General features: G+C 53.8%; 104 protein-coding genes and 1 riboswitch (1 of these 105 cut by a window edge). Of the genes, 57 read left to right on the forward strand and 47 right to left on the reverse strand.

Annotation, left to right across the window (positions count from 1 at the left end; all coding sequences use genetic code 11):
* The 3 genes in view from recC to recD are tightly spaced (each overlapping or abutting the next) and all read left to right on the forward strand, a layout consistent with a single transcriptional unit that may run on beyond the window.
* Positions 1-2,845, forward strand: the 3' portion of a protein-coding gene (gene recC, locus M2403_RS08880) for an exodeoxyribonuclease V subunit gamma (RefSeq protein ID WP_259229177.1). The gene continues 602 nt to the left of window position 1, outside the view; only the last 2,845 of its 3,447 coding nucleotides appear in the window; the start codon falls outside the window, past its left edge; its stop codon occupies positions 2,843-2,845.
* Positions 2,842-6,519 (forward strand): exodeoxyribonuclease V subunit beta, encoded by a 3,678-nt coding sequence (gene recB / locus M2403_RS08885; RefSeq protein WP_259228957.1) that lies wholly within the window; start codon positions 2,842-2,844, stop codon positions 6,517-6,519. Before recC ends, recB begins: the two co-directional genes overlap by 4 nt.
* Positions 6,516-8,564, forward strand: coding sequence for an exodeoxyribonuclease V subunit alpha (gene recD, locus M2403_RS08890; protein ID WP_259228958.1), 2,049 nt, complete (start codon positions 6,516-6,518; stop codon positions 8,562-8,564). The genes recB and recD overlap by 4 nt, the downstream gene beginning before the upstream one ends.
* On the opposite strand, the gene M2403_RS08895 is transcribed toward recD, so the two are convergent.
* The 6 genes from M2403_RS08895 to M2403_RS08920 form a co-directional block, all read right to left on the reverse strand.
* Positions 8,561-8,803 carry a hypothetical protein gene (locus tag M2403_RS08895; protein WP_259228959.1) on the reverse strand — a complete coding sequence of 81 codons (243 nt, stop codon included), beginning with the start codon at positions 8,801-8,803 and terminating at the stop codon, positions 8,561-8,563. The two genes, recD and M2403_RS08895, sit on opposite strands and share 4 nt — an antisense overlap.
* A gap of 201 nt (positions 8,804-9,004) precedes the next feature.
* On the reverse strand, positions 9,005-9,136 hold the full coding sequence (locus M2403_RS08900) for a hypothetical protein (protein WP_259228960.1): 132 nt from the start codon (positions 9,134-9,136) through the stop codon (positions 9,005-9,007).
* A 76-nt stretch (positions 9,137-9,212) separates the two neighbouring features.
* Positions 9,213-9,320, reverse strand: a complete 108-nt coding sequence (gene yniD / locus M2403_RS08905) for a small membrane protein YniD (RefSeq protein WP_095923072.1) — start codon at positions 9,318-9,320, stop codon at positions 9,213-9,215.
* Between the two features lie 25 nt (positions 9,321-9,345).
* Entirely contained in the window at positions 9,346-9,495 is a 150-nt protein-coding gene (locus tag M2403_RS08910; protein ID WP_165056865.1) for a hypothetical protein, read from the reverse strand.
* A 98-nt stretch (positions 9,496-9,593) separates the two neighbouring features.
* Positions 9,594-10,823: an MFS transporter gene (locus M2403_RS08915; RefSeq protein WP_259228961.1), complete on the reverse strand. Its 1,230-nt coding sequence runs from the start codon at positions 10,821-10,823 to the stop codon at positions 9,594-9,596.
* Positions 10,820-11,971 (reverse strand): serine hydrolase, encoded by a 1,152-nt coding sequence (locus M2403_RS08920; protein ID WP_152324602.1) that lies wholly within the window; start codon positions 11,969-11,971, stop codon positions 10,820-10,822. Before M2403_RS08920 ends, M2403_RS08915 begins: the two co-directional genes overlap by 4 nt.
* Positions 11,972-12,086: 115 nt before the next feature.
* On the opposite strand from M2403_RS08920, the gene M2403_RS08925 reads away from it, so the two are divergent.
* The 4 genes from M2403_RS08925 to M2403_RS08940 all read left to right on the forward strand — a co-directional run bounded on the left by M2403_RS08925 (position 12,087) and on the right by M2403_RS08940 (position 15,808).
* Entirely contained in the window at positions 12,087-12,995 is a 909-nt protein-coding gene (locus M2403_RS08925; protein ID WP_152324733.1) for a LysR family transcriptional regulator, read from the forward strand.
* Positions 12,996-13,023: 28 nt separating this feature from the next.
* Positions 13,024-13,515, forward strand: a complete 492-nt coding sequence (locus M2403_RS08930; protein ID WP_152324601.1) for a GNAT family N-acetyltransferase — start codon at positions 13,024-13,026, stop codon at positions 13,513-13,515.
* A gap of 112 nt (positions 13,516-13,627) precedes the next feature.
* A complete protein-coding gene (locus tag M2403_RS08935) occupies positions 13,628-14,107 on the forward strand; it encodes a 2TM domain-containing protein (RefSeq protein ID WP_152324600.1) in 480 nt (159 codons plus the stop codon).
* Positions 14,108-14,245: 138 nt separating this feature from the next.
* Positions 14,246-15,808, forward strand: coding sequence for a diguanylate cyclase (locus M2403_RS08940; RefSeq protein WP_259228962.1), 1,563 nt, complete (start codon positions 14,246-14,248; stop codon positions 15,806-15,808).
* Between the two features lie 76 nt (positions 15,809-15,884).
* Here M2403_RS08940 and M2403_RS08945 read toward each other — a convergent pair whose 3' ends face one another.
* Positions 15,885-16,157 (reverse strand): hypothetical protein, encoded by a 273-nt coding sequence (locus tag M2403_RS08945; RefSeq protein ID WP_259228963.1) that lies wholly within the window; start codon positions 16,155-16,157, stop codon positions 15,885-15,887.
* 90 nt (positions 16,158-16,247) lie between these two features.
* A complete protein-coding gene (locus tag M2403_RS08950) occupies positions 16,248-16,961 on the reverse strand; it encodes a DUF3053 domain-containing protein (protein ID WP_259228964.1) in 714 nt (237 codons plus the stop codon).
* 169 nt (positions 16,962-17,130) lie between these two features.
* Between M2403_RS08950 and M2403_RS08955 the strand changes: the two genes are divergently transcribed.
* Both M2403_RS08955 and cspA read left to right on the forward strand, forming a co-directional pair.
* The gene (locus M2403_RS08955) at positions 17,131-18,201 is read left to right on the forward strand and encodes a DUF1615 domain-containing protein (RefSeq protein WP_217153553.1); all 1,071 of its coding nucleotides are present in this window, start codon (positions 17,131-17,133) and stop codon (positions 18,199-18,201) included.
* Between the two features lie 366 nt (positions 18,202-18,567).
* Positions 18,568-18,780, forward strand: a complete 213-nt coding sequence (cspA, locus tag M2403_RS08960; RefSeq protein ID WP_101076387.1) for an RNA chaperone/antiterminator CspA — start codon at positions 18,568-18,570, stop codon at positions 18,778-18,780.
* 641 nt (positions 18,781-19,421) lie between these two features.
* Here the strand turns inward: cspA and M2403_RS08965 are convergent.
* The 3 genes from M2403_RS08965 to M2403_RS08975 form a co-directional block, all read right to left on the reverse strand.
* Positions 19,422-19,559 carry a hypothetical protein gene (locus M2403_RS08965; protein ID WP_165058520.1) on the reverse strand — a complete coding sequence of 46 codons (138 nt, stop codon included), beginning with the start codon at positions 19,557-19,559 and terminating at the stop codon, positions 19,422-19,424.
* A 474-nt stretch (positions 19,560-20,033) separates the two neighbouring features.
* Entirely contained in the window at positions 20,034-20,237 is a 204-nt protein-coding gene (locus M2403_RS08970) for a hypothetical protein (protein ID WP_217153528.1), read from the reverse strand.
* Between the two features lie 135 nt (positions 20,238-20,372).
* Positions 20,373-21,623 (reverse strand): OFA family MFS transporter, encoded by a 1,251-nt coding sequence (locus M2403_RS08975; RefSeq protein WP_217153529.1) that lies wholly within the window; start codon positions 21,621-21,623, stop codon positions 20,373-20,375.
* 362 nt (positions 21,624-21,985) lie between these two features.
* Here M2403_RS08975 and M2403_RS08980 point away from each other — a divergent pair, with 362 nt between their 5' ends.
* The 6 genes from M2403_RS08980 to M2403_RS09005 all read left to right on the forward strand — a co-directional run bounded on the left by M2403_RS08980 (position 21,986) and on the right by M2403_RS09005 (position 27,957).
* A complete protein-coding gene (locus M2403_RS08980) occupies positions 21,986-23,035 on the forward strand; it encodes an iron ABC transporter permease (protein ID WP_152324594.1) in 1,050 nt (349 codons plus the stop codon).
* Positions 23,032-23,793: an ABC transporter ATP-binding protein gene (locus tag M2403_RS08985; RefSeq protein WP_165058516.1), complete on the forward strand. Its 762-nt coding sequence runs from the start codon at positions 23,032-23,034 to the stop codon at positions 23,791-23,793. Before M2403_RS08980 ends, M2403_RS08985 begins: the two co-directional genes overlap by 4 nt.
* 14 nt (positions 23,794-23,807) lie before the next feature.
* On the forward strand, positions 23,808-25,940 hold the full coding sequence (locus M2403_RS08990) for a TonB-dependent receptor (protein ID WP_371819791.1): 2,133 nt from the start codon (positions 23,808-23,810) through the stop codon (positions 25,938-25,940).
* A 7-nt stretch (positions 25,941-25,947) separates the two neighbouring features.
* On the forward strand, positions 25,948-26,961 hold the full coding sequence (locus M2403_RS08995) for an ABC transporter substrate-binding protein (protein WP_208950486.1): 1,014 nt from the start codon (positions 25,948-25,950) through the stop codon (positions 26,959-26,961).
* A gap of 156 nt (positions 26,962-27,117) precedes the next feature.
* Positions 27,118-27,348: a hypothetical protein gene (locus M2403_RS09000; protein WP_152324591.1), complete on the forward strand. Its 231-nt coding sequence runs from the start codon at positions 27,118-27,120 to the stop codon at positions 27,346-27,348.
* Positions 27,349-27,399: 51 nt separating this feature from the next.
* A complete protein-coding gene (locus M2403_RS09005; RefSeq protein WP_152324590.1) occupies positions 27,400-27,957 on the forward strand; it encodes a DNA-binding protein in 558 nt (185 codons plus the stop codon).
* A 7-nt stretch (positions 27,958-27,964) separates the two neighbouring features.
* Here the strand turns inward: M2403_RS09005 and M2403_RS09010 are convergent, their stop codons facing one another.
* Entirely contained in the window at positions 27,965-28,741 is a 777-nt protein-coding gene (locus M2403_RS09010) for an alpha/beta fold hydrolase (RefSeq protein WP_152324589.1), read from the reverse strand.
* Between the two features lie 345 nt (positions 28,742-29,086).
* Here M2403_RS09010 and M2403_RS09015 point away from each other — a divergent pair, with 345 nt between their 5' ends.
* The 6 genes from M2403_RS09015 (at position 29,087) to glnB (ending at position 36,274) form a co-directional block, all read left to right on the forward strand.
* Positions 29,087-29,485, forward strand: a complete 399-nt coding sequence (locus M2403_RS09015; RefSeq protein WP_229893528.1) for a hypothetical protein — start codon at positions 29,087-29,089, stop codon at positions 29,483-29,485.
* A gap of 183 nt (positions 29,486-29,668) precedes the next feature.
* Complete coding sequence (mrdA, locus tag M2403_RS09020; RefSeq protein WP_152324588.1) at positions 29,669-31,615, forward strand: penicillin-binding protein 2; 1,947 nt, start codon at positions 29,669-29,671, stop codon at positions 31,613-31,615.
* Positions 31,616-32,203: 588 nt separating this feature from the next.
* The gene (locus tag M2403_RS09025; protein WP_152324587.1) at positions 32,204-33,640 is read left to right on the forward strand and encodes a HAMP domain-containing sensor histidine kinase; all 1,437 of its coding nucleotides are present in this window, start codon (positions 32,204-32,206) and stop codon (positions 33,638-33,640) included.
* Between the two features lie 31 nt (positions 33,641-33,671).
* The gene (qseG, locus tag M2403_RS09030; protein ID WP_235937325.1) at positions 33,672-34,448 is read left to right on the forward strand and encodes a two-component system QseEF-associated lipoprotein QseG; all 777 of its coding nucleotides are present in this window, start codon (positions 33,672-33,674) and stop codon (positions 34,446-34,448) included.
* Entirely contained in the window at positions 34,445-35,782 is a 1,338-nt protein-coding gene (glrR, locus tag M2403_RS09035; RefSeq protein WP_152324586.1) for a two-component system response regulator GlrR, read from the forward strand. The genes qseG and glrR overlap by 4 nt, the downstream gene beginning before the upstream one ends.
* 153 nt (positions 35,783-35,935) lie before the next feature.
* Positions 35,936-36,274 (forward strand): nitrogen regulatory protein P-II, encoded by a 339-nt coding sequence (gene glnB / locus M2403_RS09040; protein ID WP_013574351.1) that lies wholly within the window; start codon positions 35,936-35,938, stop codon positions 36,272-36,274.
* A 76-nt stretch (positions 36,275-36,350) separates the two neighbouring features.
* Here glnB and hmpA read toward each other — a convergent pair whose 3' ends face one another.
* Positions 36,351-37,541 carry an NO-inducible flavohemoprotein gene (gene hmpA / locus M2403_RS09045; protein ID WP_259228968.1) on the reverse strand — a complete coding sequence of 397 codons (1,191 nt, stop codon included), beginning with the start codon at positions 37,539-37,541 and terminating at the stop codon, positions 36,351-36,353.
* A gap of 343 nt (positions 37,542-37,884) precedes the next feature.
* Between hmpA and glyA the strand changes: the two genes are divergently transcribed.
* Both glyA and M2403_RS09055 read left to right on the forward strand, forming a co-directional pair.
* Positions 37,885-39,138 carry a serine hydroxymethyltransferase gene (gene glyA / locus M2403_RS09050; protein ID WP_152324584.1) on the forward strand — a complete coding sequence of 418 codons (1,254 nt, stop codon included), beginning with the start codon at positions 37,885-37,887 and terminating at the stop codon, positions 39,136-39,138.
* Positions 39,139-39,301: 163 nt separating this feature from the next.
* Positions 39,302-40,462, forward strand: a complete 1,161-nt coding sequence (locus tag M2403_RS09055) for a 3-phenylpropionate MFS transporter (protein ID WP_152324583.1) — start codon at positions 39,302-39,304, stop codon at positions 40,460-40,462.
* Here the strand turns inward: M2403_RS09055 and csiE are convergent.
* Entirely contained in the window at positions 40,459-41,739 is a 1,281-nt protein-coding gene (gene csiE, locus M2403_RS09060) for a stationary phase inducible protein CsiE (RefSeq protein ID WP_152324582.1), read from the reverse strand. The two genes, M2403_RS09055 and csiE, sit on opposite strands and share 4 nt — an antisense overlap.
* A gap of 286 nt (positions 41,740-42,025) precedes the next feature.
* On the opposite strand from csiE, the gene M2403_RS09065 reads away from it, so the two are divergent.
* Both M2403_RS09065 and M2403_RS09070 read left to right on the forward strand, forming a co-directional pair.
* Positions 42,026-42,604: a DUF1007 family protein gene (locus tag M2403_RS09065; RefSeq protein WP_235937357.1), complete on the forward strand. Its 579-nt coding sequence runs from the start codon at positions 42,026-42,028 to the stop codon at positions 42,602-42,604.
* Positions 42,595-43,614, forward strand: a complete 1,020-nt coding sequence (locus M2403_RS09070; protein ID WP_217153533.1) for a nickel/cobalt transporter — start codon at positions 42,595-42,597, stop codon at positions 43,612-43,614. The genes M2403_RS09065 and M2403_RS09070 overlap by 10 nt, the downstream gene beginning before the upstream one ends.
* 88 nt (positions 43,615-43,702) lie before the next feature.
* Here M2403_RS09070 and suhB read toward each other — a convergent pair whose 3' ends face one another.
* A complete protein-coding gene (gene suhB / locus M2403_RS09075; RefSeq protein WP_104921062.1) occupies positions 43,703-44,506 on the reverse strand; it encodes an inositol-1-monophosphatase in 804 nt (267 codons plus the stop codon).
* 126 nt (positions 44,507-44,632) lie between these two features.
* Here suhB and trmJ point away from each other — a divergent pair, with 126 nt between their 5' ends.
* From trmJ to M2403_RS09155, 16 genes are all read left to right on the forward strand, one after another.
* The gene (gene trmJ, locus M2403_RS09080) at positions 44,633-45,370 is read left to right on the forward strand and encodes a tRNA (cytosine(32)/uridine(32)-2'-O)-methyltransferase TrmJ (protein WP_259228969.1); all 738 of its coding nucleotides are present in this window, start codon (positions 44,633-44,635) and stop codon (positions 45,368-45,370) included.
* Between the two features lie 218 nt (positions 45,371-45,588).
* A complete protein-coding gene (iscR, locus tag M2403_RS09085) occupies positions 45,589-46,083 on the forward strand; it encodes a Fe-S cluster assembly transcriptional regulator IscR (protein ID WP_101076364.1) in 495 nt (164 codons plus the stop codon).
* A gap of 210 nt (positions 46,084-46,293) precedes the next feature.
* On the forward strand, positions 46,294-47,463 hold the full coding sequence (locus M2403_RS09090; protein ID WP_165058501.1) for an IscS subfamily cysteine desulfurase: 1,170 nt from the start codon (positions 46,294-46,296) through the stop codon (positions 47,461-47,463).
* An 81-nt stretch (positions 47,464-47,544) separates the two neighbouring features.
* Positions 47,545-48,855, forward strand: coding sequence for an aminopeptidase PepB (gene pepB, locus M2403_RS09095; RefSeq protein WP_259228970.1), 1,311 nt, complete (start codon positions 47,545-47,547; stop codon positions 48,853-48,855).
* Between the two features lie 82 nt (positions 48,856-48,937).
* Entirely contained in the window at positions 48,938-49,801 is an 864-nt protein-coding gene (sseB, locus tag M2403_RS09100) for an enhanced serine sensitivity protein SseB (RefSeq protein WP_152324577.1), read from the forward strand.
* Positions 49,802-50,023: 222 nt separating this feature from the next.
* The gene (ndk, locus tag M2403_RS09105; protein ID WP_013574367.1) at positions 50,024-50,449 is read left to right on the forward strand and encodes a nucleoside-diphosphate kinase; all 426 of its coding nucleotides are present in this window, start codon (positions 50,024-50,026) and stop codon (positions 50,447-50,449) included.
* Positions 50,450-50,676: 227 nt separating this feature from the next.
* Complete coding sequence (locus M2403_RS09110) at positions 50,677-51,879, forward strand: bifunctional tRNA (adenosine(37)-C2)-methyltransferase TrmG/ribosomal RNA large subunit methyltransferase RlmN (protein ID WP_208950497.1); 1,203 nt, start codon at positions 50,677-50,679, stop codon at positions 51,877-51,879.
* A gap of 92 nt (positions 51,880-51,971) precedes the next feature.
* On the forward strand, positions 51,972-52,733 hold the full coding sequence (pilW, locus tag M2403_RS09115) for a type IV pilus biogenesis/stability protein PilW (RefSeq protein WP_259228971.1): 762 nt from the start codon (positions 51,972-51,974) through the stop codon (positions 52,731-52,733).
* Positions 52,723-53,709, forward strand: coding sequence for a cytoskeleton protein RodZ (gene rodZ / locus M2403_RS09120; RefSeq protein ID WP_152324574.1), 987 nt, complete (start codon positions 52,723-52,725; stop codon positions 53,707-53,709). Before pilW ends, rodZ begins: the two co-directional genes overlap by 11 nt.
* A 42-nt stretch (positions 53,710-53,751) precedes the next feature.
* The gene (gene ispG, locus M2403_RS09125; RefSeq protein WP_104921069.1) at positions 53,752-54,873 is read left to right on the forward strand and encodes a flavodoxin-dependent (E)-4-hydroxy-3-methylbut-2-enyl-diphosphate synthase; all 1,122 of its coding nucleotides are present in this window, start codon (positions 53,752-53,754) and stop codon (positions 54,871-54,873) included.
* A 131-nt stretch (positions 54,874-55,004) separates the two neighbouring features.
* Positions 55,005-56,279: a histidine--tRNA ligase gene (hisS, locus tag M2403_RS09130; protein WP_165058496.1), complete on the forward strand. Its 1,275-nt coding sequence runs from the start codon at positions 55,005-55,007 to the stop codon at positions 56,277-56,279.
* A 13-nt stretch (positions 56,280-56,292) separates the two neighbouring features.
* Positions 56,293-56,913 (forward strand): YfgM family protein, encoded by a 621-nt coding sequence (locus M2403_RS09135; RefSeq protein WP_217153535.1) that lies wholly within the window; start codon positions 56,293-56,295, stop codon positions 56,911-56,913.
* 11 nt (positions 56,914-56,924) lie between these two features.
* Positions 56,925-58,106 (forward strand): outer membrane protein assembly factor BamB, encoded by a 1,182-nt coding sequence (bamB, locus tag M2403_RS09140; protein WP_152324570.1) that lies wholly within the window; start codon positions 56,925-56,927, stop codon positions 58,104-58,106.
* Positions 58,107-58,316: 210 nt separating this feature from the next.
* Positions 58,317-59,801 (forward strand): ribosome biogenesis GTPase Der, encoded by a 1,485-nt coding sequence (gene der / locus M2403_RS09145; RefSeq protein ID WP_259228972.1) that lies wholly within the window; start codon positions 58,317-58,319, stop codon positions 59,799-59,801.
* A gap of 71 nt (positions 59,802-59,872) precedes the next feature.
* Positions 59,873-60,829, forward strand: a complete 957-nt coding sequence (locus M2403_RS09150; RefSeq protein ID WP_259228973.1) for an AEC family transporter — start codon at positions 59,873-59,875, stop codon at positions 60,827-60,829.
* Between the two features lie 12 nt (positions 60,830-60,841).
* Positions 60,842-61,072 (forward strand): zinc ribbon domain-containing protein, encoded by a 231-nt coding sequence (locus M2403_RS09155; protein WP_208950500.1) that lies wholly within the window; start codon positions 60,842-60,844, stop codon positions 61,070-61,072.
* On the opposite strand, the gene M2403_RS09160 is transcribed toward M2403_RS09155, so the two are convergent.
* From M2403_RS09160 to M2403_RS09170, 3 genes are all read right to left on the reverse strand, one after another.
* Entirely contained in the window at positions 61,057-61,401 is a 345-nt protein-coding gene (locus M2403_RS09160) for a protealysin inhibitor emfourin (RefSeq protein ID WP_259228975.1), read from the reverse strand. The two genes, M2403_RS09155 and M2403_RS09160, sit on opposite strands and share 16 nt — an antisense overlap.
* On the reverse strand, positions 61,402-62,436 hold the full coding sequence (locus M2403_RS09165) for a M4 family metallopeptidase (protein ID WP_165058488.1): 1,035 nt from the start codon (positions 62,434-62,436) through the stop codon (positions 61,402-61,404). It abuts the gene before it with no gap.
* A gap of 136 nt (positions 62,437-62,572) precedes the next feature.
* Positions 62,573-63,655 (reverse strand): LacI family DNA-binding transcriptional regulator, encoded by a 1,083-nt coding sequence (locus tag M2403_RS09170; RefSeq protein ID WP_217153537.1) that lies wholly within the window; start codon positions 63,653-63,655, stop codon positions 62,573-62,575.
* 215 nt (positions 63,656-63,870) lie between these two features.
* Here M2403_RS09170 and M2403_RS09175 point away from each other — a divergent pair, with 215 nt between their 5' ends.
* Positions 63,871-65,184, forward strand: a complete 1,314-nt coding sequence (locus tag M2403_RS09175; RefSeq protein WP_152324563.1) for an MFS transporter — start codon at positions 63,871-63,873, stop codon at positions 65,182-65,184.
* Complete coding sequence (locus M2403_RS09180; RefSeq protein ID WP_259228976.1) at positions 65,181-67,544, forward strand: glycoside hydrolase family 31 protein; 2,364 nt, start codon at positions 65,181-65,183, stop codon at positions 67,542-67,544. Before M2403_RS09175 ends, M2403_RS09180 begins: the two co-directional genes overlap by 4 nt.
* A gap of 51 nt (positions 67,545-67,595) precedes the next feature.
* On the opposite strand, the gene xseA is transcribed toward M2403_RS09180, so the two are convergent.
* Complete coding sequence (gene xseA, locus M2403_RS09185; RefSeq protein ID WP_165058483.1) at positions 67,596-68,969, reverse strand: exodeoxyribonuclease VII large subunit; 1,374 nt, start codon at positions 68,967-68,969, stop codon at positions 67,596-67,598.
* Between the two features lie 169 nt (positions 68,970-69,138).
* On the opposite strand from xseA, the gene guaB reads away from it, so the two are divergent.
* Together guaB and guaA are read left to right on the forward strand one after the other, a co-directional pair.
* The gene (gene guaB, locus M2403_RS09190; protein WP_259228977.1) at positions 69,139-70,605 is read left to right on the forward strand and encodes an IMP dehydrogenase; all 1,467 of its coding nucleotides are present in this window, start codon (positions 69,139-69,141) and stop codon (positions 70,603-70,605) included.
* Between the two features lie 223 nt (positions 70,606-70,828).
* Positions 70,829-72,406, forward strand: a complete 1,578-nt coding sequence (gene guaA, locus M2403_RS09195) for a glutamine-hydrolyzing GMP synthase (protein WP_259228978.1) — start codon at positions 70,829-70,831, stop codon at positions 72,404-72,406.
* 92 nt (positions 72,407-72,498) lie between these two features.
* On the opposite strand, the gene M2403_RS09200 is transcribed toward guaA, so the two are convergent.
* On the reverse strand, positions 72,499-73,275 hold the full coding sequence (locus tag M2403_RS09200) for an NAD(P)H-dependent oxidoreductase (protein WP_259228979.1): 777 nt from the start codon (positions 73,273-73,275) through the stop codon (positions 72,499-72,501).
* Positions 73,276-73,360: 85 nt separating this feature from the next.
* Here M2403_RS09200 and M2403_RS09205 point away from each other — a divergent pair, with 85 nt between their 5' ends.
* Positions 73,361-74,254, forward strand: coding sequence for a LysR family transcriptional regulator (locus M2403_RS09205; protein WP_208950503.1), 894 nt, complete (start codon positions 73,361-73,363; stop codon positions 74,252-74,254).
* 71 nt (positions 74,255-74,325) lie between these two features.
* Here M2403_RS09205 and M2403_RS09210 read toward each other — a convergent pair whose 3' ends face one another.
* The 4 genes from M2403_RS09210 to M2403_RS09225 all read right to left on the reverse strand — a co-directional run bounded on the left by M2403_RS09210 (position 74,326) and on the right by M2403_RS09225 (position 76,292).
* Entirely contained in the window at positions 74,326-74,658 is a 333-nt protein-coding gene (locus M2403_RS09210) for a type II toxin-antitoxin system HicB family antitoxin (RefSeq protein WP_259228980.1), read from the reverse strand.
* Complete coding sequence (locus tag M2403_RS09215; protein WP_152324555.1) at positions 74,655-74,918, reverse strand: type II toxin-antitoxin system HicA family toxin; 264 nt, start codon at positions 74,916-74,918, stop codon at positions 74,655-74,657. The genes M2403_RS09210 and M2403_RS09215 overlap by 4 nt, the downstream gene beginning before the upstream one ends.
* Before the next feature lie 138 nt (positions 74,919-75,056).
* A complete protein-coding gene (locus M2403_RS09220; protein ID WP_165058475.1) occupies positions 75,057-75,719 on the reverse strand; it encodes a DUF3313 domain-containing protein in 663 nt (220 codons plus the stop codon).
* 138 nt (positions 75,720-75,857) lie between these two features.
* A complete protein-coding gene (locus tag M2403_RS09225; RefSeq protein ID WP_152324553.1) occupies positions 75,858-76,292 on the reverse strand; it encodes a GNAT family N-acetyltransferase in 435 nt (144 codons plus the stop codon).
* Between the two features lie 185 nt (positions 76,293-76,477).
* Between M2403_RS09225 and M2403_RS09230 the strand changes: the two genes are divergently transcribed.
* From M2403_RS09230 to thiD, 5 genes are all read left to right on the forward strand, one after another.
* Positions 76,478-77,185 (forward strand): transcriptional regulator, encoded by a 708-nt coding sequence (locus M2403_RS09230; RefSeq protein WP_259228981.1) that lies wholly within the window; start codon positions 76,478-76,480, stop codon positions 77,183-77,185.
* Positions 77,186-77,211: 26 nt separating this feature from the next.
* Complete coding sequence (locus M2403_RS09235; RefSeq protein ID WP_259228982.1) at positions 77,212-78,003, forward strand: PhzF family phenazine biosynthesis protein; 792 nt, start codon at positions 77,212-77,214, stop codon at positions 78,001-78,003.
* Between the two features lie 190 nt (positions 78,004-78,193).
* Positions 78,194-78,541, forward strand: coding sequence for a RidA family protein (locus M2403_RS09240; protein ID WP_259228983.1), 348 nt, complete (start codon positions 78,194-78,196; stop codon positions 78,539-78,541).
* 53 nt (positions 78,542-78,594) lie between these two features.
* Positions 78,595-78,696, forward strand: a riboswitch (TPP riboswitch).
* Between the two features lie 34 nt (positions 78,697-78,730).
* Positions 78,731-79,540: a hydroxyethylthiazole kinase gene (gene thiM / locus M2403_RS09245; protein WP_259228984.1), complete on the forward strand. Its 810-nt coding sequence runs from the start codon at positions 78,731-78,733 to the stop codon at positions 79,538-79,540.
* Entirely contained in the window at positions 79,537-80,337 is an 801-nt protein-coding gene (gene thiD, locus M2403_RS09250) for a bifunctional hydroxymethylpyrimidine kinase/phosphomethylpyrimidine kinase (RefSeq protein WP_259228985.1), read from the forward strand. The genes thiM and thiD overlap by 4 nt, the downstream gene beginning before the upstream one ends.
* Before the next feature lie 6 nt (positions 80,338-80,343).
* On the opposite strand, the gene M2403_RS09255 is transcribed toward thiD, so the two are convergent.
* Complete coding sequence (locus tag M2403_RS09255; protein ID WP_152324547.1) at positions 80,344-81,192, reverse strand: hypothetical protein; 849 nt, start codon at positions 81,190-81,192, stop codon at positions 80,344-80,346.
* A 104-nt stretch (positions 81,193-81,296) separates the two neighbouring features.
* Between M2403_RS09255 and M2403_RS09260 the strand changes: the two genes are divergently transcribed.
* Positions 81,297-81,530: a hypothetical protein gene (locus M2403_RS09260; protein ID WP_217153544.1), complete on the forward strand. Its 234-nt coding sequence runs from the start codon at positions 81,297-81,299 to the stop codon at positions 81,528-81,530.
* 62 nt (positions 81,531-81,592) lie between these two features.
* On the opposite strand, the gene M2403_RS09265 is transcribed toward M2403_RS09260, so the two are convergent.
* Together M2403_RS09265 and M2403_RS09270 are read right to left on the reverse strand one after the other, a co-directional pair.
* Positions 81,593-82,279 (reverse strand): GntR family transcriptional regulator, encoded by a 687-nt coding sequence (locus M2403_RS09265; protein WP_013574394.1) that lies wholly within the window; start codon positions 82,277-82,279, stop codon positions 81,593-81,595.
* Between the two features lie 90 nt (positions 82,280-82,369).
* Positions 82,370-83,197 (reverse strand): AraC family transcriptional regulator, encoded by an 828-nt coding sequence (locus M2403_RS09270; RefSeq protein WP_193333083.1) that lies wholly within the window; start codon positions 83,195-83,197, stop codon positions 82,370-82,372.
* A gap of 271 nt (positions 83,198-83,468) precedes the next feature.
* Here M2403_RS09270 and M2403_RS09275 point away from each other — a divergent pair, with 271 nt between their 5' ends.
* Positions 83,469-84,878: an MFS transporter gene (locus M2403_RS09275; protein ID WP_259228986.1), complete on the forward strand. Its 1,410-nt coding sequence runs from the start codon at positions 83,469-83,471 to the stop codon at positions 84,876-84,878.
* A gap of 26 nt (positions 84,879-84,904) precedes the next feature.
* Positions 84,905-86,881: a glycoside hydrolase family 127 protein gene (locus tag M2403_RS09280; RefSeq protein ID WP_259228987.1), complete on the forward strand. Its 1,977-nt coding sequence runs from the start codon at positions 84,905-84,907 to the stop codon at positions 86,879-86,881.
* Between the two features lie 53 nt (positions 86,882-86,934).
* Here the strand turns inward: M2403_RS09280 and M2403_RS09285 are convergent, their stop codons facing one another.
* From M2403_RS09285 to mdtD, 12 genes are all read right to left on the reverse strand, one after another.
* A complete protein-coding gene (locus tag M2403_RS09285) occupies positions 86,935-88,278 on the reverse strand; it encodes an MFS transporter (RefSeq protein WP_152324543.1) in 1,344 nt (447 codons plus the stop codon).
* Positions 88,279-88,360: 82 nt separating this feature from the next.
* Positions 88,361-89,650, reverse strand: a complete 1,290-nt coding sequence (locus tag M2403_RS09290) for an MFS transporter (protein ID WP_165058456.1) — start codon at positions 89,648-89,650, stop codon at positions 88,361-88,363.
* A 128-nt stretch (positions 89,651-89,778) separates the two neighbouring features.
* On the reverse strand, positions 89,779-90,792 hold the full coding sequence (locus tag M2403_RS09295; RefSeq protein ID WP_152324541.1) for a Zn-dependent oxidoreductase: 1,014 nt from the start codon (positions 90,790-90,792) through the stop codon (positions 89,779-89,781).
* An 11-nt stretch (positions 90,793-90,803) separates the two neighbouring features.
* Complete coding sequence (gene rspA / locus M2403_RS09300; protein WP_152324540.1) at positions 90,804-92,018, reverse strand: starvation-sensing protein RspA; 1,215 nt, start codon at positions 92,016-92,018, stop codon at positions 90,804-90,806.
* 202 nt (positions 92,019-92,220) lie between these two features.
* Positions 92,221-93,234: a 3-dehydro-L-gulonate 2-dehydrogenase gene (gene yiaK / locus M2403_RS09305; protein ID WP_152324539.1), complete on the reverse strand. Its 1,014-nt coding sequence runs from the start codon at positions 93,232-93,234 to the stop codon at positions 92,221-92,223.
* A complete protein-coding gene (locus M2403_RS09310; RefSeq protein WP_259228988.1) occupies positions 93,221-94,783 on the reverse strand; it encodes an MFS transporter in 1,563 nt (520 codons plus the stop codon). Before M2403_RS09310 ends, yiaK begins: the two co-directional genes overlap by 14 nt.
* A 265-nt stretch (positions 94,784-95,048) precedes the next feature.
* A complete protein-coding gene (yegS, locus tag M2403_RS09315) occupies positions 95,049-95,945 on the reverse strand; it encodes a lipid kinase YegS (RefSeq protein ID WP_259228989.1) in 897 nt (298 codons plus the stop codon).
* Between the two features lie 371 nt (positions 95,946-96,316).
* Positions 96,317-97,702 (reverse strand): tRNA 5-hydroxyuridine modification protein YegQ, encoded by a 1,386-nt coding sequence (yegQ, locus tag M2403_RS09320; protein WP_152324536.1) that lies wholly within the window; start codon positions 97,700-97,702, stop codon positions 96,317-96,319.
* A gap of 187 nt (positions 97,703-97,889) precedes the next feature.
* On the reverse strand, positions 97,890-98,237 hold the full coding sequence (locus M2403_RS09325) for a YegP family protein (RefSeq protein WP_152324535.1): 348 nt from the start codon (positions 98,235-98,237) through the stop codon (positions 97,890-97,892).
* 167 nt (positions 98,238-98,404) lie between these two features.
* Positions 98,405-99,124 carry a two-component system response regulator BaeR gene (gene baeR / locus M2403_RS09330; RefSeq protein WP_152324534.1) on the reverse strand — a complete coding sequence of 240 codons (720 nt, stop codon included), beginning with the start codon at positions 99,122-99,124 and terminating at the stop codon, positions 98,405-98,407.
* Complete coding sequence (gene baeS / locus M2403_RS09335; protein WP_152324533.1) at positions 99,125-100,510, reverse strand: two-component system sensor histidine kinase BaeS; 1,386 nt, start codon at positions 100,508-100,510, stop codon at positions 99,125-99,127.
* Entirely contained in the window at positions 100,507-101,982 is a 1,476-nt protein-coding gene (gene mdtD, locus M2403_RS09340; protein WP_259228990.1) for a multidrug transporter subunit MdtD, read from the reverse strand. Before mdtD ends, baeS begins: the two co-directional genes overlap by 4 nt.
* A 260-nt stretch (positions 101,983-102,242) precedes the next feature.
* Between mdtD and M2403_RS09345 the strand changes: the two genes are divergently transcribed.
* Positions 102,243-103,196, forward strand: coding sequence for an aldo/keto reductase (locus tag M2403_RS09345; protein ID WP_259229178.1), 954 nt, complete (start codon positions 102,243-102,245; stop codon positions 103,194-103,196).
* 91 nt (positions 103,197-103,287) lie between these two features.
* Here the strand turns inward: M2403_RS09345 and yegD are convergent, their stop codons facing one another.
* The 3 genes from yegD to tal all read right to left on the reverse strand — a co-directional run bounded on the left by yegD (position 103,288) and on the right by tal (position 107,783).
* Positions 103,288-104,640, reverse strand: coding sequence for a molecular chaperone (gene yegD / locus M2403_RS09350; protein WP_152324531.1), 1,353 nt, complete (start codon positions 104,638-104,640; stop codon positions 103,288-103,290).
* Positions 104,641-104,774: 134 nt separating this feature from the next.
* Positions 104,775-106,769, reverse strand: coding sequence for a transketolase (gene tkt / locus M2403_RS09355; RefSeq protein WP_152324530.1), 1,995 nt, complete (start codon positions 106,767-106,769; stop codon positions 104,775-104,777).
* Positions 106,770-106,832: 63 nt separating this feature from the next.
* Positions 106,833-107,783, reverse strand: a complete 951-nt coding sequence (gene tal, locus M2403_RS09360) for a transaldolase (RefSeq protein ID WP_152324529.1) — start codon at positions 107,781-107,783, stop codon at positions 106,833-106,835.
* Positions 107,784-108,166: 383 nt separating this feature from the next.
* Here tal and maeB point away from each other — a divergent pair, with 383 nt between their 5' ends.
* Positions 108,167-110,446, forward strand: coding sequence for an NADP-dependent oxaloacetate-decarboxylating malate dehydrogenase (gene maeB / locus M2403_RS09365; protein WP_152324528.1), 2,280 nt, complete (start codon positions 108,167-108,169; stop codon positions 110,444-110,446).
* 145 nt (positions 110,447-110,591) lie between these two features.
* Here the strand turns inward: maeB and M2403_RS09370 are convergent, their stop codons facing one another.
* From M2403_RS09370 to amiA, 4 genes are all read right to left on the reverse strand, one after another.
* Complete coding sequence (locus tag M2403_RS09370) at positions 110,592-111,539, reverse strand: nucleoside hydrolase (protein ID WP_104921112.1); 948 nt, start codon at positions 111,537-111,539, stop codon at positions 110,592-110,594.
* Between the two features lie 51 nt (positions 111,540-111,590).
* Positions 111,591-112,040, reverse strand: coding sequence for a YaiI/YqxD family protein (locus M2403_RS09375; protein WP_101076283.1), 450 nt, complete (start codon positions 112,038-112,040; stop codon positions 111,591-111,593).
* A complete protein-coding gene (gene hemF, locus M2403_RS09380) occupies positions 112,040-113,002 on the reverse strand; it encodes an oxygen-dependent coproporphyrinogen oxidase (protein WP_152324527.1) in 963 nt (320 codons plus the stop codon). The genes M2403_RS09375 and hemF overlap by 1 nt, the downstream gene beginning before the upstream one ends.
* Before the next feature lie 108 nt (positions 113,003-113,110).
* A complete protein-coding gene (gene amiA, locus M2403_RS09385; protein ID WP_165058446.1) occupies positions 113,111-113,995 on the reverse strand; it encodes an N-acetylmuramoyl-L-alanine amidase AmiA in 885 nt (294 codons plus the stop codon).
* A gap of 277 nt (positions 113,996-114,272) precedes the next feature.
* Here amiA and M2403_RS09390 point away from each other — a divergent pair, with 277 nt between their 5' ends.
* Positions 114,273-114,698: a GNAT family acetyltransferase gene (locus M2403_RS09390; RefSeq protein ID WP_013574419.1), complete on the forward strand. Its 426-nt coding sequence runs from the start codon at positions 114,273-114,275 to the stop codon at positions 114,696-114,698.
* A 93-nt stretch (positions 114,699-114,791) separates the two neighbouring features.
* Here the strand turns inward: M2403_RS09390 and M2403_RS09395 are convergent, their stop codons facing one another.
* Positions 114,792-115,190: a YgiW/YdeI family stress tolerance OB fold protein gene (locus tag M2403_RS09395; protein WP_259229179.1), complete on the reverse strand. Its 399-nt coding sequence runs from the start codon at positions 115,188-115,190 to the stop codon at positions 114,792-114,794.
* Positions 115,191-115,343 lie beyond the last annotated feature (153 nt).

The raw sequence follows: 115,343 nt of genomic DNA on the forward strand, positions 1-115,343 counted from the left end.
TCAGCGTTTTCTGCAACATGCCCAAACCATTCCTGAAGACGAGCGTCCGTCCGGTCTGCCTGCGCGTCTGATTGTCTTCGGGATCTCTTCGCTGCCGCAACAATCATTAGAAGTTCTGGCCGTGCTGGGCCGCTGGACGCACATCTTTATGTGTGTGCATAACCCGTGCGAACACGACTGGAGCGATATTATTGCCGATAAAGATCTGCTGCGCGCGGAACGTGCGCGTCAGCGACGCAAACCGGGCATGCCGCAGGTGATTGCCGAAGGCGATTTACACCAGCATGCACATCCGCTGCTGGCGGCGTGGGGCAAGCAGGGGCGCGATTACATCGGCCTGCTCAATGAATATGACAACCATGAATCCTACGCGTCCACGCTCGCGCCGGTGATCCCGCGCATTGACCTGTTCACCTCCAACGGCGAAGACACTTTATTGCATCAGTTGCAGGAAGATATTCTGCAACTGCGGCCGCTGGCGGAAACGCAGGAAAAATGGCCGGAGATTGATACGCTGAAAGACGAATCCCTGCGTTTTTCGATTACGCACAGTGCCCAGCGAGAAGTGGAAGTGTTGCACGACCGCCTGCTGGCCGCGCTGGCCGCCGATCCGACCCTGAAAGCGCGCGATATCATCGTGATGGTGCCGGACATTAATGGCTATGCGCCGCACATTCAGGCGGTATTTGGCCTGATGGAACGCAGCGATCCGCGCTATATCCCGTTCACCGTGGCCGATCAGGGGCCGCGTCAGAATAACCCGCTGCTCGGTGCGCTCGAAAGCCTGCTGACGTTGCCGCAGTCGCGTTTTGCCGTCAGCGATTTACTGGATTTACTCGATGTGCCGTCGGTGCGTCAGCGATTTGGCATCGGCGAAGAACAGTTGCCGCTGCTCCACCGCTGGATAAGCGCCGCCAACGTACGCTGGGGGCTGCATGCGGAACAGCGTCAGAGTCTGGAACTGCCGCTATCGCCGGAGCAAAACAGCTGGTTCTTCGGTCTGCAACGAATGCTGCTCGGTTACGCCGTCGGCAGCGGTGACGCCTGGCAGGGCATTGAACCGCTGGACGAAATCGGCGGGCTGGAAGCGGCGCTGATTGGTCCGCTCTCGCATCTTTTAAATTGCCTGGATGAAACCTGGCGTCAGCTGTCTGAACCTGCGCCGCCGCAGGTGTGGGGCGAACGTTTGCAGGCGTTGCTGAGCGGTTATTTTGCCGAAGATGACGGCGACGACGGCTTTATTTTAGTGCGTCTGCATACCGAGCTGGAAACCTGGCTTCAGGCCTGTGAAAGCGTCAATCTTCAGGCCGAATTGCCGCTGTCTGTCGTGCGCGAACACTGGCTGGCGCAGTTCGACCAGTCCGGCCTGACGCAGCCATTCTTTGGCGGCGCCGTTACGTTTGCCACACTGATGCCGATGCGCGCTATTCCGTTCCGCCATGTCTACCTGCTGGGGATGAACGACGGTGATTACCCGCGCAACCGCGTGCCGATGGATTTTGACCTGATGGGGCGTGATTACCGGCCGGGAGACCGTTCGCGCCGTGAGGATGACCGTTATCTGTTCCTCGAAGCATTGCTGTCGGCGCGCGAACGCCTGCATATCAGCTGGGTCGGGCGCAGCATTCACGATAATACCGAACGTCCGCCGTCGGTGCTGGTGGCGCAACTGCGCGACCATCTGGCCTCGGGCTGGAAAGCACAGAACGACAGTGATCTGATTCATGCGCTCACCGCCGAACATCGCCTGCAACCCTTTAACCGTGATTACTTCAGCAAGGGCAGTGAGCTTTTCAGCTACGCCCACGAATGGCGCGCCGGAATGGACGCGGATATCAGCGCTGATGCGCCGCAGCCATTGCCGCCGGTCGGTCAGGAAGGGGCGCTTACGCTGCGTCAGCTGGCGGATTTTCTGTCCGATCCGGTGCGCAGTTTCTTCCGCCAGCGGCTGAATATTTACTTCGAACTGGAAGATGCGGGAAGTGAAGATCAGGAGCCGTTTGATATCAATGCGCTGGAAAACTGGCGTTTGCAGGATGAACTGATCCGCGCGCAGAAATGGGCGCTGGAGGCCGGAGAGTCGCGTCAGGATATTTTGCGTCAGCAGCTTGAACGCATCGAACGGCGCGGTGAACTGGCACCGGGCGAATTCGCCGCCGTGCTGAGTGAAGATCTCGCCGAGCCGATGGAGACGCTGTTCGCCAGTTATCAGAGCGTGCTTGATGAATGGCCGCAGACGCTGGCGAATGAAGCGCTGAGCGCTGAAACCGCAGGCGTGATTGTCTCGGACTGGCTCGGTGATTTACGTGCGAACGCCTGCGGGGATCGCGCCCGCGTGGTGCTGGAAAGCATTGGCATCATCAAAGACCGCAATTACCGCCTTGACCGTTTGCTTCCTTATTGGGTCGCGCATCTGGCCGGACACCTCGGCGGACAGCCGATGCACAGCATTATTATCAGTAAAAACGGGACGGCAGAATTACCGCCGCTGGAGATTGCCGACGCGCAGGCGCTCTGGGAGCAACTGATCGAAACCTGGCAACAGGGACAATTAAGGCCGTTGCCGCTGGCGGTCAAAACGGCCTTTGTCTGGCTGAAAAAAGACGGCACCGCGCAAAGCCTGCCGGAGAGCGTTGCCGGGCTTGCGGCCCGCGACGCCTATGAAAATCACGATCCCGCCAATATGAAATTTGGTGAACGCGACAGCAATCCGTATCTGGCACGCGCGTGGCCGGATTTCGCCACGCTGTGGTCCGGCGGCGAATTCGCCGAACTGGCGGATAAACTGCTGGCACCGCTGAAAAATCATCTTTCCCGCAGCAGCAAAAAAGGAGCGAAAGAATGAAGGAACGCATTTTTCCCTCTGCGCTGAATGTACTGAATTTCCCGCTGACAGGCAGCCGCCTGATTGAGGCCAGCGCAGGGACGGGTAAGACCTTCACCATCGCCGCACTGTATGTGCGGCTGGTGCTTGGTCACGGTGGCGGGAACGCGTTCGGCCGCCCGCTGACACCGCCAGAAATTTTGGTGGTGACGTTTACTGATGCCGCGACCAAAGAGCTGCGCGACAGGATCCGCGAACGCTTGTCCAGAGCGGCGGCGTGCTTTCTGGAGGATCCGGACCAACCGTCGGCAGGCGACGAATTTTTGCTGAATCTGCGTGCGGAATATCCGCCGGAAGAGTGGGCGGGATGCGCGCGTAAGCTGCAACTGGCGGCGGAATGGATGGATGAATCAGCGGTCTCCACCATTCACGGCTGGTGTAACCGCATGCTCGGTGAACATGCTTTTGACAGCGACAGCCTGTTTACCCAGACGCTGGAAACTGACCAGACCGAACTGCTGATGAACGTGGTGCGCGATTACTGGCGCAGCTTCTATTTTTCCCTGCCGGAACCTGACATCAGGACGCTGCGCGCGTGGTGGCGTTCGCCGGAAGACCTGCACAAGAATGTCTCTCCGCTGCTGGAATACGCTGAGATGCTGGGTACCGACGAAACCCCTGCTGTCATTTTTGAGACAGTGAAGCAGCAAAAAGCCGCAGAGCTGAGCGAGCTGAAAGCGGGCTGGGTGCAATGGATAAAGGAGTTGAAAGTCCTCTTAGATGATGCGTCTGCTAAAAAATTGTTAAATGGGACCAAACTCCGGCCTGCCTATTATGATCCATGGTTCGACAAGCTCCATAGTTGGGCTACTTCAGATGAAATCAAACCTGAGTTAAATAGAGGCTGGGAGCGGTTAACTAATGCGGGTCTTAAAGATGCGTGGAAGGGCGAACCGCCTGCGCATCCGGCGCTGACGGCAATGGAAACGCTGAAAGCGCGTCTGGAAACGTTGCCCGATGCCCGCAGCGGCCTGCTGCAACATGCCTGCCGCTGGATTGAAAACCGTTTTGACGTCGAACAGAAAAAACGGGCGCAGATGGGCTTCAACGATTTGCTGACCCGCCTTGACGCCGCGCTGCGCAGCGATAACGGCGAACGGCTGGCGGAGATTATCCGCACGCAATTCCCGGTGGCGATGATCGACGAATTTCAGGATACCGATCCGCTGCAATACCGGATTTTCGACACCGTTTACCGCGTGGCCGGAAACGCGCCGGAGCAGGGGCTGATCCTGATCGGCGACCCGAAACAGGCGATTTATGCCTTCCGCGGTGCCGACATTTATACTTATCTGCGCGCCCGTCGTGACACCGGTGGGCGTCACTACACGCTGGCGACTAACTTCCGTTCTACCCGTGCGATGGTGGCATCAGTTAACAGCGTATTTTCGCTGGCCGAAGACCGTACTGCCGGAGAAGGTGCATTCCTGTTCCGCCGTGGCGATGAAAATCAGGTGCCGTTCCTGCCGGTGGACGCTCAGGGACGCAAAGAAACCTGGGAGATTGACGGAAAAGAAGCCGCGGCCATGACCTTGTGGTATCCGGAAAATCAGACCGACGCGCTGCCGAAAACGCAATACGCCCAGCTGATGGCTGAAGGCTGCGCGACGGAAATTGTCCGTTTGCTGCGCCTCGGGCAGCAGGGCGCGGCCGGTTTCAGCCAGCCGGAAAAACCGTTTAAACCGGTCGAGCCGGGAGACATTGCCGTGCTGGTAAATACCGGGCGGGAAGCGACGGCGATCCGCACGGCACTGTCCAAACGCGGCGTGCGCAGTGTGTACCTTTCTGACAAAGAATCCATTTTTCAAAGTGCGCAGGCGGGCGAATTGCAGTTCTGGCTGGCGGCCTGCGCCGCACCGGAAAACGATCGTCTTCTGCGCGCCGCGCTGGGCACGCCTTCGCTGCATTTAAGCTGGGAAGCGCTGGATCGCCTGAATCAGGATGAAAACGAGTGGGAACGCTACGTTCAGCAGTTTCAGCAACTGCGTCTGTGCTGGCGCAAACAGGGCATTTTGCCAATGCTGCGGCGTCTGATGTGGGAGTTTGACGTACCGCGTCATCTGCTCGCGCACGGCGACGAAAGGGCGCTGACCGATTTGCTGCACCTTTCCGAATTGCTGCAACAGGCCAGCGTGCAGCTTGATGGCGAACATGCATTGATCCGCTGGCTGGCGGAGCAGTGTCAGGATGAAAATCAGGGCGGCGATGCGCGCAAGCTGCGTCTGGAAAGTGACGCAGCGCTGGTGAAAGTGGTTACCGTACATAAATCCAAAGGGCTGGAATATCCGCTGGTGTTCCTGCCGTTTGCCTGCGCATTCCGCGCGGTGAAAAAACAGGATTCGCCGCTGAAATGGCATACGCCGGAAGGTGAACTTGAAATTGCGCTGAGCGCCACGGAAGAGCTGCGCGAGCTGGCAGACCGCGAACGTCTGGGCGAGGATCTGCGTAAATTCTACGTGGCGCTGACCCGCTCGCGTTACGCGCTGTGGCTCGGCATGGCGCCGCTGAAAGAGTTTGAGAAAAGCGCGCCGGGTTACCTTTTTCACGGCGGCGAACCGGTTGAGGCTGAAGAGTTGCCCGCCAGTTTGCAGGCGCTGGAAACGGAAAATATTCAGGCGTGGCCGCTGCCGGTGCCGGTCGGCGTGGTGTACCGCAGCGAGCAGGCGTTGCCGGAGCTCGGGCCGCGTCCGCCGTTGCGCACGCACAAAGGCCCGCGCTGGTGGGTATCGAGTTTTTCCGGCCTGCAAATCGCGCCGGCCGGTACTTATATTGTGCCGGAAGCGCTGAACCGTGAACCGCCGGTTGAAATCGAAAGTGCCGCGCAGGACAGCTATTTAGAAGATAAAAAGTCAGGGAACAAAGAGCCTGCCGACGGGCTTTTGCAGCCGATGACCGGTGAGAATTTATATGCTTTCCCGCGCGGGCCTGCGCCGGGTAATTTCCTGCACGGTTTGCTGGAATGGGCGGGCGATGAAGGTTTTGCCGCACTGGCGGAAAACCCGGAGCGAATCGCCGATCAGGTGGCGCGGCGCTGTAATACGCGTGGCTGGGAGCAGTGGATTGTTCCGCTGACCGGCTGGCTGACCGCGTTGCTGACACAGCCGCTGGCGTTGCCGGGCGGAGAGAGTTTCACGCTGGCCGCACTGCCGCCATATCAGGTGGAAATGGAGTTCTGGTTCTCGCTATCGCAGGTGTCCACGCGGCGTCTTGATACTGTTGTTCAGCACTTCACACTTGAGGGCGCAGAGCGCGCACCGCTGCTGGCGGAAGAGCTTAACGGCATGCTGAAAGGTTTTATCGATCTGGTATTTGAGCACAACGGGCGTTATTACGTGCTGGATTACAAATCCAACTGGCTTGGCGATGATGCCACCGGTTATGACCAGACGGCCATGACGCAGTCGATGCGAGATCACCGTTACGATTTGCAGTTCACGCTCTATTTGTTTGCGCTGCATCGCTTGCTGAAATCCCGTTTGCCAGATTACGACTACGATCGCCATATCGGCGGTGCGGTGTATTTATTCCTGCGCGGCAGCCACGCGCCGGGCAACGGGGTCTGCGTCCAGCGGCCGGATAAAGCATTAATGGAAGAACTCGACGTTCTTTTCAGCCGCACTGAGGAACGCGCATGAAAATCAACAGCCGTGAAGATATTTTAAAACTGCTGGCCAGCTGGGTGGAGTGCGGCTGGCTGCGTGAACTGGATCGCGCGCTGGTGACCTTTCTGGCAAAGGAAGTGCCGGATGCACACCCGCTTTTATTACTGGCGACGGCGCTGACCAGCTACCAGCTGGGGCGCGGCCATGTGTGTCTGGATTTACAGGCCACGCTGGCGGACAGCGCGTTTTCGCTCTCGCTTCCGCCCGATGGCGATCACTCCGATGGCGCGATTTCCCGTCCGTCGGCGGTGCTTGACGATCTGAGCCTGGAAGAGTGGATGGCGGCGCTGGTGAACCTGCAACTGGTGGGCAGCGGCGATGGCGATTCGCCGCTGGTGCTCGCCGGACATCGCCTGTATCTGCGGCGTTACTGGCAGTACGAGCAGAATGTGCGCGAGGCCGTTGAACACCGCCTGAGCCGCACGCAGCTTAATGCGCTGCCTACTGAATCGCTGCGCATGTCACTCGATGCCCTGTTCCCGCAGGCCGGAAATGCAGGGCAGGTGAACTGGCAGAAACTGGCATGCGGGCTGGCGGCGGGGAGTGCGTTCAGCATTATTACCGGCGGCCCCGGCACCGGGAAAACCACCACGGTTGTGCGTCTGCTGGCGTTATTGCAGGCGCTGGCGCTGGAAGAAAACGGCCAGCCGCTGCGTATCCGGCTGGCTGCGCCGACCGGTAAAGCGGCGGCTCGTCTGAACGAATCGGTGGCCGGCGCGGTTTCCCGGTTAGATCTGCACGCGCTGAACAACGGCGATGCGGTGCGCGACAGCATTAATACCGACGTGGTGACGCTTCACCGTCTGCTCGGCAGCAGACCGGATACCCGGCATTTCCGGCATCATGCGGGCAATCCGCTGATGCTCGACGTGCTGGTGGTGGACGAAGCGTCGATGGTCGATCTGGAAATGATGGCAGCACTGCTGGCCGCACTGCCGCAGAATGCGCGCCTGATCCTGCTCGGCGATAAAGATCAGCTGGCCTCGGTGGAAGCCGGTGCGCTGCTCAGCGAGTTATGTCAGCGCGCCGGCAGCGGGCACTATCTGCCACAAACTCGTGACTGGCTGCAAAGCGTGACGGGGGAAAAAATCCCGGATGCGCTGGTCGATCCGGCGGGAACGGCGATGGATCAGGCCGTGGTGATGCTGCGCCACAGCTACCGTTTTGATGCGCAAAGCGGCATCGGACAGCTGGCGGAAGCGGTCAACGACGGCGATGTCAAAGCACTGAAACAGGTCTGGAAACAGGGCTATGCCGATCTTGCTCAGCTTACGCTTAACGCGGATGACGATACCGAACTGCGTGACTGGGTCATTAACGGCGCGGCGGGGCAGTTTCCGGCTGCACAAAGTCGCAAAGGCGTCGAGCCACCAGTCGGTTACCGCCATTATCTGAACGTGATGACAGATGAACGTCCGGCCGATGATGCGCCGCTGGAAGCGTTCAGCGCCTGGGCGGCGAAAGTGCTGCTGGCGTACAGTCAGTTTCAGCTGTTGTGCGCTTTGCGTGGCGGACGCTGGGGCGTGGAAGGGCTGAACCTGCGGATCGCGGAAATTCTGTATAAAGACGGGCTGCTGAAAGCATCGGTCGGTTGGTTCCCGGGGCGTCCGGTGCTGGTGACGCGCAATGATTACAGCCAGCGGCTGATGAACGGCGATATCGGTATCACGCTGGAAATTCCTCACCGGCTGGTGGACGGTTCCGTGGTGCCGGTGCTGCGCGTGGCATTTCTGACCGGCGACGGCACTCAGGATATCCGCTGGGTGATGCCGGGGCGGTTGCAGGCAGTCGAAACGGTGTTTGCCATGACAGTGCATAAATCGCAGGGTTCTGAATTTACCCATACTGCGCTGCTGCTGCCGGACAATCTCAGCCCGATCCTGACACGCGAGCTGATTTACACCGGTATTACCCGCGCGCGTCATTGGTTCAGTCTGGGATGTGTGGGGGGAGTTAACGCGGTGCTGCCGGAAGCCGTTCAGCGCAGGGTGCTGCGCGCCAGCGGGCTGATTAATTAAAACTCGTATTCGTGCATTTTTGCCGGTTTACGCAGCGGGCGGGCTTTCTGGCCCGCGACTTTCGTGGCTTTGTGCGGATCGCCCGCAACAAACTCCAGCGTCGGCGAGTAGTAAAAAGGCAGCCAGCCGCCGTAGCCATTCTCCCACTCCCAGCGAACCGGGCAGGGCCACAGAATGTCTTCGAACATAATGTAATAGGTCCATCGCCCGTGCGGACGACGCGGTTTGCGGTTATTCATAAGCAGACGGTCAGGCTCTTAAACATCACGGGGTATATTTTCGCCTGCACGGCACCAGGTTTCAAGCCCGCTGGCCGATTTGTTGATTATTTAATCAGCAAGACGAGACCAACAGACGTTCAGTACCGCAGCGGTTAGCCTGAATCAGGGCAAGATATTTGGGCAGGAAGGGCGGAGTGAAAACTGAAATACGGGATAAAGTCAGGGGCGGCGCATTTCTTCCAGAAAGATGAAGAACTGGCTGATCCGCAGGCTGATACTGCCGATATCAAACAAAACCATTCCCCAGACAATCATGATCAGGACTAACAGAACTTCTGTCACACGGAACATGCCGTGTTACCTCCTTGTATTCACACGGGAAATAACTTAACTCAAATTGATAGTGTGGACAACCCGTCCGGGGAGATTATCCCCAGATCATGGCGGCCCAGCGGAGGAGCATCAGCGCACCACAGATGCAAAGAAGCACCACCACCATTTTCCAGTGTTTGGCCATCATCCGTTTTGTCACCATTTTTCCTCCCTGTTTTGGGGGGCATTTAGCCCGCCATATGCTGATCGACATAGTGAACAACATGTTCTTTGAGTTCTGGCACCGTCTGATCGGCGAGCCATTCGAAGGCCATCAGCAGCAGGGCTGCTGTGGCCAGAACGGTTAAGAACAAACCCGCTTTTTTACGCGCTTCCATGGATCTCATTATTTCTAATTTGCCTGTTTTTTACTCTACCAGAACAGGCCGGGATCCGGGAAGAATTCAGGCGTCTGGTTCGGGAAAGGTTTAAGAAATTATACCTTTTGTGCCTTTCCGAAACTTTGATCCTGCGCCTGATGCGCGTGAGAATGCCGCGGGCCGGGCCTGAAGCCTTGTTTTCTGGCACACCAGGCAATCAGTAAACCGGCGACCAGCAGAATCTGCATTGCCCACGGGAAGACACCAATCCCGGCGGTTTCCAGCAGTATTCCGCCGGACAAACTGCCGCCCGCAATGGCCAGATTCCAGGCCACCACGACCATCGATTGCGCCATGTCTGCGTGTTCACCTGTGGCATCGGCAATCGCTGTTTGCAGTAACGTCGCCGCGCCGCCGAACGTCAGCCCCCAAACCGCAACACACAGCGTCACGATGAGCGCGGAGTGGCTGCTGAGCGCCAGCACCAGTGAGGTCACCGCAAACAGCGCCAGGCTGGTGAGCAATGTCTGGCGCAGACGTTTATCCACCAGCATGCCGGTCAGCCCGATTCCCCCCAGTGCGCCAATGCCAAACACCAGCAGGATTTGATCCGCATGACCGGCCAGACCGGAGAGCCGAAGGAACGGCACGATGTAGGTATAAAGCAGGTTGTGGGTCAGCATCCACAGCAGGATCACCGCCAGAATGCTGCGCACGCCCGGCATCTGAATGACCTGTCGCAGCGACTGTCGCTCTCCGGCTTCCTGACCGGGATAATCCGGCACCTTGCGCAGCACCCAGACCACCAGCAGTAACGTCATCGCAGACATCACTCCGAAGGCCATCCGCCAGCCGAGCAGCGTACCCATCCAGGTTCCCAGCGGCACGCCAACCGACAGTGCCACCGGCGTGCCCACCATGGCGACTGACAGCGCGCGCCCCTGCTGATGTGCGGGTACCATGCGACGCGCGTAGCTGGCCAGTAATCCCCACGCCAGTCCGGCGGCGGCACCGGCCATCCAGCGGGCAAACAGCGTCAGGGCAAAATTCGTTGAGAACGTGGTCAGCGTGTTGAAAATCAGGAAACCGGCGATGGCCGTCAGCAGCGCCGTGCGGCGGTTCCAGCCCCGCGTCAGGGCAACCAGCGGCAGCACGGCCATCAGGGAACCGGCGGCATACGCGGTAATCATCTGACCTGCCATGGCCTGCGACACGTCAAGGCCATCGGCAATTTGCGGCAGTAATCCTGCGGGCAGCGTTTCCGTCATGATGGCAATAAAACCGGTCAGCGCCATCGCCAGCAAGGCGGAGAGCGGAAGCGGCGTCTTTTTCGGTGTCTGATTCATGACTTCACTCCATATACCGCATCGCGTAATTCATTTACAAAAGCACCCGACATCCCTTCGTACAATGTGTTGGTGAAGGCGACAACGCTCAGCCCGGCGGCGCGATCGACAAACCAGGAATGACCGTAAGCGCCGCCCCAGCGCCAGGTGCCGGAGGATTCCGGCGACGCAGCTGCCTGCGGATCGCGCAGGACGGAAAAGCCCAGTCCGAAACCGGTGCCCGGCATGTCCGGCAGTTCAAGGCCGCCGGTCTGGTCGCGACCCATTTCATCCACCTGCACCGGTGTCAGTAACGGGTATCCACCCTGACGAAGCATTTCCAGCATTTTCATCACGTCGTGCGCGCCGCTGATCATTCCGGCTCCGGCAGACGGGAAAGCCTTTGCATCCAGCGCCCTGAGAGGCGAATACGCGATGCCCACGGTGTCTTCGAAGGCGGCGACCTTTTCGCCTTCCTGCAAGCGGTGAGGCACGGGGGAATCGCTGACATACGGCGTCGCCAGTCGCGCCGGATTGGCGGTATAAAACGCGGTGTCGTTCATGTCCAGCGGGCCGGTCAGCAGGTTTTTCACCACGTCGCCGAGCGGTTGCTGACAAACCTGTTCAAGCATTGCACCAAGCACGTCTACAGCAAGGGAATATCCCCATGAGGTGCCAGGCGCATACAATAAAGGGACAGCGGCCAGACGACGCAGGTTTTCCTCCAGCGAAATCCCGCTGTTATCCATGCCGTCAGAAACACCGGCAAGTGCATACGGACCCTGCTCATCAGGCTCGAAAAAGCGGTAACTCAGCCCGGCTGTGTGGCTTAATAAATTTCGCACGGTGATCTGCGCGGGCTGGCCACCGGCAAGGGAAGGGGAAAATTCCGGCAGCCATGTCTGAATATTGTCATCGAGCGCCAGTTTACCTTGTGAAACTAAGATCATCGCGACGGTAGATACGATGGGTTTGCTGACTGACGCCAGACGGAACAGCGTATTTTCTGTCATTGGCCGCCCGGCCTCGCGGTCAGCCAGCCCGGCGGCGTGGTGATAAATCAGCTCGCCTTGTTTAGCGACCAGCACAACGGCACCCACAAGGCGTTGTGAGGCGATCGCCGTTTCAATGACGAGGTCGAGGCGGGATTTCAGCGTGGAGGAATTCATGGTGTTATCTCAGTTTCTGAATGTGTTAAATCACGATAGAGAACTCCTCAGTACGGAAAAAGTAGGGTAGATTTCCAGAATATACGGACACTAATGTCCGCAATGAGAGGTGGCAGTGGAAAGTCTGAGCAGCCTGAATGTGTTTGTACACGTCGCGGAAACCCGCAGTTTTGTTGCGGCCGGTCGCCTGCTGGGCGTTTCTGCCTCGGCGGTAGGCAAAACTATTGCGCGCATGGAAGCCAAGCTGAATGTTCGCTTGTTTCACCGCAACACCCGCAGCGTGACGCTGACGGCAGAGGGCGCGCTGTTTCTCGAGCGCAGCCGCCGGATTGTTGCTGAACTGGAAGCGGCGGAAAGCGAGTTGTTGCAGCTTTCCGAATCCCCGCGTGGTCGTTTGCGGCTGAGCCTGCCGCAGGTCAGCACGCTGCTGTTGCCGGTGCTGGGCGAATTTATGCGGCGTTACCCGGATATCGAACTGGATCTTGATTTCACCGATCGCATTGTGGATGTGGTGGACGAAGGGTTTGACGCCGTGGTGCGCACCGGTCAGATGGCGGATTCGCGCCTGTCGATGCGTAAACTGGGGACGTTTCGCCATTTACTGGTGGGTTCACCGGCGTATTTCAAAGAGTATGGCGTTCCGGTTTCGCCGCCCGATTTGCTGAACCACCGGTGCCTGCATTTTCGTTTCCCAAACAGCGGAAAGCTGGAAACCTGGCCGCTTTCGGGATATCAGGATCTGGCTCTTCCGGTTTCGATGGTTTGTAATAATATCGAGACGCGCCAGTGTTTTGCGTTGCAGGGCCTGGGCATCACGTGTCTGCCGGATTTCAGTATCCGCAAAGAGCTGGCAAAGGGGCAACTGGTCACCGTGCTCAATGAGTATGTCAGCCGCAGCGCCGACTTTTTCATTCTCTGGCCGTCGGGTAGGTATATGACGCCGAAACTGCGGGTGCTGATCGACTTTCTCAGCGAGCGGGTTTTCCCTGAAATCCCGGAACTGGCTTTACTCTGTCCTAATTAACCGTATCTGTAATGTAGGGAGTTTTTTGATGAACAACACTGTTGTAATTGAACGCTTTTCTGCCGCTGACCAGCGCGGCGTGGTAGAGGTAATTTTGCCTATTCAGAATCAGGAGTTTGGTATTCCGATCACTGAACACCAGCAGCCAGATCTGAGCGATATTCCGCAGTTTTATCAACAAGGTTCCGGCGATTTCTGGGTGGCCAAAAGTTGCGGAAAAGTGGTGGGTACGCTGGGGCTGAAGGATATCGGTAATGCACAGGCGGCGTTGCGCAAAATGTTTGTCAGTGCGTCCTACCGTGGTCGGGAATTTGGGGTGGCTGCATTGCTGCTGAATACGTTGTTGCAACATGCGCAGTCTGAAAACGTCAGGGACATTTTTCTGGGTACAACCGACAAGTTTCTGGCCGCGCATCGCTTTTACGAAAAAAACGGATTTGAGGAAGTGACAGTACCTGAACTGCCGCAAGCTTTCCCACGGATGGCTGTAGACAGCAAGTTCTATAAGCTAACTTTCTGATTGTAAAAGTTGTCACTAAGCTGTCGTGTAGATGTCAGGTTGCTGACGTGTTGATTGCCGGTCACGTCTTGCATGCTGTTTCTGTGTTCAACATTCACGTAAAGGTAAGAATATGAATCAGAGCAAAATCAGACAACTCAGGATCTCCCGCGCGTGGTCGCAGGAACAGCTGGCAGAACTTTCTTCACTCAGCGTGCGCACCGTTCAGCGTATCGAAAACGGCGAACAGGCGAGCCTTGAAACGCTCGGTGCGATTGCGGCAGCGTTTGATATCAAGGTTTCAGAACTGACAGAAAACGATCCGCAATTTGGGGCGACGCCCGAACAGGCGCTGGACGGTCAAATCGAAAAAGCCAGAAAGCAGGTTGAGGAAGAAAGCGGGTTTTACCGTTCGGTGGTCTTCTGGGCGGTGATCAATATCGGTTTGTTTGCGATTAATCATTACACCTCGCCTGATACCCTCTGGTTCGTCTGGCCGCTGTGTATCTGGGGCGGCATTTTGCTGATCCGCGGACTGGGGATTTTTGTGTTCCGCGGCTCCGTCGAACGCTGGCAAAAAGCGCGTTTACAGAAACTGATCCGCAAGCCGTGATGTGCGGGCGTCATAATTAGGACAGAGTGCTGCCTGCAAATTCAAAGAAGACCGCCCTGACTGAGACATATCAAATTTCCGGCTGAACATGCTGCTATCCTCTGTAGTATTCATGGTTATCAGCTCAACGGACAGAGAATGGATCAGCCCCGGCGGTTTGCATTTACTCTTAAAAGACTGATATTGCTTCTGGCTCTGGTGAGTACGCTCATCATTTTGCTCAGCAGCTATCTGGCTATTTTTCAGGTCGAGAGAAAACTTCTTATCGATTCCTCGCTGCGCGCCAGTCAGTCCTACGCGGCGCGACTGTCCCTGACGGCCGATCTTTTCTTCAATGCGGCGCAAAAACAGCTGGTCTTCAGCGCCGGTTTGCTGGGCGAAGAGTTCGATAATCTCTATGCCGTCGCCGAAGAAGCGGACCGTTTGCAGATCCAGAGCAAGCGCTACAGTTCTGTTCTGGTGGTGGACAAATCCGGCGTGGTTCGCGCGGCGTCGAGAAACTCCGCCAATATGACCGGTCTCAGGCTGGTGTCAGACGCCAACACGCAGGCGCTGACCACGCAAAATCCGGTGATCAGTTCCCCTTTCCGCACCGCACAAAATAATCACATTATTGCCATGTCAGTACCCATCCGTAATACGCGGGGAAAGTATCTCGGCTACCTGGTGGCGGAAATTACCCTGCAACAGGGCGGCATTATTGATTCGCTGATCAACGCCCGGAATTACCGCAAGGACGCGTATATCTACGTGATCGACAACGAAGGCGACGTGTTGTACCGCGCCGCTGACGGCTGGACGGAAAGTACGCCTCAGGGAAACGTGAACAAAGCGCTGCTCGAAGGCCGCGATCAGGGTTTCCTGCACATGAAAAATTTGCAGGGCGAAGATTCTCTGGCCGGGTTCTCCACGATGGAAATCTCAGGCTGGACGGTGCTGGTGCTGCATCCGGCGCGGGCTGACGTCGTGCTGCTGTATCAGGTGATGTTGCAGGTTCTGATTTATACGCTGCCATTTGTCATTCTGGTGTTTATCGTGATCTGGCTGCTGGCGCGCTACATTTCCCGTCCGCTGCGCCAGCTCGCGTCGAAAGCCGACACCATGGATTCACAAGATGTGTCGGCAGAAATTCAGCAAATTAACGCCTGGTATTATGAAGCGTCGAAGCTGAAAAGCGTGATGTTGCAGGGCATCCGCCTGTTACATCAGCGCATTGAGAAGCTCAGTACGCAGGCGCATACCGACCCGATGACCGGCCTGCTGAACCGGCGCGGGTTGTATGAACAGGTGGATAAGTTGCTCGGCGAGGAGTCGCAGATCGGGGTGATCACCCTCGATATCGATCACTTTAAGGTGATCAACGATACGTTCGGGCATGACGTGGGAGACGCAGTGATTACGCAGCTTTCGCGTCTTATTTTGGGAAACTCGCGCGATGACGATTTGCTGTGTCGCATGGGCGGGGAAGAGTTTCTGTTGCTGCTGCCGGGCACCTCGCTGACGCGGGCGGTTCAGCTGGCGGAACGGTTGCGGCGTCAGGTCGCCGGGCAGAATTTTGAAGGTGCAGGAAACGTGACGATTTCGCTGGGCGTAACCCATTTTAATCCCGCAAAAGTGAACATCGACAGCGCGCTGAAATCGGCAGACAAGGCTTTGTATCAGGCGAAAAATGACGGGCGGAACCGCGTGGTGAGCCGTTAATGCGTTGAAGAGAGTTATCGTAAGGTTACTGTAAAAAGGCCCGGTTTTTGACCTGGCCTTTTGTAATGCGTATCGCTTAGCGGCTGCCGGGCAGCAACGATTCTGTACATTTGAAGACATCTTCACGGAATTTCCGCGAGGCGTCGTCCAGATCGGCCTGATTGGCGACGTCGGCACGGTTAGCTTCCAGCGCCTGATTGACGGCCACCGTAAAGGCATTTTCCTGACTGGCGTTCAGCACGTTGCCCACGCTGCCGAACAGCAGGCGCATGGCGGAAATCTGCACCAGCAGTTCACGGTTTACGCGTTCAAGCTGGTCTACACGTTTCGTCAGGGTTTCGTCGTTCATGGGTGTCTCCTTATTTAATTGCCGCACACCATAGCAAAAGCACCGGCATGAAAAAACCACCTTGCGGCGGCGATGGGGACGTCTTCCGGTTTAACGCACCATTTGCTGCATCTGGCGGCTCAGTTGCATCAGCTGCGCATTCAGCGGCACCAGTTGCTGCTGGATGGCGTTGTATTTATCCAGCTGTTTCTGGTTGGCAAATTGCAGGCGATTCCCGGTAATGGTGACATTTTTCCCCTGGCTTTTGATGAAGTCGGCTTTTGCCACAATCAGGTTGAGCACCTGGGGCAGCAAATCAAAGACTTGTTCGGTGACGGCCGCCGGTTTGCTTATCGTTTTCTCATAGGCCAGGTCGTACACTTTTTTCAGGTCATTCGGCTGCCTGAGCGCCGCGTGCTGCGTGTCGGCCTGCGTTTTGAGCAGCACGATTTTCTCTTTCCAGTTCGCGCTGCTGTCGGCCATTTTTTTCAGGTCGTCGCGTTGATCAAGCAGGTTATTCACACTGTTAACGCCGTTCATTCCGGCAAAAACCGGCACCAGCGAGGAATCCAGCTCGATATTCATCTGATGATGGAAGCCGGTAATGATCGCGTAATCTTTGCTGTAATCGCCAAACTCTTTGATTTGTGCCTGCGTCAGTTGAGGGACGGCTAAAACCGGCTTGTCCAGAATGCGGGACTGGAGAAAATCCATGAAGGCTTTGCGCTGGGCCGGTTCTTTGTCGCCGCATCCGCTGACCACAAAAATCATCAGCAGCAGCATAAAAGGCATCAAAAATGCGCGGCTAAAGTGTGAGTTCTGCATAAATTCCTTGCTCCCTAAGCTCCGTTATCTGGATCCTAACCTTACTGAGAAAGGCTATTTTTTGCTAGATAGTTGCCGATATCTTCGTTAACGTCTTCGGCAAAGCCATTGATTCAGGGAATGTTTAACGTTGAACGTAAAGCGATTTTCAATTAACCGATCTGCCGTGATGCTGGCTGTGATGATCCTCGCCGGATGTACAACGGGAAAGAAAACCGAAGCGCCAGTGCAGAATCCGCGTGACGTCAAAGCCGATATCGTGCGGCTGATGCCGTCTTCCGCACCGGACAGAAAAGGCTGGGCGACGGACATTACCGCCGCTTTCACCGCGCAGGGTATTCCGGCGACGACGGAAAATATCTGTTCGGTGCTGGCGGTGGCGCAGCAGGAATCGAATTTCAATGCTGATGCGCCGGTACCGGGGCTGGGAAAAATCGCGTGGAAAGAAATCGATCGTCGCGCGGATGCGGTTCATGTGCCGAATTTCCTGGTTCACACCGCGCTGCTGATTAAATCTCCGAACGGAAAGTCCTACAGCGAGCGGCTGGATAACGTAAAAACCGAGAAGCAGCTCAGCGCCATTTTTGATGACTTCATCAACATGGTGCCGATGGGGCAGAAGTTGTTCGGGAATCTGAATCCGGTGCATACCGGCGGGCCGATGCAGGTCAGCATCGCGTTTGCCGAAGAACATGCCAAAGGCTACCCGTACACAATTGACGGCACAATCCGCAATGAAGTGTTCAGCCGTCGCGGCGGCGTCTATTTCGGCGTGAAGCATCTGCTGGGGTATCCGGCCAGTTATTCCCAGCCGCTGTACCGTTTTGCTGATTTTAATGCCGGGTGGTACGCCAGCCGGAACGCGGCTTTCCAGAGCGCGGTGAGCAAGGTGACGGGAATTCCGCTGGCGCTGGACGGTGATCTGATTAACTACGGCACCGATAAACCGGGTGGCACGGAGCTGGCGGTGAGAACGCTGTCGAAGCGGCTGGACATCAGTCATTCCGCCATACGTAAAGCGCTGGAGAAGGGCGAGCAGCCGGAGTTTGAGGAAACCAACTTGTACAAACAGGTTTATGCGCTGGCGGATAAAACCACCGGTAAGCGTCAACCCCGCGAGTTGTTGCCGGGGATTACGCTCGAAAGCCCGAAAATCACCCGCAAGCTGACCACCGCGTGGTTCGCAAAGCGGGTAGACGGACGCCGCGCGGATTGCATGAAACGCGCATCTGCCGGGTAATCCACTGGAGGGAATATTCCTAAAGCCCGCTGATTTTCAGCAGGCTTTAGGTTTTATCATCAGCCTGTAGCCACCGTCAGCGGCGGGTTGCGCGTTATTTCCCAACGAATATAAATTGCGTCAATATAATAGCGATGAAATAAAAGCTTGCTTAATAAATCCCCCTGTGTGTAAATAGCGTCAACGGTTTGTAGTTAAGACCTATTTATGTAAGACATTTTAGTAAAGTAGTTCCTGGTTCAAGTGATATAGCAAATCCTTTCTCCGACGAATTTCCTTCTCTGATGCATCCATAAGTATTTCAAATAAAAACAGACCCCTATTGCCCTATGGCATCATAAAATAAAAACGAAGAAGGTATTTCCTATGTCTACTAAAATGACTGGTTTAGTAAAATGGTTCGACGCTGGTAAAGGTTTCGGTTTCATCAGCCCTGCAGACGGCAGCAAAGACGTGTTTGTTCACTTCTCTGCAATTCAGAGCAATGATTTCAAAACCCTGGACGAAGGTCAGAACGTTGAGTTCACCATCGAACAAGGCCAGAAAGGCCCATCAGCCGGTAACGTTGTCGTTCTGTAATGTCGCCAGATATTGAAAGTAATCACTCTGCAATAGCGAAGATGGGGCAAACCCGGAGCAGCCAGAATAATTAATTCAGTATCGACATGAATAATGACAAAAATAAGCCCTGGCCAACGCCGGGGTTTATTATTTAAAAGCTTCCAGAATTATTTCGGGAGCCACAACAGAAAAGCCGGTTAGCATATTTTATTCGTTTAGCCGTTTTTTCTGTTGTGACAAGGCCGTGCTCAGGCCGCGTAATGTTGGAGTGTACGATGAACGCTTACGCCATAATGTGACAGCCGGGAAAGCACCGGCAAATTCCCTTCATCCTTTTGGCTGGCTCTGCGTTGGCTGCCTTCACTCACCCCAGTCACATACTTATTGTATGCTCCCGGGGATTCGCTCCGTTGCCGCCTTGCTCCCACCCAAATGATTTCGGGAATTGGCTACGGTGTCTGTGTTTCAAAATCTAAAAATTTCCTGAAAAAAAGCCAAAAAAAAGCCCGCACACGGCGGGCAAAATAACAGGGTTCTACAGGGGTATTACACAGGGACTTAACACAGGAACATCACACAACATTTGATGGATTTAAGATAACAAACGCTGTGTATGGTTTTGTCATTGTCCGGTAATGTTACTCCAGTAGATGTAAGCCTTATTTGTCTGCGTAATGACCAATGATCTGATCTATTTTGGCGTCAGCCATCGCAATTCCCTTCTGTATCAAAGACTCAGAGCCGATACTCGCCAGCACAATAACCGCAGCAACAATCATTAATCCTTTCCAGGTCATGATTTTCCCTTCCGTTTGTCACAGTGAATGGCAGCATTATGCGGCGATACGCAAAGTATCGCCACCGGGCAGGGCAAAACAATGAAAAGGCGTTAAGCGCCTAAGTGGCCGACGGTGAAGTAAGTGACCAGGCCGACGATGACCAGCAGCGCAATCGCCGCAGCGGTGTAGAGGATGATGCGTTTGGGGCTGTAAAATGCCATAAAAATATCCTTATTTATCCGTGGTGTTCAACGTTGCTGGATTAGAAAAGTTCCATCATCAGTGCCATCACGTAGCCGATTCCTACAGAACCGCCCGCCATGATTAACCAAAATGCTGTTGCCTTCATTTCACACTCCTTGTGCGTGTTGCGGGACAAATCGCCCGAATGATCGATTTCAGGACGTGATTATAACAAACATATAATCCGTATGGATAATTATCCGTTCTAATTTTAGACACTTTACCGGAGTAAGGGTGGCTTTTGTGATCTTATTTCAGATAGTCGCTGCGGGAAGTCAGTTTGCTGTGTGCGCTGGAGTCCAGTGTGGTGGACGGGCGGGAACCGCTTTCGCTGGCTTTGCGGCTAAGTTCAGAAGCCACTTCCTGTGCGCTGGAAGGGTAAACCACGGCAAAACTGTTCATGGCGGTCATCGCCAGCATAAGACTGAAAAGAGCGAGGGTGGTGCGTTTCATTAACGGGTGTCCGGTCTGTTCACATTTGTTCATAGGATTTTCGTGAATCAGCAACCGGCTTTATATGCTTCACTCATAAGAAACGGGAGCAAATTATGCTCCCGTTCATCATTTATGATGCGTACAGCTGCTGCTTTACACGTGCTGGAGCGTATTATGACCGGCTTCTGATTTATTCGGTAAGCGAATCGTGGCAGAAAGAATCAGTGATACGATCAATAGTGCGGTGATGATGCTAAACGTTACTGCGAAGCCGCCGAACAAAGACGCCACCAGAGAAGCGAAGATGCTGCCGATACCGAAGCCGAGGTAAAGAAGACCGTAGTTTTTGGTCATGTTGTTCAGGCCGAAGAAATCGCTGACCAGTGAAGGATACACGGTGATGGTACCGCCGAAGCTGAAGGCCACACAGGCAACGGAGATGAAGAACATCGTTTCGTTCATGTGGGTGAACAACATCATGCTCATACCGGCCAGGGAAACGATCTGTGCGATGGAGATAACGCGGATACGCTGCATTTTGTCAGACAGAACGCCCAGAACCAGACGGCCGCTCAGGTTAGCAATCGCTATCACGGTCACGGCGTTCGCGGCGGTCAGTGCGTCGAGTTTAACCAAACTCTGGCCGATATCTTTTGCCACACCAATCACGTACAAGCCGCTCATGCAGGCTGTCAGGAACATCAGCGCCAGCATCCAGTATTGCGGAGCGCGCACCGCTTCAGCCAGCGTGAAATCACGGCTGTCATTGCTGCTATCGTTCAGGCTGTTTTCTTCGCGGGTCACATCGGCGGTTTGCTGTTTCGGCGCATCTTTCATCATCATCGCACCGACAATCACCATCACCATCGCCACGCCACCCCAAATCATGAAGGTGTTTTGCAGGCCTTCGGTTGCCAGTAAATGCCCGCAAACGAATTTGAATAACAGGCTGCCTAAACCGTAAGCACCGATTGAACAGGCTGAAATCAGGCCTTTGCGTTCAGGGAACCATTTTACGCAGTTGGTCAGTGTCAGCAGGTAACCGGCGCCATCCGCCAGGCCGACCAGCACACCGGCGCTGATGTACAACATGATCACGTTGTCAGAATGCGCGGTCAGGAAGAACCCGGCGGCCATTAGTAAACCGGCGGCGATAGTCACGGTACGTACACCGAAACGTTCCTGAAGTTTACCGGCGACGGAAGAGGCGAGAGCCAGACACAAGCTCAGGATCCCGAAAGTCAGTGCCACGCTGCTGATAGGTTCGCCCAGCTTCTCGGACAACTGGCCGTTGAACAGGCTCCAGGTGTAAACGGAACCCAGAGCAAGCTGAGTAAGAATGGTACCGACCAGTGTCAGCCAGCGGGTACGGTTGGTGTTCTGCATGCCAGATTTGTCACTCATAGCGGGTTCTCCCGAGCGAAGTAGATTCAATTAACTGTCGCTATGATAGTCCTCGTGAATAAACGCAGTTCATTTGCGGCGTGAGATGCATGAGTTGTGGAATGAAATGCATCTCACGAGGCATGAGTCGCCATTTTGGCTTCAAAAACACCCTGAAATTGGACTTAAAACGTGGCTGCAGCCCTTGCGGGGCGCGGGTTTTAGTTGATCTGGATCACTAATCCTTCAATTAACCTTTTCGTGCATTCTCACAAGTTTTGTTACAAACCTTTCGTTGTATCATTTGGTACATAACGTTGTGCTCACGGTCATTTGGTCGTACCCTTCCGGCACTTCCTCTTTTTACTTTCAGTGCTAATTAAATGACTTCTTCAGCGGAACGGGCGCGCGCGTCACATTTTCAACGTGCCCGTATTCTGACGCCATCGCGGATTTTTATTCTCAGCCTGCTGCTGTTACTGGGCGGAATCATGTATTCACTGACGATTGGCCGATATCCGATTTCATTTGCTGAGCTGATTGGTTTTTTCCATGCAGATGCGTCAGCACCGCGATATGGGCTGTTGCACAACATCATTATCGATTCACGCCTGCCGCGCATTCTGGCCGCGGTGCTGGTCGGTGCCGGTTTGTCCGTTTCCGGCGCGGCTTATCAGGCCGTATTCCGCAATCCTCTGGTGTCGCCCGGTTTACTCGGCGTGCTGAGCGGCTGCGCGTTTGGTGCATCGCTCAGCATTGTGTCCGGGCTGAACGGTTTGTGGATCCCCGCGCTGGCCTGTTTGGCCGGTTTACTGGCGGTCGTACTCGGCGTGGCGATTGCCAGCCTGTTTGCTTCACCGTCCATTCTTATGCTGATTCTGGGCGGCATTATCAGTAGTGCGCTGTTCACCGGATTGCTGTCGATCGTCAAATATGTCGCCGATCCGCAGGATCAGTTGCCAACCATTATTTACTGGATGTTGGGCAGTCTGAGTGCGGTAGACAATCATGCGTTGTGGGTGACAGCCCCGGTGCTGGTTATCGCGATTGCGCTGCTGGCGGGGCTCGGACGGGTGCTGGACGTCATGACGCTCAGCGAAGATGAAGCTTACAGCCTCGGTATTCCGGTTCGTTTTTATCGCTACGGCATTATCGTGCTGGCGACGCTGATATCTGCCCTGACTGTCAGCATTGCGGGCATGGTCGGCTGGGTCGGATTGCTGATCCCGCATCTGGCACGGCTGCTGGTGGGTGCGAGTAATGTCTGGCTGTTGCCGGTTTCAGTGTGTCTCGGCGGCTGTTTTTTGCTGTTGTGTGACGGGCTCGCACGCACGCTGGCTCCTGGGGAAATTCCGCTGGGGATCATTACCGAATTACTCGGCGCACTGGCGTTTATTGCTTTGCTGAAATACGTCCGCGGGGGCTGGCTATGATTATCTCCGCCCGCGATCTCTGCTATTCACTGCCTCAGCGCCCGCTGCTCAGCGATATCTCGTTTGATCTTTATGCCGGGGAATGCGTGGCGCTGCTCGGTGCTAACGGTGCCGGGAAAAGCACGCTGCTGAAGCTGCTTTTGCGGCTCTTGTCACCGGAAAGCGGCAGTCTCCGGCTGGCGGGAAAACCGCTGGAAACCATGAAACGCCGCGAAATCGCCCGGCATATCGCTTATGTGCCGCAACATCATCAGCCGCATTTTCCGTTTACCGCCTGGCAGGTCGTGATGCAGGGCAGGTTGCCGGTGAACGGCCTGGCTCGCAGCCCTTCGCCACGGGACATTTCCCGCGTTGAAAATGCGTTTGAAGAGAACGGTATTGCGCATCTGGCTTCGCGGATTTACACCCATCTTTCCGGCGGTGAGCGCCAGCGCGTGCTGATCACCCGCGCATTAGTGCAGGACACGCCGGTGATTTTGCTCGATGAACCGGTGAATGGCCTCGATTATGGCCACCAGCTGCATCTGCTTTCGCAACTTAAGACCCTCGCCTCGCAGGGCTACACGTTGCTGATGATTACCCATCAACCTGAACACGCACTGATGGCCGCCAGCCGGGCATTAGTGCTGCATGAAGGTCGGCTGATAGCCGACGGTGTGCCATCCGATGTCGTGGATAGTGCGCTGATTTCCCGCATTTATCAGGCACAGGTACAACAAATCGACCTGAACAGCGGACATCGTTTTTTTATTCCTTAAGGGATTGATTACAAATGCAAAGAAAAATAAAAGCGCCGTTAGTGGCTGGCGCCTGTGGTCTTCTATTGTCTGCAGGTACTGCGCTGGCCGCAGTAACGACCGACACGATGACTGTGAATGGCAATGTGAAAAATGGTGAAACGGCGTCGGGTGACCCTTCGGCCTCAGATTCACAAACCGCGACCGTCGGCGTTCTGGGCAAACGTGATGTGCTGAATACGCCGTACTCCGTGCATTCTGTGCCGGAAAGTATCATTACCCGCCAGCAGGTAAAAAGCGTCAAAGACGTTTATAAATATCTGCCGTCCGTGCAGGGTGACGGCGCCCGCCCGCAGACGCGCGGGATCCAGGGCAGTGTGGTGCAAAACTCTATGATCGACGGCCTGAACGTCGTCTCCACCACAGATTATCCGGCCGAGCAGTTCCAGCAGATTGAAGTGCTGAACGGGCTGGCGGGATCGCTTTACGGCCCGGCAAACCCGGCAGGGATGTTTAACTTCGTTTCCAAACGCCCGGGATATACCACCAAAAACAGCATTACGCTGGGAATGGGCACCGGGATTTCCGGTCTGGGTGCTCTGGATTTAAGCGGTCCGCTTGATGATGGCGAACGTGTTCGTTACCGGCTGAATCTGCTTAACGATCAGGGCGGCAGCTATACCTCCGGCAGCCGCAAGAAACGTCAGCTCGCCAGCCTGGCGCTGGATTTTCAGCTGACGGATCAAACCGTGCTGGAAACCAATTTTAGCTATTACCGTTATGAGGAAAAAGGCTTGCCGGGCACGTTTGCGCTGGCAAGTGGCGTAGCCTTCCCGAAAGCCATGAACCCGACGCAGCGTAACCTGGGGCAAACGTATGCCGGGAATGACAACCACACCAGCACTTACAGCGCTCATCTTAAACATGATTTTGATGGCAACTGGCAGTCTGATATCGGTTTCCTGCATCAGGTGGCTGACCGTCAGTCCACGGCGGTGACCAATACGCTGGTCAACAATAAAGGGGATTACAAAACTACGGTATCCAGCGCCACGGCGACCCGTTTTGTGATCAACAGTTATATGGCGACGTTGAACGGTTCACTGAATACCGGCTGGCTACAGCATGATTTATCTTTCGGTATGCGCGGTTTTGTGTGGAAAAACTATAACCCGATCAACGGTGGTACGGCGACGCTGGGCAGCGGAAACATTAATAATCTGCAAAGTTTCCCTGAACCCGCATATCCGGACTTCTCTAACCGTTATCAGTCTGCAACCAGCACTCAGCAGGCGTTTTCCGTCGGTGATACGCTGACCTTCTCGCCAAAATGGAGCCTGCTGGTGTCGGGCAGCGAAAGTTTCCTCACCTCTGCCAACTACGCCAAAACCCGTCAGCGCACCAGCGATTCGAACGACAGCGGTTTCAGCGGTTCAGCCAGCCTGATGTATAAGCCGGTTGAAAACCTGACGCTCTATACAACCTATGCCGACAGCCTGCAACAGGGCGATACAGCTCCGGCTGGTTCGACCAACGCCGGGCAAATCACCGCGCCTTACCGCAGCAAACAGATTGAAGTCGGCAGCAAACTGCGCGTCGGCAAGACCAATCTGTCGGCGGCGCTGTTCCAGATTGATCGCCCGTTTGCGTACACGCTGGAAGACGGCGAATTCGCCAACGACGGCAATCAGCGTAACCGCGGCCTTGAGCTGATGGCCGACGGCAACGTCAGCCGCGACGTGCATATTTACGGCGGCGTGACGATCCTCGATCCGAAACTGCGCGATACGGCGTCCTCTTCCAGCGATAACAAACAGATCGTCGGGTTATCCCGCGTGACCGCAAACCTGCTGACCGTCTGGAGTGTGCCAGCCGTCGAAGGTCTGGATCTGGATACCAACGTGCATTACGTCGGCAAACGTCCGACAGACAATGCCAACGACAACTGGGTCGGCAGTTACGCCGTCTTTGACGCCGGCAGCAGCTACCGCACGCGCCTGTTCAATACCAACACCACGTTCCGGTTTGACCTGACCAACCTGACTAACCGCCATTACTGGACCAACATCGTGCCGGGCGGCCTGAACGGTTACAGCGGCGCGGGCAATGCGTCCGCACAACTGGGTGCACCGCGTATGGCGCAGGTTTCCATGCAGCTCGAGTTCTGAGGATAAAATGAAATTACCGACACGTTTGATTCTGGCGGGCGCGCTGAGCCTGCTAAGCCTGAGCGGCTACAGCGCCACCCGCGAAGTGACTGATGATGCGGGCCATCAGGTTATTCTGCCCGCGAAAACTGACCGGATCGCCGACGCCTGGTACGCACATCATTCTTTGCTGATGACGCTGGGCGCGGGCGGCAAGATTGTGGCGACGGTCAATCATCCGGAAAGTCAGCCGTGGATGTTCCGCGTTCAGCCTTCGCTGAATCAGGCGTTGTCGGTAAAAGGCACCACGTTTAATGCCGAAAGTTTGCTGGCGGAAAAAGTGGATGTGGTGTTTGTCAGCGCGGGCAACCGGGATGCGGTGGCCTTGCGGCAGGCGGGTTTACCCGTTATCGAAATGAAATTTACCGATTTTGATTCAATGAAACATTCCCTGCGTACAACCGCGCAGGTGCTGGGAACGCCTCAGGCGGCGCAGCGTGCCGGAGATTACATTCATTATCTTGACGACAATCTTCAGGCCATCAGCGCAAAAACGGCAAGTCTGACCCAACAGCAACGCCCGCGAGTGCTGCACATTCAGTCACTTAATCCGCTGAAAGTCGATGGCAGCGATACGCTGATTGACCAGTGGATCCGCGTCGCCGGTGGCCGGAATGCCGCCGAAGGGCTGAAGGGCAACATGCAGCCGGTTTCTGCCGAGCAACTGCTGGCGTGGCAACCGGATGTGATCATTCTGGCGGCCAGCGCCGGGGATATCTCAACCTCCGCTTATGCCAGCCAGTTTGCATTGCTGGACGCAGTGAAAGCGGGGCGTGTGTGGCGAAATCCGGCAGGTGTTTTCCCGTGGGATCGCTACGGTACCGAAACGGCATTACAGATCCAGTGGGTTGCACAAAAACTGCATCCGCAGCTTTTCCCGACGCTGGATATTGTGAAAGCGACGCAGGATTTCTACCGCCGGTTCTTCGATTATCCGCTGACGCCAGGGGAAGCGGAGGAGATTATCGCAGGAGAGTTTTGAGGGCGAAATCAGGCGAGGATATATATTTTTCCTAATGTCATTTTTTCAAGGTTTTCGCCACTGATGCGGGGATACACTTCCGGCGTGCATGAGGACGTATGCATATGGCTGTTGACGAATGTCAACGGGTGATTATACTACAGCCACAGGAGGCCAATGAAGGCGCATCCTAATAAGCATATTCACGCAGCCGTTGAATATGCCATTTCTAAAGGCTGGCATTTTGTCGCTGGCGGCAGCAGTTCACACTGTTTCGGACGGGTTCGTTGCGGTATTCCTGCACATCGCGAACATATGATGAGCATCTGGTCTACCCCGCGAAATCCGGAAAACCATGCCGTGCAAATTATCAGAAGGGTTGATCATTGTTCTCCTGATAAGACATAACACTCAGGCGGGAAACCGCCTTTTTAGCAATTATCCGGACAACGAGGTTTTGTGGCACCTTTTAACTTCACGCTGACGCTTTCAGGCGTTACATCTGATACAGAAAAACTGGAAGATGCGCTCTTTGAGAGCGGCTGCGATGACGCGCTGATTTCTTTCTATGGAACGTCGGTCTATCTGGAATTTGACCGGGAAAGCACTTCATTCGCGAAAGCGCTGCTGACGGCGATCCGGGATATTGAATCTGCGGGCCTGAATGCACGTGTCGAGTCGGTCGATTCGGCGCTGGTCGGGCTCAGCGATATTGCGGAGCTGACCGGGCTGACCCGCCAGTCGGTGGCATTATTGAAAGACGGATCTCGCGGATCCCGTAATTTCCCTAACCCTGTTCAGCGGCTCAAAGGAAACTCACCGCTCTGGCGCTGGAAGAGTGTGGTGGATTGGCTGGTCGCAGAGGGAAGATTACCCGCCGGAGATCATCGTGTGGAAGGTTCCCGCATCCTGGAAAATATCAATCTGGCGCTACAGTTACGTTCTTCTTCTGAGCCCAAACAGGTTAAGCAATTTGCACACCTGCTTGAGCATCAGAATGAAATGACTGATTTGTAATACGTACTTATAAAACTTCTGCATTCAGCGCCGCATTGATTGCCGCCGCGACGCCGGTGGGATTTTCCCACATCATCGAATGACCTGCCTGCGGTACCACGGTGGTATGCACACCATGCTGAGGCAAAATCGCGACATCAGGTTCTGGCAGTGAAAACTCGCCAAACAAAACGGTGGCCGGCATTTCCAGGTTGTAGAGCTGTTCGCGCCACGACGTCGGTTCGCCATTGACCAGCCCGACGGCTTGGCGGTGAATGGCCAGCGGAGACGCCACGCTCATCGATCCCGCCCAGACGGGATCATTGCTGCGCACGGCGACATTAATCAGATGCGCGTGGCCTTTAGCCAGATAGTCTTCTTCTGAATATTCCGCGACTGCGCGGCTGAATATTCCGCCGCCTGCATCGAGATTGGGTTCAGCAACAATCAGGCGCTGAATCAGGTCAGGCCGCTGCGCCGCTACCATGATGGCAATACTGCCGCCCATGCTGTGGCCGATTAAATTGACCTGCGGTACGCCGAGGCTTTCCAGTAATGCGATGACGCACAGCGTATGATCCTGCAGGCTGTAGCTGAAATCCTGCGGTTTATCACTGAAACCGGAACCGGCTAAATCCAGCAGGAACGAACGGCGCGGGCGCAGTGATGCATCGGTCGCGACGCGTGGGAAATCGCAGGATGCCGCGCATCCCAGACCGTGGATAAAGACCAGCGGGACGCCCAGACCTGACAACTCATGGAAACGTAAGACCATTTCCGTTCCGGGTACTTTGAAAGATTTCATCTCAATCCTTTGTTAACTGCTCAAGTGCAATCTGCGGATTATAGGCAGGATTCTTCTGAGCAGCAGTACAAAAAACAAGTAAACGAACAGAGCCATCCGTTTTACTTCGAAGTGTTCACGCATTCATTTATCAGATTTCTGTTTCAGTTAAATTTTGGAATATTCCCGACCGCCTCCGGCGGGGTAATCAGTAGCGATAATCGTCAGCGGATCCTCTGCATGTAGCTTCATATTTGTCTAAAAAAACGCCGTTCATACCGCGTACAGTCCCGAATTTGGCTTAAAGTATTTAGCCCGTGAAAATATCTTTTGCGGGCTCTTTTCATCGGGCAGCCAAGTGATAGCATGGAACTCTTGCTCACTTTATGGATTTATCTGATGGTCAGGTTAGGCGGTTGTGTGGCGGTTGTCTTGGCGCTGGCGTCGTTTTCAGCATCGGCTGTCACGCAGTATCAATGTGTTTTAACGCATCATACGCAGTCGGATGACGGCAATGATGTTTCTGAAGTTGTGAATAAAGATGCGCGTGTTTATGACGCCGGAAATACGTTCAGTTTTTCCCCGGACGGCAGCAAAATGGTGACCAGTCCTGAACTGACGGACATTATCGGTAAAGACAATCAGCCGATGAAAGCCGGTGCGCAGGATAACCTGATGTATATCCATGTAAAAGACAGCTTCGTGGTTGCGACGCAAACCGAAGGTTATGTTTATGGCGACTGCAAGGTCAACACGGCGAAGTGATGCGCGGCATATTTCGCCGGAATAACCTGTCGTTAATAAATAGAAACACTCCTGCCACTTCATTAGCACACTTCTTATAGTCGCCCGTTTCCCGACGGGCTATCCTTGCGCACTTTTCCAGCCCCGAATTTTTCTTTTTTTCGCCCGCTTTAAGAAGCAGACAATAAAGGTATTTGCCCGCTTATGGCCTTACTTAACGACGAAATCCGCGACCATACCGCAGAGTCCGTCCTTTTCGTTCGTCGCGCCGTGATCGCGTTTCTGGTTGTGGCCTTAATGTCTGCCGCTCTGGTCTTCAATCTGTATCATTTGCAGGTCGGAATGCATGATTTTTACCAGACCCGCTCGAATCAGAATGACATCAAAATGCTGCCGATTGCCCCGAGCCGCGGGTTGATCATGGACCGCAATGGCGTGGTGCTGGCGCAAAATATTACGCTTTACCAGATTCAGGTGATCCCCGGAAAAGTGCCGGATCTTAAAGCAACCCTGAATGCACTCAAACCCATTGTCGATCTGACGCAGGACGATCTGGACAGCTTCCATGACGCGATGATTCATGGCCGTCACTTCGCGCAAATACCGTTAAAACTGGCGCTGACCGACGTCGAAGTCGCCCGTTTTTCTGTGAACCAGTTTGATTTCCCCGGTGTTTCAATCAGTACTTATCAGCAGCGTCGTTATCCGTACGGTGCGGAGCTGGCGCATGTCGTCGGTTATGTGTCGAAAATCAACGATAAAGACGCGAAACGCCTCGATGAAGAAGGAATTGCGGAGAACTACGCGGCTGACCACGATATTGGTAAGCAGGGCGTTGAAAAGTATTACGAGAATATTCTGCATGGCCGCACGGGTTATCAGGAAGTGGAAGTGGATAACCACGGGCACGTCGTGCGCCTTCTCAAAGAAGTGCCACCGCAGGCCGGGCAAAATATCTACCTGACGCTGGATCTTGGTTTACAGCAGTACATTGAAAAAGTCCTGAAAGGGCAACGCGCCGCCGTGGTGGTGATGGATCCGCGGGATGGTGGCATCAAAGCAATGGTCTCGAGCCCGAGTTATGATCCGAATCCGTTTGTGAACGGAATTTCCAGTAAAGAATACAGCGCGTTGCTGAAAAACCCGGATCTGCCACTGATTAACCGCGTGACACAGGGACTGTATCCTCCGGCCTCGACGGTGAAACCGTTCATGGCAACGTCTGCCTTATTTGAAGGGGTGATTACACCGCAAACCACTTTCTTCGGCGCACCGACCTGGACGCTGCCGGGCACCGAGCGTCATTACCGCGACTGGCTGAAAACCGGCCACGGCCTGCTGAATGTCACCAAAGCTATCGAAGAATCCGCCGATACGTTCTTCTATCAGGTGGCGTATGAAATGGGCATCGACCGCATTCATACCTGGCTGAGCAAGTTCGGTTACGGGCAGTCCACCGGTATCGATCTCGACGAGCAATATAATGGTGTTCTGCCAAGCCGCGAATGGAAGATGAAGGTTCATAAAAAAGGCTGGTATCAGGGAGATACCGTTTCGGTGGGTATCGGCCAGGGTTATTGGGTTGCGACGCCAATCCAGATGGTGCGTGCGCTCAGCGCGCTGGTGAATAACGGCAAACTCGAAACGCCGCATCTGCTCTATTCTTCAAAAAGCGGCAAAGTGATTACGCCCTATAAAATGCCGCCGACGCAGCAAATTGCCGATGGCAAATCGCCAATCTGGGGAATAGTGAAAAACGGTATGTTCGGAATGGCGAATTTCCCGAACGGTACAGGTTATAAACTCTTCCACACTGCGCCTTATCAGATAGCCGCAAAATCAGGGACGTCTCAGGTATTCAGCCTGCGCGAGAATCAGGTCTATAACGCCAAAATGACGCCTGTCCGCCTGCGCGACCATATTTTCTATACGGCATTTGCGCCCTATAAACATCCTACAGTAGTGATGGCGCTTATTATGGAGAACGGTGGGGGCGATGGCGTGGTCGCCGGGCCGACGGCGCGCGCCATTCTTGACCATATCTTCCTGCCGCCGCAGGCCACGATGTGTGACCCGGCGAAAGCAGACAATCCGGCAGACTGCGAACAACCGGTACCAACCCCGAATTCACTGGGGTTCAGCGAGCACTGACAGGCTCTTAATCAATCACTGATAACGTGATGTCATTAAATGGCGACAGATGCAGTTTGTTGTGTCGCCATTTGGCGACATTTAAGCAAATGATTAAAAACAACTTTATATTTAAGTAAAAAACATGTTGGGAAATGACGACAGCAAGCGTGATTTTTATGCAAAGATCGCAGCCATTTTTTGAATGAGATCTTCACTGATAAATAAAAGTTGTTAACTATCAGTTACATGTAATTTAAATATTATAACTGGCACGCTTCGTGCTATATTCTGGCAGTTGCTCATTCACCTGATTATGACTTGCTCACGCGAAAGCGTTGATATGCTCATAATGCCCGAATGACGCCAAAGAAACGGTGCCTATCGTTCACCCGACCGATAATCGTTGCGTAAGCACGTTATCAAGCATCGAACGACACGTTGAGTGAGGCACCACCTCTTCCGGTTTGCTGGATATCCATCAGGATATCCAGCAATACCACTCCTTCGGATGCTTCCTGTTTCTTTCAAATCCTCTTTCACAATCTCTGTGACGCACTGGCTGTTCAAACCGTTGTCAGTTAGCATGCTTTATCTGTGGAAAATGAGATGAATGCGTTGAAAAGAGGACGTTTATTCCCCGGTTCTTTACGTCAGCTGGTATTGATGGCGTTCCTGTTAGTTCTGTTGCCGTTACTGGTGCTGGCCTGGCAGGCTTATGACAGCCTCGACCAGCTCAGCCGTCAGGCGGCGCATATTAACCGCACGACATTAAGCGATGCGCGCCGCAGCGAATCCATGTCCAGCATCGCGCTGGAAATGGAACGCAGCTACCGCCAGTATTGCGTTCTCGACGATCCGACGCTTTCCCGCCTTTATCAGAATCAGCATAAACAATATTCGCAGCTGCTGGATGCGCACGCCTCTGTTCTGCCGGATTTACGTTACTACCAGACGCTGCGCACATTGCTGACGCAGCTGACCGAACCCATCTGCCACAATAATGCGCCGGATAATGACTCTTCCGCGCGGCTGGAAAATTTTTCGCGCACGAATGCCGAAATGGTTCAGGCGACCCGTGAAGTAGTCTTTTCCCGCGGCCAGCAACTTCAGCGTGCGATTGCCGAACGCGGCCAGTTCTTTGGCTGGCAGGCGCTGGTGCTGTTTCTGCTCAGCGGCGCGCTGGTGGTGCTGTTTACCCGTATGATTATCGGGCCGGTGAAGGGCGTGGAGAGAATGATCAACCGGCTGGGCGAAGGGCGTAATTTGGGGGATGTCACGCGGTTTAAAGGCCCGCGCGAAATCCGTTCTCTGGTGCAGCGTATCGTCTGGCTGAGTGAACGTCTGGCGTGGCTGGAATCACAGCGACACGAATTTTTACGTCACATTTCCCATGAGCTCAAAACGCCGCTCGCCAGCATGCGCGAAGGCACGGAGCTACTGGCCGATGAAGTCGCCGGACCGTTGACGCCGGATCAAAAAGACGTGGTGGCGATACTCAACAGCAGCAGCCGTCACCTGCAAACGCTGATCGAACAATTGCTCGATTACAACCGCAAACTGGCGGATGCGCCCGCGCTGAGCGTGGCTGTCGATCTGAAAACCTTAGTGAATGACGTCGTGATAGCGAACAGTCTGCCCGCGCGCGCCAAAAAGATCCGCAGCGAAGTCGTTATCGAAGCGTCACAATGTCTGGCGGAACCTACACTGCTTAAGCGCGTGCTGGATAATCTCTATTCCAATGCGGTGCACTACGGGGCTGAATCCGGTACTATTTGGGTCCGTAGCCGGGAAGAAGCAGGGCGGGTGGTTATTGAGGTGGCAAACACCGGAACCCCGATCCCCGAAGCCGAGCGCGCGATGATTTTTGAACCTTTTTACCAGGGTAGCCAGCAACGAAAAGGGGCTGTAAAAGGCAGCGGTCTGGGATTGAGCATTGCTCAGGACTGCATTCGCCGCATGCATGGAGAGCTGCAACTGGTTGCCGTTGAAGGTGCGGACGTTTGTTTTCGCATTGAATTGCCCCTGACGGCTGAGAAAAATTGATAATGATCCTATTTGCAGGCTGGTGCGGCCAATGAACGCATTAACCTTTATGTCGAAATTCGTTTCCCGTCTGGTGCGCGCCGTCGCTCGCCGCCGGGTTCTCCTTCTGAGTGCGCCACTGGCGCTGGCGGGCTGTGTGCAACATTCCGCCGATAACCGTTATTACCAGCAAGTTTCCGACCAGATTGTCCCTGACAGCAAAGTGATCGACTTCCGCATCGCACCCTGCGAAACCCTCTGGGCGCTTGATGACAGCGAAGCGATGACCAACTCACTGTACTGGCTGCGGGCGATGGATTGCGCCGATCGTATGAGCGATGCACAGGCGCGTTTCCAGGCGCAGCAAATTTCGGCGACCAACTGGCAGCAGGCTTTCAAACAAAGCATTCTGCTGTCAGGTGCTGAACCGGATCAACAACAGCGCCGCGCATTGCTGGCTAAAGTGAGCGAATTCCGTGGTCAGATGCCGGGATCCATTCGTCCTCTGGTGCAGTTGTGGCGTGAGCGTCAGAATCTGCAAGTTGTGCTCGGTGATGAAAAAGCCCGCAACGCACGCCAGCAGACTGTCAATGAAGACAAACTTCAGCTGATGACTGCCGAACAACTGGTGCTGGAAAATAATTTAGCCGATACCCGCCGCAAGCTGGAAAACCTGACCGATATCGAGCGTCAGCTTTCCTCGCGTAAGCAGATCCAGGGCGATCTGCCGGACAACGACGCGACCTCGTCGTCAAAACCGGCCACCGGATCCACGGTGAAACCGGCAGAAACCTACGTGCCGCCTCCAAAGGAATCGAACGCAAAATGACGATACGTAAAGCAGCCAGCCTGTTGCTGGTGGACGACGATCCCAGCCTGTTAAAGCTGCTGGGCATGCGTCTGACCAGTGAAGGTTTTCGTGTCACAACCGCTGAAAGCGGTGCTGAAGCGTTGCGCGTATTGCACCGTGAACGAATCGATCTGGTGCTGAGCGATTTACGCATGGATGAAATGGATGGCATGGCGTTGTTCGCTGAAATCCAGAAATTCCAGCCGGGAATGCCGGTCATTATTCTGACGGCGCACGGCTCGATTCCCGACGCGGTTGCCGCCACACAGCAGGGCGTTTTCGGGTTTCTCACCAAACCGGTCGACCGCGATGCGCTGTATAGAGCCATTGATGAAGCACTGGCACAGTCCAGCCCGTCGGTGGATGAAAGCTGGCGCGAGTCGATTGTAACCCGCAGCCCGTTGATGTTGCGTTTGCTGGAGCAGGCCAATATGGTCGCGCAGTCTGACGTCAGCGTGCTGATCAACGGCCAGAGTGGAACGGGTAAAGAAGTGCTGGCACAGGCGATCCACGGCGCCAGCCCGCGCGGAAAGAACGCATTTATCGCCATCAACTGCGGCGCGCTGCCGGAACAGTTGCTGGAATCTGAATTATTCGGCCACGCCAAAGGCGCGTTTACCGGTGCGGTCAGCAGCCGTGAAGGGCTGTTCCAGGCAGCCAACGGCGGTACGTTGTTCCTCGATGAAATCGGCGATATGCCGCTGTCATTGCAGGTCAAACTGCTGCGCGTTTTGCAGGAGCGTAAAGTCCGCCCGCTGGGCAGCAATCAGGATATCGACGTCGATGTGCGGATTATTTCTGCCACGCACCGCGATTTGCCTAAAGCGATGGAAAAAGGCGAGTTCCGCGAAGATCTGTTTTATCGTCTGAACGTCGTGAGCCTGAAATTGCCAACGCTGAGCGAAAGGGCGGAAGACATTCCGCTACTGGCAAATCACCTGCTTCGCGTGGCGGCGCAGCGGCACAAGCCGTTCGTCCGCAGTTTTTCCACCGATGCGCTGAAACGGCTGATGGCGGCGAGCTGGCCTGGCAATGTGCGTCAGTTGGTGAACGTGATTGAGCAATGTGTTGCGCTGACTTCTGCGCCGGTCATCAGCGAAGCGCTGGTTCAGCAGGCGCTGGAAGGCGAGAACACTGCGCTGCCGACGTTTGCCGATGCGCGTAATCAGTTCGAACTGAATTATCTGCGTAAGTTGCTGCAAATTACCAAAGGCAATGTGACGCAGGCCGCCCGTATTGCCGGGCGTAACCGCACCGAATTTTACAAGTTGCTTTCCCGCCACGAGCTGGAAGCCACGGATTTTAAAGAGTAACGGGAATTTACTTTCAGCGGCATCGGGTACATTCCTGCCGCTGAACTATGATACCTTTAGCGCCTTCGCATGCTACGGCATCCGAAACCAGACTGTGAACCATGCTGCCGCTCAGGAAGGCGGAGAGCAAACGAATGATTATAAGGGTCCGCCATGAAAAAGATTGATGCGATTATCAAGCCGTTCAAACTCGACGACGTCCGCGAAGCACTGGCTGAAGTTGGGATCACCGGGATGACCGTGACCGAAGTGAAGGGTTTTGGTCGTCAGAAAGGTCATACCGAACTGTACCGTGGTGCGGAATACATGGTCGATTTCCTGCCAAAAGTAAAAATCGAGATTGTGGTGGCAGATGACATCGTGGATACCTGTGTTGAAACTATCATGACTACCGCGCAGACCGGCAAAATCGGCGATGGCAAAATCTTCGTGTTCGACGTGGCGCGCGTAGTGCGAATCCGCACCGGCGAGCAGGACGAAGAAGCTATCTGATTTCATTGCGCGTCTGAAACAGAAAAGGCTGACATTGCGTCAGCCTTTTTGCTTTTCAGTGCGGGTATTCTCAAAGTCAGATGACTTTATGCGGGCCGAAACATTCGTAGTGAATGTTGGCTTCGGCAATGCCCAGTGCCAGCAGTTGTTTTGCGGCAAACTGCATGAAGCCCACCGGACCGCACAGGTAGAAGTGCATCGCCGGATCACTGATTTTATCGCTGACTTTGCTCAGATCCATAAAGCCTTGGTATTGAAAATCTTCGCCTGGCAAGTCATTCGTCCGGGGCTGGTTATACCAGACATGGCTTTCCAGTTGCGGCAGATGAGTCTGCGCGCTTTTCACTTCACCGGCAAATGCATGAACCGCGCCATTTTCGGCGGCGTGAAGCCACTGAACAGGCGCTTTATGGCCACGCTGCGCCAGCGTGTTGAGCATGCCTAACATCGGTGTCTGACCGACACCGGCGGAAATCAGCGCGACCGGTGTGGCCTCGCCGACATCCATAAAGAAATCGCCGTGCGGTGCGGCAACATGAATGATGTCGCCCGGCTGCGCAAAGTGATGCAGGAAGTTGGACACCGCGCCCTGACCTTCACGTTTTACCGCGATGCGGTACGTTTTGCCGTTCGGTGCCTGCGTCAGGGAATACTGACGGATTTCCTGATTTTCCAGGGAAGCATCGCGGATATACACCGCCAGATATTGTCCCGGCTGGAAATCCACTACCGGCAATCCGTCTACAGGTTCCAGCAGGAAAGAGGTAATCAGTTCGCTTTGCGGCTGTTTTTCCACAATACGGAATTCACGGGTGCCGCTCCAGCCACCGGTTTTTTCGGCGCTTTCTTTATAGATTTCTGCTTCACGATTGATAAATACGCCCGCCAGAACGCCGTAGGCTTTGCCCCACGCATCCAGCACTTCCTGACCCGGACTGAACATTTCATCCAGAGTCGCCACCAGATGACCGCCGACAATATCGTATTGCTCAGGCCGGATCATGAAACTGGTATGTTTTTGCGCGATACGTTCAACCGCCGGTAACAGTGCAGCCAGATTTTCAATATTGGTGGCATAGGCGCAGATGGCATCAAACAGCGCCTGACGCTGATCGCCGTTGCGCTGGTTGCTCATATTGAAGATGTCTTTAAGCTCGGGATTGTGTTCGAACATGCGGTCATAGAAGTGTGCGGTCAGTTTCGGGCCGGTTGCCGCAAGCAAAGGAAGGGTGGATTTAACGGTAGCGATAGTGGCTGAATCAAGCATAGTGAACTCCGTGTCTTTTTAAATTTCATTAAACATGTATTTTAAATGCATCTTATATAAATCCACAATTTCTGTAAACACCCCCTAAAGGGGTAAGGGCTTTTTAAGGTGACGTGTGCGGTGAGGGCTGAGTCACAAAGCTGAAATTTGAGCATGTTCAGTTGAAAATTTATCCCTTGATTATGGGTTGAGGTTCGCAGATCAAAGCCTTGCTGTATCTGGAGCCAATCGTTTGCTTAAAAACCTGAAACTGACCCTATCCGAAGGCGGCCTAAACATTTACACTGTTGCGCAGAACCCGGAAGGGGCGTTTATTTTTAGTTTGTTGAGTCAGGAGATGCGGATGTTAAAGCGTGAAATGAACATTGCCGATTATGATGCTGAGCTGTGGGCAGCAATGGAAAAAGAAGTTGTTCGCCAGGAAGAACATATCGAGCTGATTGCGTCAGAAAACTATACCAGCCCGCGCGTTATGCAGGCTCAGGGTTCGCAGCTGACCAACAAATATGCCGAAGGCTATCCGGGCAAACGTTATTACGGTGGTTGTGAGTACGTCGACATCGTTGAACAACTGGCTATCGACCGCGCAAAAGAATTGTTCGGTGCAGATTTCGCTAACGTTCAGCCACACTCCGGCTCACAGGCGAACTTCGCGGTTTACACCGCATTGCTGCAACCGGGCGACACCATTCTGGGGATGAACCTCGGCCATGGCGGTCACCTGACACACGGTTCACCGGTCAACCTGTCCGGTAAACTGTATAACGTAGTGCCTTACGGCATCGACGAAAGCGGCGACATCGACTATGACGACGTTAAGCGTCAGGCCGAAACACACAAACCAAAAATGATCATCGGCGGCTTCTCAGCCTTCTCCGGTATCGTTGACTGGGCAAAAATGCGCGAAATCGCAGACAGCGTTGGCGCGTACTTCTTCGTCGATATGGCACACGTTGCCGGTCTGATTGCGGCGGGCGTTTACCCGAACCCGGTTCCGCACGCGCACATCGTGACCACCACTACGCACAAAACGCTGGCTGGCCCGCGCGGCGGTCTGATTCTGGCGAAAGGCGGTGACGAAGAGTTCTACAAAAAACTGAACTCCGCCGTCTTCCCTGGCGGCCAGGGCGGACCGCTGATGCACGTGATTGCCGGTAAAGCGGTAGCACTGAAAGAAGCGATGGAACCTGAGTTCAAAACTTACCAGCAGCAAGTGGCTAAAAACGCCCAGGCAATGGTGGCTGTGGTTCTGGATCGTGGCTACAAAGTGGTTTCCGGCGGCACGCACAACCACCTGTTCCTGATGGATCTGGTTGATAAAAACCTGACCGGTAAAGAAGCCGATGCTGCACTGGGTCGCGCTAATATCACCGTCAACAAAAACAGCGTGCCAAACGATCCGAAGAGCCCGTTCGTGACTTCAGGCGTGCGAATCGGTACTCCGGCTATCACCCGTCGTGGCTTTAAAGAAGCTGAAGCGCGTGAACTGGCTGGCTGGATCTGCGACGTGCTGGACAACGTGAACGATGAAGCCACTATCGAACGCGTTAAACAGAAAGTTCTCGACATCTGTGCACGCTTCCCGGTTTACGCGTAATATTTGCGAAGCCGTAAAGCTGCTAAAACCCGCTCCGGCGGGTTTTTTTATGGGCATGTATCAGAATTTGTGAGCTGGCAGACATTACTGGAGTAAGAAAGCGTCTGCGGATTGCTAGCGATTGTGAGCTTTGTCAAAGTATTGGCCTCACACCGGAGGATTTATGGAATTGCGTTCCACGCGCTGGCTTGCACTCAGTTATTTCACCTATTTTTTCAGTTACGGTATTTTCCTTCCCTTCTGGGGTTTGTGGCTAAAGGGCGAGGGCATTTCCTCCGAAAGCATCGGCCTGTTGCTTGGCGCTGGTTTAGTCGCCCGTTTTCTCGGCACGTTAATCATTTCGCCTTCCATCAAAGACCCTTCGCATCTCATCACCGGTTTGCGGATCCTGGCGTTGCTCACGCTGGCGTTTGCGGTCGGCTTTTGGTTCGGCAACGGCTGGGCATGGCTGATGATCAACATCGCCGGTTTCAGCCTGTTCTTCGGGCCGCTGGTGCCGCTGACCGATGCGCTGGCGGGCACGCTGCAACGCCAGATCAATATGGATTACGGCAAAGTACGCGTCTGGGGCTCGATTGCGTTTGTGATTGGCTCGGCGGTCACCGGCAAACTGGTCGAGGTTTACGGCCACAACGCGATTTTATATACGCTGACGGCTGGCGTGGCGGCCATGCTACTGGGGATGTTGCTGCGCCCGAGTGTGAAACCGGTCGGTGAACCACGAACCAGCGGCGCACCGGCCATTTCATGGAAAGCATTGCTCGGCGAAAAACCGGTCTGGCGGTTCCTGTTATGCGTGACGTTATTGCAGGGCGCACATGCCGCTTACTATGGTTTCAGTGCGATTTACTGGCAGGATGTCGGCTATTCCTCTACCACCATCGGCTATTTGTGGTCGCTGGGCGTAGTGGCGGAAGTGCTGGTCTTTACCTTCAGCAAACAGCTTTTCAGCCGCTGGTCGGCGCGGGATCTGTTGTTACTTTCCGCCATCTGCGGCGTGGTGCGCTGGGGAATGATGGGCGCGTTCACCGGGCTGCCGTGGCTGATTATGATTCAGATTTTGCATTGCGGTACCTTCACTGTCTGCCATCTGGCGGGAATGCGGTTTATCGCGGCGCGTCCGCGTGATCAGGTGATCCGTCTGCAATCGGTGTATTCCGCGCTGGCGATGGGCGGCGGCGTGGCGGTGATGACGATGGTTTCCGGCTTCCTGTTCGAGCATCTTCACGCCGGATTATTCTGGGTGATGGCGCTGCTGGCGGTACCGGCGATTTTCCTGCGTCCGCAGGTCACGCCGTCCGCACCGGAGGCGTCAGCCAGCTAGGGCGCTTCGAGCAGCGAGCGGATACGTTTTCGCTGCTCTTTCGCCAGCGGCAGTTGAGTGTGGATGACTAAAGGATCGGCGTCGGTGCTGCGGATGGCGTAAGGTGTGACAATCATCGCCACGCCGCCCGGCGCGCCGAACTGATAAAAATCTGCCAGCGTCTGATACTTGATATTGAGCGGCAGCAGCGTGGCTTCGCGCAATTGCTGCTCGACTGCTTCTTCCAGCTGCGGATTGTTATGCGTCAGCAGCAAAATCTGTTTTTCCTGCAAGGCATTTCCCTGCATCAGCCAGGCGCCAAACGTAATCGCCACCAGCCCGATTTCATCTTCTGAAAGACTGATCAGGTATTCGTGTTCAAACCCTTTCAGCGCTTCGCGCGTGGTGCGTACCAGACGCGGATACATCCTGTTCACTTCTTCCTGCATCAGATTATCGATACCAATACCGAAATGGCAGCGCTCAATGGCCGGGCCGAGATGCGCGAAAAGCTGGCCGACCAGCCCTTCGTAGCTGCTGAATTTCATGCCGGCGATTTCCTGAAAGCGCGCCACCATATTTTCAATTTCCAGCAGCAGACGCTGATCTTCCGTCGAACCGGAACTCTGGTAACTGTGGTTTTTTAACATGCGCAGCATCAGGGTAAAAAATTCGCACTCGCAGTCATCCAGCAATCCGTTACTGAGGCTTTGCAGCTGAACATAAATTTCACGCGCTGCTGCGTATTCCGGTTTTTCCCGCAGCCAGCGGCGCTGTTGTTCCGTGAAATTTAAGCCGGTGGGGCGGTCGTTTTGCCATAAACAATACTGGAGGCAAATCTGCATCAGCTGGCGATCGTGCCCGCTGAGCGGTTTGGGCAACAGCGCGCCGCAATCTTCCAGGATCATGCCCAGAATGTCGGTGCGCAGCGCGGCCTTCGGGCAGGTCTGGCCCTCAAACGCGATGTGCAGCCAGGGAATAAAGTGGCGGGAGACGAAATCCGGTGAAATACGTAAGGTGCGGCGTAAGCCCTGAAATAAACACAGACGCTGGGCGAGACTGTCACCCTGAATACGGCACTGTTTTTCACTGTACTGCAACACATCCAGGTGATGGATGCGCTGAATTTCACAGGTCACTTCCGCCAGATCTTCCCAGGTTGTGGCCAATCCGACGCCGTTAATTTCACTGATGATCTCCAGCTGAACCGCCGTCAGCGGCGCGTACAGCATCAGCAACACGTGGCAGCGGCGTTGCGTAGCGGAAAGCGCAGGGGAGGGCTGTTTTTCTGGATTCATATCACCTGCCAAAAAGGTATCGCCTGAAATTATTAGTCAAGCATAGCAAAGCGGATGCCCGCAATAAGGCCGCGGGATTGGGTTTTACTCCGGCTTACAACTCAGATCACAGATATTTTTGACGACTGCTTAATTGCACAGCAAAATAGTGTTACTAAGTAACAATATCATGGCACTTTATAGGGATGTGACTTTGAATCCGAACAGGAACCGGCCCCTTTTTCGTAATGCAAAACGTCATGCAAAATGGCTGGGATTAGCGCTTTTTTGCCTGCCTGCCAGTGTCATGGCGCACCCGCACAGCTTTATTGATATGCAGACGACTCTGGTGGCCAATGAAACCTCGCTGACCGGGTTGAAAATGGTATGGACGATGGACGAAATCACCTCGGCAGATTTGCTTTACGATGCGCAGAACGCCAAACCCGGTTCCGATATCTGGAAGAAACTGGCGGCTGAAGTGATGGCAAGGGTGCTCAGCCAGCACTACTTCACGGATTTTTATCGTGAAGGAAAACCAGTGAAATACCTCGATTTACCGAGCGAGTATCAGCTGTCGCGTAAAGGCGATCAGGCGGTGCTGGAATTTGTGTTGCCGCTGGCAAAACCGCAAGTGCTGCAAGGCAAACCGATGGAATTCTCCACCTTTGATCCTTCGTATTTTGTGGATATGACGTATAAAGACAACACCGCGCTGCATCTGCCGCCTGAGCTGGAAAAACGCTGCACGCTGGCGTTGTTTACGCCAAAACCCAATGCCTCGCTGCAAAACTATGCGCTGTCTCTGGATAAGGCTGATGCGCCGCCGGAAGATATGGATCTTGGTCAGCAATTTGCCCAGAAGGTCACACTCGAATGTCATTAATTTCAGCGCCATCGAAAACCTTTTCCTGGCGGGATTTATGGCCGCTGGCGGTATTTCTGATCCTGCTGACGGGCGGGGCGTTTGCTCTGTTTCATTACTGGCCGCGAATTCTGCTCAGCAGCATTATCTGGCAGCGCGAACTGCATCAGGAACTGGCCGGGCTTTTGCGGCAGGTGAAAGAAAATCCGTTACAGGCAGGCATGACGCTCGCAGGTTTCAGTCTGATTTATGGCGTGATCCACGCCATCGGGCCGGGGCACGGAAAAATCGTTATCACGACCTATCTGGCGACGCATCCGTCACGCCTGAAAAACAGCCTGAAACTGACGTTTGCCTCGGCGATCGTTCAGGGACTGGTGGCGATTTTGCTGGTCAGTGTGGTGCTTGGTGTTTTACAGCTTTCTTCGCGTCAGCTGCATCAGAGCAGCTTCTGGATGGAGCGGGGCAGTTTCATTCTGGTGATTCTTCTCGGATTATTGCTGTGCTGGCGGGCGCTTAAAAGGGTCTGGCAGACGATAAAAAGTTTGCAGCCAGCACCGGCCATGCGTATCCACAGCCTTTCTCTGCTGGACACTCAGCCGCACGTTCATGACGAGCACTGTGGCTGCGGGCATCAGCATGTCCCGAGCGATCAGCAGCTTCAGGCGGGCGGCGATTTACGTACGCAAATCGCGATTGTGCTGGCGATGGGGCTGCGTCCGTGCTCCGGCGCGATCATGGTTCTGCTGTTCTCCAAAGTGATCGGCGTTTACAGCTGGGGCGTGATTTCTGCCATCACGATGGCTATCGGCACGTCGCTGACCGTGTCGCTCGTCGGCGTACTGGTATTTTACAGCCGTTCGCTGGCGGTGAAGCTGAGCGCAACGCGCACCCCTGCGGCCTGGCAGCGGATCACCTGGTCGCTGCTGGCGCTCACCGGCGGGATTGTGTTGCTGGTGGCAGGGATTTTACTCTTCAGCACCGGCGGCGGAGACGTTTCGCCGATCACCGGCGGTCCCTTCAGGGGATAACTTTCGCCGCAGAAATCGCAGGCATAAAAAAACGGACGCCCGATGGACGTCCGTTTTTTTTGGATCTTACGATCCGAAACCGGCGAAATTAACGCTTCAGCGCTTCGCTCAGTTCATCACGCATGGTCATCAGAATACCTTTAACGACGCGTGGGTTACCGGCAACGATGTTACCGGAAGAGAAATGGTTATGGCCGCCAACGAAGTCAGTCACAACGCCGCCTGATTCACGAACCAGCAGCTCGCCACCGGCGAAATCCCATGGTTTCAGGGCGATTTCGAAGAAGCCGTCGACGCGGCCAGCAGCTACGTAAGCCAGATCCAACGCAGCAGAACCGGTGCGACGGAAATCAGCACATTCGGTGAACAGTTTGCCCACCACGTTCATGTAGCTTTTTGCGTGTTGTTTGGCCTTGAACGGGAAACCGGTCGCCAGAATGGTGCCGTCGAGATCTTTCGCGTTAGTGCCGCGCAGACGGTAACCGTTCAGCTGTGCGCCCTGACCGCGGGTCGCGGTGAACAGTTCGTTACGCATTGGATCGTAAACTACCGCGACTTCAGTGCGGCCTTTGATGCGCACGGCGATAGAAACAGCGAAATGTGGGAAGCGTTTAACGAAGTTGGTGGTGCCATCCAGCGGGTCGATAATCCATTGTACGTCTTTGTCTTCGCCTTCCAGTTCGCCACACTCTTCACTGATGATGGTGTGTTTTGGATAGGATTTGCGAATGACATCGATAATCATGTGCTCTGCATCGCGGTCTACATTGGTAACAAAATCGTTGGTACCTTTTTGGGTAGATTCTACAGAGTCTGGCGTTTCGTAATGTTTGGCAATCAGGTTACCGGCCTTGCGCGCAGCGCGCACGGCGATGGTGAGCATCGGATGCATGGATATCTTCCAACTAGGATGTTAAAGAACGGGAATACGGGAAACGGCGCGCAGTATAGCAGGGGTTCTGAAAATTAACTACCGTTGTGTTAGGCTGTTGTGATTTTCCGTCTGGTAAGAGTTCCTATGCTGCCCAATATCCGCATTGTATTAGTAGAAACGTCCCACACTGGCAATATGGGCTCTACTGCCCGCGCCATGAAAACCATGGGTTTATCAAGTCTTTACCTGGTTAATCCGCTGGTAAAACCTGACTCTCAGGCTATCTCTTTGTCTGCCGGTGCCAGCGATGTGATCGGCAACGCCACCATCGTTGATTCCCTGGACGAAGCTCTTTCCGGTTGTAGTCTGGTTATCGGTACCAGTGCGCGTTCCCGCACACTGCCGTGGCCGATGCTTGAGCCGCGTGAATGCGGTGAGCACAGTGCCAAAGCGGCACAAACCGCGCCGGTTGCGCTGGTCTTCGGGCGCGAACGCGTCGGGCTGACTAATGAAGAGCTGCAAAAATGTAACTACCACGTCTGTATTCCGGCGAATCCTGAATACAGCTCGCTGAATCTGGCGATGGCCGTGCAGATTATTGCGTATGAAGTGCGCGTGGCTCATCTGGCTTTACTCGAAGCCGCAAAACCACAGGTGGAATACGAAGAGTCGCCGTATCCGCTGGTCGACGATCTGGAGCGTTTTTATCAGCATCTGGAACAGACACTTCTGGAAACCGGCTTCATTCGCCAGGCTCATCCAGGGCAGGTGATGAGCAAATTACGCCGTTTATTCACCCGTGCGCGACCTGAATCTCAGGAGTTAAACATCCTGCGCGGCATTCTGACGTCGATTGAAAAGACTCATAACAACAAAGAATAAGCCTGTTTTTGGGGTTATTAAGGCGACTTTTTGTTATGTGAATCATTGTGTTGCGGTGCCATTACTTTTGGAGGCAAAAACGCCTGTTTTTCCTCAGTGTAATACTTGAGTAAATTACTCGGTTAAATAGTTGACTGATTTACTCGGGAATGTCAGACTCATTTGCATCAACCGCATTCGTGCGTTTTTAAAAGACATTTAAAACAGGTAACCATGCTATGAGACTGACATCCAAAGGCCGTTATGCCGTGACCGCTATGCTCGACGTTGCACTGCATTCACAGGAAGGACCAGTACCCCTGGCTGATATTTCTGAGCGTCAGGGTATTTCTCTTTCTTATCTGGAGCAGTTGTTCTCGCGTTTACGTAAAAATGGTTTGGTTGCCAGTGTTCGTGGTCCGGGCGGTGGTTATCTGCTGGGTAAAGATTCCGGTGATATCGCCGTTGGCGCGGTGATTACTGCCGTTGACGAATCTGTCGATGCGACCCGTTGTCAGGGTAAAGAAGGATGCCAGAACGGCGAACGTTGCCTGACACACACATTGTGGCGTGATCTGAGCGAGCGCATCAGCGGTTTCCTCAACAACATCACACTGGCAGAGCTGGTCAACAACCAGGAAATCCTGGAAGTGGCCGACCGTCAGAACGGTGAAATCCGTCGTCAGCCAAATGGCCGTCAGATGGAGACGATCAACGTAAATCTCAGAGCGTAATCTCTTCATTTACATTTGATCGATAGTTATAAAAGCCCGTGGGAATTCACATTTCCGCGGGCTTTTGCATTTTCAGACGCCAATACTTACCGTTTAGTGCCCGCAAAACGTCATTTCCCTTTTAAGAATTCGTGAAGCCGTTTTAAACTGGGTGTCGTTTTTTTAATTCTTTCGTTCGCAACAGAACGCGCAGTCCGGAGCTTGCCTGCCATGAAATTACCTATTTATCTCGATTACTCTGCCACTACGCCGGTTGATCCGCGCGTCGCTGAGAAAATGATGCAGTGTCTGACACTGGACGGTACTTTCGGTAATCCGGCTTCCCGTTCTCACCGTTTTGGCTGGCAGGCAGAAGAGGCGGTGGATGTGGCGCGCAACCAGATTGCCGAGCTGATCAATGCCGATCCGCGTGAAATCGTATTCACTTCTGGTGCGACAGAATCCGATAATCTGGCGATCAAAGGTGCCGCGCACGCGCAACGCGAAAAAGGCAAACACATTATTACCAGCCAGACTGAGCATAAAGCGGTGCTTGATACCTGCTATCAGCTGGAAACTGAAGGTTTTGACGTTACGTATCTGGCACCCCAGGCTGACGGTTTTATCGCGCCGGTGGCGATCGAAGCCGCGATGCGTCCGGATACGATCCTGGTATCTATCATGCAGGTGAATAACGAAATCGGCGTGGTGCAGGATATCGCGACCATTGGCGAACTGTGCCGCAGCCGTGGCGTGTTGTTCCACGTGGATGCGACCCAGAGTGTGGGGAAAATTAATATAGATCTCAGCGAGTTGCCGGTCGATTTGATGTCGTTTTCCGCGCACAAGATTTATGGCCCGAAAGGCATCGGCGCGTTGTATGTGCGTCGCAAACCGAAAGTCCGCATCGAAGCACAAATCCACGGCGGCGGTCATGAGCGCGGTATGCGTTCAGGTACATTGCCGGTACATCAGATTGTCGGAATGGGCGAAGCGTATCGTATCGCAAAAGAAGAAATGGCCGCTGAAGTGGTGCGTCTGACCGCACTGCGCGATCGCCTGTGGAAAGGTATTCAGCAGCTTGATCAGGTGTTTCTCAATGGCGCACCGGAACATGCTGCGCCAAATATTCTCAACGTCAGTTTTGCCGATGTTGAAGGTGAATCCCTGATTATGGCGCTTAAGGATCTGGCGGTGTCGTCTGGCTCAGCCTGTACGTCCGCCAGCCTTGAACCCTCTTACGTGCTGCGCGCGCTGGGACTAAGCGAAGAGCTGGCACACGGCTCAATCCGTTTTTCTCTCGGGCGCTGGACGACGGAAGAAGAAATTGATTATGCGGTTGCGCTGGTGGTGAAATCAGTCCGCCGCCTGCGTGAATTGCCCCCTGTTTATACGAAATGAAGTGCCACCCGCTGAAAGGGTGATTTGCCTGTCATTGATAAAGAATATTCATTGAAGATAAAAACAATCAGGAGTCCTGTTATGAGTTCCGAAGTAACGACCAATGAAGCGATGTCCGTTTTCCTTTCGTCTGAGCCCGCTGATGCGCGCTGGGGCGAAAAGGCAATCCTGAGCACGGATTCCGCCGGTATGACCATTCATCTGAAAGACGGTGACGCGCTGACGGCTATCTCACGTGCTGCACGCCGCATCGACGGTCAGGGCGTGAAAAACGTCAAACTGGCGGGTGAGGGCTGGGATCTGGAAAACAGCTGGGCATTCTGGCAGGGCTTTCGTGGTCCGAAAGGCACCCGCAATGTTGAATGGGCCGAATTGTCTGAAGATGACGCGAACACGCTGAAACAACGCCTCAAAATCATCGACTGGGTGCGTAACACGATTAATACCCCGGCGGAAGATTTATCTCCTGAACAACTGGCCACCCGCGCCGTAGATTTAATGTGTGAGTTTGGCAACGAGAAAGTCAGCTACCGCATCACCAAAGGCGAGGATCTGCGCCAGCAAAGCTATATGGGTATCCACACTGTGGGCCGTGGCTCTGACCGTCCGCCGGTCCTGCTGGCACTGGATTACAACCCGAGCGGTGACGCGGATGCCCCGGTGTATGCCTGTCTGGTCGGCAAAGGGATTACCTTCGACACCGGTGGTTACAGCCTGAAACCGAGCGCTTCCATGGATTCCATGAAAGCCGATATGGGCGGTGCCGCCACCCTGACTGGCGCACTGGCGCTGGCGGCGGCAAATGGCCTGAACAAACGTGTAAAACTGTATCTTTGCTGTGCGGATAATATGGTCAGCGGTAACGCACTGAAACTTGGCGATATTATCCGTTACCGTAATGGCAAAACTGTTGAAGTCATGAACACTGATGCCGAAGGCCGTCTGGTGCTGGCCGATGGCCTGATCGACGCGTCTGCGCAAAACCCGGAACTGATTATTGATGCGGCAACGCTGACCGGCGCGGCTAAAACGGCGCTGGGTAACGATTACCATGCGCTGTTCAGCTTTGACGATGCACTGGCAGGCGAACTGCTGGAAAGCGCGAAAGCTGAACACGAACCGTTCTGGCGTCTGCCGCTGGAAGAGTTCCACCGTTCACATCTGCCGTCTAACTTTGCCGAGCTGAACAACATTGCCGGCCCTGCGCACACTGCGGGCGCGAGCACGGCGGCAGCCTTCCTGTCTCATTTCGTGACTGAATATAAGAAAGGCTGGCTGCACATCGACTGTTCCGCCACTTACCGTAAAAGCGCGGCGGATCAGTGGTCTGCCGGTGCAACCGGTCTGGGCGTGCGTACCGTTGCTAACTTATTGTTAGCCAAAGCGAAGTAAGTTTCAGAAAGTAATGAATGCATGATGCACAACGGGGCGCTTAACGGCGCCCCGTTTTATACTATTAGCGGAGTTAAGAATCATGAGTGTCCCACACGATCATCTTCCTGCTGGCGCAGCGGCGACTGACGGTGAAAACGAGCTGGAGCGGCTGCTTCGTCTGTCGGTGACCGCACCGGCCTGGCGTCCGGCGTTTTACCAAACCTTGCTGGAATCTACCGTTTTTGTGCTGGGCGATGCAGGGCAGGATGAGGCTGAAAAGCAGGGCAGTGTGGCGATCACCGCTGGCAGTGAACTGAATATTTTGCATTGGGAGAAGCAGGACGGCAGTTCGATCATTCCTTTCTTCTCGTCAGTTGATGTGCTTGAAAAAGCCAGCGCGGGCGAAAGCCCCGACGAGCAGGCGTTTGTTGCGTTGCCTGCCCGTGTGTTATTTGAAATGACGCAGGGCGATGAGCTATTTCTGAATCCTAAATCCGAATACGGAAAGGAATTCACGCCAAACGAAGTCACGCTGCTGCTGAGCAACGGCGGATTGCATGCGCCGTCAGAGCTGGTGCTGGACAAAGAGAGTCAGTTACTGATTGGTCAGCCGGAAGAATATCCTTCAGCAATGATTGATGCGCTAACGACGCTGTTTACCCAGAAAAAACCGGTGCGCCGGGCATTTATGGCGCTGATCCACGATAAAGCGGTGGACGACCAGCCGAACCTGCTGATTGGTTTGGAAGCGGATGGTGACGAGCAGGAAATCGATGCGCTGATCCGTGAGGCGGGCAATGTGGCGAGTGAAACCTCTCCCGACGATCGCCCGGTGGATTTCTGCATAGTTTCTGAAAAGGAACGCGGTATCAGCCATTATCTGATCAGTCACACTCAGCCTTTTTATCAGCGCAAGTGGGGAAGCTGGTTACGGAACATTATTCCGTCGTCGGGCCAGGCATAAATTTGCGGATAAAGCAGGGCAGAGCATCGTTTTGCCCCCGTTTTGTTTAAGGGAAATGCGCGGTTTGGGTGCGATAGTGAATCAATCACACATTTTTTTAATTAAATGTTGTGATTCGGGTAGGCAATCTTAACTTCGCTCCCTATAATCACCGCCATTTTACGGCAGGTATAACATTAAATTAACCGGCCCTACCTATAAAAGTCAGACAGAGGTTTTTTCATGACTATCGAACGTACTTTCTCCATCATCAAGCCAAACTCCGTAGCGAACAACGACATCGGGGCTATCTACGCACGTTTCGAACGCGCGGGTTTCACCATCATCGCGTCTAAAATGCTGAAACTGACTAAAGAACAAGCTGAAGGCTTCTACGCAGAACATAAAGGCCGTCCTTTCTTCGACGGTCTGGTTGAGTTCATGACCTCTGGCCCGATCATGGTTCAGGTTCTGGAAGGCGAAAACGCTGTTCAGCGTAACCGTGACATCATGGGCGCAACTAACCCGGACAACGCACTGGCAGGTACCCTGCGTGCAGACTTCGCTGACAGCTTCACAGCTAATGCGGTTCACGGTTCTGACGCTGTAGAATCTGCACAACGCGAAATCGCTTACTTCTTCACCGAAAGCGAAATCTGCCCGCGTTAAGATCTTTGGGCAAGCTTTGCTGGAAGATGTGCCGCAAATTCGCAAGAATTTTGTAACAGTCACTTTCCAAATATGGCAACTGTGCCCTAAAATTTGTACAATGTTGCGCCCCGAATGAGCCAGCCTCGTCGGGGCGCAATTTATTTGCAGGCCGCCAGTTTCCGAAAAAGTGCCGGCTCTGCACTTCCAATACGCCATAACGTGTAACAACGAGGCCATTTTTCATCATGTTAGAATCAAACACGCCCGAGCATATCTTGTCTGAGAACACTCCCTTATCCGCAGAAGCCGTGAACACTGTTGTGCCCCCTGCTGCCGCAAAAATTAACCTTCTTGATCTCAACCGCAAACAAATGCGCGAGTTCTTCCTCAACATGGGCGAGAAACCGTTCCGTGCTGATCAGGTCATGAAGTGGATGTACCATTATTGCAGCGATGATTTCGAGCAAATGACCGATATCAATAAGCCACTGCGTGAAAAACTGGCCCGCGTTGCAGAAATTCGTGCGCCTGAAGTGGCGTCCGAACAACGCTCAACCGATGGCACCATTAAATGGGCTATTCAGGTAGGCGGACAGTTGGTCGAAACCGTGTATATCCCGGACGGCGACCGTGCGACGCTTTGCGTTTCTTCTCAGGTAGGTTGTGCGCTGGAATGTACTTTCTGCTCAACCGCCCAGCAGGGCTTTAACCGTAACCTGCGCGTGTCCGAGATTATCGGCCAGGTATGGCGTGCGGCAAAAATTATCGGTGCCGCAAAAGTGGCCGGTACACGACCTATCACCAACGTGGTGATGATGGGCATGGGCGAACCTTTGCTGAACCTGAACAACGTGGTTCCGGCAATGGAAATCATGCTCGACGATTTCGGGTTTGGTCTGTCAAAACGTCGCGTTACGCTCTCCACCTCAGGTGTTGTGCCTGCGCTGGATAAACTCGGCGATATGATTGACGTGGCTCTGGCCATTTCTCTGCACGCGCCAAATGACGCCATCCGCGACGAAATCGTCCCGATTAACCGCAAATACAATATCGATACTTTCCTTGCCGCTGTTGAGCGTTATATCGGTAAATCCAACGCCAATCAGGGCCGCGTGACCATCGAATACGTCATGCTCGACCATATCAACGATGGCACTGAACATGCGCATGAGCTGGCAGAACGCCTGAAAAATACGCCTTGCAAGATTAACCTGATCCCATGGAACCCCTTCCCGGGCGCACCGTATGGCCGCAGCTCCAACAGCCGTATTGACCGTTTCTCGAAAGTGCTGATGGATTACGGTTTCACGGTGATAGTACGTAAAACCCGTGGCGACGACATTGATGCCGCATGTGGGCAGCTGGCGGGTGACGTAATCGACCGTACTAAACGTACGTTGAAGAAAAAAATGGCAGGCGAGCAGCAGATTTCCGTAAAAGCCGTGTAGTCGCCATAAGCCGTAAGGTGTACGAGGGGGCACTGTGCAGTGCGGGTAAGCCCCCCGTTTTGTTGTCGATGGCAAGATAAAGGGAATTAAGCATGACAATGAATGGCAGTGTGAAGTTGCTGATTGTAGCGGGAATTTCTGTTGCGCTGCTGGCGGGTTGTTCCGGTACGCCGAAAGAAACGCAACAGGCCACGGGCGCAGCGCAAACGCGTCTGGAGCTGGGGATGGAATATCTTTCTCAGGGCAATATGGACGCGGCGAAGCAAAATTTACAGAAAGCCGTGGATGGCGCGCCGGATGATTATCGCACTCAGCTCGGAATGGCGCTTTACGAGCAAAAAAACGGCGATCAGAATGCTGCGCAAAGCCGCTACCAGCAAGCGCTGAAGCTGGCACCGCAAAATGGCACTGTGATGAATAATTACGGTGCGTTTTTGTGTAGTTTAGGGCAGTATGTACCCGCACAACAGCAGTTTAGCGCCGCAGCTAATGCACCTGATTACGGTCAGGTAGCTGACAGCCTGGAAAATGCAGGCTACTGTTTTCTGAAGGCCAATCAGAATGAGGAAGCGCGAGTGTTACTAAGCCGGGTATTAAAAGTTGATCCCGATAAAGGCGCACCCTTGCTGACTGAGGCAACCAAAGAATTTGGGGAAGGGAACCGCGCTCAGGCGAAACTATTACTGGATGTATATCAACATGTTCTGCCAGCCACTGCTGAAAGTATCATGTTACAAATTCGATTCGCTGCGTTAGCGGGCAATCCGGATAGCGTTCAACGCTACGGTAAGCAGCTTGCGCGTAGTTATCCACAATCTAAACAGTACCAGCAGTTCTTAGCTAATGAATACTGAAGCCTCCCAAGAAAATAATGCAAAACTGACCACAGGCGAACGTCTGCGTCAGGCTCGTGAACAGTTAGGTCTCAGTCATCAGGCCGTTGCAGAACGCCTGTGTCTGAAAGTCTCAACTATTCGCCAAATCGAAGAAGAAACGACGCCGGCCGATCTTGCGCCGACTTTCCTGCGTGGTTATCTGCGCTCTTACGCCAAGCTGGTGCACGTTCCTGAAGAGGAACTGTTAGGTCTGATTGGTAAACAAGCTCCCATTAAAGTGCCGAAAGTTGCTTCAATGCAGGGTTTTTCCCTGGGTAAGTCTCGCAAAAAACGCGATGGCTGGCTGATGGGCTTTACCTGGCTTGTAGTGTTTGTGGTGATCGGTCTGACCGGTGCGTGGTGGTGGCAAAATCATCAGGCGCAGCAGCAAGAAATCGCCACCATGGCTGACCAGTCTTCTGCGCAACTGAATCAGGATAATGGTCAGGGTCAAGCGGTTCCTCTGGGTGATAACGCGAACTCTGCGCCGACCACAGAAGATACGTCTTCTGCGCAGGCGACCGAGCCGCAGCCACAAAACAGTATTCCGCTGAATACCACACCGGCTCCTGCTACCACCGCAGGCACTACACCGGCTGTAACGGGTTCACAGGAACCGGCAGCGGTTTCTACCAGCCAGCCAGCAACAACGGCTGAGAATGGTCTGCCTACGGGTGACGCACAAACTGCGGCAGCAGCAGGTGCAGATCCACAAGCGGTTGCTTTGACTTTTAAGGCTGACTGCTGGTTACAAATCGATGACGCATCAGGTAAAACCCTGTTCAGCGGCATTAAAAAAGGCGGCGAGTCACTCAGCGTTAAGGGCACTGCGCCGTATAAGCTGAAAATCGGTGCTCCGGGTGCGGTGGATATCCAATTCCAGGGCAAACCGGTTGATTTAAGTCGTTTTGTAAAATCAAGCCGTGTTGCACGCCTGACCTTAGCTGCCGAGTAATCGGCAGTTTGTCAGACGCTTGTAACGATGGAGAGTGAAGTAATGCATAACCAAGCACCCATTACCCGTCGCAAATCAACCCGGATTTATGTCGGCAAGGTGCCTGTAGGTGACGGCGCGCCGATTGCAGTGCAATCGATGACCAACACCCGCACCACAGACGTAGCGGCGACAGTCGCACAAATCAAATCACTGGAACGCGTTGGTGTCGACATTGTCCGCGTTTCTGTGCCTACAATGGATGCCGCTGAGGCGTTCAAACTTATCAAGCAGCAGGTTAATGTCCCGCTGGTCGCTGATATCCATTTTGATTACCGCATCGCGCTGCAAGTAGCAGAATACGGCGTGGATTGCCTGCGTATTAACCCGGGCAATATCGGTAACGAATCCCGCATCCGCTCCGTAGTGGATTGCGCCCGCGACAAAAATATTCCTATCCGTATCGGTGTGAACGGCGGCTCTCTGGAAAAAGATATCCAGGAAAAGTACGGCGAACCTACGCCGCAAGCGCTGTTGGAATCTGCGATGCGTCACGTCGATATTCTCGATCGCCTCAACTTTGATCAGTTTAAAGTCAGCGTGAAAGCGTCCGACGTTTTTCTGGCCGTTGAGTCTTATCGCCTGCTGGCCAAACAAATTGTTCAGCCATTGCACCTTGGGATTACGGAGGCGGGCGGTCTACGCGCCGGTTCCGTCAAGTCGGCTATCGGGCTGGGTTTACTGCTGTCAGAAGGTATCGGCGACACGCTGCGTATCTCATTGGCGGCCGATCCTGTCGAAGAAGTGAAAGTCGGTTTTGATATCCTGAAATCATTGCGTATCCGTTCCCGTGGGATCAACTTCATTGCCTGCCCGACCTGTTCACGTCAGGAATTTGATGTCATCGGTACGGTGAATGCGCTGGAACAGCGTCTGGAAGATCTCATTACGCCAATGGATGTTTCGATCATCGGTTGCGTGGTGAATGGCCCGGGAGAAGCGCTGGTCTCCACGATTGGTGTTACGGGCGGTCATAATAAAAGCGGTTTCTACGAAGATGGTGTTCGTCAGAGAGAGCGTTTTGACAACACAGATATGATCGACCAGTTAGAAGCAAAAATTCGCGCCAAAGCGGCGATTATGGATGAGAGTAAACGTATCGTTATCAATCATCTTGAAAAGTAACATCGGTTGCGGGCGTCTGCGGACGCCTGCATTATATTGAACCCGGTAGGGGATAGTGTCTGCGCGTTGAACCGTAGGGCACAAAACCCCTATAATCGGGTTCATTTTTTATAAAACGATAGAGAACTGACGTGGCAAAGAATATCCAGGCCATTCGCGGCATGAACGACTATCTGCCTGAAGACACGGCATTATGGCAGCGTATCGAAGGTACGTTGAAACAAGTGCTCGGCGGTTACGGCTACAGTGAGATCCGTATGCCGATTGTAGAGCAGACCCCATTGTTTAAGCGCGCTATCGGTGAAGTGACCGATGTCGTGGAAAAAGAAATGTATACCTTTGAAGACCGCAACGGTGAAAGCCTGACGCTGCGTCCTGAAGGTACGGCTGGCTGCGTCCGTGCCGGCATCGAACATGGTCTGCTGTACAATCAGGAACAACGTCTGTGGTACATCGGCCCGATGTTCCGCTACGAGCGCCCGCAAAAAGGCCGCTATCGTCAGTTTAATCAGCTCGGTGTGGAAGTCTTTGGCCTGCAAGGCCCGGATGTTGATGCCGAACTGATCCTCCTGAGTGCCCGCTGGTGGCGTGCGCTGGGTATCGCTGAACACGTTACGCTTGAGCTGAACTCTATCGGCTCTCTGGAAGCCCGCGCCAATTATCGTGATGCGCTGGTGGCTTTCCTTGAGCAGCATAAAGACAAGCTGGATGAAGACTGTAAACGCCGCATGTACAGCAATCCGCTGCGCGTTCTGGACTCTAAAAATCCGGATATTCAGGCGTTATTAAATGATGCGCCGAAGCTCGGTGATTATCTTGATGATGAATCAAGAGAACACTTTGCAGGTCTGTGTGAACTTTTAGAGCAGTCTGGTATCCCATATACGGTTAATCAGCGACTTGTGCGCGGTCTGGATTATTACAACCGCACCGTGTTCGAGTGGGTAACCAGCAGCCTGGGGGCGCAGGGCACCGTGTGTGCTGGTGGCCGTTATGACGGGCTGGTAGAACAATTGGGTGGTCGTGCAACACCTGCCGTCGGTTTTGCTATGGGACTGGAGCGCCTGGTCTTACTGGTTCAGGCTGTAAATCCAGATTTCAAAGCACCTGCGACGGTAGATGCTTATGTGATTTCTTCTGGTGCGGGTACGCAAAGTGCGGCGATGCAACTGGCTGAAACGCTGCGTGATGCACTGCCTGAACTGAAAGTGATGACTAACTACGGTGGCGGTAACTTCAAAAAGCAATTTGCCCGTGCTGACAAATGGGGTGCTCGCATTGCCCTGGTGCTGGGTGAAGATGAAGTCGCAAACCTGCAGGTTGTTGTAAAAGATCTGCAAAGTGGAACGCAAGAAACGCTGGCGCAAAGCGAACTCGCCGCGCGTCTGGCTTCGATGTTGGGTTAAGGAGAAGGACACTGTGGAAGTCTATACCACTGAGAATGAACAGGTTGATGCTGTACGTCGCTTCTTTGCCGAGAACGGTAAAGCGCTGGCCATCGGCGTGGTTCTGGGGATTGCAGCCCTGAGTGGCTGGCGTTTCTGGCAGAGCCATCAGGACTCAGCCTTGACGGAAGCCTCTGCCTCTTTCCAGAAAGCTAATCAGTCGCTGACCGCGAATAGCGCTCAGGGTGTTGCTGACCTCGAAAAATTTGCGCAGAGCAATGACAACAATTACGGGGTGTTTGCTGCCCTGCAACTGGCCGATCATTTCGTGGAAGCGAAAGATTTCGCGAATGCTGAAAAGCAGCTGGCGCAGGCACAAGGCTTTGCAAAAGAAGATAATTTACATTCGCTGGTGAATTTACGTCTGGCTCGTGTCCAGATGCAGCAAGGCAAATTTGATGATGCACTCAAAACGTTAGACGGCGTGAAGGGTCAAGGCTGGGTGGCAATGCAGCAAGGCATCCGCGGTGATGTTCTGCTGGCAAAAGGCGATGCAAAAGGCGCTCGCGAAGCCTACAGCAAAGGAATTGATTCTAAACCCTCTCAAACGCTGCAAACCATGCTGCGTATGAAATTGAACAACTTAGCCAGCTAAGGGGAACCCCGATGCAATTGCGTAAAACACTCTTGGTAGGATGGGTTTCTGTTGCCCTGCTGAGTGGCTGTTCATTGTTTAACAGCGAAGAAGACGTTGTGAAAATGTCTCCGCTGCCAAAAGTTGAAAACCAGTTCACTCCGACGAAAGTCTGGAGCAAGTCTGTCGGCAATGGCGTAGGCGAATACTATTCCAACCTGCATCCTGCCTGGCAGGACAGCACCATCTATGCCGCCGACCGCTTTGGTGTGGTGAAAGCGCTGGATGCGGACAGCGGGAAGGAAAAATGGAGTGTTAACCTGTCTGAAAAAACCGGTTTCTTCTCCAGCAATATCTCGGCTCAGCTTTCCGGTGGCCTGACAGTTTCCGGTGATCATGTTTACGTCGGCAGCGAAAAAGCTGTGGTTTACGCATTGAACACGGCAGATGGTACCGTGGCATGGCAGACTAAAGTGGCGGGTGAAGCGTTATCCCGCCCGGTAGTCAGCGATGGTCTGGTTCTGGTTCACACTGGCAACGGTATGTTGCAGGGTCTGAGTGAGTCCGATGGTACAATCCAGTGGACCGCTAACCTTGATATGCCAACGCTCTCTCTGCGTGGTGAATCTGCGCCTGCGGTTGCGTTTGGTGCGGCTATCGTCGGCGGTGATAACGGTCGCGTAAGCGCCGTGCTGATGAAAGAAGGCCAGTTGATCTGGCAGCAACGTATTTCTCAGACTACCGGAACGACTGAAATCGATCGTCTTAGCGATGTGGATACTACGCCGGTTATCGTTGATGGCGTTGTGTATACGCTGGCTTATAACGGCAATCTGGTGGCGATGGATCTGCGTTCTGGTCAGATTGCGTGGAAACGTGATGTGGGTTCCGTGAATGACATCATCGTTGATGCTGGCCGTATTTATCTGGTCGATCAGGATGACCGCGTTATGGCCCTCGACACCCAGGGCGGCGTGAGCCTGTGGCGTCAAAGTGAATTGCTGCACCGTAACCTGACGGCACCTGTGCTGTATAATGGTTACCTTGTGGTCGGTGATTCCGAAGGTTATCTGCACTGGATCAACACCACGGATGGCCGTTTTGTTGCTCAGCAGAAAGTTGACAGCGATGGCTTCCTGAGTGCGCCGATTGTGGCAAGCGACAAGCTGGTTGTGCAGGCGAAAGGCGGCGAAGTTTACTCCTTTACACGCTGATATCGCGACCCGCGTCTGGCTTTGAGATCGCTTGATCCCGGCCTTTAAAACGGCTCCTGAATTGCTCAGGGGCCGTTTCGTATTCTGAAAACAGCGTAATGACTCATTGAGAATTACAGCTTAAGAAATTGAATTATAGCGGTTTGTCTGAATTTACAGGCGTGCCGTCTATTTGCGTTTAGCTCTATATATAAAAACTGAGGCTTCAAAATGATACCTGTCGTTGCGCTTGTTGGGCGCCCGAATGTGGGTAAATCCACTTTATTTAACCGTTTAACCAAGACGCGTGATGCGCTGGTTGCGGATTTCCCGGGGCTTACGCGTGACCGCAAGTATGGTCGTGCAGAAATTGAGGGTAATGAATTCATCATCGTTGATACCGGCGGTATCGACGGTACCGAAGATGGCGTTGAAACCCGTATGGCCGGGCAGTCACTGCTGGCAATCGAAGAAGCCGACATCGTCTTGTTCATGGTGGATGCGCGCGCGGGCCTGATGCCTGCCGATCAGGGCATTGCCCAGCATCTGCGCAGCCGTGAAAAAGCGACGTTCCTGGTCGCCAACAAAACTGACGGTTTAGACCCTGATAGCGCCACCGGCGATTTCTATTCCCTCGGTCTGGGCGAAGTATACGCGATTGCCGCTTCCCACGGCCGTGGTGTAGCACAACTGATTGAACACGTTCTGGTGCCGTTTGTTGGTGAAAAACCTCTAGAAGTTGAGCTGAGTGAAGAAGAAGCCAACGCCGCTTACTGGGCTGAACAGGAAGCAACCGGTGATGAAATCCCGGAAGACGAAGAAGATAATTTCGACCCGACAACATTGCCTATCAAACTGGCTATCGTCGGGCGTCCGAACGTAGGTAAGTCCACACTGACTAACCGCATTCTGGGTGAAGAGCGCGTCGTGGTTTACGACATGCCGGGCACCACGCGCGACAGTATTTATATTCCGATGGTGCGCGACGAACGCGAATACGTTCTTATCGACACCGCCGGTGTGCGCAAACGCGGTAAAGTTACTGAAACGGTTGAGAAATTCTCCGTTATCAAAACACTGAAGGCGATTGAAGACGCGAACGTCGTGATGCTGGTTATTGATGCCCGTGACGGTATCTCAGATCAGGATTTGTCACTGCTGGGCTTCATCCTCAACAGCGGGCGTTCACTGCTGATTGTGGTGAACAAGTGGGATGGAATGAGCGAAGAAGCGCGTGCTCAGGTGAAAGACCAGTTAGATCTGCGCCTCGGTTTCGTTGACTTCGCGCGTATCCACTTCATCTCAGCCCTGCACGGCAGCGGCGTGGGTAACCTGTTCGAATCCGTGATTGAAGCGTACACCTGCGCGACTACGCGTGTGAGCACTTCCTTACTGACACGTATCATGCAAATGGCGGCAGACGATCACCAGCCACCGCTGGTCAATGGCCGTCGCGTTAAGCTGAAATATGCGCACGCGGGGGGGTATAACCCGCCAATCGTGGTAATTCACGGTAACCAGGTGAAAGATCTGGCTGATTCCTACAAACGCTACCTGATGAACTACTTCCGTCGCTCACTGAAAGTGATGGGTACGCCAATACGTATTCAGTTCAAAGAGGGTGAGAACCCGTTTGAAGGCAAGCGTAATACCCTGACGCCTAACCAGATGCGTAAGCGTAAGCGTCTGATGTCTCACCTGAAAAAAAGCAAATAATGATTTACGGGGTGCATGAAAATGCGCCCCATTTTTTTTTATCTCTTTTTACCCTGCAAGGAGCTGGCTGGATGTTCTGGCAGACCTGGAGTTTTGCGTTTGGCGTTACTGTTCCGAATTTACTGATCTTACTGCTGGGCGTGATGCTGCGCCGCACAGGCCTGATGGACGACAATTTCAACGAGAAAGCCAGCCGGTTAGTGTTTAACATTGCGCTGCCTTGCCTGCTCTTTTTCAGCGTTGCGCAGGGGCACGACTCCTCCGGCTCAAACCTGCCGCTGGCGCTTTACGGCGGGATCGCCACCGTCGTTTCATTTTTACTGCTGGAGCTGGTCGCCCTTAAGCTGGTGAAAGATCCCCGCGAACGCGGCATCTTTGTGCAGGGAGGATTCCGCGCCAATACCGGTATCGCCGGTCTTGCGTACGCCTCGCTGGCATTTGGTAATGAAGGCATTGCCTTAGGATCGATGTATCTGGCGGTGACGGTGATTCTGTTCAACGTGCTGTCCGTTATTACGCTGACCCGCAACCTGAAAGGCGGGCAGGGGAAACGGATCGGGATGAAGCCGATTTTGCACGGAATAGTAACTAACCCGCTGATTATTGGTCTGGTTCTTGGCCTGGCATTTCAATACAGCCATTTACCGATGCCGGCGACGATTGCCAGCACAGGTGATTTTATTTCCGGCATGGCGCTGCCGCTGGCGATGCTGTGCGCCGGTGCAAGTCTGGACTGGCGCGCGATGTTCCGCAGTTCTAACGTGGCGGCCTGGTCTTCGGCGTCGCGTGTTATTTTTGTCCCTGCGCTGATGACGTTCGGCGCATGGCTGTTCGGTTTTCGTGGCGCCGCGCTGGGTGTGATTTTTCTCTTTTCATGCACACCGACGGCGGCTGGTAGCTATGTGATGACGCGCGCGATGGGCGGTAACGCCACGCTGGCGGCCAATATTATCGCCGTCACAACGCTGGGATCATTTTTCACGACGGCGCTGGGGCTGTATTTACTGCGCACACTTGGCGTCATTTAGAGGAGATATACGATGGATGCGCTCTGTCCGGTCTGCGGTCAGCCGATGAGCTGGGTAAGTGGTCACTTTCACTGTGACACCTGCCAGACAAGTTACACACAAACGGCGTTATGCCCGGATTGTCAGCAACCGTTGCAGGAACTGAAAGCCTGCGGTGCGGTCGATTACTTCTGCCAAAACGGGCATGGCATGATTTCGAAAAAACGGGTGATTTTTACCTGTTCACTTTATTCAGAAGAGTGATCGTCGGGCTGAGCCTGTTTCCATAAATCGACCAGTTCTTCAGGTGTCTCTGTTTCAGGAATAATGACGACCAGACTGGTGGAGTGCTCTGCTGACGTGTAATAAATTTCGAGACGGAAATAACGCTGGTCACCCCGACCAGCGTTTTCTTTTTCCTGAGCATAAGGCAGGGCTTTATTGATGAGCTGGCAAATTTCCCGCCGTTTGTCATCACTCATGCCTGAAAGCTCAACCCGTCGCGGTCCGCTGAGTTTGGGGATAAACGCGACCCCGCCCTCACGGTAGATTTCAATTACCGTATTACTTTCCAGCGAATCTAAAGGTTTCATTTACATCACTCCAACCTGCTCCCAGGCTTCACGAACCGCTTGCGCAACCGAATCGTCAAAGCGTTTGCCCGCATTTTTGACCGTCAGCTGTGCGAAGGCGACAAAGTCAGCATCTTTCGCCAGAGATTTATCGCAGACCGTGTCGTACCAGACATACCCCGCGCGCTCCCAGGCATTGCCTCCCAGTTTAGTGGCAGCCAGATAAAATGCGCGGTTAGGGATCCCTGAATTGATATGTACGCCGCCATTATCGTCGCGGGTATTCACATACCCTTTCATGTCGGCTGGCTGCGGGTCTTTACCGAGCAGCGGGTCATCGTAGGCCGTTCCCGGGTGTGACATTGAACGTAAGCCGGTGCCGTGAATGCCTTTTGCCAGCAGGCCTTCGCCGATAATCCAGTCGGCTTTATCTGCCGTCTGCTTCAGATGAAACTGCTTCACCAGCGAGCCGAACACATCCGACAGGGATTCATTCAGCGCACCCGATTGCCCGTTATAATCCAGACCCGCCTCGCTTTCGGTCACGCCGTGGGAAAGTTCGTGACCCACAACGTCAATCGCAATGGTGAACCTGTTAAAAATCTCACCGTCGCCGTCGCCAAACACCATCTGCTGACCGTTCCAGAAAGCGTTCTGATAGCCTTTGTCGTAGTGAACGGTGCCCAGCAACGCCAGCCCTTTATTGTCCAGGGAATTACGCTGATACGCCTGCCAGAAGAAATCATAGGTTACACCGAGATAATCATAGGCTTCATCAACAGCCACATCGCCGTTACTGGCCTCACCTTCTTTACGTACCGATTCACCCGGCAGTTTTGTGGTGTTCTTAGCGTCATAAATATCACGCTCAACCTGACCCGCTTTGGCGGTCACAATCTTTTGGGGTTTCGCATAAGGCTGCGCCATTAACGTATTGACGTGGACGAGCGTTTGTTTCGCGCACCGGCGCTGAGGTTCTGAGCCGTGCTCGATAATACGGTTAAGCATATACGGAGGGATAACGCTGTTGTAACGCTTCGCTGAACTGTGATTCATCGTGAATCTCCTTATCAAGTGCCACCCGTGGGTGAAAGAAAGGCGTTCTGACTGCCTGATACTGAAAGGAGGCTAATGATTAGCCGTCTCCTGTCAGTATAGGACTGCGCTGCGTGATGTCCGTGAAAGATGAGATTTATCTGTCCGGCAGAGGGTCATACAAAAGATGCGGGCGTGGAGTCACGGCACGGCCGGTGGCTTTGCGCACCGAATTGCGCACCACCAGTTTTCCCTGCAAAAGCTGAGTGGTGTGAGGCGCATCCGGACGCAACATTCTGCGTTGCAGCAGGGCGATGGCTTCCGCGCCCAGTTCGTCACGCGGAACGTGAACGGCGGTCAGCGGAACATCGTGAATTTCGGCCAGATTAAATCCGTCGGTGCTGATGACGCTGATATCGCCGGGCACTGATAACCCTCTTTTCGCCAGCGCGGCTACCACGCCTGACGCCATAAAGTCGCCACCGGCCAAAATAGCGGTTGGCAACGGCTGTTCCGGTGGCAGTGAATCGAAGTATTCCAGCAGCGCCTGTTCACTTTCCTGTGCGCCAAATCCTGACGTATTCAGCAAATGCTGGCTGTCGCTGAACGTCTGATGATGGCGGGCGAACGCCTGTTTAATGCCGGTCAGGCGCAGCTCCATGGTATGACGGCGCAGACATTGCACTGTCACGATATGGGTATGACCCTGCGCGAACAGATAGTCGCAGGCGAAATCGCCCATCGTCTGGTGATCGGGGCTGACGCTGTCGTGACGCATATGCCGGTCATGGCAATTGACCAGCACACAGGGTTTTGCCATTTCTGCCGCCAGCTGATGAATATGCGGGTCGTCGATGCCGACCAGTAAAACGGCTTCAGTCAGCGGATCGGTCATTTTGGCGATGAAAAGTGCGGCGTCGGCGTTTTCTTCTTCCATCGGACAATAGCGGACACGCACTTCGTGACTGGCCGTAGACGCCAGAATGCCCTGGATCACTTTGTAGTAAAAAATATCACTGCGTACATCAAAGGCGCGGGCCGGGGCGAAAATGATGAGATTGTTGAGCATCAGCCTGCCGGTGGACAGTTCGTCAAAAACGCCCTGCGATTTGGCACATTTAAGCACAAGGTCACGGGCTTTGGTGCTGGTGTTATTTTTTCCTGCCAGAACACGCGAAACCGTGCTGATCGACAGCCCCGTCTGGTCGGCAATTTGCTGGATATTTAACTTTCCTTTCAAACTGTGATCTCCTTCAAAATCGCTCCTGCAAAATTTTTCACCCAGGAAGATGGCTACCCCATAAGCTTTTGCCAGCTCCCGTTTCGCCACGAAGTTATAGCGTGAAAGCTTTTGCAAAAAATCACGTTTCGCTCACAAATCCGTCTGCCTACTCTGCGGAAGTCCCTCAAATAACACATCATCTGCGGCAACGGCCGACGGATGGGAGAACAGGCATGACAATTCAAATCAACACCGAGACGGCCGCCGTGACAGGGCGTCGAAAAATAAAAGCGTTACGCTGGTGGATGCTGGCGCTGTTCCTCCTCGGCGTGACGGTTAACTACGTCACCCGAAATTCCCTGGGTTTACTGGCTGCTGAACTTAAAACCAGCCTGAACATGACGACCGAACAATATTCCTACATCGTGGCGGCGTTTCAGGCGGCCTATACGATATTCCAGCCGTTGTGCGGCTGGCTGATTGACGTCATCGGGCTGAAACTCGGCTTTCTGATTTGTGCGTCAATCTGGGCCGTAGTCTGTATGTTGCACGCGGGGGCGGGCAGCTGGATCCAGCTTGCTGTTTTGCGTTTCTTCATGGGGAGCGCCGAAGCGGCGGCCACACCAGCCAATGCGAAAGCGATTTCTGACTGGTTCCCGCGTAAGGAACGTCCAGTTGCGGCGGGCTGGGCGGGAGTCGGTTTCTCCATCGGGGCGATGCTGGCACCGCCAATTATTCTGGTGGCGCACATATCATTTGGCTGGCGTGGCGCCTTCTTGTTTTGCGGCGTGCTGTCGATGCTGTGGGTTCTGCTGTGGTGGAAATTCTACCATTCTCCGGAGACGCATCCGAACCTGAGTAAGGACGAACTGGCACTGATCCGTCAGGATAACGAACCCCAGCAGGAACGCCTGCCTTTCATTAAATCCCTGAAAATTGTTTGTAAGAACAAGAAATTCTACGGTATCGCCATCCCGGCATTTCTGGCCGAACCGGCGTGGGCCGTCTTCAGTTTCTGGGTTCCGCTGTATCTGGCCAACGAACGCGGCATGGATTTAAAACACATCGTGATGTTTGCCTGGCTGCCGTTCCTGGCCGCCGATCTGGGCAGTATTGCCAGCGGTTATCTCACCACGCTGTACCGCAAAGTGTTTGGTTGCACCCGCATTAACTCGATTGTCGCAAGCTCTGTCACCGGTGCATTCATGATGCTTTCTCTGGCGCTGGTCGCAGTCACACAAAGTCCGTACGCCGCGATTGCGCTGATCTCCATCGGTGGTTTTGGTCATCAGGTCATTTCCTGCATGCTCAGTGCGGTTGTCGTTGAAACATTTGATAAAAGCCAGGTTGCGACCGTCAACGGAATGCGCGGTTCTTCCGCATGGATCGCCAGCTTCCTGTTCTCACTGCTGATTGGCGCAGTGGCTGATTCGATAGGTTTTAATCCGCTGTTTATCGCTATGGGATTCTTTGATTTGATTGGCGCAGTCTTCCTGATTGCCCTGATCGCAGAACGCCGCAATCCGGCAAAAAGGGAGAGTGTATGAAAACGTTAAAACACTGGGAGCTTGCCGGGCAGGATAACGCAGGCGTCGATCTGCGGGTCGAAGGTAAGCATCTGTTTTGTCTGCGGGTGCTTGAAGAGGGGCTGATTCGCGTCTTTATTCAGCGCAACGGCGAACTGGCGCTGGACAGAACCTGGAGCATCGCGCCACAAAACGATGTGCCGTGGGAAGGGCGTGACCGCCTGAGCAACGAAGGTTTTTCGCAGCCGGGCTACCAGCTGTCGCAAGATGAAAACTCGCTGACTTTAGCCACTGAGGCGCTGCGCGTCACGGTTCATCAGCCGCTGTGGCTGGAGTGGGAATACAAAAATGACACTGGCGCGTGGCTGCCGCTGGTGAAAGACCGTAAAACCGGCGCATATATGCTCGGTGTTAAAAACGAAGCGTCGGCGCATTATCAGCTACGCGAGGCGCAGGATGGCGTTTACGGGCTGGGCGAAAAAGCCGGTGATCTCAACCGCAGCGGCCGCCGTTTTGAAATGCGCAATCTGGATGCGATGGGCTACAACGCCGCCAGCACTGATCCGCTGTACAAACATATTCCATTCACGATGACCCGCCGGAATGACGTCAGTTTTGGTCTGTTCTACGACAATCTCAGCAATGTCTGGCTGGATCTGGGAAATGAGCTGGATAACTACCATTTGCCATATCGCCGTTTCAGCGCGGAAGCGGGCGATCTTGATTACTACCTGTTTATCGGGCCGACGTCACTGGACGTCACCAAGAAACTGGTGAAGCTGACCGGTAAAACCACGTTTGGCCCGAAATGGAGCCTCGGTTACAGCGGCTCGACGATGTATTACACCGACGCACCGGATGCCCAGCAACAGCTGATGAAATTCATCACGCTGTGCCAGCAGCATGAAATACCGTGCGATTCCTTCCAGCTTTCATCGGGTTACACGTCGATTGGCAACAAACGTTACGTGTTCAACTGGAACTACGACAAAGTGCCTGAGCCGGAAGTGATGTCGAAAGCGTTTCTCGACGCGGGTATTCGTCTGGCCGCCAACATCAAACCTTGCTTATTGCAGGATCACCCGCAGTACGGGCAGGTGGCGGAGCAAGGCTTGTTCATTCGCGATAGCGAAAGCAACGTGCCTGAGCGCTCGGTTTTCTGGGATGACGAAGGATCGCATCTCGATTTTACACATCCGTCCGCCGTACGCTGGTGGCAAAAAGGCGTGACGCAGCAGTTACTGGAAAAAGGCATCGGCTCGACCTGGAACGACAACAACGAATACGAAGTCTGGGACAGCGACGCGCGCTGCCACGGTTTCGGCAAATCGATCGCCATCAAACACATCCGCCCGGTTATGCCGTTGCTGATGATGCGTGCGTCATTTGAAGCGCAGCAAAACTTTGCGCCGGAAACCCGTCCGTACCTTATTTCGCGTTCCGGCTGTGCGGGCATGCAGCGTTATGTGCAGACGTGGAGCGGCGATAACCGCACTAACTGGCAGACGCTGCGTTACAACACACGGATGGGCATCGGGATGAGTTTGTCGGGTTTGTACAATGTCGGGCACGACGTCGGCGGGTTCTCCGGCGATAAACCGGAAGCAGAGCTGTTTGTCCGCTGGGTACAAAACGGCGTGATGCATCCGCGCTTCACTATTCACTCATGGAATGACGATAACACCGTGAATGAGCCGTGGATGTATCCGCAGGTGACGCCACTGATCCGCGATGCAATCCGCCTGCGTTACCGTCTGTTGCCGTATTTCTACACGTTGCTGTGGCAGGCGCATGCGGAAGACGAACCGATGCTGCGTCCGACGTTCCTCGATCACGAGCATGATAAAAATACATTCGCTGAAACCGATGATTTCCTGATGGGGCGCGACTTGCTGGTTGCCAGCGTTGTCGAAGAAGGCCAGCGCGAACGCCGCGTTTATTTGCCGGATAACGGTATCGGCTGGTGTGATTTCTATACTGGCGAATGGTTTGCCGGTGGTCAGACAATCACGCGCGATGCGCCGCTGGATCGCCTGCCGCTGCTGGTGCGCGCCGGTGCTGCGCTGCCGCAATCTTCCCGTCTGGCGCACGTTGACGCCAGCCGCGATATGTTGCGTGAATTGCATGTTTATCCGGCCGCAGGCCAGGCGAAATCGAGCGGTTTGTTGTTTGAGGATGATGGCGAAAGCCATCGCTGGGAGCAAAATCATGCGCTGTGGGTGAACTGGGAAATTACCAGTAACGCGCAACGTATTGATCTCACGCTGACTCAGCGTGGCGATTTCAAACCCGCCTGGAAAACCCTGAGTATCGTGCTGCCGGAAAGCGAAGTGCGTGAGCTTTGGGTAAATGGCGTGAAGACAAATAGCTATAATCTGTAAGCTTTTCAAACGCCTCCCCCTGCGTTAAGGGGGAGGTTTCAAATCTGATACTTATTTAACCGCACGTTTCCGCGCTTTCTTCTCCAGCACAATCGATTTCACTTCACTTTCAATCCAGCCATCGGCCAGACGTGTTTTCAGCGTATCGCCCGGAGCGGTCTGCGTAGTTTTCTTCAAAAGCGCACCCTGTGGCGTAGTGGTTACGCTATAGCCGCGGGCAAGGGTCGCCAGCGGACTGACGCTTTCAAGTTGCGTGCAGGCGGTGCCAAAACGCTGACGACTTTCCGCCAGCTGCGATGACATCGCCTGTTGCAGCCGGTATTGCAGCTGCTGAACCCGTTGCTGGGCGCGGTGAATTCGGGGCTGGGGTTGTTGCTGATTCAGACGCTGTTGCAGCCTGTCAGTACGGCGCAGCATCTGGCGCAGCTGGTTTTGCATCGCTTCATCCAGACGGCGGTGCAGTTTGAACAGCGCGGTCTGCTGTCGCGCGAGACGTAAATGCGGATGCTGTTGTTGGAGGCGGTGATTCAGGCGCGAAAAACGCTGCGCCAGTTGTGCGAGATAATAATCCATCGCCATTTCAAGACGCTGCTGCTGTGACTGAATCTGGCGCAGCAACTCCAGCTGATTGCGGCTGATCAACTCTGCGGCGGCCGACGGCGTCGGGGCGCGTAAATCTGCCACAAAATCGGCAATTGTTACGTCAGTTTCATGGCCGACGGCGCTGACGATGGGAATGCGGCTGGCGAAAATCGCCCGCGCCACGCGCTCATCGTTAAAGCTCCACAAATCTTCCAGCGAACCGCCACCACGCCCGACAATCAGTACATCGACTTCTTCGCGGGCATTGGCGAGCGCAATGGCGCGGACAATTTGCCCCGGCGCATCTGCACCCTGAACGGAGGTCGGATAGATAATGACGGGCAGGGAAGGATCACGGCGTTTGAGCACGTTCAGCACATCGTGCAGCGCGGCACCGCTGGCCGAAGTAATGACCCCGACACATTTCGCAGGCGAGGGCAGCGGCTGTTTGAACTGCGCATCGAACAACCCTTCGGCGGCCAGCTGCTGTTTCAGTAAATCGAATTTCTGCTGCAATAAACCGTCACCGGCTTCCTGCATACTCTCGGCAATCAGCTGATAATCGCCGCGTGGTTCATACAACGTAATGGTCGCGCGGACCAGAACCTGCTGACCGTTTTGCGGACGAAACGTGGTGCGTCGATTGGAATTGCGGAACATCGCGCATTTGACCTGAGCACGGTCATCTTTGAGCGTAAAATACCAGTGGCCGGAGGATGGCTGAGAGAAGTTTGAAATCTCACCGGAGAGCCAGACCTGACCCATTTCGTTTTCCAGCAACTGTCGGACCGTCTGATTCAGGCGGCTTACGGTAAAAATAGGAGGCGAAGAAGGTAGTGGCATGTGATCCAGATCAAATTCAAAAACAGAGACTTAATCGACTGATACTACATACCCTAAAAAGGTAATCAAGAAGTTTTTTCAAATAGTGCTGGTCGGGATGCGCACTCACCTGTATACTCCCGCTGCAATATTTTATCTTTTCCGCATCCACCTTGGTGAGATATTGCCCATGCTACGTATCGCAAAAGAAGCACTAACGTTCGACGACGTTCTCCTTGTTCCAGCTCACTCCACAGTTCTGCCCAATACTGCCGACCTCGGTACTCAACTGACCGCTAAAATCCGTCTGAATATCCCTATGCTGTCCGCAGCAATGGATACCGTGACTGAAGCGAATCTGGCGATTGCTCTGGCGCAGGAAGGCGGCCTTGGTTTCATTCACAAGAACATGTCTATTGAGCGTCAGGCGGAAGAAGTCCGTCGCGTGAAGAAGCATGAAAGCGGCGTTGTTGCTGACCCTAAAACGGTGACTCCGGCGACCACTTTACGTCAGGTTAAAGAACTCACTGAAATTAACGGTTTTGCCGGTTACCCGGTTGTGACCGAAGAAAACGAACTGGTCGGTATTATTACCGGTCGTGACGTGCGCTTCGTGACCGATCTGGAACAGCCTGTGACCGCGGTAATGACGCCGAAAGAACGTCTGGTTACCGTGAAAGAAGGCGAAGCCCGTGAAGTCGTCCTGCAAAAAATGCACGAAAAACGCGTAGAGAAAGCGCTGGTTGTTGACGCGCAATTCCATCTGCTCGGTATGATCACCGTAAAAGACTTCCAGAAAGCCGAACGTAAACCAAACGCCTGTAAAGATGAGCAGGGCAGCCTGCGGGTCGGTGCTGCGGTTGGCGCAGGCGCTGGCAACGAAGAGCGTGTCGATGCGCTGGTTGCGGCCGGTGTTGACGTTCTGCTGATCGATTCCTCACACGGCCATTCTGAAGGCGTTCTGGAACGTATCCGCGCCACCCGTGCAAAATACCCGGATCTGCAAATCATCGGCGGTAACGTCGCGACGGGCGCAGGTGCTCTGGCACTGGCTAAAGCTGGCGTGAGCGCGGTTAAAGTCGGTATCGGCCCTGGTTCAATCTGTACCACCCGTATCGTCACCGGCGTCGGTGTTCCGCAAATCACTGCCGTTTCTGACGCGGTTGAAGCGCTGGAAGGCACCGGTATTCCGGTTATCGCTGATGGCGGTATCCGCTTCTCCGGCGATATCGCAAAAGCTATCGCTGCCGGCGCAAGTTGCGTGATGGTCGGCGGTATGCTGGCTGGTACCGAAGAATCTCCTGGCGAAATCGAACTGTATCAGGGGCGTTCATACAAATCTTACCGCGGCATGGGATCCCTGGGCGCGATGTCCAAAGGCTCTTCTGACCGTTACTTCCAGACTGATAACGCCGCTGACAAACTGGTTCCGGAAGGTATCGAAGGTCGCGTCGCGTATAAAGGCCGTCTGAAAGAAATCATCCATCAGCAAATGGGCGGTCTGCGCTCCTGTATGGGGCTGACCGGTTGTGCTACCATCGACGACCTGCGCACCAAGGCTGAGTTTGTCCGCATCAGCGGTGCAGGGATCCAGGAAAGCCACGTGCACGACGTGACGATTACCAAAGAGTCACCGAACTACCGCATGGGTTCTTAATCCCATAGTCGCTGCTGCGCGTCGGCGAGCCGGCGTTGGAAGCTGGCTCAAAATGCTCATTTACGTCATGTAAACTGCGCTTTTTCGCCAGCTTCCTCCTTGCCTCACCTTCGCTCGCGAGCGCCTGGATCGAGTCACTACAAATTTATACCCAGCCCGATATTTCCGGGCTGATTAATATTCCGTTTTAACGCTTTTATTGCTTTCTGGAAAACGCCCCCTCATGAGCGAAAATATTCACAAGCACCGTATCCTGATCCTCGATTTCGGCTCCCAGTACACCCAACTTGTTGCGCGCCGCGTGCGTGAACTGGGTGTCTATTGCGAACTCTGGGCCTGGGACGTAACCGAAGCCCAAATCCGCGAATTCAACCCGAACGGGATCATCCTGTCCGGCGGCCCGGAAAGTACCACCGAGCATGACAGCCCGCGCGCCCCTGATTACGTCTTTGAAGCCGGCGTACCGGTTCTGGGCGTCTGCTACGGCATGCAAACCATGGCAATGCAGTTAGGCGGCCATGTTGAAGGCTCAAACGAGCGCGAATTTGGTTATGCGCAGGTTGAAGTTCAGACTGAAAGCGCGCTGATCCGCGACATTCAGGATGCCCTGAGCGAAAACAATAAACCGCTGCTCGACGTCTGGATGAGCCATGGCGATAAAGTCACCGAAATCCCGTCTGATTTCGTGACCGTTGCCAGCACCGAGACGTGCCCGTTTGCCATTATGGCCAACGAAGAAAAACGCTTCTACGGTGTGCAGTTCCACCCGGAAGTGACGCACACCCGTCAGGGCCTGCGACTGCTCGAGCGCTTCGTGATGGATATCTGCGAGTGTGAAGCTCTGTGGACGCCAGCGAAAATTATCGAAGACGCCGTTGAACGTCTGCGTGTGCAGATTGGCGACGACCACGTGATCCTCGGCCTGTCCGGCGGCGTTGACTCCTCCGTCACCGCGATGTTGCTGCACCGCGCCATTGGCGACCGTCTGACCTGCGTGTTCGTGGATAACGGCCTGCTGCGTCTTAACGAAGCGGATCAGGTGCTGGAAATGTTCGGTGACCGTTTCGGTCTGAACATCGTTCACGTTGCTGCGGAAGACCGTTTCCTGTCTGCGCTGGCCGGTGTTGATGAACCTGAAGCCAAACGTAAAATTATCGGTCGCGTGTTCGTTGAAGTCTTCGACGAAGAAGCCTGTAAGCAGGATGAAGTGAAATGGCTGGCGCAGGGCACCATCTACCCTGACGTTATTGAATCTGCCGCTTCTGCCACCGGTAAAGCACACGTCATCAAATCGCACCACAACGTGGGCGGTCTGCCGAAAGAAATGAAACTGGGTCTGGTTGAGCCGCTGAAAGAGCTGTTCAAAGACGAAGTGCGCAAAATCGGTCTGGAACTCGGCCTGCCGTACGACATGCTTTACCGTCACCCGTTCCCGGGCCCGGGCTTAGGTGTTCGCGTACTGGGCGAAGTGAAGAAAGAGTACTGTGACCTGTTGCGTCGCGCCGATGCTATCTTCATCGAAGAACTGCACAAAGCCGACCTGTACAACAAAGTCAGCCAGGCGTTTACCGTCTTCCTGCCAGTCCGTTCCGTTGGCGTGATGGGCGATGGCCGTAAATACGACTGGGTGGTTTCCCTGCGCGCAGTAGAAACCATCGACTTCATGACCGCGCACTGGGCGCATCTGCCGTACGATTTCCTCGGCCGCTGCTCTAACCGCATCATCAACGAAGTTAACGGCATTTCCCGCGTTGTTTATGACATCTCCGGTAAACCACCGGCGACGATTGAGTGGGAATAAGTTTTAGAGAAATCTAAAATTTAGCGCAACAAAAACGCCAGCAGGATCGCAAGATCGGCTGGCGTTTATTTATGTCTGAAACTCTCAGAATGTTATTTCAAATGCGCCGCAAACCCGCTTTTCTCCGGCGTGATTTCAGCTTTAAGCGTCAGTGAAGGAATATCATAGTCGCCACCATTTTGCTGACGGAAGGCGATTGGTGTTGTGGTTTCCAGCGTATCCAGCCGGGTCGCCAGTTCATCGCAAAGCTGATGAAAGCGTGCTTCATCCGTGCGGCCTGTGCGGTAGAAGACCAGTGGCGGGAGCACGGTAAAGCCCGGATAATGCAGGATCCCATGATGGATGGGGAACAGTAAATCGTCTATGGAACCGTTGATACCTCGTGCACTGTAATGTGGTTCCCAGCCGCCGGTAGTGACCATCAGCATGGCGCGTTTACCGGCCATTTTACCTTCTCCGTAACGGTCCCCCCAGTGTGTGTCGGAATGCTCACCGACGCCGTAAGCAAATCCATAGGCATAAACGCGTTCCACCCAGCCTTTCATAATCGCCGGCATTGAGAACCACCACAGCGGAAACTGAAAAATCACCGAATCCGCCCACATTAACTTTTCCTGCTCGGCGGCGATGTCCGGACTTTGCGTCCCGTTTTTGAATGCCCGCTGTGAATCCTGCGAAGGATTGAAAGGCGTGTCCGTCGAAGGCGATGTGTTGTCAGCGGCGTCCAGCGGAGCTTTCCATTGCATGGCGTACAGGTCAGAAATCTGCACGCTATGACCGGCGGCCTCCAGGTGTTTTACTGCGAAATCTTTCAGCGAACCGTTCAGAGATTTTGGTTCCGGATGGGCGTAGACGATTAAAATTTTCATGGCTAACTCTCCGTTAAGTGATGAAAGCAGAGTAGGCCGCCGTCAGGTATAGTTAAAATGAATTTAAAATATACCAGGTATAGTTATGAATAATTTCGGACGTCTGGATCTCAACTTGTTGCTCACGCTGGATGTCCTGCTGGCGGAGCACAATGTCACGCGGGCGGCGCAGCGGCTGAACCTTTCGCAACCTTCAATCAGTGTTCAGCTGGCTAAATTACGTGAGTTTTTTGACGATCCGTTACTGCTGCCGGGCCCGCGGGGCATGCATCCGACAGCGCGGGCTGATGAGTTACGGGAACCTCTGCAACAGGCGCTGGCTGCTCTGGCGTCTGCGGTTTCTGCCGGTGACGTTTTCGATCCGTCGAAGGCAGAGAATACCTGGAATCTGGGCGCGGCGGATTATGGCGAATCCACCGTTGTATTGCCTGTGCTCCAGGCATTCCGCGCTGTAGCGCCCGGAACAAAACTGGCGATTTTTGAGACATCACCGGTGCGGATTATGCGGAAAATGCAGCGAGGAGAACTGGATCTGGCATTTCATACGGGGGAAGCGGTGCTCAAGGATTTACACAGCACGTTATTGTTTTCCGAACGTTATGTGCTGGTCGGCAGGAAAGGACATCCGCAGCTCGCGAAGCCCGTCACTATGCCGGTGTTTTGCTCGCTTGAACATGTGATCGTTTCGCCTGATGGTGGCGGATTTCAGGGCATAACCGACAGCTCGCTGGCAGAAACCGGATTATCGCGGCGCGTGGTGCTCTCCGTGCCGCATTTCCTGTTTGTCATTCAGGTTCTGCTGACCACCGATTTAGTCTCCATGCTTCCCGAGCGTCTGGTGCGTGGCAACCCCGCGTTGCACCTTACCGAACCGCCCGTGAAAGTTCCCGGTTTTGAGATGCACATGTACTGGCACGAACGCTCGCACCGCGACCCGGCGCATATCTGGTTAAGGGAATTCATGAGCAGTGCGGTGTGAAGAAAGCGGCATAAAGAAAATAAAAAAGGCAGCCCTCTGGCTGCCAGGAAAAAGATGTTCAACGCACAGCTTTAGTCGTCAACCGCCTGAATCAACGTGTCGTTAATCCATTGATTGACACTTTTACCTGATACTTCTGCGGCGACATTGATTGCTGCATGGACTTCCGGCTGAATACGCAGGCTTATTTTCCCGCTGGCCGGACGCTGAGGTTCGCGACCTTGCTCTGAACAATAGCTCAGGTAATCCTCCACGGCGTCTTCGAAAGCAAGCCTAAGGTCCGTGACATTATCAGCGTGAAAACCGATGACATCCTGAATTCCGGCTATACGACCGACGAGACATTTGTCTTCATCGCTGTATTCAATTTTTGCAGCATACCCCTGATAGGTCATAGTACTCATGGTTTTACTCCTATAGCCTCAAGGAATGTTTTGGCATCACGTACCTGATAAATTTTTGCTTCTTTCTCCGGGTGCGGTCGATGAAAAGAGGCAACAACATTATTGATTTCAAAACGAACCCGCGACCCTTTTCCTTCACTAACTTTGGCACCTAAGGCGATAAACAAAACTTCCATTTTTCTCCATTCCACCGCTGAAGATGTAGGCAAGGAAAAAATGAGATGTAACGTTTTCAGGTGTCCGCTATTAAGCATGTTCATGATTAGTCGATCCTTCGATAATGGCTGAGTCGCCAGAACATGAAAATGATATCATTATTTGATATCAAAAAGTATTCTTATCAATAAAAAAGGCAGCCCTCTGGCTGCCTCTCAAAAATGCTGACTAACGCGCCTGACTTAGTTTGACTGGAACAATTTGGTGTCGGTCGCCAGGCCATCGACGACAACTTTCAGATCATTGGCGGTCACTTTCTGGGTGTCGTTGGAGACTTGTTTACCAAACCCTTTACGGACAACTTTCATGACCGGTTTACCGGTGCTCGCGTCGATCAGCTCGCCTTCAAAGAATACTTCGGTATCGCGGGTACGGTGTCCGCTGGCGGTTTCAGCCCCGGCAATCACCAGTGCCACCGGGATCACTTCATAGAATTGCAGGCCTTCCGCTGATGTATTCACACCGGTAATCGCACCTTTGAAAATCAAAGTGCGCGGACCTGCATGATCGGTCAGTTGCAGGCGTTCTCCCATGGCCGGTTTCAGGCGGCTGTTGGCGTAATCCAGCACACCCTGCAGCGTTTCTTTACTGATTTGTGGAGTCGGTTGTGGTTCCGGATAGAATTTGATCGGCTCATACATCAGGTAAGAATAATTTGACGCTTTAAAGGAAGGATCAATCCAGCGCAGCACAGGTGTGCCTGATGCAGTTTTGGTTTCTTTAAGGTTGGAGTAATCGCCGAGGAAGCCAGAGAATTTTTCGCTCTGGGTTACATGGCTGGTACAGCCTGCAAGGAACAGGGCGCCGGTCACCAGTGCGGCCTGCATCAGTTTTATTTTTTTCATTCGTACCCTCGGAAATTTTAAGGAAGACAGAGTATGTATAGCACCGCTGTGGAATTTAACCTCTTAACTACAAAGAAAAATTGATGTTAGTCAGGATCGCGAAAAAATGGCCATACGCACAAATGATTAATGATCCAATTATTTGCAAGGTGAATGAAATAGATAATACTCACCTTTCGGACTTTCGCCGGTAGAGATAATGATCCAGCCTTTTGACAGATAAAAACCAACTGAATTTTTACTCTTTACCAGACATTTCAGAGAGCCTCTGCGGGTAAAGGTGGTCTCGGCGGCGTGCAACAAAGCCGAGCCTGCACCGGTCCCCTGAAACTGCGGATCGATAAACAGGTTATGCAGGAAATTCTCCTGTGTAAAAACAGAGGCAAATCCCAGCAGATGCCCGTCCCGTTCAGCGACCAGAATCTTTTCGCCGATGACCGCACGGTCAAAATCTTCCAGCTGAAAATCGTCTTCCAGCCATGTCCAGGTCTGTTTGCGTGAAGCCAAGTACAGCGTGCGCAAAAAGGGGCGATCGGCTTCTTCATAAGGCCGGATGTTAAGTGGGGATGTCAAAGAGTGAATTCCTTTGAAAATATGAGGGCAGAGAACGTTCACTTCACTGAGTCATACTGCCAGCGACTTTGCGGGAGTTCAATTTGGTTTGTGGTACACGTGTGATTTAATCAACAAAAAATTGATATTTCAACATTCGGTTGATATTGTGTTTGCATCTAATGCAATGGCGGACTACAACACCCATGCCCAAAATTCCACCAGACGCCACAGCCGAAAGAGCACTCGTTCTGAAAACGCTCTTCGCCTCCGTGGAGGCTCTCGCGGCGGCCATCGGCAACAATACTGAAATCGTAGTTCATGACCTGACAAATCCGTCGTCTTCCGTGCTGAAAATTGCCAATGGTCACGTTTCTGGCCGGGCGGTAGGGGATTCCATGTTCAGCGGCCCGGACGGTGATTTAGGATTCGCCGGTCTTCTCAACGCCCGGAATGCGGCTTCTCCATCCTCAGAACCGCTGGTTATTGCGGATTACACAACAGTGACCGCGAAAGGAACAAAACTGAAAAGCGCCACGACGGTTTATCGCGACGCGGAGGGCGTCGCATTTGCCAGCCTGTGTATCAACGTTGATCTCAGTGAAGTTGAAATTGCGCATGCGGCGCTCGGGCGCCTGCTCAGACAGTATTCTTCAGAAAATACGCCGCAAAATTCCCAAACCGATCTCGAGTCCATGATGGAAGAAATCATTGATTCTTCCCTGTCTCAGTCGGGGCGAGCGGGTAAACCGATGAATAAAAAAGAGAAACTCGAAGCCGTCAGAGTTATGCAGGATCGCGGGATGTTTATCGTCAAAGGCGGCGTTGAAAAGGCGGCCAGCAAATTGGGCGTTACCCGCTACACCATCTACAACTATCTGGATGAAATTAAGAAATCCGGTGGCGATGAATAGTGGTCACTTACAGTGAGGAGTCTGAAATGGAAATATCAATTTATCAGGTCGATGCGTTTGCATCGCAAAGTTTTAGTGGAAATCCGGCGGCCGTTTGCCCGTTGCCTCACTGGCTGGATGACAGCGTTTTAAGCAATATTGCCCGTGAAAATAATCTTTCCGAAACGGCTTTCTTCGTCAAAAACGGCGACCATTATGAGCTGCGCTGGTTCACGCCGGGCACCGAAGTGGATTTATGCGGTCATGCCACGCTGGCGACGGCGTGGGTGATAAGCCAGGCGCTGGGCGATAAATCCGCATCGTTGCGGTTTTCTACCCGCAGCGGAGATTTATGGGTGACCTGCCAGGATGAGGTTTTCCACATGGATTTCCCGGTGAAATCTCCGGTGTCTTTCACGCTGCCAGACGGACTCACTCAGGCACTTGGGCTGACAGCACCGATCACCGCGGTGCTTAAAACCGATGATATTATCATTGTGATTGAAGATGCTGCCGCACTGGAAGCCCTCGCGCCGGATTTCGCAGCGCTCAATGCTTTTGATACCCGTGGCGTGGTGGTCACCGCTGCGGGCAGTAATTTTGATTTTGTCTCCCGCTGGTTCGGGCCTCGCGTGGCGGTGAATGAAGATCCGGTTACCGGTTCAGCCCACACCTCGCTGGCACCGTATTGGTCGAAACGTCTGAATAAAACGCAGATGAACGCCCGGCAGGGCGGTGCGCGTAAAGGCGAACTGCAATGTGAAATGAGCGGAAATGATCGGGTGATTATCAGCGGCAAAGCGGCGCTGTATATGCGAGGTACTATTTATCTTAATTAAAATCTATCGCTTAAGTCCTCTCAATTAATTTTTTTCCAATAGCTAAGTTGTTTATATGACAGAGAAAAACAAACCGGTGGATCCCCGTGATTCACGGATAGTTTATATCACGCTGGCGGCTGTCTTAATTTTCTACGGCATGTTGCTGATATCAAACTTCTGATTTTACGTCTGAATCGAGGAATTCATTATGCTCACAGGGACCTTACCTTTTCCCAAAGTCCGTAAAAGCGGCAATCTTTATTTTGTTTCCGGCGAAGTACCGATTACCGCGGAAGGCACAACGCCCGCCGGAATTGAAGCGCAGACCCATTTGGTATTTTCGAAAATAGCCGGATCGCTTAAAGAATATAACCTGACACTCGATGATGCTGTTTCCGTGAATATTTACCTGACCGATAAGAAAGATTTCAAAGCCTTTAACGAGGCGTATGTAAAACATTTCAACGCGCCATATCCTGCCCGGACAACAGTTTGCGTGGAACTTCTGGTCGATGTTTTACTGGAAATTAACCTTATTGCGTCGGCGGCGAAATAACACGCTGTACGAAAAATCCTGATTGACCTTCTCAGGCTCGCCACCAATAATGCTTCCTTGACTCGGGGTGCCGCTCTTGCAAAAGAACGGCTGAGATTTTACCCGTATTACCTGATCTGGATTATGCCAGCGTAGGGAAGTCAGGTATCTCTCCCGATACCGCCTTCTTTAGCGCCGGTGGGGAGAACTATGAATACCCGACCTTCCGTGTTTCCCGGCGCAACAGCCGCCGCTTCTTTACGACAACTTCGTGCCTCCGCGCCGCTGGTTCACTGCCTGACCAACGATGTGGTGCAATCCTTTACGGCCAATGTTCTACTGGCGCTCGGTGCCTCACCGGCAATGGTGACTGACCCGGCTGAAGCCGCGCAGTTCAGCGCGGTGGCCGATGCCTTACTGGTGAATGTCGGCACGCTGACCCGTCCTCATGCTGAGGCGATGCTGGCAGCGATTCACGCAGCAAATCAGGCCGGAAAACCCTGGGTGCTGGATCCGGTTGCCGTCGGCGGCCTGAGCTGGCGCAAGGAGTTTTGCCTTGAACTCATCAAACTTACACCCGCCGCCATCCGCGGAAACGCCTCTGAAATCCGTGCGCTTAGCGGCCTGAGTGCGTCCGGGCGTGGCGTAGACAGCGGCGATGATTCGCTGTCTGCCTTACCGGCTGCACAGCAACTGGCGCTGGAAACCGGCGCGGTGGTGGCTGTCACCGGTGAAACTGATTACGTCACCGACGGCGAACGCAGCTGGTCTGTTCCCGGCGGACATCTGATGATGACCCGCATCGTCGGCACCGGTTGTTCGTTATCAGCGGTTGTTGCGGCGTTTGCCGCATTGCCCGGCAAACGTCTGGATAACGTTGCCGCGGCATGTCGCGTCATGTCTTGTGCCGGTGAGCGTGCCTGCGCAGTGGTGAAAGGGCCGGGCAGCTTCACACCAGAGTTTCTCGATAACCTGTATTTGATGCGCGAAGAGTGGCTGAACGGGGAAAAAATCGGATGAAAAGAATCAATGCCCTGACCATAGCAGGTACTGACCCGAGCGGCGGCGCGGGGATCCAGGCAGATCTCAAAACCTTCTCGGCGCTTGGCGCGTATGGCACGAGCGTTATCACGGCGCTGGTGGCGCAAAATACCCGTGGCGTGCAGTCTGTTTACAACATTGAGCCGGATTTCGTGGCCGCGCAGCTCGATTCCGTACTCAGCGACGTGCGAATCGACAGCACTAAAATCGGCATGCTGGCGAACAGCCAGATTGTTGAAGCGGTCGCTGAAAGGCTTAAGTATTATCAGCCGCCTTTTGTGGTGCTTGATACCGTCATGCTGGCGAAAAGTGGCGATCCGCTGCTGTTGCCGGAGGCCGTTGACGCCGTGCGCCGTTTGCTGATTCCGCAGGTTTCAATTATTACCCCCAATCTGCCGGAAGCCGCTGCGTTACTGGAATGCCCGGTGGCGCTGACTGAAGCAGAAATGCGTGAACAGGGCGAAGCGTTACTGGCGATGGGATGTGAAGCGGTGCTGATGAAAGGCGGTCATCTGCGTGATGAAGAAAGCCCGGACTGGTTGTTTATGACCGGTTCACGCGAGCGGTTTACCGCACCGCGCGTGAATACCCGGCACACGCACGGAACGGGGTGTACATTATCGGCCGCGCTGGCGGCACTGCGACCGCGGCATAACAACTGGGCCGATACCATACGCGAAGCAAAAGATTATCTCCAGCAGGCACTGATGCAGGCCGACTCACTGGAAGTCGGCCACGGCATCGGGCCTGTGCATCATTTCCACCGCTGGTGGTAAAACCGCTCAGGCGCGGCGCTGGGTTTCGCTCAGCGCCTCTTCTGCCTGGTGATACATCGTCAGCGCCTGTTGCAGATGCACGGCGTCAAACGGGTTTAGCGGGTAGAATTTCGCTTCTTTGCGCGGTCGCAGCATTACACGGATCTTCGTGGCCGAAACACGCTCAAACCGGTAGCTGGCAATATCCTGATTTTCCTCATCTTTCCACGACAGCAACAGCGCCGCGTGCTCACCGGTACGACGCCCGATAAACTGTTCGTGCAGCCACAATCCTTCGCATTCACCGTCTTTTTGCAGCTTCTTGCCGCTGAACCACGCGGATTCTGCCTGCATCAGCAGCGACTGTGGCGTGATTTCTTCACGCAGCTTGCGCCACAGTGGCTGGTTATTCTCCATCTGCCAGCAAGCCATGCCGAGATAATCATTCAGCTCACGCCAGTCGCTTTCCAGCTGCTCTTTCAGCTCAGGTTCCTGAATATGCATAAACTGTTGCAGACCGGTAGCCTGTTCACCCAGCTTGTTGTAAGCAATTACGGTCATGGTACGTGGCTTGCGGCGAAACGTAATCCACAACAGAAATTTGGGAATGCGGAAGGTAATGGCCTGAATGGTCAGTTTATAGCGGTTGCCGCGTGACATGACAATTCCGTTAGACGTCCCGCGTTTGTCCTGATAATTCCTCACCAGTACCACACTGTTCTGACCCATCCAGCCCGTGACGTAGTGCTCTTTTTCGCTTTCAGCCACGTCCAGATCGCGCACGACCTGGCTGATTTTCTCGACATCGAGCTGCGATAAGGACAGCGACTGATCTGCGCTGTAGTAGCTTTTTTTCAGGGGGGATGCAGAAGGCATAAAAGTATCCACGATATTGATGTGGTTTACAGCTTACACCAAGTTGTCATACAAATTTTGGGGCTACGCCGCAAAACGGGCATCTTTTTCGGATTACGTTAGCCATGATGACGAAATTTTCCGAGGCGTCTCGTATTACACCGTCTGAATACAAGGAAAAGTTTATGGGTAAGCCCGTTCAGTTAACACCACGCGAGCTAGAGCTGGTGGATATGCGCGTTGGCTATTTGAGATATTGTGGAGAGAACTACAGCAGTCTGGATGACGATAAACTTGGCGCATTTGGTCCGCCGGAAGCCTTCTACCATCCGCAGAAGGACTGGACCAAACTTCCCTGAAACGCGTTGTACCCCGCCCGCTGGCATTGCGCTAAAACGCGGGGAAAACTGTTTTTCCAGATCTATTCCGCATCAAACCAGTCGCTGTTTTGCTCAGCAATGGGCGTGATGGTGGAAATCATCTCCTGCAAATGGATGCGGATGGCTTTTTCGGCCGCGTCCGGATCGTGCGCTTTCAGTCCGTCAAAAATGGCGTAGTGCTGCGCGATGAGATTTTCCGGCGGCGACACTTTACTGAGCGTCAGAAACCGTACGCGATCCATCGTGGCTTTAATGTGCTCGACGGTTTCCCACGCCAGGCGGCAGTCAATAATCTGCGCGATGGTGCGGTGAAATTCATCGTCGAGTAACAGGAATTCCTGTGTTTGCTGGCTTTTTGCCGCCAGCGTCTGCCGTTCAAGATTGTGCTCCAGCAGCGCGAGATCTTTATCCGTCGCGACCATGGCGGCGCGGCGGACGACGGCGGTTTCAACGGCTTCACGAATAAAACGGCCGTCGGCCACCCGTTTGGAAGAAATTTTCATCACGTAAGTGCCGCGCTGTGGCAGAACCTGTACCAGCCCGGCTTCAGCCAGTTTAATAAAGGCTTCGCGAACCGGCTGGCGGGAAACATTAAAACGCGTGGAAATTTCTTTCTCCGACAGGAACGCCCCCGGTGCGATGGCACAGGTGACAATGTCCTGACGCAAGGTGCGGTAAATCTGCTGATTTACCGGCACATTACTGAGAAATTCAAAGGAGTCTGTCATGGGCTAAATTTGTCTTCAGAATCAGGAGAAGATAATACTAACATGAGTTTTCTCAGGATTTTGAGATTGTTAGCGCAAGGTTTTATCAAATTATTGGGAATTAATATGCTCGCGGCAATAGAGTTTTTTATAGGCCGCTGGCGTAATCCCCAGCAGCTTGCGAAAAACCCGACGAAAATAGGCCACGTCGTTAAACCCTGTCTGCCGGGCAACATCCGCAACATTGCCGGTATTACTTAGCAGTAGTTTTTCGGCCGCCGCAACCCGGTGTTTATGCAACGCATCCGTCAGCGTCATCTGAAATGTCAGGCGGAAAACCCGCCCGAGATAATCAGCGTTGCAGTGTAATCGGTCTGCCAGCTCAGAGGCCCCGAGCGGCAGATGATACTGGGTGGTAATCAGCTCACGTGCCTTGTACGCCAGCGCGACACCCGGACCGCCGGGTTCCAGATTTTCAGGCCAGGCGCGGGAGACTTCCTGCAACAATAAAATCAGAAACAGCTCCAGCGAATTTCCGCCGCGCTCCTGCTCATATAAAAATAATCTGAACAGGGTTAACAATGTTTCGGTGTCTCTGACCTTACAGTGTTGTGGAATATCCAGCTGTAAAGAGGGATTAATTTGCTGTGATTTAATTATTGTCGTATTTTTCACAATATCAAAGTGCAGCCAATAAAACTTTAACTCAGGATCAAACGTCGTCACGCCTTTATGTTCCCTGCCGGGAAATAACAGTAAACTTTCTCCTTCATGTAAATCAAAACGGGTATTTTCTTCCTGAAGGGAAAGTGTGCCACGCACAACGTAAATCAGCTCGTGCGAACTGAGTTGCCGGGTCGGATGTGTCCCCATTCCGCGGGAAATAAACAAACCGCCATTCTGAACTTTAACCGGATAATTAACGGAAAATGAAAGCATTTCAGGCACTCATCGGGCAGGTCATGCCTGACATTAGCACAGCGGACGCGCTCTGCCAGCAGGCAGACTGGAGGGTTTGATCTGCTTCACAGATTCTGTCTGTGAGTCGGAATTGTCCCGTTTAACTACTTTATCCTCCTCTTGTTGGTTTGAGAGCCCTGTGCCAGATTGAAGGCGTACCTTATTTATCTCCCGACTGATATTCAATTTCAGCCTTATTTAACACGTTCCTGAAGCTTATAAATAACGATATAAAAGCGAGGAAAATACAATGCCAACCGATTCTATAAATACCGGCTCATCGCCGGTACGAGGCACTGACGTCATTGTGTCTGCAAACACCAAACTTTCGGTCAGTGAGAAAATCGGCTATGGATTAGGTGATGCCGGAGGCACGATAATTACCTGTCTCATTGGCAGTTTTCTCACCTTTTTCTATACCGACGTATTCGGGCTGACGCCTGCTATTGTCGGCACACTGTTTATTTCACTGCGCGTCATTGATGCAATTTCCGATCCGTTAATGGGGGTTCTGGCCGACCGGACGCAAAGCCGCTGGGGCCGTTTTCGCCCGTGGCAGTTGTGGATTGCGCTGCCGATCGGCGTGGTCGGTTTTCTGACGTTTACGGTGCCGGGTTTCAGTGGTGACGCCAAAATTGCCTATGCGTTTTTCACCTATTTTCTGTTATCCATTTCTTACACCGCGATTAACGTGCCGTATTGCGCTCTGATCAACACCATGACGACGGATCACCGCGAGGTGATGTCCTGTCAGTCCTGGCGCTTTGTCTTGTGCGGTGTGGCTGGTTTTCTGGTGTCGGTCGGATTGCCGTGGCTGGTGCAGGTGCTGGGAAAAGGCAATGCGGCGGTGGGTTATCAGCAGGGCGTAGGTTTGCTGTGTGCGGTTGCCGTGGTGATGTTCCTGTGGTGCTTCTTTGCCGTGCGGGAACGCCTGCCGCTGGCGCTGCTCGGGCAGTTCAGCGTCCGTGAGCACATTCGCGGAATGCTGAAAAATGACCAGCTTTTGCTGGTATTGTTGATGTCTTTCCTGCTGATCAACGTGTTCAATCTGCGCGGCGGCGGTTATATGTACTTCATCACGTACGTGCTGAAAGGCGGCGCAGGTTACGCCTCGATGTTCTTCGGTATGGTGACGCTGGCGTCGATTCTCGGGGCGGTGATCGTCAATCAACTGACAAAGTTCATCGACAGCGTGCGTCTCTACATGCTGACCAATCTGGTGCTGGCGGTGTTTTCCCTGCTGTTGTGGTTCGTGCCAGTGGGCGAACAGTGGCAGACCCTCTGGCTGGGCATCATTTTCGTCCATTGCGTCATTCTTGGCTTTACGCTGCCGCTGCACTTTTCACTGATGGCGTTTGCCGACGACTACGGCCACTGGAAAAACGGCATCCGTTCTTCCGGCATGAACTTCGCCTTCAACCTTTTCTTCATCAAACTTGCGTGGGCATCCAGCGCCGGGATCATCAGCCTGGTCTTCGTGCTGGTTTCTTATCAGGCCGGTGCAGATCACCAGACCGCAGCCTCGCTCGGCGGTATCACACTTCTCGAAACCCTGCTGCCTGCGGCGATGCATTTGCTGCTGGCGGGCACTCTGATTTTCTGCAAGCTCAACAACACATTGCTGACGCGCATGTCGCGTGGGCTGGCGGCCAAAATTTAAATGACAATAACGATTCAGGAGGTTGTATGTCTTTTTCTCCGGTTGATTCTTTAGAAGTGCCTTTGCACAAGGTGAATATTTCCGATGCGTTCTGGCTGGAATACCAGCGTCTGGTGAAAGATGTGGTCGTGCCGTATCAGTGGAAAGCGTTGAACGATGAAGTGGCGGATGCGGAGCCGAGCCACGCCATTGAAAATTTCCGTATCGCGGCAGGGCAGAGCGATGGCGAATTTTATGGGATGGTTTTTCAGGACAGCGATGTCGCTAAATGGCTGGAAGCCGTGGGCTATTTGCTGGCGAAAACGCCGGATCCGGAGCTTGAAGAAACCGCTGACCGCGTCATTGAGCTGGTCGGTGCGGTGCAGCAACCGGACGGTTATCTGAATACCTATTTCACGGTTAAGGAGCCGCAGCAGCGCTGGACAAATCTGGCGGAATGTCACGAGCTTTACTGCGCCGGACATCTGATTGAAGCAGGCGTCGCCTACGCGCAGGCCACCGGAAAAACGCGTTTGCTGGAAATCGTGTGTAAGCTTGCCGACCATATTGGTGACGTTTTCGGGCCGGGCGAGAAGCAGCTGCACGGCTATCCCGGTCACCCGGAAATCGAGCTGGCATTGATGCGTTTATACGAAGAAACCGGCGAAACGCGCTATCTCGAACTCACGCGTTATTTCGTCGAACAGCGCGGTGCGCAGCCGCATTTCTACGATATCGAGTATGAAAGACGCGGCAGAACGTCGCACTGGAATACCTACGGTCCGGCGTGGATGGTGAAGGATAAAGCCTACAGCCAGGCACATTTGCCGGTGGCATTGCAGACCACGGCTATCGGGCATGCCGTGCGGTTTGTGTATTTATACGCTGGCGTCGCGCATCTGGCGCGGCTGAGTCAGGATCAGGAAAAACGCGAAGTCTGTCAGCGCTTATGGGAAAACATGACGCAGCGGCAGATGTACATCACCGGTTCTATCGGCTCGCAAAGCAGCGGCGAAGCGTTTTCATCGGATTATGATTTGCCTAACGATACGGCGTATACCGAAACCTGCGCGTCGATTGGCCTGATGATGTTTGCCAACCGCATGTTGCAGCTCGACGCCGACAGCCGTTACGGCGATGTCATGGAGCGCGCGCTTTACAACACGGTGCTTGCCGGCATGGCGCTCGATGGCAAACATTTCTTCTACGTCAATCCACTGGAAGTCCACCCGAAAAGCATTCCCTTCAACCATATTTATGACCATGTAAAACCGGTCCGTCAGCGCTGGTTTGGCTGCGCCTGTTGCCCGCCCAATATTGCGCGGCTGCTGGCGTCTCTCGGTCATTACATATACACCCAGCGACCGGACGGCGTGGACATCAATCTCTACATCGGCAGCGATGTCGAAGCCATGATTGGCGGTAAGCCGCTGCGCCTCAAACAATCCGGCGGCTATCCGTGGGCTGAAAATGTGCTGATTGAAGTCGATACCGGTGAACCGCTCGACGCCACGCTGGCGCTGCGTTTACCCGACTGGTGCGCCAGCCCGCAGGTGACGCTTAACGGCAAGCCGCTGGACGTCGCCGCCCGTACTTCGCGTGGATATTTGCGTCTGACGCAGGAATGGCAAAAAGGGGATCGCATTGAGATGACGTTACCGATGCCGGTCACGCGTGTGAAAGGCAATGCGCTGTTGCGGCATGTCGCCGGGAAAGTCGCGGTGCAGCGCGGGCCGCTGGTTTACTGCCTCGAGCAGGCCGACAACGGCAGTGAATTGCATAACATCTGTTTGCCGCAACATGCGCAGTTCCGCCTGATTGCGGGCAGCGGAATATTTGCCGGTAAAACGCTTTTACAAACGCAGGGTGAGCGAAGGACATCAAACCACGCAGAGCAGCAACCGCTTTACCGTTTCAACCCGGCCACTGAAGAGGCGGTGCCGCAAACCATGACGTTCGTGCCGTACTTTACCTGGGCAAACCGCGGAGAAGGGGAGATGCGCGTCTGGGTTGATGAGGCGTAACCCGACATCCTTCAGGCTGCCGTTTCGGGCAGCCTGAAGTGATCCGTGCGGGATTACTGTTTCCAGCTGTGGTATTCACTCTTTCTTCTGCCGGGCGCGGTTTCCGGCAGCAGGGCAAGGCCGATCACTGAGATGGCGCCGAGAACAATCATATATATCGCCAGCCCGTGATAATCGCCGCCGGTCATTTGCAGGATTTTCACCGCCACCAGCCCGAGAATTCCGCTGCCGATGAGTGATCCGATCTGCCAGATTAACGCAATGCCACTGCAACGGATCCGCGTCGGGAACAATTCAGGGAAATATGAGGCCTGCGGCGCGTAACACATGCTGTGGCCGAAAGTCAGCGCGAGGATCATGGCAATCTGTGTTATCCAGAACGTGTCCATTTTCAGGGCCAGAAAGAAGGGAATGATTCCCACCGCCAGCAGCACCGCGCCGGCCATATACACCGGCTTACGGCCAATATGATCGGAGAGTTTGCCCATCATCGGGATGGCGAATATCTCCAGAATGACGGCTACAATCATGGTTTGCAGCAGGATACTTTCGCTCAGATGATTGGCCTTACCGAATGCCAGCACAATGACCGTGAACATGGCGAATGCGCAGGCTTCGATCAGTTTGGCGCACACGCCTTTGACGATGATCCCCGGATACAATTTGATGACTTCCACGACCGGACGCGATTCCACCGCTTTGGTTTTACGAATTTCAGTAAACACCGGCGATTCATCAATCCGCAGACGGATGAACAGCCCGACGATCACCAGCAACAGGCTGAGCAGGAAGGGAATACGCCAGCCCCAGTCAAGCATTTGTGCGGCAGATAACTGCGATGTCAGCAGCGCAAATAAGGCCGACGGCAGAAGAAAGCCCAGCGGTGCGCCGATTTGTACCCAGCTGGCAAAAAAGCCCCGGCGTCCCGGCGGGGAATATTCGGCAGTCATCAGCACGGCGCCTGCTTGTTCTCCGCCCACGCCAAACCCCTGCAATACGCGGATTAAAATCAGCAGAACCGGTGCCCAGAACCCGATTTTTTCGTAAGTCGGCAGCAGGCCGATGCAGAAAGTCCCTAAACCGACAATCAGAATAGTGATCACCAGCGCTTTTTTGCGTCCGACTTTGTCGCCAATATGGCCAAAAACAATGCCGCCTAACGGACGGGCAAGAAACCCGACGGCGTACGTGGCGAAAGCGGCCAGCGTGCTGATCAGCGGGTCGTGGCTCGGGAAAAACAGCTGACCGAAAAACAGAACGGCCGCCGTGCCGTAGGCAAAAAAGTCGTAATATTCGGCAGCGGTGCCGATAGCGGAAGCGGCTGCGACGCGTCTTAATAATCCACGCTGTTCTTTTTCGGCAGCTTCAGAGAGAGGCTGCGATGAAATCTGTGACATGGTGAAATACTCCGGATAAACAGCAACAGTGTCGGCAAAATGCCGCGCCTTTTAGTCACGCGCGGCATTTTCATTCAGAACGTTAGCCGTGGGATAATTTAGTGGCTGGTGAATGCTTTGGGGCTTTAATCACAAAGAACACCAGAATCGCGCCGAGTGCGGCGACGCCGCCTGCGAGAATAAAGGCGCTGTCGAAATGACCGGTGTTTTGCACAATAAAGCCTGTTACGACCGGCCCGACGATACCTGAAACGCTGCCGACCAGATGGATAAAGCCGCTCGTGCCGCCAACGCGGGATTTATGCACGACGTCCTGAATAATCGCCCAGTAAATTGCGCCGGTGGTATACAGGAAGAAAATAGAAACAGACATCAGTACCACGGCAGGAACCACGCTGGTGACGATACCGGCCAGTGCGACGCAAATAGCGGCGGCAGACAGGCTGAAGACCAGAATAATTTTGCGCGACAGCAGTAAGCGGCCGGTAATATTGAAAATCTTATCGGAGATATAACCGCCCAGCGCCAGACCGACGAATCCGACAATCCACGGGATCACGGTAGTCAGGCTCATTTCTTTAATATTCAGGCCGTGTGCCTGAACCAGATAAGACGGGAACCAGCTGAGGAAGAAGAACAAAATATAGTTGTAGCAGAAGAAGGCAAACGCCGTGACCAGAATAATTGGCTGGCGTAAATAATATCCCAGACCATGCGCGGCGTGCGCCAGATCGTCTTCTTCGCTGATATTTTCATTCTTCATCTCATCGACTAAACGTAATTCTTCCGGCGAGACGCGTTTACTTTTCAGCGGATTATCCGCCACGGTAAAGAACCAGATTGCCATCCACACAATCCCGATGGCGGCAATCACCATAAAGGCCGGACGCCAGCCAAAAGACAGCGCAAGATAGCCGACGATCGGCCCGGCAACGGCGCCGCCCAGAGGCGAACCGGCGCTGAGAAGCCCTACCGCGGTGGCGGCTTTTTTCTTCGGGAACCAGCCGTTAATCATCTTATTGGCGGAAGCGCAGATCGGGCCTTCGGCCATACCGAATAATACCCGCAATATCAGCATGGAATAAAAGCCGGTGGCGATGGCAGTCATTCCGCAAAATAGAGACCACAGCCCGACGGCTAATCCCATCACGACCGTTGGCCCGAATTTATCGACGGCCAGACCACCAATGAAATTGAATATGGCATAACCAAAGAAGAAACTGCCGAATATTATCCCGAACTGCTCAGGATTAATGGTCAGTTCTTTTTCTATCATCGGTACCGTAATAGACAACGCTACACGGTCGAGATAGTTGATCATATAAACCATGAACAGCAGGAATACGATGATCCAGCGTAGGTTCTTAAACATAGGTAAGGTGCTCCACTTGGTGTTGTTTTAATAGTGTTGCGTTCTTTGTAGGTAGAATATGAGGTACGGTTTGCGGAAAGATTTAAAAATCCTCCCGCAGTTTCAAACAATTAAAATAAAAACGGTCTTCAGAACGTCAGCAGAACTTTGCAGCAGGAACGTTGATCTTTTTCAAACAGCGTCAGTGCAGCTTCCACATCTCCGGCGGGCATCCAGTGCGTCACCAGTTTTTCAGGCGTGATTTTTCCCTGTTCCATCCATTCAATGACCTGCGGGAACCGGTGACTGTTCAGGCGCGAAGAGAACAGCGAAATCTCTTTGCTGGTAATACTTTGCTGCGTGATGGTGCTCGGCTCGCCAGAGAAGCCCATCATGCCGATACGCGCGGCCGGTGAAGCCAGCAAAATGGCTTCCTGCAAAATCGCCGGATGGCAGGCAGCATCAACGATAATCGTCGGGCGCACGCCTTCAGCGGACAGCACCTCAGCCACATTGCGTTCGCTGTTATTGATGGTCCAGTCGGCACCGCTGTCGAGTGCCATATGCAGACGTTCTTCAATGCGATCGGTGACGATCACATTCTTAACGCCGTACACACCTTTCAGCACCTGAATCACCGTCAGCCCCATCGGGCCTGCGCCGTACACCAGCGCGGTATCCTGCGGAGTCGGTTTCAAAAATGCCGTGATATTGGCGGCAATGGTGAAAGGTTCGACCATGCTGGCGAGTTTGTCAGGAATGGATGCCGGGACGTTATAGGCGTTTTTCGCCGGGGCGCAGGCGTAATCGCTGAAACCGCCGTCGCGGTGAACGCCGATCACCTGTAACTCGTTGCAGACATTAGGCCGCCCGACGGAGCACGGATAGCAATGTCCGCAGCTTACCACCGGGTCAATGACCACACGTTCGCCGATGCGTGCCGTATCAACGCCTTCACCGACGCTGTCGATATGGCCGAAGAACTCATGGCCGATAACGCGCGGGTATTTCGCGAACGGATTGTGGCCGTGATAAATGTGGACATCAGAGCCGCAGATGCCTGCGTAACTCACCCGAACTCGTACCTCGCCGGCGGCAGGTACCGGCAAAGCACGTTGCTCGATGACTAATTTTCCCGGTTCTTGTATCACGACGCTGTTCATTTTTCGTTCCCTCACCAGTTCCACAAAGTGCCGTCTTCAAGACGGGCCACCGGCAAATAGGCCGGTTCATACGGATATTTCGCGGCGAGTTTTTCGTCAAACTCAATGCCCAGCCCGGGTTTTTCGCCAGGATGCATGTAGCCGTTATCGAAGGTCCAGTTATGCGGAAACACTTCCAGCATCTGTTCGGAATAGCCCATGTATTCCTGCACGCCAAAGTTCGGTACCCACAGATCGAAGTGCAGGGCAGCCGCCATGCAGACTGGCGAGAGGTCAGACGGGCCGTGCGAACCGGTTCGCACCTGATAAAGCGACGCGAAATCGGCGATGCGGCGCATCCCCGTAATGCCGCCCGCGTGGGTCAGCGTGGTACGGATATAGTCGATCAGCTGTTCTTCAATAAGCTGTTTGCAATCCCAGATACTGTTGAAGACCTCGCCGACGGCAATGGGTGTGACCGTGTGCTGGCGGATCAGGCGGAAACATTCCTGATTCTCGGCAGGCGTCGGATCTTCCATCCAGAACAGGCGATATTCTTCGATGCTTTTGCCAAAACGCGCGGCTTCGATGGGCGTCAGGCGGTGATGCATGTCATGCAGCAGATGTTCGTCAAAACCGAATTTGTTGCGCACGGCTTCAAAGAGTTTTGGCGTGAAATCGAGGTATTTTTCCGTGGACCACAGCTGCTCTTCCGGCCAGTTGCCTTTGGTGGCGGGCTCGTACGCCAGACCTTTGCCTTTCGCCATGCCGTAAGTAGTTTTCATACCCGGCACGCCGCACTGGGCGCGGATCGCCTTAAAGCCCAGCTCTTTGTGTTTGGCATAATCATCGAGCACTTCGTCGATGGAATGACCGGTGGTGTGGCAGTAAACCATCACGCCGGTGCGGGATGCGCCGCCGAGCAACTGATACAACGGCATATTGGCGGCTTTTGCTTTGATATCCCACAGCGCCATATCGACCGCCGAAATGGCCGACATCGTGACCGGACCGCGACGCCAGTACGCGCCTTTGTAGAAGAACTGCCAGATGTCTTCAATCTGATGCGCGTCGCGCCCGATAAGCTGCGGGCAAACGTGATCTTTCAGATAAGATGCGACCGGCAGCTCCCGGCCGTTCAGGGTGGCATCGCCGATACCGGTCAGACCGCTGTCGGTAGTGATTTTTAACGTCACAAAGTTGCGACCCGGGCAAGTGACAAAGACTTCAGCATTCACGATTTTCATCGGTTACGACCTTTTGCAGTAAAGTTAGATGCATTTTCTTTGGTTATAAATACGCCTTAAGCTAACTACCATACAAGTATGTAAATTTGTTTTTGCCGGAGGTGATCACATTTTGAGCGGAGATTTATGCGGAAAAACTCCGCCAGGCAGAAATGAAAACGCCTGCAACAGGCAGGCGTTTCAGAGGGTGAGCAGGAAAAGACTATTCGGCCAGCCTCATCACTTCATCCCAGACGGCATCGTCGACGGGTATACCAAGACGGCGGTTTTGTTCGCGATTTAACGCCGCCGTCTGGCCGGGATAGCGTACATCGCGGTTGTTTTCGGCGGGCTCTGACTGATTCACGTAATCCGCCACGCTGTCGGCCATGTGTTCGGTGAATTGCGTACCGCCAAGCTGCACCGGGTCGAAGACCATGAAAATCTGGCTCGCGCCGGTGCAACTGCCTTCGCCAATTTTATCGATTTCATTGGTCGGTGAACCGGCGGAGAGCAGTGCGGCCATGGCGTCGAGCACAATCGCCAGTCCGGAACCTTTCCAGTAACCGGCGGGCAAAATACGCATGGAAGCCTCTATCGGGCCGGGATCGTCAGTGAGATTTCCCTGGCTGTCATAGCCGCCGGGATACGGCAATTTTTCATTTTTGAGCCGCGTCACCTGCAACTTGCCGTAGGAATATTGCGACATCGCCATATCCAGCACGATCGGGCCTTTGGCTCTCGGTACCGCCATCACAAACGGGTTATTGCCGATGCGGGTATTTTTGCCGCCCCAGGCGGGCATGCACGATTCGGTGTTCGTCCAGCAAATAGCAGCCAGCCCGCGTGTGGCGGCGTGCCAGCCATAACTTCCGCCGCGCATCCAGTGGCTGCTGTTTTTCATTGCCACAATCCCGACGCCGTATTCTCTTGCCATTTCGGCGGCTTTTTCGACGGCAAACAGTGCATTGGTGATGCCGATCCCACGGTTGCCGTTATAAATGGCAATGGCGCCAAGCGATTTTTCCTGCACGGGTTTGGCGTGAATATTGATCCAGCCTTTCTGAACGTAATCGACAAAGCGTGCCACCCGGTTCAGGCCGTGCGAAGCAATGCCGTCGCAGCTTGATTCGGTGTGGATCCGCGCACACGTCCGCGCGCTTTCTTCATCCAGCCCCGCTTTGAGCAAGGCGCGCTGGATGGTTTCTTGCATCAGGCTGAATTCAATTCTTTGCATTATCGGCTCCGGTAGAAAGTTCAGGTGAGGTCAGCGGGGAATAGTCTTCTGTCTGGCTAAGAATATTGTTATTACCCCAACATTTTTCGTAAGGCCAGCCGGTCAGTTGCTCGGCGATTAAACGGGTTTCCGGTGCCACATCATATTTACTGCCACCGGCTTTCAGCCGTTCAATTTCATTGACCAGCAGGGAATGGTTATGGCGGGTAAGGCGAAACTTCATGGAGCTGTAAAGGCCAATCAGCAGAAAGACCACCGAGCCAGTGCCAAATACCAGCGTAATTCCGTACACCGCTTCCGCGGGTTGTGTCGCGCTTTTCGGCGTAAATCCGTAATGTTGTAATAACAGGCCTACGGTAAATAACGCCACGGCCTGAACGGCTTTACGCACAAAAGTCATCACGCCGGCGAAAATACCTTCTCGGCGTTTCCCTGTCAGCATTTCATCGACATCAGGAATAAAACTGTAGATATTCCAGCAGACATAACTGGTCCCGGAACGTCCGACGCCCATTAAAATAACGGAGAGATAAATCAGTGCCATATTAAAAGGCAGTTGCAGCAGATGAATAGATAAAAATAACCCGACGCTCGCCAGCATAAAGAGTTGTGCAATCCGATACGCTGAGCCGTTACCTAATTTCATACACAGGAAAATAAATAAGGCCACGCAGACAAACTGAATCAGCGTCATAAGCGTCATCGCATTGGACGCCGTTACGGCATTTTGCCCGAGGACAAAAATAATGTAGTAAGCGAGAACGGCACCGAGGACATCCAGCGCGACATAACCGCCCAGATACATCCCGACGTGCTGGCGAAAAGTCCGCACTTTCATGGTGGAAACCAGGGATTTAAACAGGTGCTTCATGTCGCGGCGGAAAGACAATTTCGGCGTGGCCACATCAACGGGGATCGGGCGTTCCCAGGTGTAGAAATAGAGCAGCAGGATCACCACGGCGAACAGCACGCCAAATATCACGCCCATAATCAGAAATGATGAAGACGAATCTTCTCCGAGATACGCAATAATTCGTCCCGGAAGCCAGGCGGCTAATATTGCAGCGCCGGTTGAAAAGAACATTCTGACGCCGGTGAGTTTGGTGCGCATTTTAAAACTGGAGGTCATTTCAGCCGCCAGCGTTTCATAAGGCACAATCGCCAGCGTGTAAGCTGCGTAAAATAAAATATACGTCAGCAGGTAATACCAGAATCCCATGCCGCTGATCCACATAATAATGTAGGTCACCATAATCAGCGGAGCGCCAAATAAGAAGAAGAACCCGCGGCGGCCATACTTTTTACCCAGAGGATTACGGTAAAAATTATCGGTCACATATCCCATCAGAGGATCGAAAAATGCATCCAGCAACCGGGCAGAAGCAATAACAGCACCGGCCTCCGCCGGGCTTAATCCGGCGTAGGTGGTATAGAAAAACATAATCCATAAACCTAATACCGCAAAACAACCACCGCCGAAGAAATCTCCTCCGCCATAGGCCAGCATATTTTTGAGTGATATCGGTCTTTCTTTATGATGATTAATCATAATACCCCTGTGTTCCGTATTATTTTTGGCGATATCGGATAAGTAAGAGTCGTGAAAACAAACTTATTGGGATGCCGCAGACGTTCAGGAATAAGAAATCCGTTGGCGTCAGCAGAATAAAACTAGGCAACTGGCATCTACCATACAAGTATGTGGATCAGGATTTATAGGAAGGGATCACAAAAATAAACGCAAATTTCCTCTGTACTGTAAGGCTGATCACAGTACAGAGAATGAACAGTCAGGGCAGGGGAAGTTCGGGGAATTAGCCGAGTAACTCGCAGTTTGGCGGCAGACGGCACTGAATCGCGTTGGGAAGAACTTCGATGCGGAACCGTTTTCCGGTCAGCGGCTCGCCGTCGAGATTGAACGTCATGTCGTGCGGCGCGTTGATTTCCAGCCACGGCAGACTGGCGGAAACGATGTTCTTATTCTCTTCGTTGTTGATCAGGCTGCGCAGGAAAGAGGGCAACAGCTCTTCGGAGGTCAGCAAACGCAGCTGCAACAGACCGTCGTTAATCAGCGCGTCCGGGCAAATTTGCTGCCCGCCACCGGCCTGGCGGCCATTGCCGATACCGATGACCAGCGCGTCGCCCTGCCAGCTGAAATCCGGCCCTTTGATTTCGCAGCTGTCCGCTTTCAGCGTATCAAGACGTAAAAGTCCGTGAATAAAATAGGAAACGCCACCCAGTGCGGCTTTCAGTTTTTCCGGCGTTTCGGTGGTGATCCGCGTGCCAAATCCGCCGGTCGCCATGTTAATAAAGAAGTGCTGGTCGTTTACTTTCGCCAGATCGATATCCACGACGCGGCCTTTCACCGCCAGCTGAAGCGCCTGTTCCGGTGAGAGCGGAATATTACAGCCTGTCGCGAAATCATTGGCCGTGCCCAGCGGGATAATACCGAGTGCCGGTGCATCTGCGCCAAGCTGGGCCAGCGCGCCCGCGACTTCGTTGATCGTGCCATCACCGCCACCGGCAATCACCGTCTCGCAGCCCAGATCTACGGCTTCTGCCACATAGCGCGCGGCGTCTCCGTATTCCCAGGTGACGCGCACGCTGAGTTTCACGCCTTCTTCACGCAGCGCACCGACGGCTTCCCGCAGTTCTTCATTCCCTGCCCCTTTTCCGTTTAAGATCAGCAGTGCAGCGCCCGTGTCCTTCATATCATCTCCTTATCATTCATAGGCTTTAACAATAGATGATAATGACTGTATTTGGCTATCGGATTAATCACTTAATAATTTAATCGCCTGTTAAATAATTTCGGTTAAATTAATTCAAAAAATGGCGTATTTATCGGGCGGGAGTTAATTAAAGTGAAGGGAAAGTAAAACGTTATTCTTCTCAATAACAGGAGAAAAGAAAGAGATTGAATACAAAAAGAAAAGCCAGCTCAAGGGAGATTGAGCTGGCCAAGGAGGTGGTTCCTAGTGTAGTCCGGTGCATTATTTTGCATTCGAAGTAAATTGCGAATGCATATTAGCCAACTTAAATTAAAAGAGTTGTGACCGGATTCTTATTTTCACTAAAAGCCTTATTTCAGGTGCGGATTGCGTGTATCCGTTTCTTCCAGATTTCGCAGCAGAATGGCGAATTCCAGGCTGATGTCTTCCGGCAGGGCGACATACACAATATGCCCGTTACCCGGCGCGACTTCCGTCGGCTGGCCTTTCTTGTTGCGCAGCGCTTCAAGCTTGAACTGAATATTACCCTGTGGCGTCATCATTTCCACGCTATCGCCAACGCTGAATTTATTTTTCACGTCGATTTCAGCCCAACCGTCCACGCGGTTGCCGGTGAATTCGCCGACAAATTGCTGACGGTCGCTGACGGAAAAACCGTATTCGTAGTTTTGCTGCGCGTCATGGGTATGGCGGCGCAGGAAACCTTCGGTATAGCCGCGATGCGCCAGCCCTTCGAGGGTGGAAAGCAGCGTCGGGTCGAAAGGTTTTCCGGAAACGGCGTCGTCGATGGCGCGGCGGTAAACCTGTGCGGTACGCGCGCAGTAATAAAATGACTTGGTGCGGCCTTCAATTTTCAGGGAATGCACACCCATTTTGGTCAGCGCTTCAACATGCTGAATGGCGCGCAAGTCTTTGGAATTCATGATGTACGTGCCGTGTTCATCTTCGAATGCACTCATGTATTCGCCGGGACGCATGGCTTCTTCGAGCATAAACACTTTATCCGTCGGCTGACCGATGCCGAGCGTCGGTTCCGGCGCGTCGACCTGCTGAACCGGGATCGGTTCGTACTGATGCACGATATTGCCGATGGCGTCTTCTTTGCCTTCCTGAACTTTATATTCCCAGCGGCAGGCGTTGGTACAGGTTCCCTGATTCGGATCGCGTTTGTTGATGTAACCGGAGAGCAGGCAGCGGCCGGAATACGCCATACACAGCGCGCCGTGGACGAAAATCTCGATTTCCATGTCCGGCACCTGCGTGCGGATTTCCGCAATCTCTTCCAGCGACAACTCGCGGGACAAAATCACGCGCGTCAGCCCCATTTGCTTCCAGAACTTCACCGTCGCCCAGTTCACCGCGTTTGCCTGCACCGACAGATGAATATCCATCTGCGGGAAAGCTTCGCGAACCATCATGATCAGGCCCGGATCGGACATGATCAGCGCGTCCGGCCCCATGTCGATGACCGGCTGTAAATCGCGGATGAAGGTTTTAAGTTTGGCGTTATGCGGCGCGATATTCACCACGACATAGAATTTTTTACCGAGAGCATGGGCTTCGTTAATGCCGATTTCCAGATTCTGGTGGTTAAATTCGTTATTGCGCACACGCAGGCTGTAGCGCGGCTGTCCGGCGTAAACGGCATCTGCGCCATAGGCGAACGCGTAACGCATATTTTTCAGGGAGCCGGCAGGGGAAAGCAGTTCCGGAACAAAAGAATCGGGGGTAAACATAGTCAATCTCAGTCTGATCACAGGTCAGGGCCGTCCCGGATGCGGGGCGACGAAAGGTCAGAATTGTAACGTCTGAGTTGATCAAAAGCAGCCGGTTAGTGTGGGTATTTCAGCTTTTATGGGGTCAGATCAATTTTTGAATCGGGAGGTTGCAGCGCAGAATGCCGCAACCTCCGCAAAGAAGGAATCAGGCAGTTTGCTGGGTGAGATCGCGGATATCGGCCGTTGGCCCGTTTTTCACAACCGACAGGATGCCTTTTTTCGCGGCGCTTTCCGTGGTGTACATTTCACTCACACCGATAACCTGGTGGTTTTTCGCTTTCAGCACAAAATAAAATTGCCCGTCTTTTGACGGTTTCACTTCGTATTGAGCCTCATGCGGCGCGTTAGCCTGCACCGACGAAATGCCATTTTCCGCCGACGCTTTACTGGCATACATCTCGCTGGTGAGAATAATCTCTCCGTTCCCCGCCTTCAGGTTAAAGTGAAACTGTCCATTCTTCGCTTTTTTCAGATCATAGTGACCGTTAGCCATAAAGGTAATCTCCAGTAGAAGGGTTTTTTCCAGAGATAAGTGTAGTTAAGGGAAACTTTTTCGCGGGGAAAGGGAGTATTTAAGACATTAAATGTGAACTGGCCGACAGACTTTCAGTAACTTTACAAATCTGCACTGCCGGCCTTTCAGGTATTCAACCCTGCGCGTTACACCAGATGGCAGGGCTCTGCTTCCCAGCGATAACCCACGCCGTAGACGGCGCGGATAAACGCCTTCTCGCCGTCCAGCGATTCGAGTTTCCGCCGCAGGTTTTTAATGTGGCTGTCAATGGTGCGATCCGTTACCACGCGGTAATCGTCATACAGGTTATTAAGCAGGATTTCACGGGTGAAGACATAGCCGGGCTTGACCGACAGCGTTTTCAGCAGACGAAATTCCGCTGGCGTCAGCTCAAGCTCATGCCCCTGGAATGTCGCCTGAAAACGGGCTTCATCAATATGCAGGCCGGTCTCTTTGGTCACATGTTCGTCAGGACGCACGCAGCGGCGCAGGATCACTTTCACGCGCGCAACCACTTCACGCGGGCTGTAAGGTTTGCAGATGTAATCATCGGCACCAATTTCCAGCCCGAGCAGGCGGTCGATTTCTTCTGTTTTTGCCGTGACCATCATGATTGGCACATCGGAAAACTGACGGATATCGCGGCAGATGGATAAGCCGCTGCTCCCCGGCAACATCAGATCCAGCAGGATCAGCGCCGGGGGATTGGTTTTCACCTGCGCGATCACTTCATGGCCGTCGGGCAACCATTGTGTCGCGTAACCCGCCGCTTCGAGATAGTCGATCAGCAGTTGGGCAAGTTTCGGTTCATCTTCCACGATCAGAATTTTTAACGGCGCAGGGCCGGACAATACAGAGTCGTTCATTCAGTTTCTCGGGCCATGTGGAATGGAAAGCGGCAGGACAATCGTTATGCGAACGCCACCCGCCGGAGAGTGGCTGGCGCTTATCTGCCCACCGTGCGCTTCGACAATATTCTGGCAAATTGCCAGACCTAAACCAGAACCACCGCTGGCGCGATTGCGCGAGCCTTCGGTGCGATAAAAACGCTCGAAGATTCGTACCAGCTGTTCATCACTGATGCCAGGTGCGCTGTCCTGGAAATTCAGATGCAGCGATTTATCACGGATTTCGCCGAGAATTTCCAGGCCGCCGTTGGGGTCAGTATAGCGCAGGCTGTTTTCCAGCAAATTATTGAAGAGCTGCGACAGACGCTGCGGGTCCCCAAAGACTTCGGCGCTTTCCGGCAGATGGCTGGTCAGGGTTAGCTGTTTACTGTGGAAGCGGTCGCGTGAACCGGCTTCCGCCAGCTGAATCAGATGTACCACGTCCGTTTCGACTTTGCGGTACGCCAGCGCACCGGCATCCGACAGCGAAAGCTGGTGCAAGTCATCCACCAGTTTCGTGAGGATCGAGACTTCAGATTGCAGGGATTCCAGCGAACCCATCGTCATTTTGCGCACGCCGTCCTGCATCGCTTCCAGCTCGCCGCGCAATACCGCCAGCGGCGTGCGCAGTTCGTGGGAAATATCAGCCATAAAGGCGCGGCGCATCTGCTCGTTTTTTTCCAGCGTCATCGCCAGCTGGTTAAAGTCCTGCGCCAGTTTGCCCAGTTCGTCTTCGCTGTCGACTTCAACGCGCGTGCTGAAATCCCCGGCGGCCAGCTGATGCGTGCCGTTGACCAGACGCTTAACCGGCGCGAGCATTCCCCGCGAAAGTACCCAGGTCACGGCGGCTGCCAGCAGGGCGGTAAACGCCGTGATAATCCAGCTGGTGCGGCTTTGCTGGTGCTCGAAATTGATGTCTGCGTCGCGGGTCAGGCGCTCGGCAGGCGTGGAAATCACCGAGCCTATCATCACACCGTCAACGGTCATCACGCGGCGCGGCCCCTGAAGATCAGCAGGAACCGGTTGATCGTAACCGCCGATGCGACGGTCATGGCTGTCGAGGATCCAGAACTTTGTCCGCCATCCCTGCGGCGGCATTTTCTGGCTGCTGTTCTGATCAAATGAGCGCATCAGCTGATAAATCAGGCGGTCATTTTTTTCCAGAAAATCCCAGTTGCCGTGCAGTTTGTACTGCTCTTGCAAGGTGTCGGCCAGCAGCTCAACGCGCGATTCATTACTCTGGCGTATGTAATCGATAAAGCCCCGTTCGAAGCTCATCCGCACGCCCCAGTTCATGGTGATTAACACCAGTGCGCAGGTGCAGAAAATAGCCATAAACAGTTTGGCGGTAATACCTGGTTTCATGATTTTCTCATCGGGTCGGGAGATCCGGCCGCGGCACGGCGGCGATCGATAACGGCATTTTTCTGCATGTCCGGCGGCACTTTCGAAAAGACCCAGGCGGGCAGGGCGATCACCAGCGCCATCGACATATAGCAATACAGGAAAGCAGTGTGCATGGTGCTGCTGTCAGGCGTTATGGCCTGCTGATGCGCGAAGAGGCCAATCAGCAAACCGGCGACGCTGACCCCGAGACTCATCGACAACTGCATAATCATCGACAGCAGGCTGTTGCCGCTGCTGGCCAGACGCGGCGGTAAATCTTTCAGCGTCAGCGTATTCATGGAGGAGAAGCGCAGGGAGTTCACCATGCCCTGGAAGAACAGCACCACCGGAATCATCCACACAGCGCCGTAAATCGCCACCAGCGGGAAGATAAGCGTAATCAGCGCGAGCAGTAAAGTGGCGCTCACCAGCGCGGCGCGATACCCGAGCTGATTCACCAGCCGCACGACCACGCGCTTCATCCCCATGCTGCCAAGCACCATCGGGATCATCATCAGCCCGGCGTGGAATGGCGTAAAGCCCATCCCCAGCTGTAAAAATACCGGCGTCATAAACGGCAACATTCCGCTGCCGATGCGGCCTAACAGGCTGCCGATCAGGCCGATTTTAAACGTTGGTGTGTGGAACAGGCGCAGAGAAAACAGCGCGGAAAGATTGCCGCGGGCGTGCATCCAGTAAATGCCTAACGCGCCTAAACCGACGACCACCAGCAGCACTAATTCAAGCGCGCTAAGGCCCATGCTGCGGCTGCCTTCCAGCGCCAGCGTGAGCGTCGCCATACAAACCGCCAGCATGACAAAGCCGCTGATATCAAAGCGCCGTGTCTGCATTTTGTAATTCGGCATAATCATCAGCGTGGCAATACAACCGGCCAGACCGACAGGCAGATTGATCAGGAAAATCCAGTGCCAGCTGGCGTACTGCACCAGAAAACCACCCAGCGCCGGGCCGAGCAGCGGGCCGACCTGGCCGGGCAGGGTGACCATGGTCATGGCGGCCATGTATTCGCTGCGCGGAACGATTTTCAACACCGTCAGCCGCCCGACGGGCACCATCATCGCGCCGCCAATCCCCTGAACGATACGTGACAGTACCAGTTCGCGCAGACTTTCGGACTGCGCGCAGAGTAGTGAACCGACGGTGAACAAAACGATGGCGGAAAAGAAGACCCATTTCACCCCGACTTTATCCGCCAGCCAGCCGCTGGCGGGCAACATCACTGCGACGGTCAGCACATAAGCGACCACCACCGAATGCATATGCAGAGGATTTTCACCCAGGCTGCGGGCCATTGACGGTAACGCAGTATTCACAATCGTAGTGTCGAGCGCCTGCATAAAAAAGCCAAAGGCGACAATCCACAATTGCCAGCGTACCGACGGTGGCAGCGGGGCGGGAGGCGGTAAGGTGTCAGTGTTTTCAGATTTCATGGGTTCGCATCAGCACAATCATTGTCGCGGCATTTCAGGGGGAGTACCACCTTCAGACCAGGCTTACAGTGTAGCCAGAATGCTTCAGCAGAAAATGGAGGAAATAAGGAGAGTCTTTCCCATTTTTTGACAATTCTTCTGACAATAAAGAATAGAGTTTAAGCCTGACATTTTATATCAAAATGCTAAGGTTGACCTTTGATCACGAATCGTTCGCACGCAAAGCATGTTTAATCTGACCTTCTCAAAGGGAGAGAATGATGAGTAAAAGAGAACTGGGCCGTTCAGGAATTCAGGTGCCGTTGCTGACTTTCGGCGGCAATGTGTTTGGCTGGACTGTCGATCAGGCAGCATCCTTTAATCTGCTCGATGCTCTTCTGGATCATAAACTTAACTTTATCGACACCGCTGATGTGTATTCGAGCTGGGTCGAAGGCAACCACGGTGGCGAGTCGGAAACCATTATCGGCAACTGGCTGAAAAAAACCGGCAAGCGCGACCAGATCATTCTGGCGACAAAAGTCGGTAAACCGATGGGTGAAGGGAAAGTTGGCCTGTCGCCACGTTATATCAAAGAAGCGGTGGAAGCTTCTTTGAAACGCCTGCAAACCGACTATATCGATTTGTATCAGTCACATGACGATGATGCGGATACGCCGCTGGCAGAAAGTCTGGCCGCGTTTGATGCGCTGATCAAAGAAGGCAAGGTGCGCGCTATCGGCGCATCCAACTACAGCGCGCCACGTCTGGCCGAAGCGCTGAAAGTCAGCAAGGAAAACGGGCTGGCGCGTTATGAAACGCTGCAACCTCAGTACAATCTTTACGACCGCAAAGTGTATGAAGAAGCGCTGGAAAAAGTCGTGACGGACAATGGCCTTGGCGTGATCAATTTCTATGGGCTGGCTGCCGGATTCCTGACCGGGAAATACCGTACGAAAGCCGACGCCAGCAAAAGTAAACGTGGCGAAAACGTGGTTGCACGTTGCCTGAACGAACGTGGCCTGAAAGTGTTGCAGGGGCTGGATCAGGTCGCAGAAAAACACGGCGCACAGCCGGGTCAGGTTGCGCTGGCCTGGCAAATCGCCCGTCCGAGCATCACGTCCCCGATTGTCAGCGCGACCTCGCTGCAACAGATCAATGAACTGGCGCAGGCCGCTACGCTGAAACTCGATGATGCCGATATCCGTACGCTTAACGACGCCAGCGCATGGTAACCAAGTCTTTGTAAAACGTAATTTGCCGTATCGCCATAAACAAAAAAACCGCCTTAACATCAGGCGGTTTTTGTTTTTGTGAAGCCGTTAATTAACGGAACAGCGTTTGTGCCCAGCGCGCCAGACCGGCAGTGACCGAGCCAAAATCATTGCCCCCGACCAGCGGGATCCCCGGCAACTGTGCCTGCAATGCGGCACGTAAAAGTGGAGAACGGGCGCTGCCACCGGTCAGATAAATCACATCCGGTTTAATTTCGCTGCTGGCCAGTGCCAGAGCAACCTGTTCCTGAATGCGTTCCAGCGGCTGAGAAATCGCGTCACTCAGCTGCTGCTGGCTGATGGTTTCTGCCAGACCGGATTCAATGAAGTCCATTGCCGCCGTCACGCTTTCGCGCTCGGAGAGGGCAATTTTACTTTCTTCGGCAGCACGTACCAGGCGGTAGCTCAGGCGCTGTTGTTGTACTTTCAGCAGGCGCTTAATGAGATCCGGCTGCGCGGCGTCGCGGATCAAATCACGCAACATGCGGCCATTCGCCACGCTGTAGAAATCCAGCTGTGCAGGAACATCATTGGTTGCAACCGCATTCCAGTAAGGTAATGCCGGGATCGCGATACCTTTTTGCGTTTCGCTGCCCATGCCGAACTGAGGCGTCAGTTGTTTAAACGCGGTCATGATGTCCAGATCGTTACCGCCGACGCGGCAACCACTGTGGCCGAGCAGGCTGTTCTGGCGTTCCGCTTTATCGCGCCACTGCGGGCCCATCAGCAGAACGGAACAGTCGGTCGTTCCGCCGCCGATATCGACGACCAGCACTGTTTTCTCATCTGTCAGGGTGGCTTCAAAATCCAGACCTGCCGCTACCGGCTCAAACTGGAAAGCAATATCACGGAAACCGGCACGTTCAGCGGCGCGCTGTAAAATCCCCTGCGCCTGACTGTTCGCTTCCTCACCGCCCATGCCCTGGAAGTTGATCGGACGGCCAATTACCGTCTGCTCAATGCTTTCCTGCAAAACAGATTCTGCCTGACGTTTGATGTGATACATCATCGCGCAAACCAGATCTTCGAACAGGGCAATCTGCTGTGGCTTCAGGCCGTTTGCGCCAAGAAACGATTTCGGAGAACGAACGAAATACACTTCTTCCGGATCTTCCATGTAGGTCGCCAGCGCCTGCAAACCAAAGTTCACGCTGTTGGCGTTAACCGGAATATCTTCCTCGCGGTTAAAGCTGATACTACGACGCAGCAGCGCCAGATTTTCATCACTGCCTGTCGGCACCTGTCCGTGGCGGTTCAGCCATTCGCTGACAGCTTCACGGGATGGCGCACAGAGCATGGAGGGTAAATAAGGATCATTATTTTCTAACGCCAGAAGTTGGGCGTTATTATCGCGCATCACTGCGACTGAGCAATTCGCTGTACCGTAGTCAAATCCAATAAACATTATTGATCCCCATGCCAAAGAAGGGACGGGACTTTACCGGAGAGGGGCTGATTCATCAAGCAGGAAGGGGGCCGATGTGAGATTTTTAGCCAGCATTTCCCCCTCTTTTTACAGAGAGGGAAATGTACCGGAGATTACTTCAGCAGTGCCTGTGCTTTTGCGACCACGTTATCCACGGTAAAACCGAACTCTTTGAACAGCAGTTCTGCCGGAGCGGATTCGCCGAAGGTGGTCATACCGACAACGTCGCCGTTCAGGCCGACATACTTGTACCAGTAATCTGCAATACCCGCTTCGACCGCCAGACGCGCGGTCACGGCTTTTGGCAGTACGGATTCGCGATACGCCGCGTCTTGTTTGTCGAAGACATCGGTCGACGGGATGGAAACCACGCGCACTTTGGTGCCCGCTGCCGTCAGTTTGTCCGCTGCTTCAACCGTAATGCCCACTTCCGAACCGGTCGCAATCAGGATGATTTCCGGCGTGCCATCGGAATCTTTCAGCACATAACCGCCGCGCGCCACGTTTGCCAGCTGTCCGGCAGTACGCGGTTGTTGCGTCAGGTTCTGGCGGGAGAAGATCAGTGCTGACGGGCCGTCTTTACGCTCAATCGCAGTTTTCCAGGCGATGGCGGATTCGACCTGATCCGCAGGACGCCACAGGCTCATGTTCGGCGTCACACGCAGGCTGGCCATTTGTTCAACCGGCTGGTGCGTCGGGCCGTCTTCGCCCAGACCGATGGAGTCATGGGTATACACGAATATGTTGCGGATTTTCATCAGTGCCGCCATACGTACCGCGTTACGGGCATATTCGACGAACATCAGGAAGGTTGCGGAATAAGGCAGGAAACCGCCGTGCAGGGTGATACCGTTGGAAATTGCGGTCATCCCGAACTCGCGAACGCCGTAATGAATGTAGTTACCGGCCAGATCGTCACCGAGCGATTTTGAACCGGACCACATGGTCAGGTTGCTCGGAGCCAGGTCAGCGGAGCCGCCAAGGAACTCAGGCAGAATTTTGCCAAAGCGTTCCAGCGTATTTTGGGAAGCTTTACGGCTGGCGATATTCGCCGGATTAGCCTGCAATTCTTCGATAAATTTCTGCGCTTCGGTTTCCCAGTTAGCCGGCAGTTCGCCGCTGACGCGACGTTCAAATTCAGCCGCCAGTTCAGGATGATCTTTGGCATAAGCCGCGAATTTATCATTCCACGCTTTTTCTTTGGCTTTACCGGCTTCTTTGGCATCCCATGCGGCATAAATATCCTGAGGGATTTCAAACGCCGGATAATTCCAGCCCAGCGCCTTGCGGGTTGCCGCCACTTCGTCTGCGCCCAGCGCCGCGCCGTGCGCATCGTGTGTACCGGCTTTATGCGGGGAACCAAAGCCGATCACAGTTTTGCACATCAGCAGGGAAGGCCGGTCGGTGACTTTATGGGATTCTTCAATCGCCGCTTTAATGGCATCTGAATTGTGGCCGTCAACGCCCCGGATCACGTGCCAGCCATAGGCTTCAAAACGTTTAGCTGTGTCATCGGTGAACCAGCCTTCAACGTGGCCGTCGATGGAGATGCCGTTGTCATCATAAAACGCGGTCAGTTTGCCGAGTTTCATGGTGCCAGCCAGCGAGCAGGCTTCATGGGAAATGCCTTCCATCATGCAACCGTCGCCCATAAAGGCATAGGTGTGGTGGTTCACAATGTCGTGATTATCACGGTTAAACTGAGCGGCAAGCGTGCGTTCTGCAATCGCAAAACCGACGGCGTTGGCAATGCCCTGACCCAGCGGGCCGGTGGTGGTTTCAACGCCCGGCGTGTAGCCGTATTCCGGGTGGCCCGGCGTTTTGGAATGCAGCTGGCGGAAGTTTTCCAGCTCTGTCATCGGCAGGTCATAGCCGGTGAGATGCAGCAGGCTGTAAATCAGCATCGAACCGTGGCCGTTGGACAAAATGAAACGGTCGCGGTCTGCCCATTTCGGGTTGGCCGGGTTGTGATTCATGTAATCACGCCACAGCACTTCAGCGATGTCCGCCATGCCCATCGGGGCACCCGGGTGACCGCTGTTTGCTTTCTGGACGGCGTCCATGCTCAGTGCACGGATAGCATTGGCTAGCTCTCTGCGAGAAGGCATATTTTTCTCCGGTTAATGGTCGCTGATTCTGTGCAGCGACCATCGAAAAAAGGGGGGATGAAATTACAGTTGAGCGGACAACATGTCTTCGAGTTTCTTCTGGTCGACGGCGAACAGGCGGATGCCTTCGGCCAGTTTCTCGACGGCCATGGCGTCCTGATGATGTTCCCAGAGGAATTCAGCCTGAGTCAGCGGCGCAGGCTTTTTACTGCCCTGCGACGAAGGTTGTAGCTTGCGTTCAACCGGCGCGCTGCTGGCTTTAAGCTCTTCAAGCAGGTTTGGTGAAATGGTCAGGCGATCACAACCGGCCAGCGCCAGAATTTGTTCCACTTTACGGAAGCTGGCGCCCATGATCACGGTCTTGTAGTCATGCGCTTTATAGTATTCGTAAATCTCACGGACCGATTTCACGCCCGGATCTTTCTCAACGTCATACGCGGCGTTCGGCTCTTTGGCTTTGTACCAGTCATAGATGCGACCCACGAACGGCGAAATCAGATAAACCCCCGCTTCGGCACAGGCACGCGCCTGAGCAAAGGAGAAAAGTAGCGTCAGGTTACAGTTGATACCTTCTTTTTCCAGCGCTTCGGCGGCTTTGATACCTTCCCACGTGGAAGCCAGTTTGATCAGGATGCGCGATTTATCGATGCCTTGTCCCTGATAAAGACCGATCAGCTTACGGGCTTTGGCAATGCATTTTTCGGTGTCAAATGACAGGCGGGCATCGACTTCGGTCGAGATGCGCCCCGGCACGCTTTTCAGAATTTCTGCGCCGATGTTCACGGCCAGCTTATCGGTGGCGTTAATCACCTGATCGTCTTTGCTGCCCCCTTGTTTACGGGCATAAGCGACGGCGTCTTTGATCAGATTTTGGTATTGCGGCAGGTCTGCGGCTTTGAGGATCAGCGAAGGATTGGTGGTCGCATCCTGAGGCTCGAAATGACGGATAGATTCAATATCACCACTGTCGGCAACGACAGTCGTTACCTTTTTAAGTGCGTCTAACTGGTTCATCTCTTAGCTCCTTGGCGAAAAAAACGATACAGCAATAAGGTCGTACGACTCTATTTCGTTGGGCTCCTACCCTGCATCATTCGGTTAACAAACTGAATGCGCTTTTTCTGATTGTTGCGATGGGTCATAACAATGGCAGCCCTCGTCGCAGCTCAGACTGCGGGGCGAGAGAGGAAAGCGCAAGGTCAAACTTTAAGCTTAGTCGAAATTTGCGAGACGTCTTCCGTGAACGAAAAGCAAACAATGTAACGGCTAAGTTTTGGTCGTTATCCGGCGTTTATCGTGGCAGGTTATCTATACTGTCATCGGGTAAAACTGATGGTGATGTTGCATCCGTTTCCTGCTGTCTCTACAAAATATAAGAAACAAAAAAGGACCCTACGATGGACGAACAACTCAAGCAAAGCGCACTCGATTTTCATGAGTTTCCGGTGCCCGGAAAAATTCAGGTTTCGCCAACCAAGCCTCTGGCCACGCAGCGCGATCTGGCGCTGGCGTACTCTCCGGGCGTGGCGGCGCCCTGTCTGGAAATCGCCAAAGATCCGCTTGCGGCCTATAAATACACCGCACGCGGAAATCTGGTAGCGGTGATTTCCAACGGCACCGCGGTACTCGGGCTGGGCAATATCGGGGCGCTGGCCGGAAAACCGGTGATGGAAGGTAAGGGCGTTTTGTTCAAGAAATTTGCCGGTATTGATGTTTTTGATATCGAGGTGGACGAGCTTGATCCCGACAAACTGATCGAAGTGATCGCCGCGCTTGAACCGACGTTTGGCGGTATCAATCTCGAAGACATCAAAGCGCCTGAGTGTTTTTACATTGAGAGCAAACTGCGTGAGCGAATGAATATTCCGGTATTTCACGACGATCAGCACGGGACGGCAATCATCTGTACGGCGGCGGTGCTCAACGGTTTACGTGTGGTCGGGAAAGATATTTCGGATGTGCGGCTGGTGGTGTCCGGTGCCGGTGCGTCGGCCATTGCCTGCCTGAATTTGCTGGTAGCGCTCGGGCTGAAACGCCACAACATCACGGCCTGTGATTCCCGCGGCGTGATTTATCAGGGCCGCGAAGAGAACATGGCCGAAACCAAAGCGGCCTATGCCATTGAGGACAACGGGCAGCGCACGCTGGCGGATGCGATACCGGGTGCGGATATTTTCCTCGGCTGTTCCGGTCCTGGCGTACTGACGCAGGACATGGTGAAAACCATGGCGAAATCCCCGCTGATTCTGGCGCTGGCAAACCCCGAACCAGAAATCCTGCCGCCGCTGGCGAAAGCGGTGCGCCCGGATGCGATTATCTGCACGGGTCGTTCGGATTACCCGAATCAGGTGAACAATGTCCTGTGCTTCCCGTTCATTTTCCGCGGTGCGCTGGACGTCGGGGCTACGACCATCAACGAGGAAATGAAGCTGGCCTGCGTGCACGCGATTGCCGATCTGGCGATGGCGGAGCAAAGCGATGTGGTCGCGTCGGCTTACGGGGAAGAAGAGCTTTCATTTGGCCCGGATTACATCATTCCCAAACCTTTTGACCCGCGCCTGATTGTGAAAATTGCGCCTGCGGTAGCGAAAGCGGCGATGGATTCCGGCGTGGCAACGCGGCCGATTCCGGACTTCGATGCTTATGTCGAAAAGCTGTCGGAGTTTGTCTACAAAACCAATCTGTTTATGAAGCCGATTTTCTCTCAGGCCAAAAAAGACGCCCGTCGGGTGGTGATGGCCGAAGGGGAAGAGGAGCGCGTTTTGCAGGCGACGCAGGAGCTGATTTCTCTGGGATTGGCAAAACCAATTCTGGTCGGGCGGCCAAGCGTGATCGAGATGCGTATCAAGAAACTCGGTTTGCAGATTGAAGCTGGCCGGGATTTTGAAGTGGTGAATAACGAATCAGATCCGCGTTTCAACGAATACTGGCGTGAATACTATGAGCTGATGAAACGGCGCGGCGTGTCGCAGGAGCAGGCGCGGCGGGCGGTTATCGGCAATCCGACGCTGATTTCCGCCATCATGCTGCTGCGCGGCGAGGCTGACGCAATGATTTGCGGAACGGTCGGTACCTATCACGAGCATTACGATATCGTTGAAAAAGTGTTCGGGTTCCGCGAGGGCGCACACGTTGCCGGCGCGATGAATGCGTTGCTGCTGCCGAGCGGGAATACGTTTATTGCGGACACTTACGTCAATGATGATCCGACTGCAGAACAGCTGGCCGAAATCACGCTAATGGCGGCGGAAACGGTACGGCGGTTTGGTATCGAACCAAAAGTGGCTCTGCTGTCGCATTCCAGTTTTGGCACTTCTGACAGCCCGGCAGCGCTCAAAATGCGGCGGACGCTGGAGCTGGTGAATGCGCGTGAACCTTTGCTTGAAATAGACGGCGAGATGCACGGCGACGCAGCGCTGGTCGAAAGTATCCGGCAGGACATCATGCCGGACAGCCCGTTAAAAGGGGCGGCGAATATCCTGATCATGCCAAACATGGAATCGGCGCGTATCAGCTATAACTTGCTGCGGGTGTCGAGTTCGGAAGGGGTCACGGTAGGGCCGGTGTTAATGGGCGTGGCGAAACCGGTGCATATTCTGACGCCGATCGCTTCGGTCAGACGCATTGTGAATATGGTGGCTTTAGCGGTAGTGGAAGCGCAAACCGAGCCTCTTTAATTTCCCCGTCATCCTTCGCGCTGCAGATGCGTTGGCTGCACTCGTGAACCCGAATCACTGACCTGTGTCAGCTCATCGGGTTTGCTCAATTGCCGCCTTTTTGCAGCACGAATGATTTAGGGGAAAGCCTTTCTTCCTAAGTAAATCAGTATTTCACTTCGCCGATACGCTCGAGCGCATCAACGATTAAATCCCAGAAACGCTGATGGTCGAGTTTTACCGCGACCTGCGTATGGCAATCGGGCGGCGGCGGTGAACGGAAGTCAGCAACCGTCATGCCGAGCGTTAAGGTGCCGGTTAGCTCAATGTCTACCGGGACTTTTTGTACGGTCATTACGTTCGGGTCGATGACGTAGGCCACGGCGCACGGATCATGAACCGGCGGGGAGTCAAAGCCCTGGCGATCTTTGTAGCTCAGGCCGAAGAAATCGAGCAGCTCACCGACAAATTTCGCCGGTTGTGTGCCGACAGCGGCGATTCGTGCGGCCACTTCTGGTGTGGCTAATGCCTGATGCGTGAGGTCTAGCCCGACCATGGTCAGCGGCCATTTTTCGTTGAAAACAATGTGCGCGGCTTCGGGATCAATCTTGATATTGAATTCAGCCACGGCGCTCCAGTTACCCACATGGTAACCGCCGCCCATCAGTACGACTTCTTTCACGCGTTCGGCGATGCGCGGTTCTTTTCGCACGGCCATGGCGATATTGGTCAGGCCGCCGGTCGGGACCAGCGTGATGGTTTTGGGCGGATGCGACATGATCAAATCAATGATCAGGTCGATGGCATGAACGGGTTCAAGCGTGATGGCCGCTTCCGGTAAAACCGGGCCGTCAAGGCCGGATTCTCCATGGATTTCGTCGGCCACTTCGATTTGCCGCACCAGCGGGCGGGTGGCTCCGGCGGCAAACGGGACGCCGGTCAGGTTGATGACGCGGGCAACGGCCAGCGCATTACGGGTGACTTTTTCCAGCGTCTGATTGCCGACCACGGTGGTGACGGCGAGCAGTTCGATATCGGGATTCCCGTGGGCGAGTAACATCGCGATGGCATCGTCGTGCCCCGGATCGCAATCCAGTATGATCTTTTTGACCATTTTTATTATTCCTTTAAATGTAGTGGTACAGCAGGTTCCTCTGACCGGATTTTAGCGTTTGGCCTGTTGCAGCCACTTATCCAGTTCATTGGCGAATTGCTGGCGGTCACGCTGATTAAGCGCAGGCGGTCCGCCGGTTTGCACGCCGCTGGCGCGCATGGTGTCCATAAAATCGCGCATGTTCAGGCGTTCTTTAATGGTTTCAGTGGTGTAACGCTCGCCACGCGGGTTCAGCGCAACGCCCCCTTTTTCGATGACTTCCGCCGCCAGCGGAATATCCGCAGTGACCACCAGATCACCGGGTTCGGTGCGTTTGACGATTTCGTTATCGGCGACGTCAAAACCTGCTTCGACGCGCAGGGTTCGCAGGAATTTCGACGGTGGCGTGCGGATCGTCTGGTTCGCCACCAGCGTCACCATCATGCCGGTGCGTTCGGCGGCGCGGAACAACACTTCTTTGATTACGTTCGGACAGGCATCTGCATCAACCCAGATTTGCATCAGCGTTTCTCCCCGTTCAGCCAGTCGCGAACCGGCAGGAAATAGGTGTACAGCGCGGCTTCCGGGCTGCCTGCTTCCGGCTGATAACTATATTCCCAGCGAACCAGCGGCGGCATGGACATCAGAATTGACTCCGTGCGGCCTCCGGTTTGCAGGCCGAACAACGTGCCACGATCCCACACCAGATTGAATTCCACATAGCGGCCACGGCGGTAAAGCTGGAACTGGCGTTCACGTTCTCCCCACGGCATCGCTTTGCGTTTTTCGACGACCGGCAGATAAGCGTCGGTGAAGCCGTTGCCCACCGCCTGCATGAACGCAAAGCAGGTGTCAAAATCTGGCGTATTCAGGTCATCAAAGAATAATCCTCCGATGCCGCGCGCTTCATTGCGGTGTTTGATAAAGAAGTAATCGTCACACCATTTTTTGTATTTCGGATACACGTCGTCGCCGAACGGCTGACATAGTTGTTGTGCGGTCTGATGCCAGTGGCGGGCATCTTCTTCAAAACCGTAGTAAGGCGTGAGGTCAAAACCGCCACCGAACCACCACACCGGCGCTTCACCGGGCTTTTCCGCAATGAAGAAACGCACGTTGGCGTGGCTGGTGGGCACGTAAGGATTGAGCGGATGAATAACCAGCGAAACGCCCATTGCCTGGAAACTGCGACCTGCCAGCTCAGGACGATGCGCGGTGGCTGATGCGGGCAATGTGGCACCGGAAACGTGCGAGAAATTCACCCCCGCCTGTTCGAAGACTGCGCCGTTGGTCAATACCCGGCTCTGGCCGCCACCGCCTTCTTCGCGAACCCACTGGTCTTGCGCGAACTGGCCTTTGCCATCGGCGGCAGCCAGCTGCTGGCAGATGTGGTCCTGAAGCTTGAGCAGGAAGGTTTTGACTTGTTGTATGTCGGGGATCGATTGGCTCACGGGCAAACTCACAGACGTTGACTGAAAAGACATTCAGCGCCTTGCGGGCGCTGAATGATAAAAAAGTGGTGGTTATTATAACCCCAAAACCTGTCGGATCGCCCAGAACAACCCGCGCATCTGCGGCGCGAAGCAGGAAGGTTATCGTGGCTTACGTTCGTTGGCGTCGAAATAGCTGAAGAAATTCACAATTCCCTGAGAAATGGCCTGCGCGATTTCACGGCGGAACGCGGTGGTGCTGAGCAGCTGTTCTTCCTGATGATTGGTGATGAACGAGGTTTCTACCAGAATCGACGGAATTGACGGGGATTTCAGCACGGCGAACGCCGCCTGTTCTGTCTGCTGGCTGTGCAGATGGTGGATTGGACGGATCCTTTCGAGAACGTGATGGCCGAGCGTCAGACTGTTTTTAATGGTGTCGGTCTGGACCAGATCGAAAAGCACCTGTTGCAGATAGTTATTGTCTTCTTTGGCGTATTTCGCGCCCGCAACCAGATCGGCATCGTTCTCTTTTTTCGACATATACCGTGCCATAGCGCTGCTCGCACCGCGGTTTGACAGCGCAAATACCGATGCACCGGAAGCGCTCGGGCTGGTGTAACCGTCGGCATGAATCGAGACAAATAAATCAGCCTGATGCTGATGTGCCAATTCCACACGCTGATAAAGCGGAATGAAGTGGTCTGAATCGCGCGTCAGCCGGACCTCAATGTGGCTCTGATCGCCGAGGAATTCACGCACGTAGTTGGCGATTTCCAGCACCACATGCTTTTCTTCTGAGCCTTCATGGCCGACAGCACCGGAATCAATCCCGCCGTGGCCGGGGTCAATCATCACCAGCTTTTTAGCGCCTGGCGGTTTCGGTGCCGGGGCGGATTTCGTGATGTGTTCCTGCTGCGCGGCGCTGGCGGAACGGGAACCAAACGCGGCAATCGCAAGCCCCAGGCCGGACAGCAACAATTGGCGACGGGTGGCGGCAGCGGGAAGAGGCTGGAAATGCAAAAATTTGTTCAGGGGGTTTAACATCAGTCCATTACCGTCAGAAAAAAGCAGAATGCCTTATGTTATAGAGTATCTATTTTATAGTTTCGATCTGAGAACTATTACTTTTTATGAATAATGTGTCGCGAATGAATATTTCGACGAATAAATATCTGTTCAGTGAATGGCTTATAAGATCCATAACCGGTGAAATTCATCGATAAAATACGGTCGTTTATCCTCCAGATTGTGATTTTGATGTTGCGTATCAAGCAGATCACGCGATAATTAAATAAACCCTCATTAACAGCGGCGAACAGTGATGGAAATTCGCGTATACCGTCAAGAAGATTTCGAAGAAGTTCTGACCTTATGGGAGCGCTGCGATCTGCTGCGTCCGTGGAATGATCCTGAACTGGATATTGAACGCAAAATTAACCACAGCCCGGAGTTTTTCCTGGTGGCGGAAGTCGGTGGTGAAGTGGTAGGTACGCTGATGGGTGGCTACGACGGCCATCGTGGCTCGGCGAATTATCTGGGAGTTCACCCGGATTATCGCGGGCGCGGGATTGCGAACGCGCTGGTGAATCGTCTCGAAAAGAAACTGATTGCGCGCGGCTGCCCGAAAATGAATTTAATGGTGCGTGCCGAAAATGATGCGGTAGTCAGCATGTATGAAAAACTGGGTTACGAGATTTCAGATACGTTATTGCTCGGCAAGCGTCTGATTGAAGATCAGGAATACTGAAACCCCGTTGAATTCCGGCAATAACAGATAATAAAAAGCCCCGCCGGATGACTCACCGCCGGGGCTTTTTTACGTCAAATGCTTAACGAGCGATTAATTGATCACTTTTACGCTTTTGACGTCCACTTCCACAGAGTTCCAGTCTTTATCGACTTTACCTTCAATGCGGATTTTATCTTTTGGCGAGACGTTCTGACCCTGCCAGCGTTTACCGTCGATCTCCACGTTGAGCGTACCGGTGCTGTCGCGGAAAATATATTTGTCGTGATCGACGCGCTGATCGAGGAAGCCTTCGAGCATCACCCACTGATCGTCTTTCATCGTCTGCACATCTTTCACTGTGCTGAGCGCGGTAGTGCCGGTGAATCCACCCTGCGCCGCCGGTTGTGTTTGGGCTTCCTGCGCGGAAGGGCCGCTGAACCCGCCTGTTTGTTGTGCGAACGCTGTCGCTGAACAAAGTGTAATGAGGGTTGCCAGAGTGATCTTCTTCATCATAATAGGTCGTCCTTAATTTAACGTTTCCAGAGTACATTCCGGCAACAGTGAGATTTTTAAAGCCTGTTGCCGCGTTGAGAAACAGTAAAGCAGATTGTTCTTAACAGTTTCTTAAGCTGCGTTGATTATTGTTCAATTTCACTTTGTTTG

It is taken from the genome of Rahnella sp. BIGb0603, from assembly GCF_024808755.1.
In the GTDB taxonomy this organism is placed as follows: domain Bacteria; phylum Pseudomonadota; class Gammaproteobacteria; order Enterobacterales; family Enterobacteriaceae; genus Rahnella; species Rahnella contaminans.

Coding starts and splice junctions, on each gene's coding strand:
- maeB (WP_152324528.1), top strand. CDS start 108,167: ATGGACGAACAACTCAAGCAAAGCGCACTCGATTTTCATGAGTTTCCG.
- pepB (WP_259228970.1), top strand. CDS start 47,545: ATGAGTTCCGAAGTAACGACCAATGAAGCGATGTCCGTTTTCCTTTCG.
- glnB (WP_013574351.1), top strand. CDS start 35,936: ATGAAAAAGATTGATGCGATTATCAAGCCGTTCAAACTCGACGACGTC.
- rodZ (WP_152324574.1), top strand. CDS start 52,723: ATGAATACTGAAGCCTCCCAAGAAAATAATGCAAAACTGACCACAGGC.
- M2403_RS08995 (WP_208950486.1), top strand. CDS start 25,948: ATGAAATTACCGACACGTTTGATTCTGGCGGGCGCGCTGAGCCTGCTA.
- cspA (WP_101076387.1), top strand. CDS start 18,568: ATGTCTACTAAAATGACTGGTTTAGTAAAATGGTTCGACGCTGGTAAA.
- M2403_RS09310 (WP_259228988.1), bottom strand. CDS start 94,783: ATGATTAATCATCATAAAGAAAGACCGATATCACTCAAAAATATGCTG.
- tkt (WP_152324530.1), bottom strand. CDS start 106,769: ATGCCTTCTCGCAGAGAGCTAGCCAATGCTATCCGTGCACTGAGCATG.
- recD (WP_259228958.1), top strand. CDS start 6,516: ATGAAAATCAACAGCCGTGAAGATATTTTAAAACTGCTGGCCAGCTGG.
- M2403_RS08920 (WP_152324602.1), bottom strand. CDS start 11,971: ATGAATTCCTCCACGCTGAAATCCCGCCTCGACCTCGTCATTGAAACG.
- M2403_RS09180 (WP_259228976.1), top strand. CDS start 65,181: ATGAAAACGTTAAAACACTGGGAGCTTGCCGGGCAGGATAACGCAGGC.
- M2403_RS09285 (WP_152324543.1), bottom strand. CDS start 88,278: ATGTCACAGATTTCATCGCAGCCTCTCTCTGAAGCTGCCGAAAAAGAA.
- M2403_RS08935 (WP_152324600.1), top strand. CDS start 13,628: ATGAATCAGAGCAAAATCAGACAACTCAGGATCTCCCGCGCGTGGTCG.
- M2403_RS08940 (WP_259228962.1), top strand. CDS start 14,246: ATGGATCAGCCCCGGCGGTTTGCATTTACTCTTAAAAGACTGATATTG.
- glrR (WP_152324586.1), top strand. CDS start 34,445: ATGACGATACGTAAAGCAGCCAGCCTGTTGCTGGTGGACGACGATCCC.
- M2403_RS09065 (WP_235937357.1), top strand. CDS start 42,026: ATGGCGCACCCGCACAGCTTTATTGATATGCAGACGACTCTGGTGGCC.
- M2403_RS08915 (WP_259228961.1), bottom strand. CDS start 10,823: ATGAATCAGACACCGAAAAAGACGCCGCTTCCGCTCTCCGCCTTGCTG.
- rspA (WP_152324540.1), bottom strand. CDS start 92,018: ATGAAAATCGTGAATGCTGAAGTCTTTGTCACTTGCCCGGGTCGCAAC.
- hemF (WP_152324527.1), bottom strand. CDS start 113,002: ATGTCTTTTCAGTCAACGTCTGTGAGTTTGCCCGTGAGCCAATCGATC.
- yegD (WP_152324531.1), bottom strand. CDS start 104,640: ATGTTTATTGGATTTGACTACGGTACAGCGAATTGCTCAGTCGCAGTG.
- xseA (WP_165058483.1), bottom strand. CDS start 68,969: ATGCCACTACCTTCTTCGCCTCCTATTTTTACCGTAAGCCGCCTGAAT.
- M2403_RS08945 (WP_259228963.1), bottom strand. CDS start 16,157: ATGAACGACGAAACCCTGACGAAACGTGTAGACCAGCTTGAACGCGTA.
- iscR (WP_101076364.1), top strand. CDS start 45,589: ATGAGACTGACATCCAAAGGCCGTTATGCCGTGACCGCTATGCTCGAC.
- yiaK (WP_152324539.1), bottom strand. CDS start 93,234: ATGCAAAGAATTGAATTCAGCCTGATGCAAGAAACCATCCAGCGCGCC.
- glyA (WP_152324584.1), top strand. CDS start 37,885: ATGTTAAAGCGTGAAATGAACATTGCCGATTATGATGCTGAGCTGTGG.
- M2403_RS09090 (WP_165058501.1), top strand. CDS start 46,294: ATGAAATTACCTATTTATCTCGATTACTCTGCCACTACGCCGGTTGAT.
- M2403_RS09325 (WP_152324535.1), bottom strand. CDS start 98,237: ATGGCTAACGGTCACTATGATCTGAAAAAAGCGAAGAATGGACAGTTT.
- M2403_RS09375 (WP_101076283.1), bottom strand. CDS start 112,040: ATGCAAATCTGGGTTGATGCAGATGCCTGTCCGAACGTAATCAAAGAA.
- M2403_RS08950 (WP_259228964.1), bottom strand. CDS start 16,961: ATGCAGAACTCACACTTTAGCCGCGCATTTTTGATGCCTTTTATGCTG.
- M2403_RS09260 (WP_217153544.1), top strand. CDS start 81,297: ATGATGACGAAATTTTCCGAGGCGTCTCGTATTACACCGTCTGAATAC.
- M2403_RS09275 (WP_259228986.1), top strand. CDS start 83,469: ATGCCAACCGATTCTATAAATACCGGCTCATCGCCGGTACGAGGCACT.
- M2403_RS09390 (WP_013574419.1), top strand. CDS start 114,273: ATGGAAATTCGCGTATACCGTCAAGAAGATTTCGAAGAAGTTCTGACC.
- sseB (WP_152324577.1), top strand. CDS start 48,938: ATGAGTGTCCCACACGATCATCTTCCTGCTGGCGCAGCGGCGACTGAC.
- M2403_RS09010 (WP_152324589.1), bottom strand. CDS start 28,741: ATGAAATCTTTCAAAGTACCCGGAACGGAAATGGTCTTACGTTTCCAT.
- M2403_RS08985 (WP_165058516.1), top strand. CDS start 23,032: ATGATTATCTCCGCCCGCGATCTCTGCTATTCACTGCCTCAGCGCCCG.
- M2403_RS08930 (WP_152324601.1), top strand. CDS start 13,024: ATGAACAACACTGTTGTAATTGAACGCTTTTCTGCCGCTGACCAGCGC.
- M2403_RS09110 (WP_208950497.1), top strand. CDS start 50,677: ATGTTAGAATCAAACACGCCCGAGCATATCTTGTCTGAGAACACTCCC.
- M2403_RS09205 (WP_208950503.1), top strand. CDS start 73,361: ATGAATAATTTCGGACGTCTGGATCTCAACTTGTTGCTCACGCTGGAT.
- M2403_RS09055 (WP_152324583.1), top strand. CDS start 39,302: ATGGAATTGCGTTCCACGCGCTGGCTTGCACTCAGTTATTTCACCTAT.
- M2403_RS09230 (WP_259228981.1), top strand. CDS start 76,478: ATGCCCAAAATTCCACCAGACGCCACAGCCGAAAGAGCACTCGTTCTG.
- M2403_RS09015 (WP_229893528.1), top strand. CDS start 29,087: ATGGAACTCTTGCTCACTTTATGGATTTATCTGATGGTCAGGTTAGGC.
- M2403_RS09240 (WP_259228983.1), top strand. CDS start 78,194: ATGCTCACAGGGACCTTACCTTTTCCCAAAGTCCGTAAAAGCGGCAAT.
- M2403_RS09255 (WP_152324547.1), bottom strand. CDS start 81,192: ATGCCTTCTGCATCCCCCCTGAAAAAAAGCTACTACAGCGCAGATCAG.
- M2403_RS09345 (WP_259229178.1), top strand. CDS start 102,243: ATGAGTAAAAGAGAACTGGGCCGTTCAGGAATTCAGGTGCCGTTGCTG.
- M2403_RS09270 (WP_193333083.1), bottom strand. CDS start 83,197: ATGCTTTCATTTTCCGTTAATTATCCGGTTAAAGTTCAGAATGGCGGT.
- M2403_RS09165 (WP_165058488.1), bottom strand. CDS start 62,436: ATGAATCACAGTTCAGCGAAGCGTTACAACAGCGTTATCCCTCCGTAT.
- M2403_RS09160 (WP_259228975.1), bottom strand. CDS start 61,401: ATGAAACCTTTAGATTCGCTGGAAAGTAATACGGTAATTGAAATCTAC.
- M2403_RS09175 (WP_152324563.1), top strand. CDS start 63,871: ATGACAATTCAAATCAACACCGAGACGGCCGCCGTGACAGGGCGTCGA.
- qseG (WP_235937325.1), top strand. CDS start 33,672: ATGAACGCATTAACCTTTATGTCGAAATTCGTTTCCCGTCTGGTGCGC.
- bamB (WP_152324570.1), top strand. CDS start 56,925: ATGCAATTGCGTAAAACACTCTTGGTAGGATGGGTTTCTGTTGCCCTG.
- ndk (WP_013574367.1), top strand. CDS start 50,024: ATGACTATCGAACGTACTTTCTCCATCATCAAGCCAAACTCCGTAGCG.
- suhB (WP_104921062.1), bottom strand. CDS start 44,506: ATGCATCCGATGCTCACCATCGCCGTGCGCGCTGCGCGCAAGGCCGGT.
- amiA (WP_165058446.1), bottom strand. CDS start 113,995: ATGTTAAACCCCCTGAACAAATTTTTGCATTTCCAGCCTCTTCCCGCT.
- M2403_RS09150 (WP_259228973.1), top strand. CDS start 59,873: ATGTTCTGGCAGACCTGGAGTTTTGCGTTTGGCGTTACTGTTCCGAAT.
- M2403_RS09155 (WP_208950500.1), top strand. CDS start 60,842: ATGGATGCGCTCTGTCCGGTCTGCGGTCAGCCGATGAGCTGGGTAAGT.
- thiM (WP_259228984.1), top strand. CDS start 78,731: ATGAATACCCGACCTTCCGTGTTTCCCGGCGCAACAGCCGCCGCTTCT.
- M2403_RS08975 (WP_217153529.1), bottom strand. CDS start 21,623: ATGAGTGACAAATCTGGCATGCAGAACACCAACCGTACCCGCTGGCTG.
- M2403_RS09070 (WP_217153533.1), top strand. CDS start 42,595: ATGTCATTAATTTCAGCGCCATCGAAAACCTTTTCCTGGCGGGATTTA.
- M2403_RS09370 (WP_104921112.1), bottom strand. CDS start 111,539: ATGGTCAAAAAGATCATACTGGATTGCGATCCGGGGCACGACGATGCC.
- M2403_RS09265 (WP_013574394.1), bottom strand. CDS start 82,279: ATGACAGACTCCTTTGAATTTCTCAGTAATGTGCCGGTAAATCAGCAG.
- M2403_RS09290 (WP_165058456.1), bottom strand. CDS start 89,650: ATGTTTAAGAACCTACGCTGGATCATCGTATTCCTGCTGTTCATGGTT.
- M2403_RS09220 (WP_165058475.1), bottom strand. CDS start 75,719: ATGAAAAAAATAAAACTGATGCAGGCCGCACTGGTGACCGGCGCCCTG.
- baeS (WP_152324533.1), bottom strand. CDS start 100,510: ATGAAACCAGGTATTACCGCCAAACTGTTTATGGCTATTTTCTGCACC.
- M2403_RS08990 (WP_371819791.1), top strand. CDS start 23,808: ATGCAAAGAAAAATAAAAGCGCCGTTAGTGGCTGGCGCCTGTGGTCTT.
- M2403_RS09200 (WP_259228979.1), bottom strand. CDS start 73,275: ATGAAAATTTTAATCGTCTACGCCCATCCGGAACCAAAATCTCTGAAC.
- M2403_RS08970 (WP_217153528.1), bottom strand. CDS start 20,237: ATGAAACGCACCACCCTCGCTCTTTTCAGTCTTATGCTGGCGATGACC.
- csiE (WP_152324582.1), bottom strand. CDS start 41,739: ATGAATCCAGAAAAACAGCCCTCCCCTGCGCTTTCCGCTACGCAACGC.
- guaA (WP_259228978.1), top strand. CDS start 70,829: ATGAGCGAAAATATTCACAAGCACCGTATCCTGATCCTCGATTTCGGC.
- M2403_RS08910 (WP_165056865.1), bottom strand. CDS start 9,495: ATGGAAGCGCGTAAAAAAGCGGGTTTGTTCTTAACCGTTCTGGCCACA.
- baeR (WP_152324534.1), bottom strand. CDS start 99,124: ATGAACGACTCTGTATTGTCCGGCCCTGCGCCGTTAAAAATTCTGATC.
- M2403_RS08900 (WP_259228960.1), bottom strand. CDS start 9,136: ATGTTCCGTGTGACAGAAGTTCTGTTAGTCCTGATCATGATTGTCTGG.
- ispG (WP_104921069.1), top strand. CDS start 53,752: ATGCATAACCAAGCACCCATTACCCGTCGCAAATCAACCCGGATTTAT.
- guaB (WP_259228977.1), top strand. CDS start 69,139: ATGCTACGTATCGCAAAAGAAGCACTAACGTTCGACGACGTTCTCCTT.
- der (WP_259228972.1), top strand. CDS start 58,317: ATGATACCTGTCGTTGCGCTTGTTGGGCGCCCGAATGTGGGTAAATCC.
- recB (WP_259228957.1), top strand. CDS start 2,842: ATGAAGGAACGCATTTTTCCCTCTGCGCTGAATGTACTGAATTTCCCG.
- mrdA (WP_152324588.1), top strand. CDS start 29,669: ATGGCCTTACTTAACGACGAAATCCGCGACCATACCGCAGAGTCCGTC.
- M2403_RS08965 (WP_165058520.1), bottom strand. CDS start 19,559: ATGACCTGGAAAGGATTAATGATTGTTGCTGCGGTTATTGTGCTGGCG.
- tal (WP_152324529.1), bottom strand. CDS start 107,783: ATGAACCAGTTAGACGCACTTAAAAAGGTAACGACTGTCGTTGCCGAC.
- hmpA (WP_259228968.1), bottom strand. CDS start 37,541: ATGCTTGATTCAGCCACTATCGCTACCGTTAAATCCACCCTTCCTTTG.
- M2403_RS08980 (WP_152324594.1), top strand. CDS start 21,986: ATGACTTCTTCAGCGGAACGGGCGCGCGCGTCACATTTTCAACGTGCC.
- M2403_RS08955 (WP_217153553.1), top strand. CDS start 17,131: ATGCTGGCTGTGATGATCCTCGCCGGATGTACAACGGGAAAGAAAACC.
- M2403_RS09025 (WP_152324587.1), top strand. CDS start 32,204: ATGAATGCGTTGAAAAGAGGACGTTTATTCCCCGGTTCTTTACGTCAG.
- pilW (WP_259228971.1), top strand. CDS start 51,972: ATGACAATGAATGGCAGTGTGAAGTTGCTGATTGTAGCGGGAATTTCT.
- M2403_RS08895 (WP_259228959.1), bottom strand. CDS start 8,803: ATGAATAACCGCAAACCGCGTCGTCCGCACGGGCGATGGACCTATTAC.
- M2403_RS09215 (WP_152324555.1), bottom strand. CDS start 74,918: ATGAACATGCTTAATAGCGGACACCTGAAAACGTTACATCTCATTTTT.
- yegS (WP_259228989.1), bottom strand. CDS start 95,945: ATGAAGGACACGGGCGCTGCACTGCTGATCTTAAACGGAAAAGGGGCA.
- M2403_RS09395 (WP_259229179.1), bottom strand. CDS start 115,190: ATGAAGAAGATCACTCTGGCAACCCTCATTACACTTTGTTCAGCGACA.
- trmJ (WP_259228969.1), top strand. CDS start 44,633: ATGCTGCCCAATATCCGCATTGTATTAGTAGAAACGTCCCACACTGGC.
- M2403_RS09295 (WP_152324541.1), bottom strand. CDS start 90,792: ATGAACAGCGTCGTGATACAAGAACCGGGAAAATTAGTCATCGAGCAA.
- yegQ (WP_152324536.1), bottom strand. CDS start 97,702: ATGTTTACCCCCGATTCTTTTGTTCCGGAACTGCTTTCCCCTGCCGGC.
- mdtD (WP_259228990.1), bottom strand. CDS start 101,982: ATGAAATCTGAAAACACTGACACCTTACCGCCTCCCGCCCCGCTGCCA.
- M2403_RS09210 (WP_259228980.1), bottom strand. CDS start 74,658: ATGAGTACTATGACCTATCAGGGGTATGCTGCAAAAATTGAATACAGC.
- thiD (WP_259228985.1), top strand. CDS start 79,537: ATGAAAAGAATCAATGCCCTGACCATAGCAGGTACTGACCCGAGCGGC.
- M2403_RS09000 (WP_152324591.1), top strand. CDS start 27,118: ATGAAGGCGCATCCTAATAAGCATATTCACGCAGCCGTTGAATATGCC.
- M2403_RS09235 (WP_259228982.1), top strand. CDS start 77,212: ATGGAAATATCAATTTATCAGGTCGATGCGTTTGCATCGCAAAGTTTT.
- M2403_RS09280 (WP_259228987.1), top strand. CDS start 84,905: ATGTCTTTTTCTCCGGTTGATTCTTTAGAAGTGCCTTTGCACAAGGTG.
- yniD (WP_095923072.1), bottom strand. CDS start 9,320: ATGGTGACAAAACGGATGATGGCCAAACACTGGAAAATGGTGGTGGTG.